Raw genomic sequence first — 97,626 nt, forward strand, 5'->3', positions numbered from 1 at the left:
CGCAAACTATTGTTCAGAAATTATCGTTGAGATGTTGAAAAATATATCGAGTAAAACTTATAGTTCAAAAGGAGGGAATGAAATGTTACAAGCATTCATTTTTGATATGGACGGAACGTTATTTCAAACAGATAAAATTTTAGAATTATCGTTAGATGATACTTTTAATCATTTACGTTCATTAAAATTATGGGATACGGTAACACCTATTGATAAGTACCGTGAAATTATGGGCGTGCCGTTACCGAAAGTTTGGGAAGTGTTACTACCGAATCATTCTATTGAAGTAAGAGAACAAACTGATGCATATTTTTTAGAAAGATTAATTGAAAACATTAAGAGTGGAAAAGGTGCTTTATATCCGAATGTAAAAGAGATTTTTACATATATAAAAGAAAATAATTGTTCAATTTATATTGCAAGTAATGGTTTAACTGAATACTTACGAGCAATCGTATCTTATTATGCTTTAGACCAATGGGTTACTGAAACATTTAGTATTGAACAAATAAACTCGCTTAATAAAAGCGACTTAGTAAAAAGTATTTTGAACAAATATGATATAAAAGAAGCAGCTATAGTTGGGGACCGATTATCTGATATAAACGCAGCCAAAGATAATGGCTTATTTGCGATTGGATGTAATTTTGATTTTGCACAAGAAGATGAACTTGTTCAGGCGGATATAGTAATAGATGATTTAATGGAGCTTAAGGGCATTTTACTTAAAGTGCAAAATACGCATGCTACGAATTGAATAAAATAATAACCATAAAAATGCTCAGAATAAAAAATTCTTGAGCATTTTTATATATTTTCATATTAAGGGGGAATTTATTTGAAAGATATACATATTCAACAAATTGAAGATTTAATGTTATACGAACACAATTACCTTGTTCAAGAAAGCAAAGAAGAAGGATTTAATTTCCTAATAAAACTAATAAGTGAATATGAAAATAAAATAAACACATTTAATAAAACTGGTGAATGTTTATATGGTATTTTTCAAGGGGAAAAGTTAATTGGAATAGGAGGGTTGAATGAGGATCCTTATACAGAAAATAATAAGATTGGTAGGGTAAGGAGATTTTATATTGCAAAAGAATACCGAAGGAAAGGAGTAGGGAGGTTACTGTTATTGCGAATTTTAAGCGATGCGAAAAAATATTTTAATATTGTTGTCTTGCATACAGATACAGAACAGGGAGACAAATTTTATACTTCAAGTGGATTTGTGAAAGGGACAAAATATGTAGGAGCGAGTCATTATGTGAACATATATAAAAGGATATAGTTAATTATTATTTATCTCTTCTATCGGAACTTTTGTTCTGTTTTTTAGGTGGATGGGTGGTATAATTTATATGAATCTACTATTAGAATGGGGAATTGGATAATGGGAGAAAATAAAATTATTAATGATTTCAATGAATATTCAATTTGGATAAATACATTGAAAGGTATGAAAGAGGAATTGTGGGTGGCACCAATATCAGAAGGGAAATGGACTGTTGGTGAGATCGTATCTCATATTATGAACTGGGATGACTATCTTCTACGTGAGACATTATCATCAGTGAGAGATGGACAGGGAATGGATTTTCCTGATTTTGATACATATAATAAACTAGCATCTAATTATGCCAAATCAGGTATATCTAAAATGAAACTTCTTGAAGAAGCAGAAGCTAAAAGAGAGTTACTTGTAAAAGAACTTAGATTACTGCCTGCTGGAAATCTAGAGAAACCTTTAACGGCCAATGGGGTATCATACTGTCCTCATACTGGAACGCCGTATTCTCTTATTTATATTATTAAAGAATTTATAGAGCATGATAACCATCATAAAAGACAGATTATTCATTTTTTAAATGAAAATGCAGTTGCTAACTGATAAAGAAAGATCCCACAAATGATATTTATGGGATCTTTCTTACATTATAATTTAACATTCATTTCTTTCAATAATCCCTTCGGATTACCTTTTACATAATAGAAGTGTGGATTATTTTCATCGTCGTAAAGCATAATATAAGGTTTTTCGTTAAGTGGTAGAAGAATAAGTACTTCATCAATTGTAGTTTGTAGCCATTGATTTGTAATAGAAACTGGTTTAGATAAAGGGATTTTTATCATGTGACCATCTTTTGGAACGACATTTAAGTTTTTGAACGGGCCAGTAATAGATTTAGCATATTGAACAGCTTCTTTTTGAATAGCTGAATCTAAAGATTGTTTTTGAACGACCATTTCTTTTTTGCAATCAAATACTTCAATTTGTTGATTACTATTTGCGAACACGTTTGTCGATAATAAGAAACAAAGAAGAGTAATGACCCCGATTTTTTTAATCATAATATAACACCTCGTCTTTACTATACCCTTAAAAAGTTCAAATATTTTTCTGTCACATTTATGTAACAAAGAAGTTGTATAATACAGTTGGTTTTTGTTTAAAAGTAATGGAGGATCATTCATGAAAGTATTAATTGCAGATGATGAACAAGATATGTTAAGGATTTTAAAAGCTTATTTTGAAAAAGAAGGCTTCGAAGTGTTATTAGCGAAAGATGGAGAGGAAGCACTTCAAATATTTTATGATGAGAAAATTGATTTAGCTATTTTAGATTGGATGATGCCGAAACATAGTGGTATTACTGTCTGTCAAGAAATAAAAAAGAATTCAAGCGTAAAGGTATTAATGCTTACGGCAAAAAGTGAAAGTGAAGATGAATTAGCAGCGCTTCAAAGTGGGGCAGATGAATACGTAAAAAAACCATTTCATCCAGGCGTACTCATTACGCGAGCGAAAAAGCTAATACAGCATGATGATGTCATTCAAGTTCAAGATTTGAAAATTGATTTTACGAAAAATAAAGTTTATAAAAATGACAAAGAGTTAGATATTACAAAAACAGAGCTAGAATTAATAAAGTGTTTTTTAAATCATAAAGGCATGATTTTAACTCGTAAAAAATTGTTAGATATCGTATGGGGATTTGACTACTTTGGAGAAGAGCGAACTGTTGATACACATGTAAGAAGATTACGTAAAAAAGTTGGAGAAAATATTATAAAGACGCATCGTGGGCTAGGATATAGTTTGGAGGAACAGAGTGAATAAACTTGGAAAAAAACTATTTCTCAGCATTTCTTTAACTGTTATTCTTATTTTTACGATTTCTTTATTATTAATTAACTATCTTTTACCGAAATATAATATTTACAAAACACGAGAAAGTTTAAAAGGTATTACAGCACAAATACAGTCCATACCGAGCGAACAAATAGATGAAGCAATTTCTAGCATTGAAAATAAAGGAACTGTTACGATTGCGTATACATCAATTAACAATTCGGAAGATCATATTAATGATGAGTTACGCTTGCAACTTACAAGGAAAAGAGTTGCCCTTAATAAACTTTGGATTACAAAAGGTGAAATAATAAAAGTAAAGAACTTCGGACAATTGAATAAAATATATGATCAAGAGAAAACCAAATCTAGTTTTTTTGTGAAATATATTGCGAAAAACGATATGTTGATTTTAGTAGGGGTTTCTATCGCACATTCGAATGAAATAATAAAAACGTTAAACGCATTGTATTTATTCATTTTAGGTATGACGATTTTACTTATTATTGTACTTGTATGGATATTGTCAAAAGCAATTACGACACCACTGAAAGAATTAAGTGATGTCGCAGAAGATATTTCACGTTTAAAGTTTAAAAAGACAAAAGTGAAAACGAATGATGAAATAGGAGACTTAGCCACTAGTATTAATATCATGAGTGAAAAACTACATGAAGCCCATGAAGATTTAACAGATCGAAATGAACATTTAAAACGATTTATGGGTGATGTGACGCATGAATTAAAAACACCAATAGCACTAGTAAAAGCATATTCTATGGGAATAAAAGATGGTCTAGATGATGGTACGTACATAGATACAATCATTAAACAAACAGATCAAATATCAAATTTAATTGAAGAATTATTACGATTTTCTAAATTGGAAAGAGATGTTTTGCAAAAAGAAGAATTCTCTATTAAATCACTACTCCAAAGTATTATAGATAAGCATAAGATTGAACTGGATTCAAAAGAAATTGATTTGCATGTGAATTATAATGTTGGCGATGCAATTATTTATGCAGATGTAAATAAAATGAGTATGGTATTACAAAATTTAATTTCCAATGGGATAAAATATACAACAAATCAAAATATAAAAATTACTTTAGAAGATCGAAATGAAAGTGTATATTTTCAAATTCAAAATGGTATGAATGCTGAACAAATGAAAGATATCGATAAAATTTGGGAGCCTTTTTACGTCTTAGAATCTTCTCGTAGTAAAGACCATTCAGGTACAGGACTAGGTTTAGCAATCGTGAAAAGTATTTTAGAAAGGCATGGTTTTGACTATGGTGTATCTACTATAGAGGGAGAAATACGGTTTTATATAACTATGAAGAATGAATAATTTAATACGATTAGAAGCATCGTCTATTAATAGGCGATGCTTCTAATTGATTATATGTGAGTAGTAAACGAGAATAAATAACTTCAAAAAATCGTTGGAAGAGTGTTCTGCAAATTTCTCAAGTGGTTGTATGAGATATTAACTGAATTTTCAGTGATTTTGTTGTATAGTAAAAGGAGAAATATATGGGGAGGAAAGAGTATGGGGAAAAAGAAAATAGCTACACTATCAGCAATATTATCTTTATCAATTGCATCAGGTGTTTCTAGTATGACTGCGTATGCGGACAATAAAGACACAAACTACATAAATAAGAATGACGTTAAATTAAATGGAAAAATCTCAGAAGCGTTACGTTCAAACACGAAGATTGAATTAGAGAATGGGATGACAAAACCGATTTACTCGCTTGATGAAGCGATTGTTGAAAATTTATTTGTAGAAACGGAAGTAGATAGTGATCGAGATGGAAAAAAAGATCGAGTATCAGTAAAAGTTATGCGTCCAAAAACTGATCCAAATGTGAAAGTTCCTGTTATATATGAAATGAGTCCATATCGAGCGGGTTTAAAAGACGTTCCTGTATATAATGTAGATGAAGAATTGTATGCGTATGAAGGCAAACCGTATGGAGCTGTTAATCTTGGTTCATACGGAAATTATTATGTACCAAGAGGCTATGCAGTCATTTTAGGTGAAAGTATTGGAACTGGAAAATCAGATGGATGTCCGACTACTGGGGACGAACAAGAAATATTAGGGACGAAATCTGTCATTGATTGGGTAAATGGACGTGCGAAAGCATATACAGAAAATGGTGAGGAAGTTAAAGCCGATTGGTCAACAGGAAATGTAGGTATGACTGGAGTCTCTTATAATGGTACGTTACCGAATGCTGTTGCAACGACAGGCGTTGAAGGGTTAAAAACAATTATACCAATTGCAGCGATTAGTAGTTGGTATGATTATTATCGTGCAAATGGTGCAGTCATTGCGCCAGGTGGATACCAAGGAGAAGATACAGATAATATGGCAGAAGCAGTACTAACAAGAGAAAATCCTGAAGTTTGTGGACAAGTAATAAAAGAGTTAACAGCAGGACAGGACCGGAAAACTGGTAATTATAATAATTTTTGGGACAAACGTAATTATGTAAAAGATGCTAAAAACGTAAAAGCGAGTGTATTTGTTGTTCATGGTTTAAATGATTGGAATGTAAAGACGAAGCAGTTTGCGCAATGGTGGGAAGCACTTGGAGAGAATGATGTCCCTCGTAAAATGTGGTTACATCAAGGTGGACACGGTGGAACATCAACGAATGACTGGCAAAGAACACAAAATAAATGGTTCGATTACTGGCTGTATGGAATTGAAAATGGGATTATGAATGAACCAATGGTTGATGTACAACGTGAAAATAAAACTTGGGAAAAATTAAAAAACTGGCCAGATCCATCAGCGGTGCCGTCCAAAGTTCGTATGTATTTAAGTAACAAAGCAGTTAATTTACCATTAAGTATGGGCTCTGCAAATAAAGTTTTCTCATTCGCAGATGATGCAAAAATGAAATCAAATCAATTAATAGCAAGCCCAGAATTAGAAGTAGCCAATCGATTAGTGTATACAATGCCTGTACTGCAAAAAGATATGCGCATAAGTGGCACACCAAAGATTTCAATTACAGGAAATATTGATCGATCTGTATCAAATTTAACAGCATTACTTGTTGACTATGGAGGAACGAAGCCGGAAATCGTAACACGAGGCTGGATGGATCCACAAAACTTAAAGAGTATAGAAACTTCAACAGCGATTCAACCGGGCAAAGATTATACATTTACATGGGACATGCAGCCAGATGATTATGTCTTTAAAGCTGGGCATCAAATAGGGGTCGTTTTAATTGCTAGCGACTATGATTATACAATTAGACCGAAAGCGGGAACAAAGTTAACAGTAAAATTAAGTGAAGTGACATTACCAATTGTGAAATAAGATCACATGAAATTGAAAAGGCAGAAACGTTATAAAATCAACGTTTCTGCCTTTCACTTTTTATTGGTAGATACAAAAAGGCTTACAATAAATAAAAAAATTGCATTTATGATCAATAGGCCACTAAATGTAAGCCCAGCAAAACCTCCAGCGAATCCATCTCCTACTTTTTCACCAATTACATGCAAAGTGGCAAAGAAAACGATGGGGGAAGAAAGAATGAAAATGCCACTTGTAATTTTCCATATTCGTCTATACTTCTTTGCAATAAAGAAAATTACGGCATTAAAAGCAATAAGAAGTAAAAAAAATATAATGAATGAATTCATCATAGGCTCCTCTTGGTAAAATTCTGAATTTTCATTCACAAGGAAATGTTATATAATATGATTATATTGTATGGAAAGCGAGTGATATATTATGACAGTCAGCTCTTTCGAATTTTCATTAAAAGTAAAGGTACAGGAAGATTAATTGAAAGAAAATCTTCCGTACGTAAAAAACGGAGGAGAAAATAAATGTTTAGTTTTTATAGTACACTTTGCACGGAACTTTATGATTTCACAAAGCCTGTCGGTTATTCTTTAAATGGTGATATTGAGTATTACGAAGAACGTTTAAAAAATTGCACCGGAAGAATTCTCGAAGCGGCAGTAGGATCAGGGCGTGTCATTATCCCACTTCTTGAAGCTGGTTTTACAGTAGATGGGATAGATTATTCACCTGAAATGCTAGATTCTTGCCATATACGGTGTAAAGAGAGAGGATTACATCCTAATTTATATGAAGGAAGTTTACAACAATTTTCACTGCCACATAAATATGAGGCAATTATCATTCCTACTGGATCTTTTTGTTTAATTGAAAATCGTACAGATTCTATAAATGCATTAAAATGTTTTTATGAACATCTTAATCCAGGCGGGCGATTAATCGTAGATATTATGCTTCCACATGATTGGAAGACTGGGGAGATTCATACATCGACTTTTTCTTTACCGAGCGGAGACGGAATTACATTAGAAAATAAATCAATTGAAATAGATTGGCTGAACCAAGTTACTCTATCATATTTAAAATATGAAAAATGGAGTAAAGGACAGTTAGTACAAACAGAACTACAACGCTTTGCGATGCGCTGGTATGGAATAGAAGAGTTTAAACTTCTGTTAGAAAGTATAGGTTTCTCTAACATTGCTTGTTCTGCTGATTATGTTTATGAAAATGAACCGTCAAATGCTAATCAAATGTTTACTTTTGAAGCCGTACGAAAAGAAAAATGAAGAACTACCTAAGAAAACAAGGCGATCGACATAATATCGATTGCCTTGTTTTAATCGTATATTATTTACATGCTATTTCGTTTTTATCGTCCAAGCATCTTTCTATTAACTACATATGATATTTATATTAGAGACAGTCACTATTTTAAATAGAACTGTTATTTTTCTATAAATGTTATTTTGGAGAAGTAGGGGGATAAATTTGGAGAACGTAGAACAAGATAGAATTGAGAATCAAGTGTATTCAAATCGTGTAGTAAGATCAGAATTTGATGCGAATTGGGAAACGTGTATATCAAAAAGTGGTTATGTAATTTATGTAGCAACAAGTAACAATGCTGAAGTAACAGTACTTCTTGCAGATGGTTCAAGTAAATTATTAATTTTTGAAAAAGGCGGTAAAGTAGTAGTAGGTGGCGGTGGAACAAGTCATTACAGTAAGCCGCATATCGCAAGAAATATTTAAGGAGTTAATTGAGAAGAAACCTATAAGTAATATAGAAAAAGCATTTCCTATTTCGGGAAATGCTTTTTCTATGTTATAGTATAATAGTGTTTTAAAACAATGTTATTTTAATATATTTCAGATTTTGTTGTGTATTATTTTTATATTAAATTAGTTGTGTAAGTATTTTTTTATTTAAGGAGTAATAATTAGAGAAATGAAAAATATCGACTTTATACTAGAAAGTGATGAGGCATTAAAACCGTCTGAACGATTAGTACTATTATTATTAGAGAAGCATAGAATGTTATATACGAACGATCTATTAGCATTATCTAATTTATCATATAAAACATTAACGGATTCATTAACAGCACTAGTTTTAAAATCATATGTACTAAAGGAAACAGGCAAGGGAAGAAGACAGAATTGTTATAGATTGGTATGATAAGATCCCTCATTTTAGAGATCTTATATTAATGTTTTTTTGAATGTAAGGGTAAATTCTATTTTGGTTTTCAAATGAAAAATACAGGGCGAGGCTCGATTGCGTATTTGAATTTCATTTTTATTAATGTAATTCTATCAGTATTGAAAATAGAAAAATAAAATAAACTGCAAAAAACAGAAATAAAAAAACAATCCGTTTTTAAAATGGATTGTTTTTTATTGGAATAATATTATTTAATGAATGGAAAACAGGAATGATTATTCTACTTCACTTGTATACTTTTCAGGTAATAATTCCATTACGTTACATTTTACAAGTTCACCATTATAAGAGAGTATAACATTCGTATTTTTTCCGTAATCACTTATTAATTCTCGACACATCCCACATGGAGCAACAACCCAACATTTTTCTATATCTTCATGAGGGTGTGGGTGTGCAACTGCTACAATGGTATCAAATTCATGATCACCTTCGGAAATAGATTTTCCTATTGCCATGGCTTCACCACATACTGTTATTCTTCCAATATTTGCTTCAACATGCACTGCTGCATAAATATTACCCGTTTTAGTTCGTACAGCTGAACCGATATGATGACGACCATATTTATAGTTTTTTTCGATTACTTTTTCAGCAGCTGTAATTAAATTATAGTCTTCACTATTTAAAGGCATTACTTGTAACATAATTTCTCCTCCTTATAAAACATGATTATTGGTATTTTAACGGAATATTTTAATATTTAAAACAAAAGATAGGAATACGATAGATAATATTGTTATGTAAACTGTTATTTTAAGAGGAAAATATAATAATCAATAGAACATATAGAAGAGTGTAAGTAAATATTTTGAATGATGGGAGATTATTATGGAGATTTTACAATCAATAACACAAGCTGTTATAAGTGGTAATAAGGAAAAAGTGGTGGAGTTTATAAAGACGAATCCAAGTGCAGTTAATGAATTTAGTGAAGATGGGTGGACGCTACTTCATTTAGCGGCTTATTTTGGACAAAAAGAGATAGCGAGTTTTCTTTTAGAAAGTGGTGCAGATATACATATTAGAGCAAAGAACGAAAACGAAAATACACCTTTACAAGCGGCAATAACGAATAAGCAAATTGAGCTTGTTGCTTTCTTAATTGAAAAAGGATCAGATGTAAATGTTATACAAAGTGGTGGTTGGACGGGTCTCCACGAAGCAGCATTATTAGGGAATGAAGAAATTATCGTATTGCTTCTTAAAAATGGAGCTAATAAGATGATTGAGAAAAATGATGGAAAAACAGCCTATGATATTGCATTAGAAAAAGGACATGAGCACCTTTTACATTATTTGCATCAGGAAGTGAACATATGATGAATAAATGGAGTATAGGTGTATTTTTATTTGATGATGTAGAAGTGTTAGACTTTGCAGGGCCATTTGAAGTTTTTTCTGTAACCGAAGCGGATGAAGAAAAACCATTTACTGTTTATACAGTTAGTCAAAATGGAGAAATGATTACAGCAAGAAACGGATTAAAGGTACAGCCGGATTATAGTATTGAAGATTTACCACCAGTTGATATTTTACTTATTCCAGGTGGTAAAGGCGTTCGGGAAAATGAAGTGCAAAATGATATTATAATCAATTGGATTCGTCAGCAAATGAAAGAAGTAAAACTAATGACTTCAGTTTGTACTGGAGCGTTATTACTTGCGAAAGCCGGTTTACTGGATGGCTTAAAAGCCACAACGCACTGGGCTAGTATTCAAACGTTCAAAAAAGATTTTCCGAATGTAGAAGTAATGGAGAATGTGAAATTTGTAGATGAAGGGCACATCATTACATCGGCAGGTATTTCAGCTGGTATTAACATGTCATTTCATATTGTGAAAAATTTGTTAGGTGTGGAGGTTGCTGAGGATACGGCAAAAAGTATGGAATATGATATTGATTTACAAAATTAAAAAAGCCCAAATTGGGCTTTTTTCTTATTTTAAGTGTATATAGGTATAATCTATGCTCTAAACTTAAGCTCTTAAATAGTCATTCAGGTTTTACCAAATATACGACAATGCATTTCTTTTCTCCTTGTAATCATGTTAAAACAAGGAGAAATTTGTATGTAAAAAAACTCTTCTACAATAGTAGAAAAAGAATAACAGAAACTACTATTTTATGCCAGTATACATAAAAAAGTGCAATATAAATATGGAAATGTCGTCGAATGCTATCTTTAATTGGTTAATTAGTGAGATATTTTTGTGAAGGAGCTTATTTTATAAGAATAGAATTAAAGTTAATAAGAAATCATGCCGATGGTAGTGAAAATATATGTGTTAGGGGGATTTCATAATGAGGAAACTCAAGCGAATAAATGTTCCTAATATACAAGAACAACTATCACAGTCTAATGAGAATCGAGCAATTAATAAGAAAAAACTAAGGCGATTTATATTCATGTTTATATTTATTGCGGCGGCTACTTTGTACGTTCAATTTATTTTAACGAAACAACAAGAAATAATTGTAGAAAAAAAAGATACAATAACGAACCAAAAAAAACAATTGCTTTCTTTAAAGAAAGATAAGGCTTCTTTAAAGACTAACATAGAAAATTTAACAGACGATGAAGAAGAAATTTTAAAGTTTGCGAGAAAAGAATATCAATTTTCTAAATCAAATGAAACTATATTTGTGTTGCCTAAGTAGTGTAATAGAACAGTTAGCAATAGCTAGCTGTTTTTTCATGTATGATGTCATGGTACAAGAAACAATTACATATTGTAAAAATGAAGAGCTCGAGCTGTTTTTGTACTTATGGAATATATACGAAAATAAATGTTGTTAAAATTCTGTCAATTGTATTATAATACAAGGTAAGCGGATACATTTTTTAATCCATGTTGAGTTTATCACTCATACGACTATTAAGAAAACCGTTATCCCGTATTAGAAAGGAAGAGAGCTGTGTACGCTTCAAATACAATTTATGTCGTAGGGGATGCGAAAGCACCTCAAAATAATCCCATTACCGAAAAGTTTAAAAGCTATTTTGTAGCGTTTGTACTTGTTAAGGAGACTGGGGAAATTGTAGATGCAGATTGCTCAGCGACAATTGCATTAACATCTCAATTCGTTAAATATTTATTTCTACATAAAAATATTAATGACCCAGAATTAGTAATGGAAATAAAAGATCGTTATTTCGGTTCGTCTCAAAAAGCACTACTTGTAGCATTAAAAGATGCACAGAAAAAATATAATCAAATCGCTGCTTTGTCTACACATTCATAGACAAAATCCAGCCGTAAGAATCTTCTTATGGCTGGATTTTTTTATTTCCCATTAACCTTCCACATGAAAAGTAGGCAAAAGAGGAGATGTATTGCTCCAAAATCATTGAGAATTAAGGTTCTATTTTGCGAGAAAACGAAAGGATGAACAAAATGAAAATTACTGATGTAAAAGTAAATCGTAGACGTGTAAATCTGCATACACCGTTTAAAACGGCGCTTCGTACTGTAACCGAAATAGAAAGTATAGACGTATATATTCATACAGATGAAGGAATTGTTGGTAAGGGTGCTGCAGCTGCAACACCAGTTATTACGGGGGATTTCGCTAGTGGGATTGAAGAAGCAATTTTAGGTCCGATGCGTTCAAGTTTAATTGGTCAAGATATTACTCAGTTTCAGCAGTTACTACAGCACATTCAAATGAGTTGTATTGGAAATCCAAGTGCAAAAGCGGCGGTAGATATGGCTTTATATGATGTGTATTGTCAATATCATAACGTTCCACTTTACGCATTATTAGGTGGAAAAAAAGAAATTCACACAGATATTACTGTAAGTGTAGATGAACCGTTCATTATGGCGAAAGAGGCAAAGCAACATGTAGAAAAAGGATTTCAAACTTTGAAAATTAAAGTGGGGAAATCTGCCCCTTTAGATTTAGAACGTATTGAAGCGATTCGAAATAGCGTACCAAAAAATACGACGTTACGATTAGATGCAAATCAAGGTTGGAATCCAAAAGAGGCAGTTTCTATCATTAAAGAGATGGAAAATCGTCATTTAAATATTGAATTTATTGAACAACCTGTTCATGCGAAAGATTTGGATGGTTTAAAGTACGTCAAAGATCATGTACAAACGCCTATTATGGCAGATGAAAGCATATTTTCAGCGGGTGATGCATTGAAAATCGTTCAAGGAGGATATGCAGACTTGCTCAATATTAAATTAATGAAATGCGGTGGTATACGTGAAGCGTGGCGTATTGCTGATATCGCAGAAACAGCTGGTGTAAAATGTATGGTCGGAAGTATGATGGAATCCTCACTTTCTGTTAGTGCTGTAGCCCATTTAGCAGCTGCCCATCCTAATATTCATTACTTCGATCTTGATGCACCGCTTTGGTTAATGGAAGAACCAGAAGGAATGACTTATTCTGGCTCAAAGGTAAACCTTCAATCGACAGTGAATAGTAAATCTTAGGAGAAGAGACTAGTAAACTATCTTTTAAGGGGGATATGTATGAAAAAAGTAGGAACTGCATTTTTAACAACTTTATTTATATTTTCATCGTTTACATCAGCACATGCTGAAGAGAAGAAAGATAGTAAGGCGTTTATCGATGTGTCTGCCGCAACACTTTGGACTGCACCTGATTCATTACGGCCAATTGATGTACCAAGCGCTACAAATCCAGTTGATTTGTGGAAGTGGACGAAATCGATGACACTTGATGAAAAACTTTGGTTAACAAACGCAAATAAATTAGAAACGCAAGCGCTATTAGGTCAAGAAGTAACGGTTGTTGATAAAAAAGGGGATTGGGTGAAAGTGTTAGTCCATGGTCAGCCAACACCACGAAATGAGGAAGGTTACCCAGGGTGGATGCCTGAAAAACAGTTAACTTATAATCAAGAATTTGCAGATAAAACAAATGAACCTTTCGTATTAGTAACGAAACCGACAGCAATTTTATATATAAATCCTTCTGAAAAACATAAATCGCTTGAAGTGAGCTATAATACGCGACTGCCGCTACTAAGTGAAGATACAATTTCATATCGCGTGTTGTTACCAAATGGACAGAAAGCTTGGCTACGAAAAAATGATGGAACGGTTTATCGTTCTCAAAATGATATTCCAACTCCGGCAGCCGATGATTTAATAAACACAGGGAAAATGTTTTTAGGATTACCGTATATATGGGCTGGTACAAGTGGCTTCGGATTTGATTGCTCTGGATTTACACATACAATTTATAAATCGCACGGTATTACCATTCCGCGAGATTCTGGACCGCAATCGAGAAATGGAGTTGCAGTGGATAAAGAACATTTACAAAAAGGAGATTTAATTTTCTTCGCACATGATCAAGGGAAAGGTAGTGTTCATCACGTTGCTATGTATATTGGTGACGGAAATATGATTCACTCACCAAGAGCTGAAAGATCGGTAGAGATTATACCACTAAATACACCAGGATATATAGAAGAATACGCTGGTGCGCGTCGTTACTTACCTTAAAAAATAGAGGGAGGTTTTCAAATGAAAAAAGTTGTTCGTTACTCATTAGTTAGTACTCTATTAGTTTCTTCAATTTTAGTTGGCTGCGCAAAAGAAAAAACAGCGACAAAGCCGAAAGATGAGAAAAAAGTATTACAGTTACTAGAAACGGGTGAAATTCCGTCATTACATTCAGGGAAAGTAACAGATGCAGTATCATTTAACGTTTTAAATAACGTAATGGAAGGATTATTCCGCTTATCGAAAAATGATGAAGTGATTGAAGCTGGAGCACAAAAATATGAAGTGAGCAAAGATGGAAAAACATATACATTCCACTTACGTGATGCGAAATGGTCTAACGGAGATCCAGTAACAGCGCAAGATTACGTATATGCTTGGAAGCAGCTTATTAATCCGGATACTGCTTCTCAATATGCATACATTGCGTACGATGTGAAAAATGCGGAGAAAATAAATAAGAAACAACTAGGGTTAGAGGAATTAGGAGTAAAAGCGAAGGATGATAAAACGTTCGTTGTAGAGTTGGAACATCCTGTACCGTATTTTACGAAATTACTTATTTTACCATCATTCTATCCAATTAACGAAAAATATGCGAAAGAACAAGGTGATAAATACGGATTAGAAGCAAATAAAACGGTATATAATGGGCCTTTTACACTATCTGATTGGAAGCATGAAGCGAGCTTTACAATGAAGAAAAACGATAAGTATTGGGATAAAAAAGAAGTGAAGTTAGATGAAGTAAACTATCAAATTGTTAAAGAAATTTCAACTGCGGTAAATTTATATGAAACAGATAAAGTTGATAGAGCTGTCATTTCTACAGAATTCGTAGATAAATATAAAAATAATAAAGAGCTAAAACAATATACAGATCCAGTTATGTACTTCTTCCGATTTAATGAAAATGTGCCGATTCTTAAAAATAAAAATGCACGTCTTGCACTAAGTACAGTGTTTGATAAGAAAGGACTTGCGACTTCGTTTTTAAATGATGGTTCGGTTGCTGCAAACTATTACGTGCCAAAAGGATTTTTAAAAGGTCCAGATAACAAAGATTTTAGAAGTACAGCAGGTGAGTTTAATAAAACGGATGTAAAACAGGCGAAAGAATATTGGGAAAAGGCGAAGCAAGAGACTGGTATAAATGAAGTAACGCTTGAGTTATTAAACTATGATTTAGAAAACTTTAAGAAAGTAGGAGAATACATTAAAGAACAGCTAGAGAAAAACTTACCAGGCTTAAAGGTAAATGTAAAATTACAGCCACATACGCAAAAGCTAGCGCTAGAGAAGAAGAAAGAATATGAAATGTCATTATCACGTTGGCTGCCAGATTATCCAGATCCAATGACATATTTAGAAGTATTCCTTTCTGGAAGCAGTGTGAACAATACTGAATATGCAAATCCAGAATATGATGCGTTAATTAAGAAGATTAAAACAGAATTAGGTAATGATGAAAAAACTCGTTGGAAAGCATTGCAAGATGCTGAAAAGATGTTGCTGGATGATGCGGTAATTGCTCCAGTATTCCAGCGTGGATTATCTTACTTACAAAAGCCATATGTGAAAGATTTATACGTACATCAATTTGGACCAGCAACAAGTTTAAAGTGGGCAGATGTACAAAAATAAAGGATGAGAAAACAGACTCCACGTGTGTGGTAGTCTGTTTTTTAATTAAAGTCGGGTAAATAGTACATGGTATAATTTACTAGTCTGTATAAAATTTTGGAGGGGAATGAAGTTTTATGTTTGAAGAAAAGAAAGTAATACATACAAAAAGGTTATTCATGAGAAAGCCCATTATAGAAGATATTAATCAATTTTATAGCATAGTAAAAGAAGAGGCTGTTGGCAAATGGCTTGCTAAATCAAAGGGAATGTCAAAGGAAGAAGTAAAGGACTATATTATGCAACTAATATCACATTGGGAACAGTATGGTTTCGGGGTATGGTTGTTAGTTAATAGAAATACAGGAGAGCTTTTAGGACATTGTGGTTTAAGAAAAATAGATGAAACAGGTGAAATAGAAATTATGTATTTACTTGATCCGGAATATTGGGGAAATGGATATGCGTCAGAAGCAGCAAAGGCTTCCATTCAATATGCAAAAGAGATGATGAATGTAAAAAGAATAATTGCTAGAGTAAAAGTAGCAAATGAGAACTCGAAAAAACTTTTACGAAACCTAGGGTTTATATATACTCATGAAGTTGATTATAGCGGGCGCTTATTATCATATTTTGAACTCAATACATCATCCGAAGAATTCTAGACATTTCATATGTTTTTTCATTGTTAAAAAATAAAATTATTACTAAAATTTCAGTGTGAAATGTATGTAGAATCTTGTATAATTAACGTGTTTCTATGGAAACATTTTCTTGCGCTATATATAGGTCTTAATAGAACAAGGAAAGAAATACATACATGTATATAATAGATAAATAGAATGGAACATGTATAGAGAAAAAGGAGAGAAATGATGACGTGTCAAAGACAAGGGTTACAATTTAATTGCGATAGGAAGAGGAATAAAAAATGAAAATGAAGCATGCCTTTGGTCCCATAATTTTAGCGTGTGTGCTGTTTTTTATTATCATACTCATCCCATCGAAAAGTTTAGTATCACTGATTAGTGATAAGAAGGTAGAAGATGCGGCAACTTCTTTACAAAAAGAAAAATTACAAAGTGTATTCTTGCAACAGAAAATGTTAGAGAATTCGCAGTATTTACCGATGTACGGTTCATCTGAATTTTTACGAATGGATGCATATCATCCATCTAATTACTTTAAAGTGAATCCTGCAGGTTTTACGCCATATTTAATCGGAATTGGCGGTACACAAAGTTTAGCTCATATATTAAATATGACGTCTACTATGGATGAGTTAGAAGGTAAAAAAGTAGTCTTTGTTTTATCGCCACAATGGTTTACAAAGACTGGGGTTTCCCAAGGGGATTTTACGAACAATTTCTCCAAACAACAAGCATATCATTTTATTTTTAATGATAAAATAAATGTAGAAATGAAGAAGCAAATTGCGAAACGACTTTTAGATTATAAAGTTGTTCAAGAAGATGATATATTAAAAAATTCCTTAGAAGGTATTGTATATAATGATACGAAACATAACGTAAAAGCGGGCTTAGTTAAACCACTTGCTTATATGCATCGAAATATTTTAGATCATAGAGATTTATTTAACTCTATATTTAAGATTGAGCCGATGAAAGAAAAAACAAATGTGGGACTACGTTCAATTTCTTGGGTAGATGCACGTAAACATGCGGAAGAAGAAGGGAAAGCGGAATCTACTACAAACACATTCGGAATTGAAAATCCATATTACTATAAACATAATTTGAAGAAAAAGTTAAAAGGTTTAAAAAACTTTAGAGCAAATGAATCGTATGAAGAATCACCAGAATATGATGACTTACAAATTGTTTTAAATATTTTTAAAGAGAAAAATGTCAAGCCGCTCTTTATTTCTGTACCTGTAAACGGACCATGGTATGATTACGCTGGTTTCCCTAAAGAGCGCCGTGAAGTGTATTATAAAAAAGTTAGGGAACAAGTTGAGAAAGCAGGATACCCAGTAGTGGATTTCTCTGGCCATGAATATGATAAGTATTTCTTAAAAGATACAATTCATTTAGGTTGGAAAGGCTGGATTTACTTTGATGAAGCAGTGCAAAACTTTTATACAGAGAAATAAGTGTAGATAAAAAGGAACAGCTATAAGCTGTTCTTTTTTTAGTATAGAGTATTTTGATGTGGGCAATTCGGAAAGGCGTGTATATCTTGAATTTGTCTAAAATCATAATGTTTCATTGCGAACTGCGCTTGATAAAGGTATTCATATACATACAATTGACCATCATGTGCTGAACATAATACACCAGAGGTTCCTTGCCCATTAATGAAGGAAATACCGATAGGGCGTCCGATTAAGTATTGTATTTTTTGTTGCCAATGCATAGGGGAATCACTCCTTTTTGAGATAATATACGAAATGAATGAGTGAATTGTAGCTTATCCACATAATTATGGAGGCTTTTTATACAATTTCTAGAAGATATTAATATGAATGAATTATAAGTGCGAGAAAGGATTGAATAATGAAGAAAGAGAATATTTTGGAAGAAAAATTAAATTTAATAGAATGGTGTCAAACATTGAAGGGATTAAGTGATGATATGTGGCTTCGATCATTTAAAAATGGTTCGTGGGGAATTGCAGATGTGATTTCACATTTTATCGTTTGGGATACGTTTTTAATAAAGCATAGAATTCCATACTTTATAAGTGGACAATCTGTACCAAATGTTCCAATAGATGTTGAGGAAATAAATAAGGGAGCAATTAAATATGCGAGATCTGGTATTTCAAAAGAAGGACTATTAAATCAATTCAGTGTTACTCGTAAACAGTTAGTGGATGAAATTGAGCGAATTCCCACCAAATATTTTTATAATGTCTACCAATTTGGCACTAAAAAAGTGAAATTAAATCATTACTTTTCATCACTCATTCAACATGACTTAAAGCACAAAGAAGAAATAATACAATTTCTAATACAAAATCAAGCCTATAATAAAAACCGCTAACATTTGTAATAAAATGTATAGCGGTTTTTATTATATTTTTACGCAAGATTTTTACGCTTTTTTGTCCATTTTTTTATAACGAAGTATAAAAGAATAAGTATGACGCCACCAATTGCGAATGATTTCACATATGGTCCAGCAACATCGTTAATATTTTCCCAATTCTCACCTAGTTTTTCACCTAAATAAATGAAAATGATAGACCAAGGGATGATTGCAAGTGCTGTTAACGTAGTGAAACGTAGGAATGACATTTTTGTAATACCAGCAGGAATTGAGATCGCATGACGCACTACTGGAATGAAGCGTGCTGTAAAAATGACGCCAGTTCCGTAACGATTAAACCAATCTTCTGCAGCATCTATATGTTTTTTATGAATGAAAATATATTTTCCGTAGCGTTCTAATATAGGTCGTCCACCGTATCGTCCAAGCCAATAAATAAAAATTTGAGCAATAACGCCGCCAATTGTACCAAATACAACTGCACCTACAAATGAGATACTACCATTGAATACTAGGAATCCCGCATAAGCAAGGACAATCTCACTTGGGATAATCTCAATCATAAGTCCAAGCATAATGCCCCAATAACCTAATCCTTCAAAAAACGTTAATACTGAATGAATAAAACTACTTACCATTGTTGCACCTTCTAGTTTATGTATTTTTGAATAGGTGAACCTTATACTTAATAACATAAAAGATTCACTATGTGTAGATTATACCTTATTTGTATAGGGGATTGCTATTTCAATTCTTTTATGTCTCTTATAAGTATTATCATAAAGTATGTAAGTTCCGTTTTCATGAAGAGATAATGAAAAGATTATTAAAAATTTCTCATATATTAATGATAATAAACTGAAAATTAAGTATAATTATATAGATTTTTAATTTATAAAAACAGGAGGAGAATACATGCAATTTAATGATCCGATTTATGGAACAATTACTATTTGTGATAGACATATCCTTCGATTGATAGATACAAAAGCATTTCAAAGATTGGCGTATATTAAACAACAAGGACATACATATTTTTTACACGAAAACGCAATACATACGAGGAAAGAACATTCAATAGGTGTATATGTACTTGTAAATAAAGTGATAGAACATCTTACGGATATTGGTGATATTCGTTTATCAGAATATGAGAGGGAATTATTATCTGTTGTAGCACTTCTACACGATGTTGGCCATGGCCCATATTCGCATTGTTTTCAACAAATATCAGGTGAAGATCATGGTGAGTGGACTATACGAATCATTCAAGAGGATGAAGAAATACGAACGATTTTAAATCAGACCGCCGGATTATTAGATGATGTAACGAAAGCTTTAACAGAAGATGGTGTTTTTCCGATTATAGATGAGCTCTTGTTTAATTCATTAGGAATGGATCAATTAGATTTTTGGAATAGGGATTTATATTATTCATCGCTTGAGATAGGTGGATTACAGATAGAAGAACTGATAGCTAGTATGCGTTTTATAAACGGTAAACTTGTCATTGAAGAATCGGGAATCCCTTTGATTGAACAACTAATGAAAATGAAAGAAGGACTTTATAATAATGGCTTTGGTCATCCGTTTGTAATAGGAAAAGATTTATTGTTGCAAAAGATTTTTAAAAAGATAGAAGAGAAAAATCTTTCTTTCTATACTCCTGAGCTTCAAAACTTCTTTTATGAAAGAGAGAATTTAGAAGTAGAGGATTTTCTTCCATTACATGATAGAATAATTTTCAATGAATTAAAGTGTTTTGAAAAATCAAAAGACGTAGAAATAGCAACATTAATTCAGCTATATTTTTCGGCAACTAAAAGTTTAGCATTTGAAAAAGGAATAGAGGGTGATTTTAATAAGGGAAATAGCAGCTTAGTCGTAATCACTGAAAAAAAAGCTTACAGTTCATATGTAGGTGGTATTTATGTTTATAGTAAGGGAGAGTTAGAGGATATTATAGAAAAATCACCTTTTATTCGAGAAATAGTAAGGTTACCTACAAAAAAATGTGCGTATTCAATTTGAGTTGATTTAGAAATTCCCTTATCACCTAGACAGGTACTTCACTTTCAAATAACGAATTATAATGGTAATAAAATTTTTATAGAAAATTAACGTGATGAAGGTGAAAATATGAAAAAAACATTATTAGAAAAAGCCTCATATCTACATAAAGCAGAATTAGAACAATTACATAAAGCTATATTAGTTTCCGAGAAAGCGCATGAAGGACAATTTCGCGTTTCGGGTGAGCCGTATATTACTCATCCATTTGCAGTTACAGAAATTTTGTTAGATTGTAAGGCAGATATAATAACTTTAGTTGCAGCATTATTACATGATGTGGTGGAGGATACAGATTATACAATTGAGTATATACGTGATATATTCGGTAAAAAAGTGGCTGATATTGTAGAAGGGTTAACTAAAATTGATAAAAAACAAACCCCTAATAAAGAAGAGTATGAAGCAGTGAATTTAAAGAAATTATTGTTAGCTACGCAAGGAGATATAAGAGTAGCTATTATAAAAGTGATAGATCGTCTACATAACATGAGAACTTTACAGGTGAAAGCTGTAAAGAAACAAGTTCCTTATGCAAATGAAACACTCAAAATTTTCGCTCCGATTTGTAAAAGACTAGGGCTATTACATATTCAACACGAGTTAGAAGATTTAGGTTTTTATTATCTTAACCATTCTAAATATAAGGGAATGAAAATTCTTTTACAAAATTATGTTAAGTTATTAGACGGTTTGTCTCAAAATATCATGCAAGATATAAATAATTTTCTAAATTCATCTTTAATATTTGAAGTTAACTATGAAGTAAGCCCTATTTATACAGCCTATTCTCGTCTCCAAGAAATTCAAGACATTACAGCGGTGTCAAAAATAATTATCACGGCCTCAAATAATTTAGACTGTTATAAAATATTAGGAGTTATACATCAACTATACCAACCAATTCCATATCAATTTGAAGATAATATAGCAATTGAAAGTGATGTGTTAAACAAATACTTAAAGACCAAAGTGGTAATCGATAACCATGAAATAGTGATATGGATTGAAATAAAAATAAATCAGGAGAGACGATATAAAGGGGTATTTCATATTCTTACAAAAAGTATAACTGATAAGGATATGCAAAATATAATTCATAAATTGATGGATCATTTTATTAAGACAAATGATCTAGTAACTCAAGATGCGATTGAATTTTATGATTTAGTTTCATATGAACTATTTCAAGATAACATTGTAGCATTTACTCCTAAGTTAGATTCCGTGAACTTATCGCAAGGTTCAACTGTAATTGATTTTGCTTTCGCATTAAACCCTGAGATTGCTAAATATATGTCAGGTGCTAAAGTTAATGGTATAAATAAACCGATAACAACGAATGTTTCACATTTAGATATCGTTGAACTTTTGGTAACTGAAAACATTAGTAATGTGAGACAGGATTGGTTAAGTTTTGCTAATAGCTCAAAAGCTCAAATCGAAATTTATAAAGAGTTACGAAGATGAAGGCGTTAAATCTATCGAGAAAAGTTGTTCGAAATATAATAGGCGATTATGGTTTTTTATAATTAATACATAGAGAAATAAGCATCAACCTGTTCTAAGTATGTAACAGGTTGATGCTTGTTTTCGTTATAAAAAAAATAGAAGCATTTCTGCTCCTATTTTTTAAGGCTTCACATCTAAGTTCTGTAAAAATAAAGTTGCTGTTACGTAACGTTTCGCTAACATTTGTACATAAGCGGTATGTACAGAAAGTGTGGCGATAATTATGGCGTTACGGATTGCTTCACGTTGCTCGTTATTAACCTGATCGAACTTGCTTGCAATTTTATCAGCTCTTTCTTTTACGATGTTTTCAATTGTATGGATTGTATCTGTTGCATTTAATTGTAAGCAATTCCCTTGATTGAGTTCTTCAAATAGAGAAGAGTATGCTCCATATAAATGAACAGGATTGATTAAGTCATCACTTCGATCGGCTGGGTCATTTACGATAAGGCGTAATAGCTTACGAATGGATTCAAAATCAAGTGCTGTTTTTAAATCTTCAACAATGAATAGTAAGGCTGCTTGTTCAATTGAATATTTTTTTCCTTTTTGAGGAGAGCCAATCATTTCTTTTATATCTCGTTTCACCCAGTTTTGCATGGCAGTTACAGAGAAACTTGTGTTTTCGATCTGATTGCCAAGCGCGACTATTTCATTTAAAGAGAAACCGACGTCTGTATCGTCAATTTTTATCAGTTTTTCAAAAATAGGTGAAAGTGCGGTAGTAATAAAAGCAGTTACGCTTTGTCCGCTTTCAATATCTTTTTTATGTGACTTTGCCCAAGCTTCTTGTAAAATACCGAGAGGCTTTTTCGTATTCCATCCTCTTAACGATAGAAGAAGGGTAGCCATTTCGTTTCGTGTGAGATGAAATGTTTCCATCTTTTCACCTCCATAAATAATAAAAAGTTCTTATGAACCTATAATATGTTTTGTTTCATTTAAAGTCAATTCTGTTTTGCTTAATTTTTCCTTTGTCACCAAACTGTCGGAAGTAAATAACACTTGCATATTTCGACAAAAGTTCATATAATAAGTTCATAAGAACCTTTAAAATGTTTTTAAAAATAAATCTATCATTCTGAATTTACTAGAAAGGTAGATTTCACATATATCTATATAAAAGGAGAATGGATATAATATGTTGAAAAAACTTGTAGCAGTCATGACAGCATTCATGGTTATCTTTGGAGCTAGTAGCTTCATGTTTGTAGATCACGCAGCAGCGAAGAGTTACAAATCTGGTAAAAAGTCATTTACACCAAGCTCAGGTCAAAAGTCAAAAGTTGATTTAAACAAAAAAGACTCAAATGTAAATTCGCAAAAAACGACTCCAGATTCAAAAACAAAAGCAACAAATACAGCACCAAAAAGTAATAAAGGAAGCTTTATGAAAGGTTTATTACTAGGTGGTCTTGGTGGTTTACTAATGGGTAGCTTATTTGCAAATATGGGAGCTCTTGGTTCTGTATTAGCGTTTATGGTAAATATGTTAGTAATGGCTGGTATCGTAATGTTAGCAATTCGTGCATTTAAATACTTCAAAGATCAACGTAAGAAAAAGGAAGATGAAGTAGCATGGAAACGATAAAAATTTCTGAACAAGAACTAATCAATGCCCTTTGCGTATATATCGCTGAAAAAAGACAAGTTGGTCCAGAAGAAGTTTTAGTTGAACTTATGTACGACGATGACTATGGTTTCTCTGCTGAAGTAGAGGTAAATGGTCGCCAGCAAATTTTAATTCAAGCGAACTTAATCGAAGCACTACGCTTATTACTTGACAGAGAATATAACGTCAATTCATTTGCGGCAAGATTACAACTTGAATTGGATGATGAAGAGGGCATTTACGCATTAGCGAAATTTAATAACTCAGATGAGTAGCGAAAAGAGCTGTTGAGAGTATTCTCAACAGCTCTTTTTAGTATGTGCAAATGCAAGGGAATAATCACGCCAAATTTCATTCATTTTCCGTCTACCGACATCAACACCTTGGTTAAATTGAATGGCAGCTTGTTGACGTACGGCATGTACATGTTGGATTGCTTGTTGCAATTGTTGTTCCACCGAAGGGGAGTTTTTATTTGCTTGTTTTACGATTGAATATCCAGCAACAGCTCCTTGTGCCATAGCAATCTTCCCGCTTTCAATGCCAGTTATATTACCGGCTACAAATAAACCAGGAAGAGGGGTTTCCATTGTTTCAGAATGGAGAGGAACGTGCCCGCCTAATTCCGGAATGTAACGGAATGGACAGCCAGCTACAGCAGCTAGCTCAGCAAGAGGATATAAGCCACCTGCAATACAAACGAAATCTGCCTCATATATTTGTTCCGATCCAGTGATGATGTTTCCTTTCGTATCAATATTAGCAATGCGTACACCTTCAACTTGATCTGTCCCGATAATTTCAAGAGCTGCTTTTCGAAGATGAAGAGGTGTACCGTTTATTTTCATACCGTTATTAGGGTAAAACTTTAATCCAGCTTGTTTCGCCCAATTATATTGCATCAATCGACTACCAATACGTAATAAAGGTGACGGGGCAAGGTGTGCAGCGTGTAAGAGAGAATTTAAAACTTCTTCTGGTTCACCAGCCTGTTGACTTAACTCACTTTTTTCAGGAAGTACGATATGTTCCACTTTAATTCCTGCCAATTGTAATTCATTCAAAATGGCAAATGACAATATGTTAGCACCAATAATGATTCCTTTTTTCCCAACTTGAACACGATGTACATTCGTCATAACTTGAGCTGCTCCAATTGACATCACCCCAGGAAGTGTCCAACCAGGAAGAGGGATAGAGTACTCAGCAGCGCCAGTAGCAAGTAAAACGAAAGGTGCTTCTAACGTACCGATATTCGTATGGACGAACCAAGAACTTTCATCTTTATCTAAATTATAGACGGAAATGCCACATCGAATATCAACTGAAAGAGATTGTGCTTCTTCGTGAAGGCGTTTGGATTCTTTTATCCCGTTCCACCATTCTCCAGTAGGTTCTTGATGTAATTGTCCTAACAATCTTCCGCCAGGCTTCATAAATTCATCAATAACAAGTACTTTTAGTCCAAAACGGGCACAAGAGATAGAGGCTGATAAACCCGCGGGGCCAGCACCGATAATAATGACATCGTTCATCGCTTTTTCACCATCTCTCTCACGATATTTGGATGTTGTTTACCACTAATAACAACCATACCGTTTTCTACAACAGTTAAGCATGCTCGTACGTTTGCTTGATTGTTTACTGTGACGCGGCATTCAGAACAATGTCCAATATTACAGTAAATACCTCGTGGCGTCCCGCTATCTTCATGCACTCTTAATGTTCTTATTCCGTTCGCAAGTAAAGCAGCTGCAATCGTTTCATGTTCATATGCTTCATATTGTTGACCGTTAAATTGAAAAGTGATGCGATTACTATTATGTAAACTCCCTAAAATAGGGTGATGTGTAATTCTACTCATTTACTTTCACCTACCGATCCAAAAGTAACTGCTCGTACCGGTGGTTGGTATTTCAATGGAATATCATTTGTAGTTACCCCTGGATTTGCATTTTCAATCATTCGATCTATCATCATTCTACATGTGCGGCCACCGCAAAACCCCATGCCAGCACGTGTTCTTAGTTTTAATTCTCTTGCCGAGCATTTATAATCAGCAATTGTCGATTGAAGTTGACCGTATGTAACTTCTTCACATCGACAAACAATTAAGTGATCTTTATTCGTCATATGTATTCCTCCTCTAGTTCGATTTGCACAAATTATATAATGCAAAAACTATGCCAATATAGAGGAGGGGAGGTTTATTGTAACCCAAGCTTTTTTAAACGATTATATAAGGTGGCTCTCGTAACACCAAGTTGTTTTGCGCATTCTAATTTATTCCCATTTAAAATGCGTAAAGCCCTCTCAATGACTTTTTTCTCATGTTCCTCCATCTCTTCTTGCAAAGAGAGGATTGTATGATTGTTGCTGAGTAATAAGGAATGAGCCGCATGATTATCTAAAGTTTCGGTTGTATGAAATGGTAAATATTCTTGCTTTATAATACCGTCAGTCGCAAATACGACAAGTCTTTCAATAACGTTACGGAGCTCGCGAATATTACCTGGCCAATTGTAATGAAGCAGTTCATGCATAATGCTTGAAGGTAAGTCGCGAATGGGTCTGTTATAGTTAATTGAAAAATTGTTTAGGAAAGAATAGGTTAATTCAATAATATCTTCGCGTCTTTCGCGCAGCGGTGGAATATGCAAACTAACTACATTTAGGCGATAGTATAAATCTTCTCGGAACGTGCCTTTTCTCATTTCTTCTTGTAAATCACGATTGGTAGCAGCGATAATACGAAAGTCAATATGAATCTCTTTTTCTCCACCAACTCGGTAATATTTTCGTTCTTGTAGTACGCGCAAAAGCTTCACTTGCATATCTAGCGGCATTTCTCCAATTTCATCAAGAAATAATGTGCCGCCTTGGGCGAGCTCTATTTTACCTTTCTTACCTTTACTATTTGCACCAGAAAACGCCCCGCGCTCATACCCGAATAATTCGCTTTCAAATAACGCCTCTGGAATGGCACCACAGTTAATTGAAATAAAAGGTGCCTTCGCTGCCTCACTAGCTTCATGAATTGCTTTCGCAAATACTTCTTTTCCAACACCACTTTCACCGAGTATTAAAACGGTTGATTTCACCGAACAAACTTTTCTAGCTAATTGTATTGTTCTTTGTATAACAGGGCTCTTTCCATTCATCGCAAGAAAAGGATCTGATTCATCTTTATACTTTGCTACTTCTTGTTCTAAACGGTGCATTTCATGTGACATATTGAATAGTTTTTCATTTAATGCGACTTGATTTGTAACGTCAGTTTCTGAAACGACTGCTCCTATAATTTCACCGTTACAATAAACTGGATTTGAGTTAATTAATACGAACAAATCTGGACGAGGTTGATGGAACTGAGCGATTATACTTTTTCCGTCATGTAGTGATTGCAAAATTTCCAAATCTTTATAGTCAAAAAAACGAGTGATAGGTTGCCCGATAATTTCATTATGCTTGACTGAAAAGATCTTTTCGGCGCCATCTGTCCAGGTGCAAACGCGTTCTTTATCATCGATGACTGTAACGGAGGAATCCGTTGTTTGTATTACGGCTTTATAAAAAGATTGCAGTTCGTTGTACGACTTAACAAGAAACGGAATAATTTGCTGAGTCGTTATACAGCATATAGGCTCCTTATTTTCGTTCATTATGATAACGACTATTTCATTGGAAAACGCGTCAATTAAAGCGGTGAATGAGTCATCTTCATATATTACTGCGCAGTTATATTCTTCTGTAGTAGAAGGGCGGTAATAATACTTTTCGTTAATTTGCTTAATATGTTGCAAGCAGTATGTATGATCAATGGATAAAATTTTTAGAAATTCTTTTATTGTGGGAAATGAGAATGCCATATTGTCCTCCTATTATGTATAAAAATTTTGACAGTGATAAAAAAATAATACACCTATTTACGATAAATTTAAAATATTTTTACAAATAAAAATATTATTTATAAAAAGTGTATATATGCAGAGTTGGCACGTCAATTGCATATAAAGAAAGTGAGGGATTAAAAAGAAGGGAGGGGTGCTACGTGAGGCACTGTGACGTTTTAATAATAGGCGGTGGTATTATAGGCTGTTCTATTGCTTATTACACATCAAAATACGGAAGAGACGTAACAATTATTGAAAAAGGAGAATTTGTCAGTGGGACGTCTTCACGGTGTGACGGGAATATTTTGGCTATTGATAAAGACCCAGGATTCGATAGTCAAATGTCGTTAGTAAGTCAAAAGTTAGTGACTAGTTTAAGCGAAGAGTTAGAACACTCATTTGAATATAGGGCACCAGGAAGTATTCTCGTATGTGAGTCGGATGAAGAGATGGAAGCAGCACAGCAATGGGTAAATCGTCAAAAAGAAGCCGGCTTACCGTTTCGAATGCTTGATAGGAAAGATATAAGGGAAGAATCACCATTTTTCGCAGATGATTTATTAGGCGGGTTAGAATGCGCAACAGATTCGACTGTAAATCCATATCTTCTTGCTTTTGCACTTCTTGCAGAATCGAAGAAATTTGGTACGAAAGCTTTTAATCATACGGAAGTAAAAGAAATGAAAAGAGATATAAACGGTTCCTTTATTGTAGAAACAACTAACGGGACGTTTACTGCGAAGCAAGTGGTGAACGCAGCTGGTGTGTGGGCTCCGAAAATCGGAGAAATGTTGGATATAAATATCCCAATTGAACCGAGAAAAGGGCATATTATTGTAGCTTCAAGGCAACAGCACGTTGGTTGCCGTAAAGTAATGGAATTTGGTTATTTAATTTCTAAATTTGGCGGAAAACGAAAAGTGGATGCTTTAACTGAGAAATATGGGGTAGCTCTTGTGTTTGAACCGACAGAAAGCCAAAATTTTTTAATTGGTAGTAGTAGAGAGTTTGTAGGTTTTCATACGAAGATAAACAACGAGGTTATTAAATGTATTGCGAACAGAGCGATACGTTTTTATCCAAAAATGGCGGATATGATGGTGATTCGTTCCTATGCCGGATTACGCCCGTGGACAGAAGATCATTTGCCGATCATTTCACGTGTGGAACATATCCCGAACTACTTTATAGCAGCAGGGCATGAAGGGGATGGCATTAGTCTTGCAGCGGTTACTGGAAAAGTGATTGAAGAGTTATTAAATGAAAAAGAAACAATCATTCCAATTGAACCACTTCGTTTGAGTCGTTTTACAGAAAGGGTGTTAAACGGATGAGGTCACAAAGAGTCTTTACGACGATTGATACACATACGGGCGGGAATCCAACGAGGACATTGATAAGCGGACTTCCAAAGTTAATAGGAGAGACGATGGCAGAGAAGATGTTACATATGAAAAAGGAGTATGACTGGATTCGCAAATTGTTAATGAATGAACCGCGTGGTCATGATGTAATGTCAGGAGCACTATTAACAGATCCGTGTCATCCTGAAGCAGATATTGGTGTTATTTACATAGAAACAGGTGGATATTTACCGATGTGTGGTCACGATACAATTGGTGTATGTACAGCTTTAATTGAATCAGGTTTAATTCCGGTAGTTGAACCGATTACTTCGTTAAAGTTAGACACGCCAGCTGGCTTAGTAGAAGTGGATATTTTTGTTCAAGATGGAAAAGCGAAAGAAGTCTCTTTCTGTAACATACCAGCTTTTTTACTGAAACACATTACTGTAGACGTCGAAGACATTGGAACTGTAGAGTCTGATATTGCGTATGGAGGGAATTTTTATGCCATTATCGATGCGAAATCGGTAGGGTTAGAGTTAGTACCAGAAAACGCATCTACAATCATCGATAAAGCGATCCTTATAAGAAATACGATTAATGAGAAATTTGAAATCATTCATCCAGAGCATTCGTTTATTAGAGGATTAACCCATGTTGAATTTTATACAGATCCTACTCATGAAAGTGCTCATGTAAAAAATACAGTTGTCGTTCCGCCAGGAGGAATCGATCGTTCTCCATGTGGTACAGGAACATCAGCAAAGTTAGCTGTATTATACGCAAATCAAAAAATAGAGATTAATGAAGAGTTTGTTCATGAGAGTATCGTTGGTTCTTTATTTAAAGGGTGTGTCATAAATACGACAAATGTTGAAAATATTGAAGCGGTCGTAACGAAAATTACAGGTTCAGCTTGGCTTATGGGTATGCATAGATTTTTTTACAATGAAAAGGATCCACTTAAAGAAGGCTTTTTGCTAATTCCGCCGATGGAACATGAAACGGAGGATGTAAAATGAACATTCAAAAAATGTATACAGCAGTAGACGTACACGTAAATGGCGAGGCATTTCGTGTAATAAAAGATGTACCATGTAAGTACTACTACAATTTAGAGCAATTAAACGATCAATTTTCAGGTGAATTAGCAGAAGAAATGAAGCTTTTATTAAATGAACCGCGTGGTTTTATCGGTTTAAATGGATGTATCGTCGTTCCTTCTATTCATACGGAAGTCGATGCAGCTGTAATATTTTTTAATCATGAAGGATCAATTCCTCTTCATTACGGAGGTATTGTCGCAGTCATAACGATGTTACTAGAAAGTGGGTATGTAAAAAAGAGAGAGACGAATCAATACAAAATCGAAACGTTATCTGGCATATTCTCAGTCTATGCGTATGTAGAGAATGATGAAGTTGTATCTGTTTCGTTTGAAAGTAAACTATGTTATATCATTGAGAAAAATTTACAAGTTGGTAATATAAGTTACTCTCTCATACAGGCAGATAAAGTATACGCAGTTGTAGAAAAAGGTGCGCATTCGCCAGAAATTCGTATTGAAAACATTTCAGAATTGAAAAGATGGGGAGAAGCTACACTTCAAGCTATACAAAAACAGTCACTTATAAAAAGACTTATTTTAGTAGATTCCACGCAAAAAGAAAAGAACCATATAAAGTCGATTACATTTCATGAAGATAACTTTATCGTACGTTCGCCAGGATTTGTCTCTACTATTGTGTCTTTTGTTCATACATTATTTAAAAATGATTATATAGCGGATAAACCTTTTATAAATGAAAGTATATTTAATAGCTTTATAACTGTTGAAAAAGTGAAGAAGGAAGAAATGGGTTACATTTTCCGTTTTGAAAGTAGAGGATTTATTACAGGGATGCAGACGTTTCTATTAGATCCTACAGATCCGTTTCCGACAGGATTTTTATTAAAATAAAATAGTAAAGGGAGAGATAAATATGAAAAATATTAAAGGGGCATTTCCAGTATTAATCACACCGATGGATGAGTTTCAAGAAATTAATTGGAACGGTGTAAAGCAAAACGTAAATTATTTTATTAATCAAAAAGTAGCTGGCATTATTATTAATGGAAGTACAGGAGAGTTTGTTAGTTTATCAAAAGAAGAACGGTTTAAAATGGTAGAAACAGTATTAAAAGAAGTTGATGGCCGTATTCCGGTTATTGTTGGGACTGCAGCAGAAACGACGAAAGAAACGATTGAATATACGAAACATGCGGAAGCGTACGGAGCGGACTGTGCATTAATTATTAACTCATACTATTGTAAACCGAAGGAAGAGGAAATTTATTTTCACTTTAAAGAAATCTCAAACGCTGTAAATATACCAATTATGTTATACAATAACCCGTTTACATCTGGTGTTGATATGAGTACGGAGCTCATGCTACGTATTGGAAAAGAATGTGAAAATGTTACACATATTAAAGAATCTAGCGGAGATATTCGAAAAGCAAGAGATTTAGTAAGACAAGGCGAAGGTGCTTTTCAAGTATTCTGTGGATCTGAAGATTTAGTTATGGAATCTTATTTAGTTGGTGCGACGGGCTGGGTTTCAGTAGCAGGTAATATCATACCGGGACTTGTTACAAAAATGTATGAGCATTTCCAAAATGGTGAATTAGAAAAAGCTTGGGAAATAAACGATGCGATTTTACCTCTTTGTGAGTTTCTTGAAGGGTCAGGAAAATATGTACAAATCGTGAAACGCTCAATGGAATTACACGGGCAAGCAGGGGGACCTTCTCGTTATCCAAGACTCGGATTAACTGAAGAAGAAGATCAAAAGCTTCAAATGATTATTTCAAAAATTGCTGCTCAAGCAGCTGTTTAAAAAAGGAGGAGATCATATATGTTAACGACAAACATTGAGCTGAGACCAAAAGTGAAAGCGTTTTTAAATGAAGAAATTAAAATGTTTATTAATGGTGAATTTGTACCTTCCATTAGCGGGAAGACATTTGAGACATACAATCCAGCAACAGAAGATGTTCTAGCTGTCGTATGCGAAGCGCAAGAAGAGGATATTGATGTTGCAGTAAAAGCAGCAAGATCTGCATTTGAATCAGGACCTTGGGCAGAAATGACTACTGCTGAAAGAGCGCATCTTATTTATAAATTAGCAGACTTAATTGAAGAGCATGGGGAAGAATTAGCACAGTTAGAAGCTTTAGATAATGGGAAACCATATCAAGTAGCACTGGATGATGATATTGCAGCGACTGTAGAAAATTATCGTTATTATGCTGGATGGGCTACAAAAATTATTGGGCAAACAATTCCAATTTCCAAAGATTACTTAAATTACACACGCCATGAACCTGTTGGGGTTGTAGGTCAAATTATCCCTTGGAATTTTCCGCTCGTTATGTCTTCTTGGAAAATGGGAGCAGCATTAGCAACAGGTTGTACAATCGTATTAAAACCAGCAGAACAAACGCCTTTATCGTTATTATATACAGCGAAACTCTTTAAAGAAGCCGGTTTTCCAAACGGTGTCGTAAACTTTGTGCCAGGTTTCGGCCCTGAAGCGGGAGCTGCAATCGTAAACCATCATGATATTGATAAGGTAGCTTTCACAGGTTCAACTGTTACAGGGAAATATATTATGCGTCAATCTGCAGAAACAATTAAACATGTAACGTTAGAACTTGGTGGTAAATCACCAAATATCATTTTAGAAGACGCTGATTTAGAAGAAGCGATTAACGGCGCATTCCAAGGCATTATGTATAATCACGGCCAAAATTGTAGTGCCGGTTCTCGCGTGTTCGTTCACCGAAAACATTACGAAACAGTCGTAACTGAACTTGTGAAAATGGCGAATAACGTCAAACTTGGAGCAGGTATGGAGAAGGAAACGGAAATGGGTCCACTCGTATCTAAAAAGCAACAAGAGCGTGTACTACATTACATTGAACAAGGAAAAGCTGAAGGCGCGACTGTTGCTGCTGGTGGTGAACGTGCATTTGAAAAAGGTTATTTTGTACAGCCAACGGTATTCACAAATGTTACTGATGATATGACAATTGTGAAAGAAGAAATTTTTGGACCAGTTGTCGTTGTACTTCCATTTGATTCAACAGAAGAGGTAATCGAAAGAGCAAATCGCTCGTCATACGGACTCGCTGCAGGTGTATGGACACAAAATATTAAAACCGGACATCAAGTTGCCAATAAATTAAAGGCAGGAACAGTATGGATTAATGATTATAACTTAGAAAATGCAGCTGCACCATTTGGTGGGTTTAAACAATCTGGAATCGGTCGTGAGTTAGGTTCATATGCGCTTGATAATTACACAGAAGTGAAAAGTGTTTGGGTAAATATAAAGTAATAGAGAATCTAACTGTTAATAAATAGAGGAATGAAATAATGAGATAGGCGGACAACTGGAAGATTTCATAATAGTTGTCCGTTTTCTTATATATAAAATAGTTTTCAAAAGAATGATAAGGGGGATTTGGATGGAGCAATTAGTAGAGTGGTTAGTAGGGCAAGTATGGAGTATTGGATTAGTTATTTTCGCATTAGGAGCAGGTGTGTATTTTACAATTGCAACTCGTTTTCTACAAATTCGTTATTTTAAAGAAATGATTAAACTATTATTTGAAGGGAAGAGCTCTGAGACGGGAATTTCATCCTTTCAAGCATTTTGTTTAGCGTTATCTGGTAGGGTTGGAATAGGTAATATTGCAGGCGTTGCGACAGCTATCGCTTTTGGTGGACCTGGAGCTGTATTTTGGATGTGGGTAATGGCACTATTAGGAGCAGCGAGTGCATTTGTTGAATCAACATTATCTCAAGTATATAAAAGTAAAGTCGGAAATGAATATCGCGGTGGTACACCATATTTCATCGAAAAAGGCTTAAAAATGAAATGGTTTGCAGTCATTGTCGCAGTCGTTGTAACACTTTCATATGGCGTTTTATTACCAGGTATTCAATCAAGTAGTATCGCAGTTGGATTCGAAAACTCTAACGGTATTAGCAAATATATAACTGGTATATTGTTAGTCATATTATTAGCAGCAATCATTTTTGGCGGCGTAAAGAGAATTGCTGGCGTTTCGCAAATGCTTGTTCCATTTATGGCAATTGGCTATGTAATTGGTACATGTATCGTATTAATTGCGAATGTAACGGAAATTCCAAGTATGTTTGCTTTAATTTTCTCTAGTGCTTTTGGTGTAAATGAAATGTTTGGTGGAATCGTTGGTGCAGCAATTGCATGGGGCGTGAAGCGGGCTGTATTTTCAAATGTTGCTGGCGTTGGAGAAGCGACGTATAGTTCCGCTGCGGCTGAAGTATCCCATCCTGCAAAACAAGGGTTAGTTCAAGCGTTTTCTGTATATATCGATACAATTGTTGTTTGTACAGCGACAGCTCTTATGATTTTAATAACAGGTATGTATAATGTTATACCTGAAGGAAAAGGTGCTATTGTAAAGAATATAGGGAATGTTGATGCAGGTCCAATCTATACACAACAAGCAGTTGAAACTGTTATGACGGGATTTGGTCCATTATTCATTTCAATCGCAATTTTCTTCTTCGCATTTACAACTTTACTTGCTTACTACTATATCGCTGAAACGACACTTACTTATTTAGATCGTGAGGTTAAATATAGCTGGTTAAAACCAGTTTTAAAAATTGGATTTTTAATTATGGTTTACATCGGTAGCGTAGAATCAGCGTCACTTTTATGGAATCTTGGAGATTTAGGAATTGGTAGTATGGCATGGTTAAATTTAATCGCGATTTTACTATTAAGTAAAATTGCATTAAAAGTGTTAAAAGATTATGAAGCGCAGAAAAAAGAAGGAAAAGATCCCGTATTTGATCCTAAAAATGTAGGGATTGAAGAATTAGTTTTTTGGGAAGAGAGAAGTAAAGAGATTGAAAGGAAAAACTATAAGGAACAATCAGTAGTGGATGATAGTCTGAAATTGTAGCTAAAATAAACTGAATATTCATTCTATTTATCAGGGTATATTGCCTTATTTTCATCACATACTACAATAGATACAGATAATTTGAATGGAGGTAATAATAAGATGGAATACGAACAACATCATAGTTCGGTAAATGACGTTCTACATCATTATAAAGAAGGAATCGGTAGTTTTACAAACCAAATTCCTGAAATTGCTGAGACATATAATGCATTCACGCAAGCTTGTTTTCAAGAGGGTGCTTTAACAAAAAGAGAAAAACAACTTATCGCATTAGGAATTAGTCTAGCAACGCAAGATGAATATTGTACGATTTATCATACAAAAGGTTGTCTTGATCAAGGGTGTTCAGATAAAGAGATTTTGGAAGCATGTGGTGTATCAGCAGCATTTGCTGGCGGAGCTGCAATGAGTCTAGCGGTAACTTTAGTACAGGAATGTTTAACAGAACTGAAAAATCAAAATCATTGAATATAAAAAGAACGTTTTAAACTTTATGTTTAAAACGTTCTTTTACGTGAGATTAAATTTGAGTATGAAAATTACCTTGTATGTGATGTATTAAAGTAAGAATTTTAAATTTAGTGGGAATGAGGAATAACAACTATTTATTTAGTTTTAAGTTTTCCGAAAAAGTTTCAATTGTTTCATGTAATCAATAGCTTTTGTTTTGTTCTTTTGTTTACATACATATTCGAATTCATTCTTATCTCTATAATAACTATTCATCATGTCTTCTGTAATAATGCCATCGGAAATAGCTTTTTTAATTGCGCAATGTGGTTCATTTGTATGAGAGCAGTTAGAAAATTTACAGTTCTTAGATATCGCTTCTATATCCTCATATCCAAGATCAAAGTCGTCCTTATGATGTATTAAGTCAAATCCTATTTTGCTAATGATTAATCCCTCCATCATTCATACATTCTAAAAGTATGCTCTATTTAAATATATATTTCCTTTTAGTATTCTGTTATTCCTTCTTTAAAACTTGGTACAATGAAACAAAAGGGGGATTAATAATGCAAAATTTAGTAATTGAAGAGATTAAGCAAATAAAAGATGAGGTGGAAGAGCTTTCTAACCTTTTGAAAACAGTTGTAGATGATGGGGCGTCAATTGGTTTTTTACCTCCACTGGAACAAAAAGAATCAACAAAGTATTGGCAAACTGTTTTAGCGCCAGAAGTGATATTATATGTCGCTAAAATAAACAATGAATTGGCAGGGAGTATTCAATTACATTTAGTTACAAAGCCTAACGGAATTCATAGAGCCGAGATTTGTAAGTTAATGACTCATCCCAACTTTAGACGTAATGGTATTGGACGTTTACTTATGCAAAAAGCAGAGGAACGAGCGAAGCAAGAAGATAGGTCTCTTTTAGTGTTAGATACGAGAGAAGGAGACCCTTCTAATAGATTGTATAAATCATTAGACTATCAAGAAGTTGGAAAAATACCAGAATACGCGATTTCTCCAAATGGTAATTTAGATGCCACAGTTATTTATTATAAAGTTTTATAAGTTACGATTAAAAAGCTATCATGCTCAAAATAATAAACCACCATTTTTAACACCGTCTATATTTCTCTAGCGGTGTTATTTGAATTTATTTAATGTACAAATTGAATTTGAGAAAGTTTTTAGAGGGTTCTGTTTGTATGGTCTCTCGACTTATAATGGATGTAGAGAAGATGACTAGGCAACTATAGTTATTTTCGCTTTATTATGGGAAAGGGGATGAAGAGATGAAAACGAAAGGTTTACAGAAGGTGAAGAAAGTTATATTAAGTGGTGGCATATTACTTACGGGATTGTTAACTTTCGGTTTTTCAGAAAAAGCTTCAGCTCATGGATATGTTGAATCACCAGCGAGTCGTTCTTATTTATGTAAGCAAGGGGTAAATGTAAACTGCGGACCAATTCAATATGAGCCGCAAAGTGTAGAAGGAATAGGTGGATTCCCGCAATCAGGACCTTCGGATGGTCAAATCGCAGGAGCTGGCCATTTCCCTGCTTTAGATGTACAGACTGTAGATAGGTGGAAGAAAGTTACGTTAAACGGTGGGACGAATACATTCAAGTGGAAACTAACGGCTCCTCATAGTACGAAAGAGTGGAAATATTATATTACGAAGAAAGATTGGAATCCAAATAAGCCTTTAACGAGGTCTGATTTAGATTTAGTGCCTTTCTATGTGAAAAATGATGGAGGAGCTAGACCTGGAACTTCCGTAACACATGAAGCAAATGTGCCTACTGATAGAAATGGATATCACCTTATTTTAGCTGTGTGGGAAATTGCAGACACTGGGAATGCATTTTATCAAGTTATCGATGTTAACCTTGTAAATAATGGTTTGGCATCGAATTTTCCGCTAAATCATGTAGTGCAAGCTCCTAGCTTATTTTAAATAAAGTGAAACTTTAATCAGTGGGGTTCTTACTGCACATTAAAGCGGGATAAAATATACATTTCGATCATCTAATTCATTTTAGATGATCTTTTTTTACGAAAAACGATGAAAAATATAGAAGAAAGTGCAATTATTTATAAAAAATTATGCTTTAAATATTGTCATATTTGCTTCTTTAAGATATCCTTTTCATGAAGAGGTGGAAAACATGGAAAAAGTACTAGTTTTCGGGCATAAAAACCCAGATACAGATGCAATTTGTTCTGCAATTGCTTATGCAGAATTGAAAAAAGAATTAGGAATGAATGCTGAGCCTGTACGTTTAGGCGAAATCAGCGGTGAAACTCAATTTGCGTTAGACTATTTTAAAGTAGAAGGACCGCGTTTTGTTGAGACAGTTGCAAACGAAGTGGACAACGTTATTTTAGTTGACCATAACGAGCGTCAACAAAGTGCTAACGATATCGAATCTGTTCGTGTGTTAGAAGTTATTGACCATCACCGTATTGCTAACTTTGAAACAAGCGATCCTATTTACTACCGTTGTGAGCCAGTTGGTTGTACAGCTACAATTTTAAACAAGATGTACAAAGAAAACGGCATTACAATTCGTAAAGAAGTTGCAGGTTTAATGTTATCTGCAATCATTTCAGATTCTTTACTATTCAAATCTCCAACTTGCACAGAGCAAGACGTAGCAGCAGCTCGTGAATTAGCGGAAATCGCTGGTGTAGATGCTGATAACTACGGCTTAGAAATGTTAAAAGCTGGTGCTGACTTAAGCGGAAAAACAATGGAGCAATTAATCTCTCTTGACGCTAAAGAATTCCAAATGGGTAATGCGAAAGTTGAAATCGCACAAGTAAACGCTGTTGATACGAACGACGTTCTTGTACACCAAGCAGAACTTGAAAAAGTTATCTCTGCAGTAGTAGAAGAAAAAGGTTTAGACCTATTCTTGTTTGTTGTAACTGATATCTTAACAAACGATTCTGTCGGTCTTGCGATCGGTAACGCAGCAAACGTTGTTGAGAAAGCATACAACGTATCTCTAGAAAACAACACTGCTACATTAAAAGGTGTAGTATCTCGTAAAAAACAAATCGTACCAGTATTAACAGAAGCATTCCAAGCTTAATTTTATTGAGTACAGATAGAAAAGGACAAGTAGTCGGATTGGCTACTTGTCTTTTTCTATCCGTATAAAACAGAAAATTCGAATTTTTAATAGGGGGTTTGTGTATGCTTAATGAATTCGAAAGTAAATTACAGTCACTTTTAGAGCGAAATATTACTTCTGTTTTAGAATTAGAAAGTTGGCTTTTCGATGAACTGCGTGTAACCGCTGAAGTAGAAGAGGAGATAACAAGTAGTTTAATCGCCACGTATAGAGATACAGATGACAGAAATATGCGTGATTTACATATGTATAATCAAAATACAATTCAACCACTTTTAAAAAGATACACTGCAAAATTTGACGAGAAATTTAGAGAGTGTCCGTTTTCTGACTTATTAGATGAGCAGAAATATGGATTTATGAAAAAAGCAAGATTTGTGAAGAGTAGAATGTTTAATGAAGAAAATATTGCTCTTTCTATTAAAGAGCAAGAGCTTATTACGAAGTATAGAGAAATAATGTCTAACATAACAATTAATTGGGAGGGAGAGCAAAAGACGTATGCATACGTTAAAGCACAGCTAGATAACTCTAATAGAGCTATTCGTGAAAAAGCTTGGTACGCTTTATGTGAAGCAAGAAGTGCAGTGAAGATGGAAATAGATTGTATTATGAATGAGCTCGTACAATTACGGAATGAGCTCGCTTTAAATGCAGGATTTCATAATTATAGTGAATATGCTTATAAACAAAAAAACAGAGATTATAACATTGAAGATTGCTATAAGCTCCATGAATCTATAGAAAAGTATGTTGTACCAATTTGGAAACAATTAGGGAGTATTTCTAAAAAGAATCTCGGTGTAAAAACGTATCGCCCTTGGGATCTTACTCCATGTAATATACTAAAAGCTCCATTTCAAAATGCCATTGATTTATTGGATGGGTTGGAAGAAATGTTTCGGAAGACAGATTTATATTTTTATGAGGAATTTATCCATATACGAAAAGCAGGATTAATTGATGTAGAAGAACGTGAAAATAAAGCACCAGGAGCTGCTTGTTTTACCTTGCCTCATAGTAAAGAGGTTTTTGTGTATTCTAATTTTAGTCCATCATTTTATGCGATTAATGCGCTCATACATGAAGTGGGACATGCATTTCATTTTTATAAACAATTTAAAAATGATAGTAGCATGCAGGAAAGGTATCTTCGTGAAGAGGTGGCTGAGCTTTATTCCCTCAGTCTTGAGTTACTAGTAATGGATAAGCTTACTATTTTTTACAAGCAAGAGGATGAATATAAAGAAGTGCAGCGCGTACAATTATATCGTGCTTTGTCTTTATTATTGTCGTCAATTGCAGGAGATGTATTCCAGCATTGGATCTATACAAATCCAAACCATACACCAGAAGAGCGTGATAAGAAATACGCTGAACTATGCAAAAGGTATCAATATTCATCAGTCAATATTGACTGATTAGAAGATGAAATTGGTTCGAGTTGGGTAGAGTCATTTCACTTTGTTCAGTTTCCTTTTTATAAAATTGAATATGCAATTGCGCAAATAGGAGCAATGCAATTGTTTCAAATTTATCGAGAGGATCCAGAAAAAGCGATTACTTTCTTTAAAGAGGGAGCGAGTGCAGACTGGAACCTACCAATACAAGAAATATATGAAAAAACAGGTGTCACGTTTGATTTTTCGGAAGAAAGGATAGAAAGTACTGCAAGTGTAATTGTTGATCTGATTAATGAATTAAAATAAGGATAGCATTAGCTATCCTTATAGCTGTTTGTTCGTAGGTTTTTTCTTGTTTATATAAAATGTAATAATAGCTGTAATGAGAAAAATAGGTATAGCATACGCTTGCCCAACAAACAACTTCCAGCCCACATGATTATAACCTTGAGATGCTGGAGCAATCATAGCGATTACGCAAACAATAATATAGAGTACTAGTGCAGGGAGTATATTTTTCACTTATTCACCTCCTTCTAAAGATAAAATATTTTGTCATTCATATATTTTAATTAACATTAAGAGCTTTGAAAAGTAAATGTACCATTATTGGTAGTATTATAATATTTACAAAAAGTGTACTATGTTTAAATAGGGCAATGGGATTTCAAATCTTAAAAAAGTGAATTATAAGTAAAAAACGATGGTTTTATGGTAAAAGATATATTTTTTATTTTTAATATCATTATATAGCATGTTGAGAGAAAAATGTGTAAAATAGTTAATTTTACTTATGCAAGAGAAGAGGTAAGAGATAAATGAAAAGGTTATGCATAATTCCATGCGGAAAGAAGAAAATTTGGGATAAGTATCCGGATTACGGGCCTATGGAGGCAAAAGATGTATATATTAGCCCGTTCGGAAAAGCGTGTCAGGCGTATGCAACGATGTTTTTTGAGAATTGGGTTATATTATCGGCGAAGCATGGATTTTTAAGGCCAAATGATATTGTACTAGAAAACTATGATCTTGCGTTTGATTCAAAGAGCGATAAGGTAATAAGTATAGAGCAATTACAAAAACAGATGGTAGATAAAAGTTTACTACAGTTTGACGAAATCGTCTTACTTGCAGGGAAAAAGCATAAAAAAGTAGTAACAAAGCTATATCCAGAAGAAATGATTACATATCCGTTAGAAGGATGTAAAGGAATTGGATATATGTTGCAGAGGTTGAAAGAGGCAGTGAAGGAAGAGGTGGAAATATAAGTATAGTTTCGGTCACCATGAGCTTAAACTGTTTTTAAGGAGCTAAAACGTAAAATAGAGTTTTTAAGCATCGCCAAAAAGGTGATGCTTTTTGTTCGTGTCACCACTTTTTATATCGAAAACGATTTGCCTTCACCTATAGAAAATGTAGGACGTATGGGGACAGTTAAGATTGTAAGAGGGAATAGCAATAAGACAAGTTTTGAATATGATATTAAGAAAGGAGATGTTGATAAATAAATGGCCAGATATAGTTTGCACGGAGGACACAATAGTATTGTTCAAGGGGCTAATTTTGGGAATCGGAAAGAACACGTTCTAGATAGGCAAGTTAAAGATGCTGTGGCGACTAAGTTAAGATCCCTAGGACACACGGTTTATGACGATACGGATGAGGTAGGGACAACTCAATCACAAAATTTAAATAATATCATTCGGAATAGCAATTCCCATGCTGTGGATTTAGTTATTTCTTTTCATCTTAATGCAAGTGATGGAAATGGACAGGGTGTTGAGGTTTTGTATTATGATCAGAAAGATTTGGCGGCTAAAATATCAGCTCAACTAGCAAAAGATATTGGATGGCGTGATCGAGGTGCGAAACAACGTACAGATTTAGCGGTATTAAATGGAACGAAGGCACCGGCTATTCTTATTGAATTAGGATTTATTGATAATGAATCCGACATGGCAAAATGGAATGTTGATAAAATCGCTAATTCTATTGTATTTGCTCTTACAGGACAAACTGGAGGAGGTGCAACGGACTTGCTCAAAGTAAAAACTGGTGGTGTAGCATTTAGCAATTTACAAGCTTTGGCTCAGGCGATGGTTGATGCGGGTATTGATGGACAAATTGTCGTTCAGAAAGATGGCATTGGTTATGCTATAACGAATGGCTATCCGTCCGGAAATATCGATAAATTTACAGCTTGGTTAGATGCACGTAAATGGTACTATGAGTACTTGAGATAAAACGAAAATTAGTTTGATTAAAAACTAAAAATTGTCTTATTTTTAGTTAACAAGTATATTAAGTAATTAATAATTATGTAACTATAAATATGGATAATGTATATGTAAAGTAGTACACAAAACCACCTGTCAGAAAGGTGGTTTTGTGTATCCCGCTTTAATGGGCAGTAAAATTCATACCTCAAAATTCGGATGAAGCTAAGAAATTAGCTGGGAATTGCACTGCTTGTGGCCTCCTACTGATTATAGTTTAGAGCTTTGTAAGTCTTTACTTATTAAACCCGTAATAATATTTTATTTTCTCAATACATAAGCCGAATTTTAAATTATTACTAAATAATACAATACTTCTCATACTATTTATTAGATGATAATAGCAAAAAAACAAGCTTTGAATATAATAACGAAAAAGGAGATGTTAAATAATGGGTTACATTGTAGATATTTCGAAATGGAATGGCAACATTAATTGGGATATCGCGGCTCCACAATTAGATTTTGTAATTGCACGTGTGCAAGATGGTTCAAATTATGTAGATCCTTTATATAAAAATTATGTACAAGCAATGAAAGCAAGAAATATTCCGTTTGGTAATTATGCGTTCTGTCGTTTCGTTTCAGTAGAGGATGCACGGATAGAGGCGAGAGACTTTTGGAACCGTGGTGATAAAAATGCAACAGTTTGGGTAGCTGACATAGAAGTAAAAACAATGAACGATATGAGAGCAGGTACACAAGCTTTTATTGATGAATTACGAAGATTAGGAGCTAAGAAAGTCGGTTTATACATCGCTCATCATATGTATGCTCCATTTGGAATGGCAAATGTCAATTGTGATTTTGTATGGATTCCTCGTTATGGTGGTAACAAACCAGCCTACCCATGTGATATTTGGCAATACACAGAAACAGGGAATGTAGCCGGCATAGGAAAATGTGATTTAAATAAGTTAATGGGAAATAAACCGTTAGTTTGGTTTACTAATCAAACTGTTGAACAATCGACAAAACAAGAAGGAGTTGGAATTATAGTGAATAAATTTAGTAAAGTTGTTACGTATGAATTTGGTACAGCGTTAGTAGTAGAAATGTTAGGAATGATGGATGCTCTTGGGTATGAATCTCGTATTATCTCATATGGAGATAAACAAGGATTAGTTAGATTTGAAACAGCATATCGCCAAGGGAATGAATTAGATCGAGCGACAGCGTGGTTAGATGCTAAGGGACTTAAATATTTTTATACAAAAGAATAGTTTGCTAAATAAAAAGCCGTCATGTGACGGTTTTTTATTTTTATGTAATCTTTTAACTCTACTTATAATATGGAGAAAATAGACTAACAAACAAGCCATTGTATACTTTTAAACATAGAATATGATGCATTCTATCAAGGAGGAAGCATATTTATGAGAAATACTTGTCATTGTGGACATTTTCAAGATTGTAATAAATTTTGGGATGATTTGATGTTTGGGAGATATAGATGTAAACGCAATGATTTTCACGAGTGTTGTTGCAAAGAGAAACCGAAGTGTGAGTGTGAAAAATGTCATTGTAAAACAAAAGCGAAATGCCATTGTAGGCATGAAGAGGAAGGGTATTAATAATAAAAAAGAGTACGATACGCACTCTTTTTTGGGGTGATTATATTCCATCTTGAACAGATTTCTTTACAACTAACCATGTGTCTTTCTTTTTAATCGTTATAGCTACATTAGTTCCATTAGATTCCTTATAAAAGATATATCCATTGTTTGAGTTTACATATGTGACTGGTTCGCCTATGCAATCTCGCGAGCAGGATTTGTTGACTAGTTCAATTAGGGAGAGTTCGCTTGGATCTGTTTTACTTGCTTCTATAACAGCGTCAAGGTTCGTTTTTCGATAGCCTTGTAAGTTGATATGAAAAAACTGCTCTATTTCTCCTGTAATGCTAGTATTCATTACTTCTACTGAATTCTTTTTTTCTTGAAGAAATCCGTTTTTATAAAGTAATTTTGTATATCCAATCCATGCTATTAATACTAGCATGAAAAATATACCCGTCATTTTAAGCGTTCGTAGTCGTTTACTTACAATAGTTTCTGAGTATTTCATTCAGTCTAATCCTCCAATGTTTTTAATTTAAAATATGCTTGGATACATACTTTTAGAAGAGGATGAAATTTGCTGAGTTTTCAATAAAAAAGAAAACATCCAGAGTTAGATGCTTTCTTTTTTGTATTTTTTGCTATCTGTTAGTTACTTGTTTCATAAGTGGTCTAATTTCTTTAACCGGTGGTTTTTTATCGTATACATCAACGTAAGAAAAATAATAATTTAAGTTTCTGAGAATTCCTTTTCCTATTTTAGCACTTAAGAAAGGAAAGACTTGTCCAGTATAATCATCAAGAGATTTACAATAGTATTTTTCATCTAAATATATACTGTATTTACATGTTAGTTCTACTAGTGAGTTTCCTTCATCATCAATTACTTCCTTAGAATCAATAATGTCTATTAATGCGAATTTTTCATTTAGATAAACTTTCTTCTTTTTCTCATATTTATTTGTGAGTATAAATACGAGACCAATGGCGTTAATCAAACTGTTTCCTCCTATAAAAAACGGATATTAATAAAATATATCGATATACGTTAAATGTAAAGAGGACAGGTGAAATATCATTGATAGAAAGTTCAATAAGCCGATTTGGTTTTCAAATCGGCTTATTGTTATTGAAATACTTGCGGGAATTGCTTTACGATTGCGTTTGTTATCATGTCGGCCATTTCTAAAGCTTCTTTTTCAATTTTATCGTACAGTTTTACGCCTGCTTCATAATCTTTATTTAGGAATGCCAGTGCTTCTGCCTTAGTTAGTGCTAAATGTTCATAAAACATGTTTCTAAATGCTTCTTTATCAATATATGGGTTAATACTAGTAAGAAATGCAACAATTTCATCTCCGTTAGCGTACCATTTTTTCTCTATAGCAGTAGCTGAATTTTGATCACCAGCTTTTGCTGCTTTAACAAGATCCGCTGCAATTACTAAGTGGTCTTTAATTAGTGCACTATATTTTTTTACAGCATCCTCACCATAGAATGGTTCAAGCGACAGTCCCATATGTGTTGCATTTTGAAGAAGCCGCCCAACTGTAATGTTTACGTCAGGTAAATTAAAAACAATACTTATAATAGCTAATCTCGTCCAAGCAACGTGTTGTTCCCATAAGGAACGCATATAACCTTTTAAAAAATTCTCGTTTTTACTAATTCGGTAATTACGTACAGATGTATCAAACTGTACATAAGGGTTATGATAGGGGGAGTAATACGATTGCCAATAAGGGTACATAAACGGTAACACTCCTTTGAACATGTATAACTCAAAGTATGATGGAAATTTATATTTAGTTACGTGTCCTCGCTTATTTTTAAAAATTGAGTGTTTTAATTGTGATATACAGATAAAACGAATATAAAGTAAAAGATGCTCTGCAAGGGAAGTTGCAGAGCATCAAAAGGGTATTGCCGAGATGTCGGACTCGACTACGTAATATTATCATAAAATTCGCTTAAAAAAACCTGGTAAATGTGTCCAAATGAAAGTGTATCTTTAATAAAGTCAAAGGGATCTGCTTCCCGCGGCAGATCCCTTTGACTAGATAATGTCGATGAGCAAAAACTCATCTGGAGTACTTTAATAGTAACAAGTGAAATTCGTTTTGTGTATTGAGAAAAAAAGATTTACTTTATTAAATGTTAAAAACTTATATTTTACTTCTTGCTATTATCATCATTTGTTGTGAGTGGAGTATGGTTATAAAATGGAGAAAAGATTTACAATCACATCTAAAAGTGTACTGAAATATATATAAATCAAAAAAGACCTGCACAAATAAGCAGGTCAACTTAAGGGGGGGATCAAACAGAATATTTCATATGTTAACAACTGTATTGTATTAAGTCTATAAGGTTCATATTGAGAAAATTATTATGAACGATCTATTTCGCACGTGTATTAACGTTTAAAAAGTTGAGAAAGAAAATGAAAAAGCTTTCTATAAGAAAATAATGGTTGGTACTTATAGTATGATTCATATTTCCACGCTTCATTATTTGAGAATTGGGGTTGGTTCGATACGCTTTTCTGTTTGATGAAACTAATATTATGGTGCTTCATATAGTAACCTCCTGAATTCATATGTATAAGATTAGTAGTATTCAAGGAGAATTAATAAAATGTGTATTTATTTAGAAATTCGTTATAGTTGTTAATCCAGCTCTAAAACGTAAAGAAGCATAAAATAATGAAAAAGCAGGACGTTAGTCATGTATTCATCGCTTTCATGACCCATAAGAGATGATATAATAGGAGTAGATGAAAGATAAAGAAAAGCAGGTGACTCTTTTTTGTTTACAAAAGCACAAGAACTTTTAGCGTCTTATTTCGGTTATTCGTCATTCCGAAGAGGACAAGATGAAACAATTAAAAATGTATTAGATGGGAAAGATACAGTTTGTATTATGCCTACAGGTGGTGGTAAGTCAATTTGTTATCAAATTCCCGCATTAGTATTTGAAGGAACAACGTTAGTTATATCGCCTTTAATATCGCTTATGAAAGACCAAGTAGATACATTAGTACAAAATGGTATTTCAGCTACATATATTAATAGTTCTATTTCGATTACAGAAGCGAATCAACGAATTCAATTAGCGAAACAGGGCCATTATAAGTTACTTTATGTAGCGCCAGAGCGACTTGATTCAATGGAGTTTGTTGACCAACTGATCGATATGAAAATTCCGATGATTGCCATTGATGAGGCGCACTGTATTTCGCAGTGGGGACATGATTTCCGTCCGAGCTATTTACATATACACCGTATATTAGATTATCTTCCAGAAAAGCCGCTCGTATTAGCATTAACTGCTACGGCAACACCACAAGTTCGTGATGATATTTGCAACACGCTTGGAATTAATCAAGAAAACACGATTATGACAACGTTTGAGCGCGAGAACTTATCATTTTCTGTTATTAAAGGACAAGATCGTAATGCATATTTAGCGGATTATATTCGTCAAAATCAAAAGGAATCTGGGATTATATATGCAGCTACTAGAAAAGTAGTTGATCAGTTGTATGAGGATTTAATGAAAGCGGGAGTTTCTGTATCAAAATATCATGCTGGTATGAGTGATAACGATCGAAATGAGCAACAAGAACTCTTTTTACGTGATGAAGTGAGCGTAATGGTAGCCACATCTGCGTTTGGGATGGGTATTGATAAATCGAATATTCGTTACGTTATCCATTATCAGCTTCCAAAAAATATGGAAAGTTATTACCAAGAAGCAGGACGTGCTGGCCGTGACGGATTAGATAGTGCATGTATATTGCTTTATTCTTCTCAAGATGTACAAGTACAACGCTTTTTAATTGATCAATCGACAGGAGAGTCTCGTTTTTCAAATGAACTTGAAAAACTGCAAAATATGACTGACTACTGTCATACAGAACAGTGTTTACAATCATTTATTTTGCAATACTTTGGAGAAGAACCAAAAGAAGATTGTGGCCGCTGCGGTAATTGTACAGACGACCGAGAAAGTATCGATGTGACGAGAGAATCGCAAATGGTTTTATCTTGTATGATTAGGACGAACCAACGATTTGGTAAACAAATGATTGCACAAGTACTAACTGGATCTAAAAATAAGAAAGTCATTGAATTTAATTTTCATACTTTGCCAACTTACGGACTTTTATCAAATCGTAGTGTAAAAGAAGTGAGTGAATTTATTGAGTTTTTAATTTCAGACGAGCTAATTGCAGTTGAACATGGTACTTACCCGACACTAAAAGTAACGGAAAAAGGGAAAGAAGTGTTACTTGGTAAAGAGAATGTTTTACGTAAAGAACGAGTAGAGACAAGACAAATCGTTCAAGATCATCCTTTATTTGAAGTACTTCGCGAAGTACGTAAAGAAATTGCGCAAAGAGAAGGGGTACCTCCATTCGTTATTTTCTCTGACCAAACGTTGAAAGATATGTGCGCAAAAATGCCGCAAAGCGACTCTGAACTTTTAACTGTGAAAGGGATTGGTGAACACAAACTTGTGAAGTATGGTTCGCACTTCTTACAAGCAGTTCAGCACTTTATTGAGGAAAACCCAAACTATGCTGAAACTATTAAAACAGAAGTGGTGACAGAGCGGAAAAAATCAGGGAAAGCTTCAGCAAATTCACATTTGGAAACGTATGAAATGTATAAACAAGGTATTAATCTAGATGAAATTGCGAAAGAACGTGGATTATCAAGACAAACGATTGAAAATCATTTAATTCGTTGTTTTGAAGATGGAATGGAAGTAGACTGGAACAGTTTTGTTCCTGCAGAATACGAACAACTGATTGAAACTGCTGTGCAAAATGCTGATGGTGGTCTGAAATCGATTAAGGAACAACTTCCGAATGAAGTGAGTTACTTTATGATTCGTGCTTATTTACAAATTAGAAAGTAGTGACATGTAAAGGGGATAGGGATTTATGCATCACGTTTTTGTGTATGGCACGCTAAGAAAAGAGCAAACGAATGCTCATTATATGCAAGGTGCAATATGCATTGCAGACGAAGCATGGACGTATGGCGAATTATTTGATACAAACGAAGGGTATCCAGCGATGATTTGTTCAAATAAAGATAAGGTATATGGAGAAGTTTATGAAGTAAATGATGCTGTTCTGCAAAAATTAGATGAACTGGAAGAATACACAGGTAATGCAGAGAGTGATTTATATGACCGAATCACCGAAACAATATACTTTAGTGATAGAGAAATACGTGCATTTGTGTATGTTGCTCAAGACAAAGAGATGCTGAAGAAAGTTATCATTTCTGGTGATTGGGTAGAATATCAAAAAGGACAATAAGAGCAGCCGTAGAGCAGATAGTGGGATTTTCCGTTATCTGCTTTTTGTTTTACTACTTCCAAAATTCTTATTATTTTGATAAATTGTGAATATAGGGAATTTCATAGGTGTCAGAAAATTAGTCGGTCACCTACAGCGGGAAAACTTATTACAGGAGGAGAATAATGAACGAATTAGATGTGAGGGAGTTTTATCAAAAACAATTTGAACTGTCGAATTACGATATAAATACAGAAAGCTGGTTAGAGCAGCTCGCTAAAGAAGTTAAAGAGCAAATTGGACATCCATTTCAGTCGATGTTAGAACTGGGAGCAGGAAATGGCGGTTTTGCAAGGGCGATGTCTAAGTTACGTGTAAAGATGACTACTGTTGAGCTTGTACGAGAGTTAGTTATGTTTGCAAAAGAGCATTCTACTAATGATATTGCTATTCATTGCGCTGATTTTTATAAAATTAATTTTGAAGAAAAGTTTGATGTTGTTAGTTATTTAGATGGGTTTGGTGTAGGAACAGATGATGAACAATTGATTCTATTGAAACGGATTAAAAATTGGATGAAGGATGATGGATGTGCACTTATTGATATTTATCAACCATTGTATTGGAAAAAGGTAAGTGGACAAGAAATGCTCTTAAGTTCAGCTATGCGAAAATATGAATATGATAGCATAAATGAAAGAATGTTAGATCATTGGTGGCATCCTAATAATCCAAATGATATAGTTACACAGTCTTTACGTTGTTATACGGTAGATGAGATTAGTAATCTATGTGCTGAAGCTGGTCTAAGTATAGTTGGGATTTTCCCAGGAGGAGCGTATGACTTTGAAGAGGGAAAATATAAAGAGCAAGCGTCGTTAAATGAATGTTTATCATATCTAATAAAAGTAAAAAAGAGTAAGGATTAAATTCCTTACTCTTTTTTGCTTCTATAGTGTGAATCATTGACTGTCTTTCGTATTTAATTGTCGTTCTTTTTTAATTCTTATAGATCTTAGTACGATCCCAATTCCAAGAAATATAATAGTAGCAACGACTCCACTAATAGGGTTTAACCAAAGATCACTACTGTTAGTAAGTGCAATGATCCCTGTTATTGTAACTAAAACAGTAGGAACGGCATCTTCAATTGCATGCATGATAACGCATGGCCATACTGACTTTGTAAGTCTATATATTTCAACATACATAATAGACCAAGAAACCATAAGTATGCAACCGGATAAAAGCATATTTAACCTTGAAATAGATTCGAAATATTCATTTGGTAAAAAAACTAAATAATAAGCGGCATGCCAAAGAGCCCAAACTAAACCAGAAATAATATAAATAAACCAATCGTTTAACTTTAGTTCAATGAGCTTAGGAGTTAAATAACCGCGCCATGAAAACTCTTCAAAAATATTTTTAATAAAGTTACCAATAGTAGACATGAATATGAGTGACAATAACGAATATATTTCAAAACTAGTTATGTTTGCTACTCCAAAAATAAGTGCTAAACTTATCGTTATTACTGTAACGAACGGGTAAATTAGTATCGCAACGAAGTACCATTTAAAGTTTGCCTTCAAATTTAGTTTTATACCAAAATCATTCCAATCACGGCTAATAACTCTAAGGAAAATACATGAGAGGAAAGGTAATATTAACCACAGCCCCATGCCTAAAGAGTTTCCTTCAGGCTGATCTGTTAGAAAAGAGTCTAGAATTACGCCAATCCAGCCACTTGCCAATACAATGAACACAAAAATAAGTAAATGTAACTTAAGGGGTTTTCTTTTGGTAGCAGTCATTTTGAATAGACTCCTTTACTTTTATTTTTGTTTTTGTGATTTTAGTTATTTTATAAATGAAATAATAGATATCTAGAAAAGAAGCTGGAGAGTATGTAAGGGGAACTTAGTTAGATAGTATAAAGTCCTTTTAATCAATAGAAAATAGCAGCTTTTGTATAAATCACTTTATTATATGTGTAGTTGTATGATTTAGATGTTATATATTCTTATAATGTAAAAATATCATTTGAATTTCAATATTAGAAAGGTGAAAAGTAAGTTTTTTCAGAAAAAACAAATTAAGTCCTTGACTTTATAAATGGATTTTTAATACAATTATATTTCGACTGAAAATTTAGAACGGACAGGAGGGAATCATCATATGAACAACATTTTTGAAGAAGAGTTACAAAGAATGAAAGATACATTACGTACGATGGATGATCAATTAGAAGAGCTCGAAAACATTCCGGTTTATTATGGCGATGATTTTAAAGAACAAATTCTTGAAAGTATGAGGGAGTCTAATAGACAAAATTTACGTATTGGTGTACAAGAGCCGTACTTTGGAAGATTAGATTTTCGAGAGGATGGTAAGGAAGATGTTATGCCGATTTACATCGGTAAAGTAGGTGTTTCAGATAAAGATACGATGAAACCAATTGTAATTGATTGGCGGGCACCTGTCGCAAGTATGTTTTATTCATTTACCGGCGGTGATGAATTAGCGTTTTATCAATCACCAGACGGATTAGTAGAAGGTGATGTTTATTTAAAGCGAAACATCTCTATTCGAAAAAGAGAATTAGAACGTGTTGTTGATACATATGTGAAAGGAAATGAAGATGTCTCGCATGCCGATGATTTTCTTCTATATCGATTAGGTGAGAATAAAGATAATAAACTAAAAGATATTGTTTCGACGATACAATCGGAGCAAAATGATATTATTCGTGCGGAAAGAAACTTACCACTACTTATTCAAGGGGTTGCAGGAAGCGGTAAAACAACGATCGCTTTACATCGTCTTGCTTTTTTAATTTATGAATATCGTGAGCAATTAGAAGCGGAGAGAATGATTGTTTTTGCTCCGAATAGTCTGTTTTTAGATTATATTTCGAGTGTACTTCCTGAATTAGGTGTCGGGAATATTAGTCAAACAATATTTCCAGACTGGGCATTACGTACGTTAGATGATTCGGTGAAACTGAAGCAGACAGAAGAAAAATTGAAAGAAGCATTTTCTATTAATCGTGATGAAAGAAAGATTATGCTTGGTAAATTGAAAGGTACGATAGAATTTAAGTCCTTTATTGAAGAGAAAATGGTTCAATTTGAAAAAGAACTAGTACCAACAAGTGATTTTGAGGCATGGGATAAGGCTGTTATTCCAGTGGAAGATATAAAAAAATGGATGCAAGTTGAATATAAACATTATCCATTAAAGAAAAGAAGAGAACGTTTAGTTGGCCGAATGAAGCGATGGATTGAAATTGAACTGAAAAAATACGGAGAAACAAATGAGAAGAAATTATTAAAAAAAGAAGCGACAAAGAGATTGAACAGTTATATGAAGTTTTGGCCGAAAATGAGCTCGCTTTCAATATATAGTTCAATATTGAAAAGCAAAGAAATACTCGAAGTATTACCCGAGGAACTTGTGAAAGAAACGGAGAAGAGTTGTCGTAAAAAAGAAGTGTATGTAGAAGATTTGCCAGCTTTAATTTACATACATCATCGCATAACAGGTATTGAAATCGGGCAGAAATTTCATCACGTCGTTATTGATGAAGCGCAAGATTTCTCACCATTTCAAGTTTATGTATTAAAAGAAATTACACTAGGTAACTCTTTCACTATATTAGGTGATTTATCTCAAGCAATTTATGATTATCAAGGGATTGAAGATTGGAGTGCTTTTAAGGAAGTATTCCAAGAAACAGGTTATTATGAACTGACGAGAAGTTATCGCTCTACAAAAGAAATTATAGAATTTGCGAACGGAATAATTAAAAATGCAGAGATTCCAGTAGGGCTTGCAATGCCAGTTTTCCGTAGTGGTGAAGAAGTGAAAATAATTCATACAGAAGAACAGTTTACTGAAATTGTAAAGACATTAAAACATCTACAAAGTGAAGATGTGAAAACAATTGCGGTAATAGGAAGAACAGACGGTGAGTGCCGCGATATATATGAGAAATTAACAAATGCAGGATTGGCTGTAAACTTCATTGAAGCAGATCAAAGTAAATATGAAGGTGGTATTTCAGTAGTACCTGTATACTTAGCGAAAGGGTTAGAATTTGATGCTGTTCTACTCATTGATGTTGATGCAGAACATTATAAAAATACGAAACATGATGCAAAGTTATTATATGTTGGATGTACAAGGTCGCTTCATGATTTATGGATTTTCCATAGCGGGGAAGCATCTCCGTTAATTAAGAAATAAAAATTCAAGAGGCTTTTCTAGTAATGAATAGGAAAGCCTCTTAGTTTATCACGCTTTAATGGGCAGTAAGACCCCCACCTCAAAATGCAGCGAAAGTAAAGAAGTTAGGTGGGGCGCGGGCTGATTAAAGTTTCACTTTATAAATATATAGGAGACATGATAATGATTACAAAAGTAATAACAAAGAGAAATTGGGAAATCGCAAAGATAAATGGAGAGATTAATGAAGTTTCACTAAAAGAAGAGGGATTTATTCATTGTTCATTTTTAGAACAAGCTTTAAACGTTGCGGAAAAATATTTCATTCATGAAGAAGATGTTTTATTACTGACAATTGATCCATCCTTAGTGAAAGCAGAAATAAAATATGAACTTGCTTCTAACGGCCAAGAATATCCGCATGTTTACGGAGCAATTAATATAGATGCAATTATAGATGTTGTTCCATTTCCTAAGGAAAAAGGGGAATTTATATTACCAGAGTAAACATTTTGAAAGGAAGAAAATCATGATAAGGGACGCAACGGAAAAAGATGTAACATACATTTTAGATATTTATAATGATGCCATACTAAATACAACAGCTGTATATGCATATAAACCTGTAACCTTTAAAAATAGAATAGATTGGTATGAACAGAAAAAGGCTGATGGTTATCCGATTTTTGTATACGAACTAGATAATAAAGTAGTAGGATTTGCAACATTTGGTCCGTTTAGAGCTTGGCCCGCCTATAAATATTCAATTGAACATTCTATATACATTAATAAGGAATATAGAAAAAGGGGAATTGGGACATCTTTAATGAAAGAACTGATAGCCATTGCACGGGAAAGAGAGTATATGACTTTAATTGCTGGAATTGATGCGGAAAATGAGAGAAGTATTGCTTTACATGAAAACTATGGATTTGTTCATGCAGGGACGATTAAAAAGGCTGGTTATAAGTTTAATAAATGGCTAGATTTAGCTTTTTATCAATTGGAGCTTAATGGCCCTAAAAATCCTTTAGAAGAATAGAGATTTTTCGTAAACATGTATCTTTTAGGTAGCAAGGAGCAATTCATGTTACCTTTTTCCTTTTGTAATATCCGATTTAATCTACTAAAAAGGGTTTATACATTCTATATTGAATTATTAAAGGTGATAAAACGATATGAAATGAGGAATGAAAATGGAAACTGTCATTCAAAAAATGAAAGAGATACAATCTAATCATGTTGGAATAGCTATTTATTCTACAAAAAACAATCGTATAGTTGCTTCATATAATAGTGAAATAAATATTCCGTTAGCATCGGCAGCAAAAGTAGTAATCGGATTTGTAGTAGCGCAAATGGTGAAGGAAAATACATGTAATTGGAATGATATACTTCAGCATGTTAAATTTAATCCAAATGAAGATAGTGCGCAGTTGTATCCACATTTACAAGGAAGAAGGACTTTAACACTTAGTAAAGCAGTAGAAGTAATGATAGCATGTCATGATAGTTACGTTGCACAGTCAGTTGTAATGTACTGTGGTGGATGGGATGCTGTGAAAATGTATGCCCAAACGTACTTTTCAAAAATTCATATACAAGAGGACGCTAGGGATGAGAAAAATGTTGGAGAATTAAATGAGATTCTTTCACTTTTAGTACATATTTTTCAGGGTTATAAATCAGAAGCAGAATTATGGGAACCAATTATTAGCGGCATGGTAAGACAGCAAGGTGAATATGAAGGAATACATTCATATCACTTAGCTCATATGACAGGTGGACTATCTTCAGCTGCAATAAATATTGGTATAATAGGAATATTCAACAAATTCCCGTTTCTTTATGTTATTGGGGGAAAAGATTTACCTAATCGACGTGAAAATAAAGAGGTAGATGAAGCTTTTGCAGTAGCTTTGAAATACATATACAAAGAATATAGTGAAAGTATGCTAGGAGTGAGCAATTGAAAAGAAACTTAAAGACATCAACAATCATTATTTTAATTGTAACGATTATTGCTCTTGAAGTGGGTATCGCACTATACGATCACAATTTGTCATTAGATACCATTTATTTTGCAGCGATCCTCATTTGTATTGTATTACTTTTTGGCACACGAGTTTCTGAAGAGAAAGAAAGTACATCGAAAGAGAGACGAAGAAAAACAGGTCTTCTATTTTGGCCATCTATTTTACTATCTATCGCTTCTTTTGCAGTTATAAGTTATATAAGAGTAGGCTATGTTTCTGTGCCAGGGATAATTGGTTTTTCATGCTTTATTACTTATGGTGGATTCGTATGTATTAGTATTTTAAAAAGGAAAAGTAAAAATAAAAGGTAACTTACTAAGTTGAAAGGAAGAAATATATGAAACATATAGAGAATGGTACTCGCGCTGAAGGAGAATACATAAAAAATAAGGTCATTCAATATAACATGTCTATTTTAACAGATGAAGCAAAACAGCCGATGGAACAAGTAAGTTTTGTTCTGAAAGATGAGGCTGGGAAAATCTTTGGCGGGGTAACAGGAACGATGTATTTTTATCATCTCCATATAGATTTTTTATGGGTTGATGATTCAGTTCGTCATGATGGTTATGGTAGTCAACTATTACATAAAATTGAAGACATTGCGAAGGAAAAAGGTTGTAGATTAATATTATTAGATTCATTTAGTTTTCAAGCGCCAGAATTTTATAAAAAGCACGGCTACCGAGAATATGGTGTTGTTGAAGATCATCCTAAAGGCCATAGTCAACACTTTTTAGAGAAGAGGTTATAGGCATCAGGATGAGTGGCAATCATATAATCGATAGTTTGGAATCCTAATCCTTTTAAATAATTTGCTACTACTTTACCTTTTCCGTTGTTACCACCATCAATAAGGATTGTTTCGCCACTTGGAGATTTAATAAAAGTAGCATCACCTTGTCCTACATCAATATAATGAACTTCTAACTCGCCTTTAGGCTTAGGAAAAGCCGGACGGAAACTAGGTCCTAATACACGAGCTAAAAATGCAGCGAACTGTTCACGAGTTACTTTTACATCTGGACCAAATGTACCATCAGGAAATTCAGCTGTAATATTATTTTGAGCTAAAATTTTGACATAATTGTAACCCCAATGATTAGGTGGAACATCAGGGAAATTGACGTCTGCACCTGTAGGTTTCAAATTAAAAGTTTTAACTAAAACTACTGCCATTTCTTACAAGTAATTCAAAGTTTAATAGGTAAATATTTTATTAGTTGTTTTGTATTTCCATAAATTTGTTAATTTGAAATGATCTAACTTAATAGAGGAGATAGGAAAGGTATTAGAGAATTGTTTATATTGCAATTGTAAAATCCATATTGTAAATTTATAAAATCATTTATAATAATTTATAATATGTTAAATGGGAGAAAGAAAATGTATACGTATAAATTACAAGATGAGAAACCAATCTGTTCAGAAAAATTAAAGAGGCTTTACGATTCTGTCGGTTGGTGGCCAGAAAGAAAAGAAATCGATATTCAAAAAATGTTAAAAAACAGTATAGCAATTGGGGTATGGAAAGAAAATGAGTTAATTGGTTTTGCTAGAGTTGTTTCAGACGGTGTTTTTCGAGCGTACTTAGAAGATGTTGTTGTGCATGAGAGTGTAAGAAATAAAGATATTGGTGAGAAGATGCTTACAATGTTGCTTGAAGAGATATCTCATATCAATATTGTGAGCCTATTTTGTGGAGAGAAACTTATAAAGTTTTATGGTCAACAGCAATTTCAAGTGACGAAACAAATTGTGATGCACCGTAATCAAATAGTGAAAGAATAAGAGGTGACAATTAGAATGATTGCGACAAGAGCGTACTGTTTATCGAAAAGAAAAGCGACAGAAGATTCTCCTGATGGTTGGAATGCAACATGTATGAGGCTTAATAATAAAATCTTTGCGATATTGAACCATGAAGAAGGCGAAAAAGCGGCAATAACATTAAAATGTGATCCAGAACTTGCGCTAAGATTAAGAGAAGAGTATCCAGAAACAATCATTCCGGGGTATCATATGAATAAAAAACATTGGAATACGGTGTATATACATAAAGATGTGGAACAGATGCAAATTAATAAGATGATTGATTGGTCGTATGATTTAGTTCTGCAGTCATTTTCAAAGAAAAAGCAGCAAGAGTTATTAGATTAATATGTATAAGGGGTGGGTGTGTTGAAAGACACGATTAAAGATACATATGATAAATTAGCGAGTACATATAAAGAAAATCTAGATGTCGCAAATCCATATAACAGCTATTATGAAAGACCAGCGATGATAGAGATGATTCCAAAGAAATTAGAAGGGAAGAGTGTGCTAGATGCTGGGTGTGCAGCTGGATGGTATACTTCTCAATTTGTAGAAAGTGGAGCAAATGTAACAGCAATTGACGTAAGTTCTGAAATGGTAAAAGCTGCAAAGGAAAGTATGGGTGATAAGGCAACGTTTCTTTGTCATGATTTGCAAGAAATATTACCGTTTGAAGATCATACTTTTGATGTAATTGTAAGTTCGTTAACCCTTCATTATTTAGAAAATTGGAATCAAGTATTTCAGGAGTTTCGTCGTGTACTGAAGCCAGGTGGAGAATTTATATACTCCATTCATCATCCTTTTATGGATTTTACAAAGTTTACTTGTAAAAATTATTTCGAAAAACAATTATTATTAGATACTTGGGTTAAACCAAACATTACAATTGAAGTTGAATTTTTTAGAAGGTCACTTCAAGACATTGTTAATGAAACAACAAATTATTTTGTGTTGGAAAAAATAGTTGAGCCGAGGCCAGTTGAAAAGATGAAAGAAGTAAATGAAAAATCTTATCATTATTTAAATACAAATCCACATTTTCTTATTGTTAAAGCAGTGAATAAATAGCTAGTAAAATGATTATATTTTACTAGCTATTTTGCAGTTTTAAATGATGAATTAGGAGTTTTGAAATGAATATGAAACGGAATAGATTACTATACGCAACGTTTACAATCCTTGTTATTATTTTAGGACTTAGTTCAAGAAAGTTTGCTTTTGCGCTGCCGGCTCTATTAAATAATTATTTAGGTGATGCTTTATGGGCGTTAATGATTTTCATTGGATTCGGATTTTTATTTCCTAAAATAGAAATGAAGAAATTGGCTCTTATTAGTTTAATGTTTTGCTACGGGATTGAAGTGAGCCAATTGTACCATGCCGAATGGATAGATAGCATTCGTGCAACGACTTTAGGTGGACTCGTGTTAGGTTATGGTTTTTTGTGGAGTGATTTAGTGGCTTACACAATTGGTGTTGGAATAGGATTTCTTTTTGAGTTGATTTTATGGAAGAAATAAGTGAGTTTAAATGGGGGGATTTATTATGAGGAATATATTAGAAATTGTGAAATTTTGGTTTTATGATTATGATGTCACAGCTACTGAAATAAAAGCAAATGTAATAAAGATTCATTGTAATAATAAATCCTATATTTTAAAGGAGAAGGGATCAATAAAACAGCTTTTAGTTGAAATAAACGTATTAGAGCAGCTTGAGGAAAAAGGGGTTAAAGTACAAAAATTAGTGAAAACAAGTAATAGTGAAAAGTATGTAGTTTATAAAGAGAGATATTATTGTCTATACGAATATGTTGTTGGAAGTGTACTTGAAATAAAGGATCCAGAAAATCTAAAAAATCTAGGAAGCTTAATTGGAGAAGAAATAGCTAAGTTACACCAAGCACTTAATTCGGTGAATAGTAATAATGAGTTAGTAAAAAGAGATTTGTATAAATTGGTATACGAATGGGCTTTACCTAATTTAGAAAAGAATGAGCATGTTGATCAGGATGTAGTTCGAACAATGAATCAAATACATTCAGATTTTAAGAAAACTATTACCTCTTTAAGAAAACAAATCATTCATCGCGATATGCACTTATCGAATGTGATTTTTAAAGATAATGAATTTCAAGGATTTATAGATTTTGAGCTTTTAGAAAGGAATGTTAGAGTATTTGATTTATGTTATTGCTGTACAAGTATTTTGAGTGAGTTACATAGTGATGCGGAATTAAGAGGGAAGTGGCAACATATCATTAGCAAAATCTTTGAAGGATATAATAAGCAAAGTATTTTAACGAGAGAAGAACTACAAGCCATTTGGTACGTTATGCTTTCAATTCAAGTTATCTTTATTACTTATTTTGTTCAGTTACCAGATTTACTAAAATTAAATGAAGAGATGTTTTTCTGGATTTTTGCTAGTAAAGAAACTATTGAAGAATTAATAGAAAGGAGTGTGCAAACATGAAAAAAGTTATATTAATAGGTTCTGGTGGTTCAGGGAAATCTACATTAGCAAGGCAGTTAGGAAATAAATTAAATATTAAAGTACATCATCTTGATGCGTTATTTTGGAAACCGAATTGGGAAGGGGTACCGAAAGAGGAGCAAAGAACGGTTCAAAATGAATTAGTTAAAGAAGATGAGTGGATTATTGATGGGAATTATGGTGGGACAATGGATATAAGAATGAACGCAGCGGATACAATTATCTTTCTTGATATTCATAGAACAATATGTGCTTATCGTGCTTTTAAAAGAGTTGTACAATATCGGAATAAAACAAGACCGGATATGGGCGCGGGATGTAAGGAAAGATTTGATTTGCAATTTTTTAAATGGATATGGGAATATCCTAAGACGAAGCGACCTACAATTTTAAAGAAGTTAAATCAATTGAGGAAGGATAAAGATGTTATTATTTTAAAATCTACAAATGAAGTAAGACTATTTTTAGAGAAGTACGATGCTATAAATAGTTAGATTATAAAAAGAAATAACCTGGGGGGATAGAATTGGATAGATTTATTAGGCTAGTTGATTCTAATATGGTGAAAATTCCAACAGGAAAAGTAGAATTAAGAGATGATCGAATAAAGAAAGAATGGAAAGTCCAAGTTAATTCGTTTCTTCTTGCAAAGTATGTTGTAACGATGGAATTGTATGATGCGATTACGAATCATACATCAAATTTATCCAAAGATAAATACAAACCAGTTGTAAATATCTCATGGAATGATGCCATTATGTTTTGTAATCTGCTTTCAAAAAAAGCGGGGTTAAAAGAATATTATTCTATTAATGACGGTGGTCAAATTGTTAGTTGTAATTTAGATTCAGATGGGTACCGATTACCTTCAGAAGCAGAGTGGCAATATGCGTGTAAAGCAGGAACTACTGGATACATATATGGTGAATTGAAAAAGATTGCTTGGTATAATGAAAATTCAAACGGACAAATTCAAGACATCGGTAAAAAAGTGCCGAATGCATGGGGTTTGTATGATATGTTGGGGAACGTTTGGGAATGGTGTTATGATTTGTATGATGAAAAGGTGTATGGAGCATACCGGATTTTTCGAGGTGGTAGTTGGGCTGAAGAAGCTAGAGGTTGTGGCGCGACTTGTCGTCGCCGTAGTCATCCAACATTTTATATAGATGACCTTGGATTTAGGCTCGCTAAGTCCATTTAGAAGAATTATAAGTGCAAAATAATGTAGAGAAGATTTAAATTAAGGAGTGTTTAAAGTGGCACGTGTTTTATTCATTAATACTGGATCAGAAGGACATATAAATCCAACGTTGCAAGTTGTAGAAGAATTAGTTTCACGCGGGGAAGAGGTAGTTTATTTTTCAATAGAAGCTTTCAGAGAACGTATTGAAAAAACAGGGGCTATTGTAAGAACAATTGACGACCAAAGATTTATAAAAGCATTTCTTTCCGGTGGTCGAAATTATTTGCAAGAAAGAATAAACGGTCTCTTATATACAGCAGATGTGGTAATACCTAGTGTTTTAGAGCAAATTGAAGGAGAGCAGTTTGATTACATCATTCACGATTCGATGTTTGGGTGTGGTCGTTTAATTGCTCAAATTCTAAAGCTTCCAGCAATAAATTCTTGTACATCTTTTGCGCAGGATGAAAGATCGTTTGAACAAATGTTAGATCACTTGTCTAAAAATATACCAGTGGAAGTTCAAGATAACATACATAATGATTTTGAACGCTTAACAAAAGGAATTTCAGAGAAATATGGTGTTGAAATAAACTCAACGTATGAAGTTTTTTGTAACCCAGCACCACTCACTATTGTGTATACGGTTAAAGAGTTTCAACCTTTCGGTGATACGTTTAATGAAACATATAAATTTGTAGGCCCATCTATTTCTGCACAAGTAAAAAATGAAGACTTTGATTTTATTTCAATTGAAGAAAAAAGCCCGATTTACATTTCGCTAGGCACTGTTTTTAATGAAGCGCTTGATTTTTATAAACTTTGTATGAAGGCGTTCGAGAATAGTGATTATACAATTGTGATGTCTATTGGTAATAAAACGAACATAAGTGATTTAGGTGAAATTCCTAAAAACTTCATTGTAAAAAATTATGTGCCACAAACGAAACTACTTGCATATACAAAGTTGTTTATTACACATGGCGGAATGAACAGTACACATGAAGGATTAAATTACGGGATTCCACTCATTGTAATTCCGCAAAGTGCAGATCAGCCAGTAATTGCAAAGCAAGTAGAGAATCTAGGAGTTGGGATTAAGTTATCTATGAAAGAATTAACTGTAGAACAACTACGTGAAAGTGTAGAACTTGTATTAAATAATCCATCATATAAAGAAGCTGCGTTGCATTTGAAGGAGTCATTTCGAAAATCTAGTGGGCATAAACAAGCTGTTGATGAAATTTCTACATTTGTAGGTCAGTAATATCAGTAATAATAGAAGATTATTTATGAGAAGAGTGTCTATATGAAATAGTCCAGAGTTATAAAGGAAATGGGGATCCAAACTGGATTTATGCCTTATCATTATGGAAAACAGTATAAGCTTTACTAAGATATAAACTAAGAGATAATGGGCTTTGATGCAAAAGGACATCTTGAGAATTCATTTTTCTATTAATAAAAAGGGTAGTATATGAATACATAATGTAGTTTCATATACTGCCCTTTTTATTATGATAATATTTTCGTCATAAGTATATGTGGAATACCGTCTTCCATAAATATATCAGAAGAAGTTTGATAACCTAATTTTTTATAAAATCCTTCAGCCTGTGTTTGACCGTGTAGTTTTACTTTTGTAGATTCTTTTTCACGAGCAATTTCTTCTAACGCTTGAATAATTACTTTTCCTAATCCATATTTACGATAGTCTTTTAAAATACAAATACGTTCTAATTTTCCAGCTCCATCAACAAATCGTATGCGACCTGTACCAACGGGAAGCTCATTATAATAAACTAAAATATGTTTACATGTCTCACCAATTTCATCGAATGTATCGAATTCGTCTTCAAGAGGGACATTTTGTTCTTTTACAAATACTTCTTTTCGAATGTAGAAGGCAGTTTCTAAATCTGTACGTTCTGTTATGAGTTTGGAGTGCAATTTGTTCAGCCCTTTCTAGTGTAATGTACTTTTATTTTCATAGTATATCATAATGATACGTAGTAAAGAGAAATATAAAAAGCTGACTGTAAGAGTCAGCATCCATTATAATTCCTGTATCCCGTTTTTTGTTCCAATAATCGCCTTACTAGTCATATTAACAAACAATCCGGTTTCAACTACACCAGTAATCATTTTTAAATGATTGTGTAAATTGGCAGGATTCGTTATGTTATGAGGGAATACACAATCAATAATCATGTTATTATTATCGGTTATAAATGTTTCATTATTTTTTAAGCGTAACGTTGTTTGACAACCTAAAGATTGAATTTTACTTTCGGTTTGTTTCCATGAAAAAGGTATGATTTCAACAGGTAATGGAAAAGTACCTAAATGCGTTACAAGTTTTGATTCATCAGCAATGATAAGTAGTTCTTTAGAGGAGGAGGCAACGATTTTTTCACGAAGTAATGCGCCACCCCCTCCTTTTATAAGGTGTAAATTTGAATCAATTTCATCCGCTCCATCAATTGTAAGATCAAGACTTTGTATGTCGTTTAATGAAATTAGTGGGATATTTAGTTGCTGAGCTAATACTTCAGTTTCTTTTGATGTCGGGACAGCTTGAAATGATAGTCCTTCTTTTACACGTTCACCTAATTTTTCTATCGTCCAGTATACGGTAGAACCTGTACCAAGCCCAATCTTCATTCCATCTTTTACGAAAGTTGCAGCATATTCACCAGCGAGTTGTTTTAAATTCATCGATTTACTCCGCCGGGCGTGGTCCAGCATCAAGACCTGAATTTTCAACTGTAAGTACCGGACGAACTACTATATCCTTATGTACACGCATTTGACAAGATAATCGTAAATGATCTTCAATCCCTTTTTCTGTCATCGCATTTTTTTCCTTTGCATTCGCTTCACAAAAATCACCTGCTATAATTTCTACTCTACAAGTTGTGCAACGTGCTTTTCCGCCGCAACGATGGAGTATGTTTACACCGTTGTCTTCAATTGCTAATACTAATTTTGTGCCTTCTTGTACATCAAAAGTTCCCGTACCTTCAATTGTTAATTTTGGCAAATTTGTTCCTCCTCACGTAAAATGGTACATAACATATTTATGACCGCGAATTATTGAACATAAACATAATTTTTTTATATGCCCCGTAACTTTTTTATTTGTTGAATCGTTAATTAAGTAAGCGCTGAAAAGGAGTGGTTATTTTGTGCACAAAAGTTACTCATATTTTAAAGAATCATATCGATATGAATCATTCAAATATAAATTTTTTAATTGAGCAATATGGAGAGTTAAAAAGATACTGTACTTTTTTAACGAAAAACAAATGGGATGGGGAAGATCTCGCCCAAGAAACAGTGTGTAAAGTACTTCAAAAATATAGAAATAAAGATATTTGTATGGCACTCGTCTATAAAATAGCAAGAAATCGTTGGTTAGATCAGATGAAGTCTAAGTCTGTTCATGAAAAAATAAGAGAACAAATCACTTTTGAAGAGCCACAAGAGAATATTGCAGATTTGCATGAAATGGTAGGGAAAGTATTATCTTCATTAACTGTACAGCAATCCACGATTTTATTATTAAAGGATGTTTTTCAATATAGTATCGCTGATATTGCTAAAGTATGTTCCGTATCGGAAGGGGCAGTAAAAGCTTCTTTGTTTCGGAGTAGAAATAGGTTGAAAACTGTAAGTGAAGAAGGGATTGAGATAGTTGAATTCACAGATGATATGGAAGTTGTAGTGACGTCTATTCGAGAGGAGAGACCGGAATTATTAACGAAACTGCTTCCGACAATAGATTTTACTAAGTTACCATCTAAACAGCCAGTCTTATTATTTAATGTGAAACAATCCTCTTCCTACAGTTGTATGCTTTGCGCGGCATAAAAATTATTGGAGGGATTTAAAATGAATGCAATTCCATATGTAGTAGAACAAACAAAATTAGGAGAACGTTCCTATGATATATATTCAAGGTTATTGAAAGACCGCATTATTATAATCGGTTCAGAGATTAATGATCAGGTTGCGAGCAGTGTAGTAGCGCAATTATTATTTTTAGAAGCGGAAGATGCGGAGAAAGATATATTTCTGTATATTAATAGTCCTGGCGGCTCAACGACAGCAGGATTTGCAATATTAGATACAATGAATCTTATTAGACCGGATGTGCAAACGCTTTGTATGGGCTTAGCTGCATCATTTGGTGCCCTTTTACTATTAGCTGGTGCAAAAGGAAAAAGATTCGCGCTTCCTAATAGTGAAATCATGATTCATCAGCCACTTGGCGGTGTAAAAGGGCAAGCAACAGAAATCGAAATTACAGCAAAAAGAATATTGAAATTGAAGCATGACATTAATAAGATTATTGCTGATAGAACAGGACAGCCAATCGAAAAAATAGCACATGATACGGAAAGAGATTATTTTATGACAGCAGAGGAAGCTAAAGAATATGGGATTGTTGATGGGGTCGTTGAGAAAAAATAACATAAACCAGGCTAGAGAATATGCTCATTCTCTAGCCTGGTTTTTTAATCTTTAATCCATTCATCAACTAACGTTTGGTTCTTTTTAATCCATTTTCGCGCCGCTTCTTCGGGATCTTTCGTTTTATTTAACTCGACCATTAATGTACCAAGCTGTTCATCGTTCATTTTCCATTTGTCAAAGTATTTTATGATATCTGGATGATCTTTTTCGAAACCTTTACGAACAGAGTAATAAATGTCATCTTTTTCACCATATACTTTCTTAGGGTCTTTTAAATATTTTAAATCAAATTCTGAAAAGCCCCAATGCGGATTCCAAAGCGTAACAGCGATTGGTTTCTTTTTCGTATATGCTTTCTTTAGTTCACTCATCATCGCCGCTTCAGAAGATTGGACAAGTTTTAGTTTAATATCATATTCCTTCATCGCCTTATTTGTTAAATTCATTAGACTGCTGCCAGGTTCAATTCCGACAATTTTATTATCTAGTTCATCTTTATGTGCATTTAGATCTTCAATGCTGTTTATGTTTTTCACATAAGAAGGGACAACTAAACCTAGTCCGGTTCCTTCATACCATTTTGATTTTAAGACAATATCATCTTTATAACGATCATTTAGTGGTTTATCCGTAACGGGTAGCCATACTTCTAAATTAGCATCAACATCACCGCGAGCAACACCAGTCCAAATTGCCGCTTTTTCTAAATACATAAGCTCAACTTTGTAGCCTTTTTGTTCTAATAGAACTTTCCACATGTTTGCTGTTGCAATGTTTTCTTTCCAACTTGTTACACCTAGTTTAATTTTTCCTTTCGAATTTGCATTTGTTGCATTACATGAAGAGAAAATCATAGTAATAAATAATGCAAGGCATATGAGCCATATTTTCTTTCTCATTAAAAACCTCCTAAGAAACGTTTGCCTTTTTAAATAAATGTATAAGTAAGCATTCTTATTATGAACAGAAACGAGAATTTTAAAGAAATCTTATAAATGTTATTTTTATGTAATATTTCTTTGCAAAATCGCAACACTATGTGAATAGATGGGTAGAAAAGGAGTAGTGACATGGATAATACAAAGGTACGTGTTGAAAACGTAACAAAAGTATTTGGGAAACACCCGCAAAGAGCGCTTACCTTATTAAAAGAAGGAAAAAGTAAATCGGAAATTTTGAAAGAGACAGGAATGAACGTTGGCGTAAAAAAGGCGACGTTCGAAGTATATACGGGAGAAATTTTCGTTATTATGGGATTGTCTGGTAGCGGGAAATCGACGTTAGTTCGTATGTTAAACCAACTGATTAGACCAACAGCGGGGCATATATACATAGATGGAGAAGATATCGCAACGATGGGCAAAGAAGAGTTGCGAAGAGTGAGAAGAACGAAGATGAGCATGGTGTTTCAGAAATTCGCTCTATTCCCTCATCGTACCGTTTTACAAAATGTTGCATATGGTTTAGAAATACAAGGAGTTCCAGTAGAGGAACGAGAGAGAAAAGCGTTAGAGTCCTTGAAATTAGTTGGATTAGACCATCATAAAGATAATTATCCAAGTCAACTGAGTGGTGGTATGCAACAGCGTGTCGGCATTGCGAGAGCGCTTACGAATGATCCGGATGTTCTACTTATGGATGAGTCATTTAGTGCATTAGATCCACTGATTCGAAAAGAAATGCAAGATGAACTGTTAGAATTACAAGATAAAATGGAAAAAACAATTATTTTTATTACGCATGATTTAGATGAAGCCCTTCGAATTGGTGATCGAATTGCGTTAATGAAAGATGGAGAAGTTGTCCAAATTGGAACGCCAGAAGAAATTATGATGAGTCCTGCGAATGAATTTGTAGAGAAATTCGTGGCGGATGTGAATTTAGGAAAAGTAATAACGGCGGAATCTATATTAAAACGACCAGAGACGTTATTAATTGACCGTGGACCACGTGTAGCACTTCAAATTATGAGAAATGCCGGTGTTTCTACAGTGTATGTTGTTAACAAAAAGTATGAGTTTTTAGGAATATTAACGGCAGATGATGCGAGTAAAGCAGTTCAAAAACAGTGGCCAATTGCTGATTTATTACTTACCGATATCCCACACGTGTATTTAGATACTTTACTGGAAGAAACGTATGCGAAAATGGCGGAGATGAAATATCCGTTACCAGTAATTGATGAAAAGAAAAGGTTAAGAGGAATTATTAAACGTGAAAGTGTCATTCAAGCTCTTGCAGGTAATATTGAGGAAGAGGTGAAAGACGATGAATAGTATACCACGTATTCCTTTAGGGGAATGGGTCGACTCATTTGTTGCAAGTTTATATGAGCACTTTGAAGGCTTATTCCGAGGATTCTCTTATATTATCGGCGGATTCGTTGATTTACTCACTAATTTTTTAACAATAATACCGGCTATATTGATGATTATTATTTTGTGTTTCCTCATTTGGTACACAACGAGAAAAGTATCTTTAGTTATTTTTACACTAATCGGGTTATTATTTATTTTAAATATTAACTACTGGGCACAAACGATGCAAACATTAGCCCTTGTACTTACATCTGTTATTATTTCAATCATTGTAGGTATCCCAATTGGTATTTTAGCTTCGCAAAATGAACGGTTTTCAAAATTTTTAAAACCGACATTAGATTTTATGCAAACAATGCCGGCTTTCGTATATCTTATTCCCGCGATTACATTTTTTGGAGTAGGTGTAGTACCTGGGATTATTGCATCAGTAATCTTTGCTATGCCACCGACAATTCGTTTTACTGACTTAGGAATTAGACAAGTTCCAGAAGATTTAATAGAAGCAGCGAATGCGTTTGGCTCTACCGCATCACAAAAATTATTTAAAGTACAATTACCACTCGCAACTGGAACGATCATGGCTGGTGTGAACCAAAGTATTATGCTCTCTTTATCAATGGTAGTAACAGCATCGCTTGTAGGAGCTCCAGGTCTTGGAGTTGATGTATACCGTTCTGTAACACAAGTTAATATCGGAATGGGATTTGAAGCCGGACTAGCCATTGTTGTCATTGCGATTATATTAGACCGCATTACACAAGGATTTCATCAAAAAAGAAGATAAACAAAAAACACACTTTATTATACAAAGTGTGTTTTTTGTTTGAATAAATTATATTCGAACGATAACAGAACCGTCAGCTGACACAAAAACTTGTTTTTTTATTTCATTGATTTAATTCTTCAATGAATAACGATATGTTTGTTTAATAGCGACTTGAAAATCTCTTCTTAAGAAAAGGATTATGTGGTGGAAAAGTATAAGTAATAAAGTACATTTTTTGGAAATTATTAAGTGGAATAGCGAATATATTAGGAGACAGTGAAGTCATGTAAATAGATATTATTTTAGAAAAAATTATGAGAGGAGATGCTATTTTGTCTAAAAAGAAAAAAAGCAATGATGCCTTGGCAATAGGCGTCGGTATAGGGGTTGTAATTGGAGTTGTAGTTTTGAAGAAAAAATGAGTTGTAAATTCAATTCAAAATTGTTGCATTAAAAGAATGAATTTTCGGAATATAAATCCTATTTTTCCTTTTTTTATGATATTATATATAAAAAGGATGGTGATGGATATGCCAACAAATAATCAAGAAGAACAAAATTGCTTCATTTGTGAAAAACATAAAGGAAATATTACAGTTCCAGGTGGAGCTATTTACGAAGATGAACTCGTTTACGTTGGACATGTCCACTGGGATAGCGAAGAAACGTATCTTGGTTATGTAATGATAGATATAAAAAGACATGTACCTGGTCTTGCTGAACTAACAGATGAAGAAGCGAAAAGGTTCGGACTTATATCAAGTAGAGTAAGTAAAGCACTAAAAGAAAGTGAAGGTGCAGAACATATTTACACTTTTGTTTCAGGAAATGGTGTACCACATATGCATATGCACATCATACCGCGTTATGCAAATACACCAAAAGAGTTTTGGTCACCGACTGAAGTAGCGAAATGGATGGGTGCGCCTTATGGTGATACAGAAAAAATCAAAAAACTATGCGAAAGAATACGAAAGTATATGGTGAGTGAATATGAATATAACAAATAATAGACAATATTCATGGGTTGGAAGTAGAGAAATGTGCTTAGACGAAATTTCGATAAAGCAATATGGTGAAATCGTAATTGGTAAATACGGCGGAAATATAAGCGCCGGAGCAAACAAGAACGAAGATGGTGCGTTAGTTTGGTCAAATGGTGATTGGGAATTTGCAGCTATATTAGATGGACATAATAGTGCAGAAAGTGTTGATTTAGTAGTAAATACAATTCAAAAAGAATATGAAAATATAAAAGAAATGATGAATGAATCGATTGATACAGTATTTCGATCTATTGAAAATCGTATTCTTACTATCTTTCAATCTTCTTCATTTAAGGAAAAGTGCCAAAGAATTAAAGGTGAAACAGCTTGCTTACTATGTGTAAGAAAAGAAAACTACATATGGTGGTTATCTATCGGCGACTGTTTAGTGTATGTATTTCATGATGAATTACACAAATTAGGACAATATGCGTTAAATCAACGTCATTTTTACGAATGGATTGGTAACGTAAATACTTTTGATTTACCTGTTCCTTGCTATTCATCAGGAATTCGTGAATTACGTACTGGCAACAATCGAATTGTAATGGTGACAGATGGGGTATTAGAATACGGAGAACGTCGATATGAAACACCATTAAATCTATATAATGATATGAATAGAAATAATATAAAACTTGAAGAAAGTGTTCATCATGTATTAGAGCACGTTCATCATCAATTCGGACGAGATAGTGCGACAATTATTAGTTGGGACATTGATAATAAAGGAAAAGCTACTTATCCGAGTAATCAGCCAGATAAAAAGTAAAGGAGGAGACATCACTGTTTTTAGTTAAAGGAATTTTATTAATAGTATGGATCATATTCTTAGTTGTTTTGGAAAAAGTAGTGAGAAAAAAATTAAATATACCGAAACAAACAGACTGGAATAGTAAATATGTAAACAACGCTCATAAATGGGGCACTAGGGCTCTTATCGTTTTTTATATAATTGTTACGCTGATATGTGCCACTTTAAATCCTATTTATATTAGTAATTTACCCATATTATTTTTAATAACTTTATACTGCTTTCAATCATATATGGAGTGGAAATATGATAAAGAATCGAGGGAATATGTCATTTCTTTAGGCGTAGTTCCATTATTAATAATAACTGGAATTATGATTAATCTTTTCTTTTATAACTATTGGATTTAATCATATGTGGAATGAATGGGGAGACGAAATGAAGATGCCTAAATTACGTGCTGAAGCAATGATTTTAAATGAAGATCATTCTAAAGTACTTGTACAATGTGATTTAAGAGAAACATTTTATCGTTTTCCAGGTGGTTCTATTGAATTCGGTGAAACAGCAAAAGAAGCGATAATACGAGAATTAATGGAAGAATACGATTTGAAAATTGATGTCCAAGAGCTAGCTGTTGTAAATGAGCATATTTTCGAGTGGAACAACGAAAAAGGACATCATTGTACATTGATACATTGGGGAACTGTTAAAGAGAGAGTTACAAATGAAATAAGACATAAAGAATATGGGGATATTATATTAATATGGAAGAGCATAGAGGAATTAAAGGAGAAACCAACATATCCTGAAGGAATTGTAAGTTATTTAGAAGAGAATAAACGTAATATAGTCCACTTTATTACTAAAGATAAATAAGGTAATAGGAGAGGGAGCAATGGGTATTTCTACAATTTTGCTTATTATTATTGGACTTGGCATAGGTGGTTACTTTATAGAACAGTTTTTAAGAAGAAAATTAAATATTGAGAAAAGAGGCTTCTTTGGATATAAGCATGTGAATAGTTTACATGTAAAATTAGAAATAGGACTTATTATTATTTATGTAATAAGTAGTTGTTATTATATGTTTAAATTTGAAAACGCTAAAATGGCTTATGTCATGTTCACTTATTTAGGGATATCATGGACTTTAAGAGCATGGATGGAATGGAAATATGATAGAAAATCAAAAGAATATATACTTTCGATAACGGGAATGGTTTCTTTTATATTGATGCTCTCGATACTATTTTATTTCGTTCCACCTGCAACGTAAAACTTTAATAACGGAATGTAAGAGATATAAGGGGATGGGTTAGTTTGGATTTAGACTTAATTTTAAAATGGGCTGAAGAAAAATGTACAGAACAATCACTACTAATAATAGGTATTGATGGCTGTGGCGGTGCAGGTAAAAGTACGTTAGCAAATAAAATAAAAAGTAATTTTTCAACTGTAACGATTGTTCATATGGATGATTTTTATTTACCATCTGCAAAGATTGTAAATGATAATCCTACGAATAAATCAATTGGTGCAGATTTTGACTGGAAACGCCTTTTAAAAGAAGTTTTAAATCCGATTAGTAATGGACTAGAAGGGCGTTATAAGCGTTATGATTGGGAAAAGGATTCTTTAGTTGGATCCCATATTGTTCCTGCCGGTGGTATTGTAATTATTGAAGGTGTATATGCAACACGTCAGGAGCTAGCGGGAATGTATGATTTAAAAATATGGGTGAATTGTCCTCGTGAAACACGTATAAAAAGAGGAATTGCTAGAGATGGAGAAGCTGCGCGTGATATGTGGGAAAACAATTGGATGGTTGCTGAAGATATGTATGTAGAAAGTCATAAGCCACATGAATTTGCAGATTTTATTATTGATGGTACAAATAATGAGATAACTAATAAATAAGAAACCATTTACTACTAAATGGTTTCTTATTGAATTTAAGCATGTATTTTAGCTAATATCGATGTAATAAAATTTGTTTTATCCTCAGCATATTGATGTTTATCATTAGGATTAGCTTGTGAAAGTTGAATCTTCAACTGTTCATACTGTATACGAGCGGTTTTATTGTCTATTAAGTAATCTCGAAATTGTAATTGTTCTATTAAATATGAATTCCCTTGTTCATACATATGAATTTGATGAGTTCTTGGCTCACCTTTATTAAAATAATATCGTTCAGGCAGTACATCTTTTCTATATTTATAGTTTAGCAGTTCTAACTTGTTAATACAGTTTAAGCCATCGTTATAATCTTCTAATTCGATTGCAATATCAATAATTGGCTTTGCACTTAATTGTGGAATAGCAGTACTACCAATATGGTGTATCGCTAAAATATGTTCGCCAATTTGTTTCTCAATGAATTGTTTCTCTTTCATAAACTCAAATTCCCATTCTTCAGTCCACGGAGCTAAAAACACTTTTCCATATGGTAAACCTAACATTTAATTAGCACCTCTTTCAAAATGTTTTTCAATAAAGGTAATTACATTTTCTTAAAGCTTCTCAAAACAAGATATTCCCACAATCTCCAAGGAAGAATTTTCTTTGCAAAGATCATAAATTTTACACCTTTTCCAATCGGATATCGTAAATTCGTACGCTTAGATTCAGCAATTTCTACAATTTTATTAGCAACATCTATCGGATTGCCAAATGTATCACTGCCGCTATTAATATGTTTTTGTATTTTATCCATATATTCTTTGTAAGGAGAAGATGTATCAGATTGGTTTGTAGCTAGTTGTTTACCAACTTCCCAAATATTTGTGTTATAAGAACCTGGTTCTATTAAAGCAACATCTATTCCAAAAGGTTTTACTTCTAAACGAAGGGATTCACTCCATCCTTCTAATGCATATTTTGAAGAAACGTAAGGAGATAGACCAGGGAATGCAACTTGACCACTAATGCTGCTTATATTAATAATTTTTCCGCTTTGTTGTTCTCTCATATAAGGTAAAACAAGCTGAGTAATTGAAATAGCTCCAAATAGGTTCGTTTCAAATTGTTTACGGTATTCCTCTACTGGAGTTTCTTCTACAAAGCCCCCATTGGCATATCCTGCATTATTAATGAGGAGGTTCACTTTGTTTATTTCTTTTAAAAATAATTGAAAGTTATGTAAAGAGTTTTGATCGGTTACATCTAATTGTTGAATTTTTATGTTTTGCAGTAAGTTGAGTTGAGTAGCTTGAGATAATAAGTTTCCTTGTTTTTCAAGGTTTCTCATTGTTGCGATAACTAAATAATCTTTTTTTGCGAGTTCGAGTGTAGTTAATAGTCCGAATCCACTTGAAGCTCCTGTAATAACCGCGATTTTTTTATTCATTGGTCGCTCGCTTTCTTTTTCTTTTATCATAACGAGTTATAGTAAGAAAATCTATTATTCTTACATTCATTATGAAACCAATTTGTATGTAAAAAAGGGGATTATAGGAAATCAGCGTATATAAAGTAGTGTATATTAATATGATAATGAAATGAGGGAAGAGAAATGGCCCATGTGAAAGATGTATTAGCAGATCAGTTATTAGCGAATGCGAACGATCCTAGTTGGTATATTCCGTTTTCAGATGCAGTGAAAGATCTATCTGAGAGAGAAGCTTTCTGGAAACCGAATGAAGAGAGTAATAGTATAGCTGAAATTGTACAACATTTACTGTATTGGAACTCAACGTGGCAAACGAGGTATAAAGAATCAAATGTGAATGCTGTGCCCGCTATTGGTGATAATAACAAAAGTTTTATGCTTTCAGATAATCAATCTTTCGATGAATTAAGAGAAAAACTACTGGAGAAACTGTTACTATGGCAAAAGCTAATAAATAAAGAAAAGGTAGAAAGTGATGTAGTTGGATTCCCAGTATGTGCAAAGTGGTGGGAAGTGCTAGCAAATGTCACAACTCATAATGCTTATCATATTGGTCAAATTATTTACATTCAGAAGTTACAGAAGAGTTTTGATCATGAATAAAATAATGATTCTCAAATTAGGTGAACAAAAGTGGACAAAACGAGACAGATGTCTCATTTTGTCCACTTTTTTATTTTGAAAGAAAAGAGAAACCCTATTAAATCAAGGATTAGAATTTGGCACAGTACTTGCAATATAAAAGATGAACAAGAAAATAGGAGGGCTGGACATGTTAAAAACAACTGAAAGTAAAGGGAATGAAATTACGAAAGAACAAGCTCGTTGGATGTATGAAAAAATGTTAGAGATTCGTAAGTTTGAAGATAAGGTACATGAATTGTTCGCTCAAGGCGTGCTGCCAGGTTTCGTCCATTTATACGCAGGTGAAGAAGCGGTAGCAGTTGGTGTATGTGCCCACTTAACGGATCGTGACAGTATTACAAGTACGCATAGAGGACATGGACACTGTATCGCAAAAGGTTGTGATTTAAACGGTATGATGGCTGAACTTTTTGGGAAAGCGACAGGGTTATGTAAAGGTAAAGGCGGCTCCATGCACATTGCTGATTTAGATAAAGGAATGCTTGGTGCAAATGGCATTGTAGGTGGTGGTTTCCCGCTTGCTTGCGGCTCAGCATTAACAGCTAAATATAAAGGAACGAAAGACGTAAGTGTTTGTTTCTTCGGTGACGGAGCAAATAATGAAGGAACATTTCACGAAGGGGTTAATTTAGCGGCGATTTGGAAATTACCAGTTATTTTTATCGCAGAAAATAACGGTTATGGTGAAGCGACAACATTTGAATATGCTTCAAGTTGTGATTCCATTGCAGATCGAGCGAAAGCTTATAACATTCCAGGTGTTCAAGTGTTCAAGTGGATGGAAAGAACTTGCTTGCGGTGTATAAAGCAGCGGAAGAAGCAGTAGAACGTGCTCGTAATGGCGGTGGTCCAACAATAATTGAATGTATGACATATCGTAATTACGGTCATTTCGAAGGTGAAGCACAAACGTATAAAAATTCAGAAGAAAAAGAAGAACATTTAAATGAAAAAGATGCGATTGTGAATTTCCGTAAGCATTTAATTCATGAAGCTTTATTAACTGAATCTGAGCTTGTAGATATGGAAAAGGCAGTAGATGAAGCGGTTCAAAAATCAATTGAATTTAGTGAAAATAGTCCATATCCAGAGGATGAAGAGTTATTAAAAGATGTATACGTTTCTTACAAATAAGAGGAGGGTGAAAAATAATGACTAGAACAGTAAGTATGTCAACTGCAATTAATGAAGCGATGAAAATCTCAATGCGTCGTGATGAAAACGTAATTTTAATAGGAGAAGACGTTGCAGGTGGTGCACAAGTTGATCACTTGCAAGATGATGAAGCATGGGGCGGTGTTCTTGGTGTTACGAAAGGCCTTGTACAAGAATTTGGCCGAAATCGTATTTTAGATACACCAATTTCAGAAGCGGGTTACATGGGAGCAGCAATGGCTGCTGCTGCAACAGGACTACGTCCGATTGCTGAATTAATGTTTAATGATTTTATCGGTAGTTGTCTTGATCAAGTATTAAACCAAGGTGCAAAATTCCGTTATATGTTCGGTGGTAAAGCGAAAGTGCCAGTTACGGTACGTACGATGCATGGTGCAGGTTTTAGCGCAGCTGCACAACATTCACAAAGTTTGTATGCGTTATTTACGAGCATTCCAGGTATAAAAGTTGTCGTTCCTTCTACTCCATATGACGCAAAAGGCTTATTATTAGCGGCAATTGAAGATGATGACCCAGTAATCTTCTTTGAAGATAAAACACTTTACAATATGAAAGGTGAAGTGCCGGAAGGGTATTATACAATTCCATTAGGTAAAGCAGATATAAAACGTGAAGGTTCTGATGTAACAATCGTCGCCATTGGAAAACAAGTTCATACAGCACTTGCAGCCGCTGAGCAATTATCGAAAAAAGGACTTGAAGTAGAAGTAATTGATCCACGTTCTTTATCACCACTGGATGAAGATACGATTTTAGCATCAGTTGAAAAAACAAATCGCCTTATTGTTATTGATGAAGCAAATCCAAGATGTAGTATCGCAACGGATATTGCGGCAATTGTAGCGGATAAAGGATTCGATTTGTTAGATGCACCTATTAAACGAATTACAGCACCACATACACCAGTTCCGTTCTCGCCACCACTTGAAAAGTTATATTTACCAACGCCGGAAAAAGTAATTGAAACTGTATCAGAAATGATCGGAGACCAATCTTTATTACATGTGTAATAAAACGATGAGAAGGGAGAGAGAAGCATGGCTGTAGAAGTTGTAATGCCGAAGTTAGGTATGGCGATGAAAGAAGGTATTATTACGAGCTGGAATATTAAAGCAGGCGATCATGTATCAAAAGGTGAACTAATTGCTAGTATTAATTCGGAAAAAATCGAAACTGAAATAGAAGCACCAGCAGATGGAACTGTTCTTGATATAGCTGTAAGTGAAGATGAGGGAGTTCCACCTGGCACTGTCATTTGCTATATCGGTAAGCTGAACGAAAAAGTAGAAATCAATGAAAGTATAAATGTTGTAGAAGAAAAAGCACCTAATCTAGAGCCTAAAAAGGTCCAACATCCAGAACCATATGCGAAAGAAGTGGCGAAGCAAAGAATCAAAATTTCACCTGTAGCGAAGAAAATTGCAAAGTCTGAAAATCTAGATATCAAAGCATTAGTTGGTACAGGCCCTGGCGGAAGGATTACAAAAGTAGACGTATTAAAAGCGATTGAAGAAAGAGTAACAATTCCAGAAGTACTTGAACAAGAAGAAAGTAAAGCAATTCCTGTTACTGGTATGCGGAAAGCAATCGCAAACCGTATGCATGCAAGTTTACAAAATAGTGCGCAATTAACATTAACGATGAAAGTAGATGTTACAGATTTAGCTGCTTTACATAAAGAAATAGCGGCAGTTGTACAAAAACGATACGATAACAAACTAACTATTACGGATTTCGTTTCTCGTGCTGTTGTATTAGCGCTTGGAGAGCATAAAGAAATGAACAGCGCTTATATGGATGATACAATTCATCAATTTGAACATGTTCATTTAGGCATGGCAGTCGCATTAGAAAAAGGATTAGTCGTTCCAGCTATTCGCTTTGCTAATCATCTATCTTTAGTAGAGTTATCTAAACAAATTAAAAATGTTGCACAAAAAGCAAGAGAAGGTAGTTTAAGTAGTGATGATATGCAAGGGACAACCTTTACAATTAGTAATTTAGGTAGCTTCGGTATTGAATATTTTACGCCAGTATTAAATACACCTGAAACTGGTATTTTAGGTGTAGGTGCAATTGAACATGTTCCAGTATATAAAGGGAAGAAAATAAAAAAAGGCAGTATGTTACCTTTAAGTTTAACATTCGATCATCGTGTATTAGATGGTGCACCAGCAGCTGCATTTTTACGCACAATTAAACGTTATTTAGAAGAACCTGTAACAATTCTTTTATAAAGAGAAGGTGAGAGAATGAGTAAACTAGTCGTTATTGGTGGCGGACCTGCTGGCTATGTAGCAGCAATTACCGCGGCTCAAAGTGGAAAAGAAGTCACTCTTATTGATGAAGCTGATCTTGGCGGGACTTGTTTAAATGTTGGGTGCATGCCTACAAAATCATTGTTAGAAAGTGCAGAAGTGCATGACATTGTGAGAAAAGCGAATCATTATGGAGTTATGCTTAACGAAGGAAGTATTTCAGTTGATTGGAAGCAAATGCAGGCGAGGAAATCACAAGTTGTAACACAGCTCGTCCAAGGAATTCAATATTTAATGAAGAAAAATAAAATAAAAGTTATACAAGGTAAAGCAAGATTTGAAACGGATCATCGTGTGAGAGTTACACACGGTGGTAAAGAAATTGTAGTAGATGGAGAACAATTCATTATTGCAGCAGGTTCAGAACCGACTGAATTACCTTCTGCTACATTTGATGGGAAATGGATTTTAAATAGTAGCCATGCAATGTCCCTAGAAAATATACCGAAATCATTATTAATTGTTGGTGGTGGTGTAATAGGATGCGAGTTTGCAAGTATTTATAGTCGTCTTGGAACAAAAGTTACGATTGTTGAAATGGCACCGCAATTATTACCTGGTGAAGATGAAGATATCGCACACATTTTAAGAGGGAAACTAGAAAATGATGGCGTAGAAATATTTACAGGAGCAGCTTTAAAAGGATTAAATAATTATAAAAAGCAAGCTTCATTTGAATATGAAGGAAGTACCCAAGTAGTTAATCCAGAATTTGTTCTCGTTTCTGTCGGCCGAAAACCACGTGTACAACAATTAGATTTAGAAAAAGCAGGCATTCAATATTCAAATAAAGGAATTTCTGTGAATGAACATATGCAAACCAATGTATCACATATTTACGCAGCGGGTGATGTGATTGGTGGAATCCAGCTTGCTCACGTTGCTTTCCATGAAGGAACGACAGCAGCATTACATGCGAGTGGAGAAGATGTAAAAGTAAACTATCATGCTGTACCTCGCTGTATTTATACAGCTCCAGAAATTGCTAGTGTCGGTTTAAGTGAAAAATTAGCAAGAGAGCAATATGGTGATATTCTTATCGGAGAGTTTCCTTTTTCAGCAAATGGAAAAGCGCTTATTATTGGAGAACAAACGGGTAAAGTAAAAGTCATTGTGGAACCTAAATATCAAGAAATTGTAGGGATTTCTATTATTGGTCCACGTGCAACCGAACTAATTGGACAAGGAACTGTAATGATTCATACAGAAGTTACTGCTGATATTATGAGAGATTATATTGCAGCACACCCAACTTTATCTGAAGCGATTCATGAAGCGCTATTGCAAGCGGTAGGACATGCTGTACACGCTTAAATGGAAGTGTAATAAACCACTATTCTCTAAATGTATGAGAGAATAGTGGTTTGAATTTTTACAGAAGAAATTGAATATCCTATTATTTTTTTACTTCAATCGCTGAAGTAATATCGCTCCAATCAGCAGCTAAATTAGCAGTTTTACCGTACCAATCAGCGTGTTTAAATATAACACCTTTTCCATATCCTTGTGTAGAAGTATGCTCCCAAAGTGTCGTTGAATAACTTGCTGAAGGCGATGCTGTACTTACAGAAGAAATTCTGTCATTCCAGCTAGAAGGTAAGTTTTTAAAACCGCTGCTCCAGTAAATATATTGGCCACCTTGATCTTTATGTTCATAAAAATCAGTACTACCAGCACCGCTACCTAAAGGATTGATTTTATTTTTAAGTACTTTTTTATCCTTTTCAATATAAGTATCTAATGTTTCGCGGCTAGTAAAACCATAAGCTAGCCAATCTCCATTTTCATTTTGCCCTGGTAATACCATAGTAATTTGGATGTCTTTCTTATCTTGATCACTTAATTTTGTAAGAGAATTAACATTCTGTTCATCCACTTTTAAATAATCAAAAGACTTAATTGTGTTACCTTTTTCTTCAGCACTTGCTACTCCTAGTCCTCCAGTTAATGCAAATCCCACTACTAATGTACCTGCTACTAATTTCTTTAACATATAACCATCCCTTTTTGTTTAGATTTTTGTACTAGTAAAATGTATTCTAATTATCAACTATCGTAAATATTCTGAGGTTTTAGAAGTAAAAGGTGGAATATTTACAGTTTTGCATTTTTTCTTTAGAAAAAATAGGTATTAGAATGATATAATAAATAGATATATCGCTTTTGTTGGATGTTAAAATGTTTTAGGAGGGAAGCTGAAGAAGTAACGATTTGTGCAAAAGATGTATTGCTGGAGATAGATTACTAGTAAACTTGATGACTTTACAAACAAAAAAACAGTCGTATTTGACTGTTTTTTATTTAGTTGCTAAATTATCAATTTTCCAATATGTATCTGTTAACGGCGCGGCTTTGCTATCTATGTATAGATACATATTATTTAAATCTTTTGGTGAAGTTTTCAGTTCAAATACAACGTCAGTAGTTAAAGAGAATTCGTGTGGAACATTTTTATAGTGCTCGTCATATATCGGATGAGCTTCACCTTCATATTTCTGACCAGTTTTTTCATCTTGTATGAAATATTTTATTTCCGAAAGATCAATAGTTTGTCCATCATCTCGAACATTATTAATCATAACACGAGTAGTAATACGCCATTCTTTGTCTATTTTTTCGAATTTAGCATTTTCAACAGTTGCTCTATAGTATTCATTTTTAACTATTTCCCCATAATGCATTGCATTCTTTTCAAGAGCGCTCTTTTCTTGTTTTGGTGCAGTATTCCCATTACATCCTGCCATTAGTCCTGTAAATAATAATGCTGTACAAGTTACTTTCATTATAGATTTCATAATAATTCCTTTCTGTGTTAAAAAGTGAGACATAGGAATAATTTTACATTAATAGAAGGATGAATGGAAGTATAATTGTGAAACATGCAAATATGCATTTATTTAGTTGTTAATTTAATGGGATAGAAAAAGGGAGAAAACCTGTATAGAGCTGAATAAAGAAGTATTGAAAATATTGTAAAACAGAAAAAACATGCATATAATTAAAAGATGGATAAATTTTACGAATATTCAATGATGGTGGTGAGAACATGTTTACTGAAGAGCGTAGAGAGAAAATTTTGGAGTTACTTAAGAAAAATGGAAGGGTAATTGCTAAAGATCTTGCGGAAAGTTTTGATATGTCTATTGATTCAATAAGAAGAGATTTGTCTATTATGGAGAAGGATGGCTTATTAAAAAGAACGCACGGAGGTGCAATTGAACTTGCTCGAGTAAGGAATTTAGCTGCTGAGCGATTTGAACGTTATAGTAATGGTTCTGTATATGAAGACGCAATTGCAAAAATCGCAGCTTCTTATATACAAGAAGGAGATTCTGTTTTTATTGGTGGGACTTCTATTCATTATGTCATGTTAAAATATTTACCTGAAACATCATTTACAGTTGTTACAAATTCTATAGAAATTGCTAGTACGTTACGGGAATATAAGAACATTGATACGTACTTAATTGGTGGAAAGGTGAAACCATCAGGAAATATGACAGATACACTTGCCTCAGAATTGATAAGTAGATTCTCTATTGATCTGTATTTCTCTACAGGTGGTGGTATTTCATTGAATGGTATAAGTACTGCAACGCCTGAAGTTGCTTATTTTAGTAAAACAGTAAATAAGATTGCTAGACGAAATATTTGTTTAGCTCCTCACGATAAACTTGGAATAGACTACTTTATAAAAGGAGAATCACTGATTGAAATTGACCTTATAATAACAGATTCAGAGGCTAGTAAAGAAACGATTCAACAATTTGAGAAACAAGGTAAAAAAATTGTAATAGCATCAATAGACTACTTTTAAAAGGAGCTTGAAATGATTATAAAAGGACAAAAATTCCACATAAATGGATTAGTTTATACAATTCGTTCGGCAACTGAAACAGATGCGGAACAGTTATCGGAAATTAGAGTTCAAATCGATGGGGAAACTGAAAACATGGATAGAGAAGCTGGAGAGGGATTTATAGATAAGATAGGTTTTCAAAAAATAATAAAAGCAGATAGTGGCGAGACAAAGAATTTGTTTTTAGTTGCAGAAGTGCACAACCGAATCGTTGGGTTTTCAAGATGCGAAGGGTCAAATTTGAAGAGATTATCTCATAAAGTAGAATTTGGCGTTTGTATTTTAAAAGAGTTTTGGGGATATGGAATAGGTAAGAGTCTATTGCAACAATCTATTCATTGGGCTGATGAAAATGAGATTAAAAAGATATCATTACAAGTATTAGAGACAAACGAAAAAGCCATTCAACTTTATAGAAAATTAGGTTTTGAAGTAGAAGGAATTTTGAAAAATGATAAAAGACTGTCAGATGAAAAGTATTATAATACGGTTGTAATGGGAAGGTGTATTTGAGGTGTTTATAAAAGAGGTGGAAATGTATGTTTTATAGAAGAAAGTACTATATAGTAAAGAATGAATTTATAGAAATATTTAATGAGCATTTTAATAAAACAAACTTACCAAATCAGTTAAAGCATGGTTCCAGGCTAATAGGACGCTGGATGAAAGATAATAAGAATGGTACGACTGAAGTGTTTGCAATATGGGAATATGATAGTTATGAACAATATAAAGAAATAGAATCAAAGATTAGAAATGACGAGAAGCATATTAGAAGGATACATGAATGGTATGAAAAACATGGCGGGAAAAAATATGTTTTTCAGGAGTACATAGTAGAGATGAAAAATGAAGAGTTAGTGTGTACTGTAAAGTGATAGAGATGTGAGGGATAATGGGAATGAAAACAAAATTATATTTTAGTGTAGCATCCACAATTTTCTTTGCAATAGCCGTGATTGTTTTCTTTATAAATGGAAATCCACAAAAGTGGTTTTGGTTATGTATTTTCTTTGCTTCCATTATACAAAATATAGTGCTACTAAAAAAGAATAAAGAAGTGCATTAAGATATTCAAATTATTAACATATTTGTGTCGTCTTTCTAGTTTTGTTGAAAACGCTTTTATTCAGTTTTATAATAAAAGTATGTTTTTACAAATCTCCAAAATAATGAATAGGGAGATGATATAATGCTAGCTTCACCGTTTTACTTACATACATGGAAAAAGTTTGTTGATGAAGGTGTCCTTGATTCGAACCGTATAAACGAAAGAATTTCAGAGTCATGGTATCGATGTAAACAAGCAAATGTGAATCCTCATATGAATAAAGGTCGGAAAATTTTGTCTTCTAATATTTTTCAAGACCAAAAGAAAAAGAGTGAAATCTTCCTAGATATAGCAATACCTCAAATACAAAATATGAGAAAAACCATTGATGAACTGCAAATGATGGCATTATTAATCGATCCAGACGGTTACGTTCTATCGTTAAGTGGAAATAAACAAACGTTGCAACGAGCGAAACATATTAATTTCGTTGAAGGTGTGAAATGGACGGAAGCGGCTGTTGGTACAAATGCGATAGGAACAGCGTTAGAAATTGAAGAGGCTATTATGATAAGTGGTACAGAGCATTATTCTGTCGCATCTCATAGCTGGAGCTGTGCGGCCGCTCCTATTCATAATGATGATGGGAAATTAATAGGCGTTCTAGATTTCTCTTGTCCGATTGAGTTTTCGCATCCATATATGCTCGGTATGGTAACTTCGATTGCACATGCGATTGAACGTGAATGTAGTATTCGAGTACATCAAAATGAACTGCAGTTAATCCATCGTTTTTTAGATGTAATTGACAGTAATGAACAAGTAGTAATTTGTAATCATCGCGATGTTATCGTTTCTGCGAGCAAGAGGGTTCGGGAACGAGTATGTAATTGGTCACGAATGAAACTTGCAGATTTAATGCACTATGGATTGAAAACTAAATTAGAAGTTCCAGTATACAGTAATAATAGAATGATTGGGAAATGTATCTATGTAAAGGAAAATAAACAAGTAAAATCATTTTCAACGTCCCCATTTATAAATGGCATCACTTTTCCTGGAGTGATTGGGACAAGTAGTGCATTTCAACATACATTAGAAGAAATTAAGCTTGTATCACCAACTGACGCAAGTGTATATGTTTGTGGTGAAACAGGTGTAGGGAAAGAATATGTAGCGAGAGCGATTCATGAAAATAGTCCAAGAAAAGATGGTCCATTTATAGCTGTTAACTGCGGTTCATTACCGAAAGAATTAATGGAAAGTGAATTGTTTGGTTATGCTGAAGGAGCGTTTACAGGTGCACGGCGCCAAGGATATAAAGGGAAATTCGAACAAGCAGATGGAGGAACAATATTTTTAGATGAAATTGGTGAAGTGCCTCCAGAGATGCAAGTCGCATTATTGCATGTTTTACAAGAACGAACAGTAACCCCAATTGGCAGTTCAAAAGAGGTACCGGTAAATATTCGTATTATTACTGCGACACATAAAGATTTATTGCGATTAGTAGAAGAAGGGAAATTTCGTCAAGATTTATATTATCGGTTACATGTTTATCCGCTTTATGTTCCAACGTTAATAGAAAGAAAAGAGGATATTCCATACTTCATAAAACATTTTTGTGAACAAAAGAATTGGAATGTTGTATTTCCAAAAAGTATTTGTAATCAATTTTATCAGCATACATGGCCCGGAAATATTCGAGAATTATTAAATGTATTAGAACGCATTTACATTTTATCGCAAGGACAGGAAATATGCGAAAAACAAATCTCTTTTTTATTACAAACAATGATGGGAAATCAACATCAACTTGCATTGCAAGCAGAAAATAAAATAGAGAACACATTAAATTTCCGCGAAAGAATACAGCGTGACAGCATGATTGAAGCGCTAGAAAAGACGAACGGAAATGTTTCGTTAGCTGCAAAACTTTTAGATGTACCTCGAAGTACATTTTATAAACGAATGCAAAAATATAAGCTATAAAGTAGATTTTTGTAATCTACTTTTTCTTTGTGGGCTCATGTTCTGTCGGAATATGCGCTTACCGGGGAAATAATAAAATAGTTAGAAATAAATTTCCGAAAGGGGGACTTATGTGAAGTATATTGAAATTGGTATTGGAAATAGGTGGTTCGTTCGAACAGAAACCGAAAATAAAGATGGAACTGAATTTGAGGAAAGAGGAATTATAAAACCTATTTATTTTGAGTCACTGTACGTACGAATGTGGTTTCGGAAAACGTGTTTAATTTTTGATACGAAAGAAGGGTTTAAAAAGGTTAAGAAGAGGAGGATTGATTATAAATTTATAGTTGGAATTGTAAGTAGACTGAATAAAGAAAAGGTGTACTAACATACGTAGTTATATTGACCAGAAAATCCTTTTGACTTATATCAAATTCATGAAAAGCAATTTTTATAAATATAAATTGATAATAAAACCGCTAAGGAAACTTAGCGGTTTCTTTTTAAATGGGAGGGATTTTCGTATGAATAGGATCGTAACGGTTTTACTTGCAATTATTATAATGGGGTATTCCATTTATAGTTGGAATGATACTTCGGAAATGAGTATGCTAATTTTACAAACGCTTTTAGGTTTTATGTTAGTTAGCTTAGGGGTGCAAAATTTAAAAAATAACGAAAAAGAAAATAGAAGTATAGGGATCGCTTTATTACTCGTGGCTTTGTTTTTAATTGTTGTATCTTTAATAAAATATTTTGTATGAATAAGTTTTTAAATTAATAAAAAATTAAAATTCTACTTGTATTTCACTATATAAAATATGGCATAATGATTTAGTTAAAATAGAAATGGATAGGGTATTTGAGAGGGGCAGTATAATGAGTTTTGCAATAGAAATAGTAATAAAAGCACCAATGGATGTTGTATGTGACTACATAATAGAAGATGAAAAAATAAAAGAATGGAATACGTTTATAATAGAAAATCGCTATCCTTCAAATATGGATAAAGAGAATCCACGTGAAGGAGATAAATATATTACTGTTCAAAAAGTCGGTAAGAAAATATTCGAGGCTGAAGTAGAAATCCTTGAATACGATGCACCTCATATTATTTCACTTGGCAGTGAAATGAAGCAAGGTTATTCAGCAATGACTTATATGTTAGAAGAAGATGAGGAGGGTACAGCACTTACATTAATTTCAGAATATGAACCTAGTAATTTTTACTATAAAATTATGTATAAGTTAACAGGCTGGATTTCACGAGGTTTAACTATGGAACAAATTGAGCGGCTAGCAGAATGTGTAGAAGCTGCTTATCATAAAGAAAATTAATATTAAAGATATGTATGAAGGTAAAAGCGTTACTCAATCTCAGGAGTAACGCTTTTACTGTTTAAAGATTTTTTATTGAAAACCTCAATAGCTCTTTCATATATTTCTTTATCAATACAAAATCTTTCTGTTATCCAATAATTAAGTTCAGAAGATGTAAGGCTTTGTTCTCTTTTCTTATCTTGGAAATATTGTTTTAAAACATTATCATTAATAGAAGTTGGAATACCATCGATATAACCGAAAATCTGAATTTTCTTTAATACAGGAGATGTATGCCAATCGTTAGACTTTGTAATGAGTTCTTTCATACTTGATAAATCTATTGGCTCTGTATGTAAGATTTTTGCTGGACCTGGATTTCTAGTAATTTCAATCTTATTATTTGAGACTTCATAAGTAAAAGTTTCCCTTACATTACTTACTTGAAATGATTCATAAAGTGGATAAGCTTGGAATAAAGGTGCACAGTAACCAACATCAACATAGTAAGGCTGCTCTAAGTTAACGCGTAAGCATAAATGTCCGGGATTCATATACAAATAATGAACGTCAAAACCAAGGTTTGATAATAACCAATGAAATCCAATTGAGTGCGTCCAACAAGTACCCCCCAGACCTTTTGTAGTAATACGGTTTATGTATGTATCAATGGAAGGGAAATAATTACCTGTTTCATTACCTTTTTCCCAGTCAATTATTTTAGTAAGAGTTTCCCACTTTATTTTTTCTTGATGAGCTTTAATAAGCTCATTTAAAAACTTTAAGCTAGTAGGTTGATTTGTAGTACCTAAAAATGATAGAAATTTATTTACTAGTTTTTCTTGAGACATTTTCTGATCCTTTCTATATAGAAATCGTTTTTGGTATTATTATACAATAGATATCAGAAAATACAGGTATTTATTAATGGAGTGGGAGAGAATTATATGTCTATGTCGCTATATTATAAAAAATCCGGGAGAAATTAGGCCATGAACTAATTTTTATGCCGAGTGTAGCTGCGGTTATAAAAAATGAGCAAGAAGATATTTTATTTCAATATCCTGGCGGGGAATACTGGAGTTTGCCAGCTGGAGCAATTGAGCCTGGAGAAACTCCAGAAGAAGCAGTAGTTCGTGAAGTGTGGGAAGAAACAGGATTGAAAGTGCAAGTAAAAAAACAAAAAGGGGTGTTTGGAGGAGAAGAGTATCGCCATACATATCCGAATGGCGATCAAGTAGAATATATTGTTGTTGTGTTTGAATGTGAAATTACTAGTGGAAAACTGAAATCAATAGATGGTGAATCTTTAAAACTACAATATTTCTCATTATCTGAAAAGCCTCCTTTAGCACTACCATACCCAGATAAAATATTTTTATAGATGTAAAATAACACACCTTATTTATTGAAGGTGTGCTATTTATATAACCCCGTTGTATACATTTCCGTCAATGTATGTACTATCTCTTCTAACTCTAATTTTTTATCATTTTTCACAATCGTCCAAAGAAACATCTCATTCATTGCGAACCAAGCACGTGCTACAGTTTCTTTATTTAATTCAGGATGCGCTAACCCATTTTCTTGAGAGTATGTAATATCTTGCGTAATGCTGTTTATAAATCGTTCTCGAATCTCATCCCATTTTTGACGTATCTCTTTTGATAGCCCGATTGCTTCTTCTACAACTTGTAAAATAGCTCGTTCTTTCTCTGCTAGTTGGAGGAATGCCCTCACTTGGTTTTGAATCATATTACGTGCTTCTTCTTTTGTTTGAGGAGAAAAAGAGCGCTCAGCAATATCATAAAATTGATTCATAACATCTTCCATTAAAACGGTGAGGAGATCATCTTTGTTTTTGAAGTATACATATGCCGTTCCATAACCAGTTTCTGCATGTTTAATAATTTGCGTAATGGTTGTTTTCTGAAATCCGTTATTAATAAAAACAATGTATCCGGAATGTAAAAGTTTCTTTTTAGTTTCTAAGGAGCGGTGTTTTCTTGATGAAAGAGTAGTGTTTTTCAAAGAATCACCTCTTTATACTGAAATATCTGAAAATATAACTGTATTGTAAAAGAAATTCATATATAAAGTCAACTGACATAATATCATTGACGTTATATCAACTAAGGTGATATATTTCAATTAGTTAGAATAAAAAGAAAATTAAGAGAAGGTGACACCATGTATACAGAACCATTTCAACCAACTTATGAGTATGCGCTTGAATGTGATAAACATGATGAACTGAAAGATTTTCAAACTGAATTTTATAAAAAAGAAGGAACAATATATTTAGATGGAAACTCATTAGGGCTACTTTCAAAAAGAGCAGAAAAATCATTACTTACTTTGCTAGATTCATGGAAAGAGTACGGTATTGACGGCTGGACCGAGGGTGAGCATCCGTGGTTTTTCCTTTCGGAGAAATTAGGTGAATTGACTGCGCCTCTTATTGGAGCTTTACCAGAAGAAACTATTGTAACCGGTTCCACGACAACGAATATTCATCAAGTAATCGCAACTTTCTATGAGCCGAAAGGAATTCGCACAAAAATTCTTGCGGATGAGTTGACATTCCCGTCCGATATATATGCACTTCAAAGTCAAATTCGTTTAAAAGGATTAGATCCAGATGAGCATTTAGTACGAGTGAAGAGCCGAGATGGTAGAACACTTTCTGAAGATGATATTATTCATGCAATGACAGATGATATCGCGTTAATTTTATTACCTTCTGTACTATATAGAAGTGGCCAAGTTCTTGATATGAAACGTTTAACAGCGGAAGCACATAAGCGTGGTATTCATATCGGATTTGATTTATGTCATTCGATTGGTTCTATTCCGCATCATTTCAAAGAATGGGATGTTGATTTCGCTATTTGGTGTAATTATAAATACTTAAATGCAGGACCTGGTGGTGTTGCTGGTCTTTATGTAAATAAAAAGCATTGTAATAGACTTCCAGGATTGTCTGGATGGTTCAGCTCTAGAAAAGATAAGCAGTTTGATATGGAACATACATTAACAGCTGCTGATCATGCAGGTGCATATCAAATTGGTACCCCTCACGTATTAAGTACAGCGCCGTTAATCGGTTCTCTTGAAATTTTTAAAGAGGCTGGTATAGAACGTTTACGTGAAAAATCTTTACATATTACAAGTTACATGCTTAATATAATTGCTCATGAATTAAGTGATTTTGAATTTACAATTGGAAATCCATTAGAGGATGAAAAACGAGGCGGGCATATTTATTTAGAGCATGCAGAAGCAGCACGCATATGTAAAGCGTTAAAAGCAAATGGAGTTATCCCTGATTTCCGTGCACCTAATGGAGTAAGACTTGCGCCAGTCGCTTTATATAACACATACGAAGAAGTGTGGAAATCTGTACAAATATTAAAGAAAATCATGAAAGATGAAGAATATAAACAGTTTGAAAATAAGAGAGAGGTTGTGGCATAAGCATGAAAACATCAGAGTGGATTGATATTTCACAACCGCTAAATAATGATATTGCTACTTGGCCAGGGGACACACCGTTCTCGTATGAAGTATCATGGCCGAAAGAAGAGAGTGGCTCAGTAAATGTTGGAAAATTAACGATGAGTATTCATACAGGTACTCATATTGATGCACCGTTTCATTTTGATAATGAAGGAAAGAAAGTAATAGATTTAGATATTCAAGTTTATGTCGGCCCAGTACGAATCATTGACGTTTCTAATCTTGAAAGCATCGGAAAAAAAGAATTAGAAAACTTTCATTTAGAAGGAGTAGAACGGTTGTTATTACGCACATCTTCACATGGTAAAGTGAATGAATTCCCAGATGTAATCCCGCATTTACATGCAGATATAGCACCGTTTCTTTCAGAGAAAGGTATACGTTTAATCGGGGTGGATGTACCGTCAGTTGATCCATTAGATGATAAAGAATTAGAAGCGCATCATCAATTGTTTAAACATGGCATACACATTTTAGAAAATGTCGTACTAGATCACGTAGCAGACGGCGATTATGAATTGATTGCATTACCACTTGCCTTAACAGATGCAGATGGAAGTCCAGTTCGAGCAGTTATTAGACCAATATAAGTAGAAATATATAAAAGGGGCGTTTGGCTAATATGAAAGAAAATGAAAAGGTAATTATGGAAAAAGGGATTCATACGGACTTTAAAGAGAATATGACGTACGGGGAATATTTACAATTAGATAGTTTACTATCTTCTCAAAAGAGATTATCAGATCACCATGATGAAATGTTGTTCATCGTTATTCACCAAGCAAGTGAACTTTGGATGAAGCTTATTTTACATGAATTACATGCAGCAATTGAATCTATTAAACAAGATAAATTACAACCAGCTTTTAAAATGTTAGCGCGTGTATCAAAAATTCAGTCGCAAATTATTCAATCTTGGGATATTCTTGCGACATTAACACCATCCGAGTACATTGAGTTTCGTGACTCGCTCGGTCAAGCTTCAGGTTTTCAATCGTATCAATATCGTATGATTGAGTATGCGCTTGGTTATAAAACGCCGCATGCATTAAAAATTTATGAAAAAGATCCAGAATTACACGCTCGACTTCATACGGCGCTACATGCACCAAGTTTGTATGATGTCGCAATTCAAGCACTTGTAAAAGAAGGATTCCCTATTCATAAAGATGTGTTGAATCGTGATATTACGCAGCCTTATGAAGAAGATGCCACGGTAGAAGCGGCATGGCTTGAAGTGTATGCCGATGTGAAAAAGTATTGGAACTTATACCAACTTGCTGAAAAATTAATCGATATTGAAGATTGGCTACAACAATGGCGTTTCCGTCATATGAAAACGGTAGAACGAATTATCGGACATAAAATGGGAACAGGTGGCTCTTCAGGTGTATCTTATTTAAAACGAGTACTTAATCAACGATTCTTCCCAGAGCTTTGGAATGTTCGCACGAAATTATAGAAACAAACCTGTCAGCTAAACTGACAGGTTTGTTTTTTTATTTGAATTCAATTATGTTTTAATAGAAGCTACAACATATAAATAAATGAAGTGATTTTTTAAACGGAGGTAAAGTTTTGAATTTCAAGCAGCTAGAAAATAAATTTGAAAAGAAAAAAGTGAATACATTTCTTGTTTATCAAAAAGGAGAATTAACAACCGAGTATTATAAAACACCCGAATGTACAAATAACTTATATAAAATAAATTCGATTACAAAAAGTATAGTATCTTTATTAATTGGTATTGCAATTGATAAAGGCTATATAAATGATATACATACACCTATTACAGAGTGGATTGAAAATGTACCTGAGGGAAAACAGGATTTGACTCTGTATCATTTATTAACGATGACTACAGGAGAAGATTGGAAGGAGTTTGGGAATGGAGTTGTTTTCCCAAATGATTTTGTAGAATCGGATAACTGGGTGCAGTACATATTAGAAAAACCAATAATTGAAGAACCGGCTACAAAAATGAATTATAACTCAGGTTCTTCGCATTTACTTAGTTACATTATCCAAAAAGCTACTGGAATGCCGACAGAGCAGTTTGCGAAAAGGTACTTATTTAATCCGTTAGAGATTACAGAATATGAGTGGCAACAAGATTCCCAGGGAATATATGTTGGTGGTTTCGGTATGAAAATGAAATCTAAAGATTTATTAAAACTCGGAATATTATGTTTGCAGAATGGATATTGGCAGGGGAATGAAATTTTATCATCGAAATGGTTAGAAGAATCAAGTACACCTCTATTTGAAACGTATGAACATGTCGGGGCATATGGATATCACTGGTGGGTATTGAATAACGAAAGATTTCACATACCGTATTGTATGTACTTTGCTATGGGATACGGCGGGCAATACATCGTTGTCATTCCGCAGTTAGAGGTGGTTGCTGTAATTAGTAGTCATATGCCTAAACGTGGGCTCGTTCCATTAAAGTTATTTATTGAGCATGTACAGGAGAATTATAAGTTTGTATAAGAAGAGGAGGGACTGTATGGGGGATGTAAAAACATTATCTTTATTTAGACTATGTTTAAGCCTTCTAGCATTTAGTGCAATCATTACGCAATTTATAATACGGGCACAAGTGAAACCGTTCAATCCAGTTAATTTTTTCAGTTTCTTCACTATCGAAAGTAACATTTTAGTTGCATGTATTCTCCTTTTAAGTAGTATCGGAACAGCTACATTTGGTCGATCAGAACAGTTTGGTGTACTTCGTGGTGCAGCGGCTGTATACATACTTACGACTGGACTCATTTATTTTTTATTATTAAGAGGGTTAGAAGAATCACTTCAAACCGCAATACCATGGGTAAATACGGTGTTACATTATATCATGCCAATTGCCATGATTTTAGATTGGATATTAAATCCACCAAATAAGAAAATCACTTGGAAACAAGCCGCAAGTTGGCTCTTATTCCCGTTTTTTTACGTTCTATATAGCTTAATACGTGGTCCAATCGTGAATTGGTATCCTTATCCGTTTTTAGATCCGAGAATAAGTGGATATGGTAGAGTACTTTTATACAGTATAGGAATAGCAGTTGTAATTGGTGCTATTTGTATATTGGTAAGATTTTTAGGGAATCGAAATTTTAGAAATGAAAGAAACCCGGCTGTTTAAATTCATAACAGCCGGGTTTTTTTCGTTTTATCCCGCATTAACGGGCAGTAAGACCCCCTCTTCAAAATTCAGCGAAAGCAAAGAAGTTAGGTGGGGATCTCAACTGCCCGTAAAAGCCCGATTGGTTCAACTAATAATCAGTGGGGGATGAAGAAAACCCCCACTGATTAAAGTTTCACTTTATCTACTCGTTTTCTGAAACGACATTTTAATAAATTTCTCCGTCTTCGTTTCAAACTCTACATCAACAAAAACACCATATTCTTTTCCATCCTCACGTAGCCACAATTTAAATTTTTCAATTGTTATTTGAACGGTTTTTGGTTTTCTACCTATATGAAGGTAATCAATAATCTCCGCTTTTGGGTATTGTTCTTTCGTTTTCTCTACAGCAAGTTTACCCCATTTCGCATAAGGTGGCTGAGCATGAACAATTGATGAGCCTGTATATACATTTGAACATGTTATTAGGAACAGAAGGACGAATGCGACACGCTTTAACAATTTCTTCACGATGAACTCCTTTTATCCTTTTTTATCCCACTTTAATGGGCAGTAAGCCCCCCATCTCAAAATTCAGCGAAAGTAAAGAAATTAGGTGGGGGTCGGGCTGCTCATAAAAGTTCGATTGGTTCAACTAATAATCAGTGGGGATGAACAAAACCCCCACTGATTAAAGTCTCACTTTATATTGTTTACATATTTTTTCAACGATATTAGTTTGGATTTTTTTGTCTTCTTTACATAAAAGCGAGGCTTTTACAAAACATAACCAAGAAATCATTTCCGTAATTAAGGAGGGAAAATTATGCGCCAAAAAGCTATTTTTAAAATAGCAGTTTTGCTTGCGTTCATAGGACTGTCTTTCATGGTCAGTAGTATACAACTAAAAAATGTAGAAGCCTTTTCTAATCAGGTCATTCAAAGGGGAGCATCTGGCGAAGATGTCATTGAACTGCAATCTCGTTTGAAATATAACGGGTTTTATACAGGAAAAGTGGATGGTGTTTTCGGCTGGGGTACATACTGGGCACTTCGAAATTTTCAAGAGAAATTCGGTTTACCTGTTGATGGTTTAGCCGGAGCTAAAACGAAGCAAATGCTCGTGAAGGCAACGAAGTATGATAAGTCAACTGCTAATAAAGGAACGACAACGAATAAAGGAAATAGTGGTGGTACAGCACAAGAAAATAAACCACCTCAAAATAAAGGGACAAATGTTCCAAATGGTTATTCCCAAAATGACATTCAGCTTATGGCAAACGCAGTATATGGAGAATCTCGTGGTGAGCCGTACTTAGGACAAGTTGCAGTCGCTGCAGTTATTTTAAATCGTGTTACAAGTGCATCATTTCCAAATACTGTTTCGGGTGTGATTTTTGAGCCAAGAGCATTTACAGCGGTAGCAGACGGACAAATATATTTAACGCCAAATGAAACAGCGAAGAAAGCTGTATTAGATGCAATTAATGGATGGGATCCAACAGGAAACGCATTGTATTATTTCAATCCAGATACTGCAACAAGTAAATGGATTTGGACTCGTCCACAAATTAAAAAGATCGGGAAACATATTTTCTGTAAATAGAGCGGAGGTGGAACTATGTTACGAGGTATTATAATCGTATTATTAACAGTTGGTGTAGTCGGGACAGGATACTGGGGCTATAAAGAGCATCAAGAGAAGAATGCAGTATTAATTCGGGCAGAAAATAGCTATCAACGTGCGTTTCATGATTTAGCGTATGAGGTTGATTTATTGCACGATAAAATTGGAACAACGCTTGCGATGAATTCGCGCGCATCTTTATCGCCTGCATTAGCAGATGTATGGAGATTAACATCGGAAGCTCGTTCGGATGTAGGACAACTTCCTTTAACATTAATGCCTTTTAATAAAACGGAAGAATTTTTAGCGAATATCGGTGATTTTAGTTACCGTGCAGCCATTCGTGATTTAGAAAAAGAGCCGTTAAATGATCAAGAATACAAAACGTTGCAAACTTTATATTCCAATGCAGGAAATATACAAGATGAACTAAGAAAAGTGCAACATCTTGTTTTGAAAAACAATTTACGCTGGATGGATGTCGAGATGGCACTCGCATCAAATCGTGATCCTGCAGACAATACAATTATTGACGGATTAAAGACAGTAGAAAAAAATGTAACATCGTATTCTTCTACAAACTTCGGACCTACCTTTACAAGTGCACAAAAAAATAAAAAAGGTGGATTTGAAGCAGGAGGAAAAGCAATTTCAAAAGATGAAGCGGCGAAAATTGCAAAATCGTTTTTAAATTTAAAAGGAAATGAAAAGGTAGAAGTCGAGAAAAGCGGAAAAGGTGCGAAAGAATCTTTCTATAGTGTGAAAATTAAAGATGAGGCAACGAATAATGAGTTTTATATGGATATTACCGGGAAAGGTGGATATCCAATTTGGGTTATGAATAATCGAGAAATTAAAGAACAGAAAATTAGTTTAAACGATGCGGGAAGTAAAGGTTTGAAATTTTTAAAGGACCATAAGTTTCATAATATGGAGCTTTATGATAGCTCACAATATGATAATGTTGGTGTATTTACGTATGTAGTAAATGAGAATGGCGTACGAATTTATCCAGAAGCAATTCAAATGAAAATTGCTTTAGATGACGGTTCTATCGTCGGATTTTCGGCGAAAGAATATTTAGCATCACACCAAAAACGAACAATCCCTTCGGCAAAGCTAACTGCAGCAGAAGCAAGAAAGAAAATAAACCCTGATGTAAAGGTAATGGAAGAGCGAAAAGCAATGGTAGTAAACGATTTGCATAACGAAGTACTTTGCTATGAATTTGTAGGTACTTTAGGGAAAGATACGTACCAAATTTTCATTAATGCAAATAGCGGAGCAGAAGAAAAAGTGAAGAAAATGCAAGCTGTTGAAAAAATTTATGATTAAACTTGAATGGTAAAGTGGTGAGAATAATGAAGATTTTAATATACCTATTGATGGTTTGTTTATTAATAACTGGATGCAGTATTGGAAAAAAGGATAATCCAAACGAAAAGCCCGAGCAAAAAAATGTTTCAATGAAAAATGTTAATTATACAAATAAGTCAAATAAGCCAAATGAAAAAGCAGCGGACCATTTAGCATCTTTAGCGGCAAGTGTGCCAGGTGTAAATGATGCGACAGCGGTAGTAGTTGGGAAATATGCTATTGTAGGAATTGATGTAAAAGCGAAACTAGATCGAACACGTGTTGAGTCCATAAAATACTCTGTTGCAGAAAGCTTAAAAAACGATCCTGATGGTGCTAATGCAGTCGTTGTAGCAGATGTTGATACGTATGAAAGACTGAAACAAATTGGAAAGCAAATTAAAAAAGGAAAAACAGGTGAAGGTATACTGGATGAGTTAGCAGCAATTGTTGGCCGAGTAATGCCACAAGTTCCAAATGACATGATTGAAAATCGAGAAACGAATCCAATAAAAGATAATGATAAACAATTACCAAAAGATGAAGAACAAGAACTGAGAAAAGAACAGAATGACCAATCAAATAATCATTTAAATAAATAAATTTAACCGTAACCCTGTACTAAATTGTACAGGGTTTTTCGATATAATATTAAATATTCAGTTTATTTTCAAGGGAATATATGGTTTAATTATTATGGGAGGGACAACTGTTATGATGAAAAAAAGCACATTAATATTATGTAGTTTATGCTTAGGTTTCAGTATGACAGCGTGTGAACAGAAGAAAGAAGTAAAAAAGCAAACAGCGACTTCTTCTACTGTGATGGAAAATCAAAAGAAAGAATCTATCAATATAAATCATTTCTCCAATATAAATGAAGGAATGACTTATAAAGAAGTGAAAGATTTAATTGGTTTTGAGGGGGATTTACTCATAGAAGAAGGGGTGGAACATTCTACACAAATTAAGCAAATCTTTGCTTGGAAGGGAAGCAATCCAACTGCATTAGTTGAAATTACATTTTTAGATGGCAAAGTACATTCTAAAGTGCAGCAAGGTTTAAGTTAATAAGTAAAAAATGGGAGAGTTTATCATGAACATACATACAGGGGAAATTCAATTAGTTCCGTATAAAGAGGAATTTAAGGAAGTTATACAAACATTTACTTTACCAAGTGAACAAGTTCAATTTACATCGGACCCAGTTGAATTATTGAAAAAAGCAAAAAATGATCGTACAAAAAATGTGATTGTTATTTTAGATTACAATGGGGTACCTGTTGGTCTTTTTGCATTGCAAACAGGAGATAGAGTGCAGGAGTTCACAAAAAATGAGAACGCTTTACTTTTAACTTCATTTTCTATAAATCACAATAGACAAAGGAAGGGATACGCTAAAAAATCACTGGCACTATTACAAGAGTTTGTACAATGTTATTTTCCGATGAAAAATGAAGTTGTACTTGCTGTGAATGAAAAAAATATTCCTGCACAAAATTTATATGAAAAAGTTGGCTTCCAAGACAAAGGTTTTAGAAGAATGGGACCAATTGGTCAACAAATCATAATGCATTTACCTATCATAAAATAACGAGAAAAAACTTACTCTTGTACTGAAGTGACCCCCGAAAACGGGACACCAATCAAAACACCTAAACCACTTGTTCCCTAAATTCTTTAGGGGATAGGTG

At 33.8% G+C, this 97,626-nt stretch carries 112 protein-coding genes and 5 pseudogenes (1 of these 117 cut by a window edge); 89 read left to right on the top strand and 28 right to left on the bottom strand.

From position 1 onward, the window contains the following. The 3 genes from PDQ68_RS08935 to PDQ68_RS08945 all read left to right on the top strand — a co-directional run. Positions 1–757, top strand: the 3' portion of a protein-coding gene (locus tag PDQ68_RS08935; RefSeq protein ID WP_061182512.1) for a 5'-methylthioadenosine/adenosylhomocysteine nucleosidase. Its footprint begins 635 nt before the window's first position; the window shows 757 of its 1,392 coding nt (coding positions 636–1,392); the start codon falls outside the window, past its left edge; its stop codon occupies positions 755–757. 81 nt (positions 758–838) lie between these two features. Next, complete coding sequence (locus tag PDQ68_RS08940) at positions 839–1,297, top strand: GNAT family N-acetyltransferase (RefSeq protein ID WP_061182513.1); 459 nt, start codon at positions 839–841, stop codon at positions 1,295–1,297. A 102-nt stretch (positions 1,298–1,399) separates the two neighbouring features. Then, complete coding sequence (locus PDQ68_RS08945; protein ID WP_061182514.1) at positions 1,400–1,897, top strand: DinB family protein; 498 nt, start codon at positions 1,400–1,402, stop codon at positions 1,895–1,897. A 44-nt stretch (positions 1,898–1,941) separates the two neighbouring features. Here PDQ68_RS08945 and PDQ68_RS08950 read toward each other — a convergent pair whose 3' ends face one another. Beyond that, entirely contained in the window at positions 1,942–2,358 is a 417-nt protein-coding gene (locus PDQ68_RS08950; protein WP_061182515.1) for a hypothetical protein, read from the bottom strand. A 121-nt stretch (positions 2,359–2,479) separates the two neighbouring features. Here PDQ68_RS08950 and PDQ68_RS08955 point away from each other — a divergent pair, with 121 nt between their 5' ends. The 3 genes from PDQ68_RS08955 to PDQ68_RS08965 all read left to right on the top strand — a co-directional run bounded on the left by PDQ68_RS08955 (position 2,480) and on the right by PDQ68_RS08965 (position 6,491). Further along, on the top strand, positions 2,480–3,127 hold the full coding sequence (locus PDQ68_RS08955) for a response regulator transcription factor (protein ID WP_000865980.1): 648 nt from the start codon (positions 2,480–2,482) through the stop codon (positions 3,125–3,127). Continuing rightward, on the top strand, positions 3,120–4,496 hold the full coding sequence (locus PDQ68_RS08960) for a sensor histidine kinase (protein ID WP_016717732.1): 1,377 nt from the start codon (positions 3,120–3,122) through the stop codon (positions 4,494–4,496). Before PDQ68_RS08955 ends, PDQ68_RS08960 begins: the two co-directional genes overlap by 8 nt. 201 nt (positions 4,497–4,697) lie before the next feature. After that, positions 4,698–6,491, top strand: coding sequence for a Xaa-Pro dipeptidyl-peptidase (locus tag PDQ68_RS08965; protein WP_016717731.1), 1,794 nt, complete (start codon positions 4,698–4,700; stop codon positions 6,489–6,491). Positions 6,492–6,544: 53 nt separating this feature from the next. Here the strand turns inward: PDQ68_RS08965 and PDQ68_RS08970 are convergent, their stop codons facing one another. After that, positions 6,545–6,820: a hypothetical protein gene (locus PDQ68_RS08970; protein ID WP_016717730.1), complete on the bottom strand. Its 276-nt coding sequence runs from the start codon at positions 6,818–6,820 to the stop codon at positions 6,545–6,547. A 189-nt stretch (positions 6,821–7,009) separates the two neighbouring features. On the opposite strand from PDQ68_RS08970, the gene PDQ68_RS08975 reads away from it, so the two are divergent. The 3 genes from PDQ68_RS08975 (at position 7,010) to PDQ68_RS08985 (ending at position 8,667) form a co-directional block, all read left to right on the top strand. After that, positions 7,010–7,774, top strand: a complete 765-nt coding sequence (locus PDQ68_RS08975) for a class I SAM-dependent DNA methyltransferase (protein WP_016717729.1) — start codon at positions 7,010–7,012, stop codon at positions 7,772–7,774. Positions 7,775–7,976: 202 nt separating this feature from the next. After that, positions 7,977–8,240 carry a hypothetical protein gene (locus tag PDQ68_RS08980; protein WP_000432426.1) on the top strand — a complete coding sequence of 88 codons (264 nt, stop codon included), beginning with the start codon at positions 7,977–7,979 and terminating at the stop codon, positions 8,238–8,240. 196 nt (positions 8,241–8,436) lie between these two features. After that, complete coding sequence (locus tag PDQ68_RS08985) at positions 8,437–8,667, top strand: hypothetical protein (RefSeq protein WP_000789031.1); 231 nt, start codon at positions 8,437–8,439, stop codon at positions 8,665–8,667. A 260-nt stretch (positions 8,668–8,927) separates the two neighbouring features. On the opposite strand, the gene PDQ68_RS08990 is transcribed toward PDQ68_RS08985, so the two are convergent. Next, complete coding sequence (locus tag PDQ68_RS08990; protein ID WP_061182920.1) at positions 8,928–9,359, bottom strand: cytidine deaminase; 432 nt, start codon at positions 9,357–9,359, stop codon at positions 8,928–8,930. Positions 9,360–9,543: 184 nt separating this feature from the next. On the opposite strand from PDQ68_RS08990, the gene PDQ68_RS08995 reads away from it, so the two are divergent. The 9 genes from PDQ68_RS08995 to dltD all read left to right on the top strand — a co-directional run bounded on the left by PDQ68_RS08995 (position 9,544) and on the right by dltD (position 17,940). Next, positions 9,544–10,035, top strand: coding sequence for an ankyrin repeat domain-containing protein (locus PDQ68_RS08995; protein ID WP_061182921.1), 492 nt, complete (start codon positions 9,544–9,546; stop codon positions 10,033–10,035). After that, positions 10,032–10,628, top strand: coding sequence for a DJ-1/PfpI family protein (locus tag PDQ68_RS09000; RefSeq protein ID WP_000981414.1), 597 nt, complete (start codon positions 10,032–10,034; stop codon positions 10,626–10,628). The genes PDQ68_RS08995 and PDQ68_RS09000 overlap by 4 nt, the downstream gene beginning before the upstream one ends. 388 nt (positions 10,629–11,016) lie before the next feature. Beyond that, complete coding sequence (locus PDQ68_RS09005) at positions 11,017–11,373, top strand: FtsB family cell division protein (protein WP_001228718.1); 357 nt, start codon at positions 11,017–11,019, stop codon at positions 11,371–11,373. A gap of 258 nt (positions 11,374–11,631) precedes the next feature. After that, a complete protein-coding gene (locus PDQ68_RS09010) occupies positions 11,632–11,958 on the top strand; it encodes a DUF3870 domain-containing protein (RefSeq protein WP_000271328.1) in 327 nt (108 codons plus the stop codon). 143 nt (positions 11,959–12,101) lie between these two features. Continuing rightward, positions 12,102–13,163, top strand: a complete 1,062-nt coding sequence (locus PDQ68_RS09015; RefSeq protein ID WP_041184676.1) for a dipeptide epimerase — start codon at positions 12,102–12,104, stop codon at positions 13,161–13,163. Positions 13,164–13,202: 39 nt separating this feature from the next. Further along, entirely contained in the window at positions 13,203–14,204 is a 1,002-nt protein-coding gene (locus tag PDQ68_RS09020) for a C40 family peptidase (protein WP_061182922.1), read from the top strand. A gap of 21 nt (positions 14,205–14,225) precedes the next feature. Continuing rightward, entirely contained in the window at positions 14,226–15,848 is a 1,623-nt protein-coding gene (locus tag PDQ68_RS09025; protein WP_061182923.1) for a peptide ABC transporter substrate-binding protein, read from the top strand. Positions 15,849–15,964: 116 nt separating this feature from the next. Next, positions 15,965–16,492, top strand: coding sequence for a GNAT family N-acetyltransferase (locus tag PDQ68_RS09030; RefSeq protein ID WP_061182924.1), 528 nt, complete (start codon positions 15,965–15,967; stop codon positions 16,490–16,492). A 266-nt stretch (positions 16,493–16,758) separates the two neighbouring features. Then, complete coding sequence (dltD, locus tag PDQ68_RS09035; protein ID WP_000782324.1) at positions 16,759–17,940, top strand: D-alanyl-lipoteichoic acid biosynthesis protein DltD; 1,182 nt, start codon at positions 16,759–16,761, stop codon at positions 17,938–17,940. 38 nt (positions 17,941–17,978) lie between these two features. Here dltD and PDQ68_RS09040 read toward each other — a convergent pair whose 3' ends face one another. Beyond that, the gene (locus PDQ68_RS09040; protein ID WP_000558704.1) at positions 17,979–18,203 is read right to left on the bottom strand and encodes a hypothetical protein; all 225 of its coding nucleotides are present in this window, start codon (positions 18,201–18,203) and stop codon (positions 17,979–17,981) included. Between the two features lie 140 nt (positions 18,204–18,343). On the opposite strand from PDQ68_RS09040, the gene PDQ68_RS09045 reads away from it, so the two are divergent. Further along, entirely contained in the window at positions 18,344–18,832 is a 489-nt protein-coding gene (locus PDQ68_RS09045; protein ID WP_016717720.1) for a DinB family protein, read from the top strand. Between the two features lie 38 nt (positions 18,833–18,870). Here the strand turns inward: PDQ68_RS09045 and uptA are convergent, their stop codons facing one another. Then, on the bottom strand, positions 18,871–19,476 hold the full coding sequence (gene uptA / locus PDQ68_RS09050; RefSeq protein ID WP_061182926.1) for an undecaprenyl phosphate transporter UptA: 606 nt from the start codon (positions 19,474–19,476) through the stop codon (positions 18,871–18,873). A 277-nt stretch (positions 19,477–19,753) separates the two neighbouring features. On the opposite strand from uptA, the gene PDQ68_RS09055 reads away from it, so the two are divergent. Together PDQ68_RS09055 and PDQ68_RS09060 are read left to right on the top strand one after the other, a co-directional pair. Continuing rightward, a complete protein-coding gene (locus PDQ68_RS09055) occupies positions 19,754–20,869 on the top strand; it encodes an HD domain-containing protein (RefSeq protein ID WP_061182927.1) in 1,116 nt (371 codons plus the stop codon). 108 nt (positions 20,870–20,977) lie between these two features. Then, positions 20,978–22,378: an HD domain-containing protein gene (locus PDQ68_RS09060; protein ID WP_061182928.1), complete on the top strand. Its 1,401-nt coding sequence runs from the start codon at positions 20,978–20,980 to the stop codon at positions 22,376–22,378. 162 nt (positions 22,379–22,540) lie between these two features. On the opposite strand, the gene PDQ68_RS09065 is transcribed toward PDQ68_RS09060, so the two are convergent. Then, positions 22,541–23,305, bottom strand: coding sequence for a DUF1836 domain-containing protein (locus tag PDQ68_RS09065; protein WP_000447224.1), 765 nt, complete (start codon positions 23,303–23,305; stop codon positions 22,541–22,543). Between the two features lie 259 nt (positions 23,306–23,564). Here PDQ68_RS09065 and PDQ68_RS09070 point away from each other — a divergent pair, with 259 nt between their 5' ends. Together PDQ68_RS09070 and PDQ68_RS09075 are read left to right on the top strand one after the other, a co-directional pair. Then, positions 23,565–24,014 (top strand): hypothetical protein, encoded by a 450-nt coding sequence (locus tag PDQ68_RS09070; protein WP_000914477.1) that lies wholly within the window; start codon positions 23,565–23,567, stop codon positions 24,012–24,014. Then, positions 24,002–24,310 carry a YxcD family protein gene (locus PDQ68_RS09075; protein ID WP_000447759.1) on the top strand — a complete coding sequence of 103 codons (309 nt, stop codon included), beginning with the start codon at positions 24,002–24,004 and terminating at the stop codon, positions 24,308–24,310. Before PDQ68_RS09070 ends, PDQ68_RS09075 begins: the two co-directional genes overlap by 13 nt. A 24-nt stretch (positions 24,311–24,334) precedes the next feature. Here PDQ68_RS09075 and PDQ68_RS09080 read toward each other — a convergent pair whose 3' ends face one another. The 4 genes from PDQ68_RS09080 to PDQ68_RS09095 form a co-directional block, all read right to left on the bottom strand. Further along, positions 24,335–25,570, bottom strand: coding sequence for an NAD(P)/FAD-dependent oxidoreductase (locus tag PDQ68_RS09080; RefSeq protein ID WP_016717715.1), 1,236 nt, complete (start codon positions 25,568–25,570; stop codon positions 24,335–24,337). Continuing rightward, positions 25,567–25,899 (bottom strand): (2Fe-2S)-binding protein, encoded by a 333-nt coding sequence (locus PDQ68_RS09085; RefSeq protein ID WP_000087050.1) that lies wholly within the window; start codon positions 25,897–25,899, stop codon positions 25,567–25,569. Before PDQ68_RS09085 ends, PDQ68_RS09080 begins: the two co-directional genes overlap by 4 nt. Then, on the bottom strand, positions 25,896–26,168 hold the full coding sequence (locus PDQ68_RS09090; protein ID WP_016717714.1) for a (2Fe-2S)-binding protein: 273 nt from the start codon (positions 26,166–26,168) through the stop codon (positions 25,896–25,898). Before PDQ68_RS09090 ends, PDQ68_RS09085 begins: the two co-directional genes overlap by 4 nt. Before the next feature lie 74 nt (positions 26,169–26,242). Next, positions 26,243–27,904, bottom strand: a complete 1,662-nt coding sequence (locus tag PDQ68_RS09095) for a sigma-54 interaction domain-containing protein (RefSeq protein ID WP_061182929.1) — start codon at positions 27,902–27,904, stop codon at positions 26,243–26,245. 182 nt (positions 27,905–28,086) lie between these two features. Between PDQ68_RS09095 and PDQ68_RS09100 the strand changes: the two genes are divergently transcribed. The 7 genes from PDQ68_RS09100 to PDQ68_RS09130 all read left to right on the top strand — a co-directional run bounded on the left by PDQ68_RS09100 (position 28,087) and on the right by PDQ68_RS09130 (position 35,748). Next, positions 28,087–29,262, top strand: coding sequence for an NAD(P)/FAD-dependent oxidoreductase (locus tag PDQ68_RS09100; RefSeq protein WP_061182930.1), 1,176 nt, complete (start codon positions 28,087–28,089; stop codon positions 29,260–29,262). After that, on the top strand, positions 29,259–30,296 hold the full coding sequence (locus PDQ68_RS09105; RefSeq protein WP_061182931.1) for a proline racemase family protein: 1,038 nt from the start codon (positions 29,259–29,261) through the stop codon (positions 30,294–30,296). Before PDQ68_RS09100 ends, PDQ68_RS09105 begins: the two co-directional genes overlap by 4 nt. Continuing rightward, the gene (locus PDQ68_RS09110; RefSeq protein ID WP_061182932.1) at positions 30,293–31,234 is read left to right on the top strand and encodes a proline racemase family protein; all 942 of its coding nucleotides are present in this window, start codon (positions 30,293–30,295) and stop codon (positions 31,232–31,234) included. Before PDQ68_RS09105 ends, PDQ68_RS09110 begins: the two co-directional genes overlap by 4 nt. Before the next feature lie 22 nt (positions 31,235–31,256). Then, a complete protein-coding gene (dapA, locus tag PDQ68_RS09115; protein ID WP_061182933.1) occupies positions 31,257–32,153 on the top strand; it encodes a 4-hydroxy-tetrahydrodipicolinate synthase in 897 nt (298 codons plus the stop codon). An 18-nt stretch (positions 32,154–32,171) separates the two neighbouring features. Next, positions 32,172–33,656 (top strand): aldehyde dehydrogenase family protein, encoded by a 1,485-nt coding sequence (locus tag PDQ68_RS09120; RefSeq protein ID WP_061182934.1) that lies wholly within the window; start codon positions 32,172–32,174, stop codon positions 33,654–33,656. 130 nt (positions 33,657–33,786) lie between these two features. Continuing rightward, positions 33,787–35,277, top strand: coding sequence for an alanine/glycine:cation symporter family protein (locus tag PDQ68_RS09125; RefSeq protein WP_254520541.1), 1,491 nt, complete (start codon positions 33,787–33,789; stop codon positions 35,275–35,277). Between the two features lie 102 nt (positions 35,278–35,379). After that, entirely contained in the window at positions 35,380–35,748 is a 369-nt protein-coding gene (locus PDQ68_RS09130) for a carboxymuconolactone decarboxylase family protein (RefSeq protein WP_061182936.1), read from the top strand. Between the two features lie 147 nt (positions 35,749–35,895). Here PDQ68_RS09130 and PDQ68_RS09135 read toward each other — a convergent pair whose 3' ends face one another. Continuing rightward, positions 35,896–36,192 (bottom strand): P-loop NTPase family protein, encoded by a 297-nt coding sequence (locus PDQ68_RS09135; RefSeq protein ID WP_061182937.1) that lies wholly within the window; start codon positions 36,190–36,192, stop codon positions 35,896–35,898. Positions 36,193–36,299: 107 nt separating this feature from the next. Between PDQ68_RS09135 and PDQ68_RS09140 the strand changes: the two genes are divergently transcribed. The 4 genes and pseudogenes from PDQ68_RS09140 to PDQ68_RS09155 all read left to right on the top strand — a co-directional run bounded on the left by PDQ68_RS09140 (position 36,300) and on the right by PDQ68_RS09155 (position 40,585). Further along, positions 36,300–36,803 carry a GNAT family N-acetyltransferase gene (locus tag PDQ68_RS09140; protein ID WP_016717707.1) on the top strand — a complete coding sequence of 168 codons (504 nt, stop codon included), beginning with the start codon at positions 36,300–36,302 and terminating at the stop codon, positions 36,801–36,803. Positions 36,804–37,027: 224 nt separating this feature from the next. Then, a complete protein-coding gene (locus tag PDQ68_RS09145; protein ID WP_000850067.1) occupies positions 37,028–37,693 on the top strand; it encodes a lytic polysaccharide monooxygenase in 666 nt (221 codons plus the stop codon). A gap of 211 nt (positions 37,694–37,904) precedes the next feature. Continuing rightward, entirely contained in the window at positions 37,905–38,834 is a 930-nt protein-coding gene (gene ppaC / locus PDQ68_RS09150; protein WP_000416846.1) for a manganese-dependent inorganic pyrophosphatase, read from the top strand. 104 nt (positions 38,835–38,938) lie between these two features. After that, positions 38,939–40,585 (top strand): annotated as a pseudogene (locus tag PDQ68_RS09155) (M3 family oligoendopeptidase). Positions 40,586–40,603: 18 nt separating this feature from the next. Here PDQ68_RS09155 and PDQ68_RS09160 read toward each other — a convergent pair. Then, positions 40,604–40,801: a DUF4017 family protein gene (locus tag PDQ68_RS09160; RefSeq protein WP_016717704.1), complete on the bottom strand. Its 198-nt coding sequence runs from the start codon at positions 40,799–40,801 to the stop codon at positions 40,604–40,606. A gap of 296 nt (positions 40,802–41,097) precedes the next feature. On the opposite strand from PDQ68_RS09160, the gene PDQ68_RS09165 reads away from it, so the two are divergent. From PDQ68_RS09165 to PDQ68_RS09180, 4 genes are all read left to right on the top strand, one after another. Beyond that, positions 41,098–41,547 (top strand): DUF6884 domain-containing protein, encoded by a 450-nt coding sequence (locus tag PDQ68_RS09165; RefSeq protein ID WP_270786660.1) that lies wholly within the window; start codon positions 41,098–41,100, stop codon positions 41,545–41,547. Between the two features lie 240 nt (positions 41,548–41,787). Next, entirely contained in the window at positions 41,788–42,522 is a 735-nt protein-coding gene (locus PDQ68_RS09170; RefSeq protein WP_000135295.1) for an N-acetylmuramoyl-L-alanine amidase, read from the top strand. A 425-nt stretch (positions 42,523–42,947) separates the two neighbouring features. Continuing rightward, entirely contained in the window at positions 42,948–43,778 is an 831-nt protein-coding gene (locus PDQ68_RS09175; RefSeq protein WP_016717701.1) for a GH25 family lysozyme, read from the top strand. A 217-nt stretch (positions 43,779–43,995) separates the two neighbouring features. Next, positions 43,996–44,169: a hypothetical protein gene (locus PDQ68_RS09180; RefSeq protein WP_016717700.1), complete on the top strand. Its 174-nt coding sequence runs from the start codon at positions 43,996–43,998 to the stop codon at positions 44,167–44,169. Here the strand turns inward: PDQ68_RS09180 and PDQ68_RS09185 are convergent, their stop codons facing one another. The 3 genes from PDQ68_RS09185 to PDQ68_RS09195 form a co-directional block, all read right to left on the bottom strand. Continuing rightward, complete coding sequence (locus tag PDQ68_RS09185; RefSeq protein WP_061182415.1) at positions 44,170–44,622, bottom strand: hypothetical protein; 453 nt, start codon at positions 44,620–44,622, stop codon at positions 44,170–44,172. 133 nt (positions 44,623–44,755) lie between these two features. Further along, positions 44,756–45,112: a hypothetical protein gene (locus tag PDQ68_RS09190; RefSeq protein ID WP_000606242.1), complete on the bottom strand. Its 357-nt coding sequence runs from the start codon at positions 45,110–45,112 to the stop codon at positions 44,756–44,758. A gap of 128 nt (positions 45,113–45,240) precedes the next feature. After that, on the bottom strand, positions 45,241–45,864 hold the full coding sequence (locus PDQ68_RS09195) for a hypothetical protein (RefSeq protein ID WP_014893647.1): 624 nt from the start codon (positions 45,862–45,864) through the stop codon (positions 45,241–45,243). A 1,058-nt stretch (positions 45,865–46,922) separates the two neighbouring features. Between PDQ68_RS09195 and recQ the strand changes: the two genes are divergently transcribed. The 3 genes from recQ to PDQ68_RS09210 all read left to right on the top strand — a co-directional run bounded on the left by recQ (position 46,923) and on the right by PDQ68_RS09210 (position 50,357). Then, positions 46,923–49,040 (top strand): DNA helicase RecQ, encoded by a 2,118-nt coding sequence (gene recQ, locus PDQ68_RS09200; protein ID WP_061182414.1) that lies wholly within the window; start codon positions 46,923–46,925, stop codon positions 49,038–49,040. Between the two features lie 25 nt (positions 49,041–49,065). Continuing rightward, a complete protein-coding gene (locus tag PDQ68_RS09205) occupies positions 49,066–49,449 on the top strand; it encodes a gamma-glutamylcyclotransferase family protein (RefSeq protein WP_016717697.1) in 384 nt (127 codons plus the stop codon). A gap of 164 nt (positions 49,450–49,613) precedes the next feature. Continuing rightward, on the top strand, positions 49,614–50,357 hold the full coding sequence (locus tag PDQ68_RS09210) for a class I SAM-dependent methyltransferase (protein WP_270786661.1): 744 nt from the start codon (positions 49,614–49,616) through the stop codon (positions 50,355–50,357). Positions 50,358–50,390: 33 nt separating this feature from the next. Here the strand turns inward: PDQ68_RS09210 and PDQ68_RS09215 are convergent, their stop codons facing one another. Next, positions 50,391–51,245: a CPBP family glutamic-type intramembrane protease gene (locus tag PDQ68_RS09215; protein ID WP_016717695.1), complete on the bottom strand. Its 855-nt coding sequence runs from the start codon at positions 51,243–51,245 to the stop codon at positions 50,391–50,393. Between the two features lie 364 nt (positions 51,246–51,609). Between PDQ68_RS09215 and PDQ68_RS09220 the strand changes: the two genes are divergently transcribed. The 6 genes from PDQ68_RS09220 to PDQ68_RS09245 all read left to right on the top strand — a co-directional run bounded on the left by PDQ68_RS09220 (position 51,610) and on the right by PDQ68_RS09245 (position 56,448). After that, complete coding sequence (locus PDQ68_RS09220) at positions 51,610–53,679, top strand: HelD family protein (protein ID WP_016717694.1); 2,070 nt, start codon at positions 51,610–51,612, stop codon at positions 53,677–53,679. A gap of 162 nt (positions 53,680–53,841) precedes the next feature. Further along, a complete protein-coding gene (locus tag PDQ68_RS09225; RefSeq protein ID WP_016717693.1) occupies positions 53,842–54,165 on the top strand; it encodes a DUF952 domain-containing protein in 324 nt (107 codons plus the stop codon). A gap of 22 nt (positions 54,166–54,187) precedes the next feature. Next, positions 54,188–54,700, top strand: coding sequence for a GNAT family N-acetyltransferase (locus PDQ68_RS09230; RefSeq protein ID WP_061182389.1), 513 nt, complete (start codon positions 54,188–54,190; stop codon positions 54,698–54,700). Positions 54,701–54,854: 154 nt separating this feature from the next. Further along, a complete protein-coding gene (locus PDQ68_RS09235) occupies positions 54,855–55,631 on the top strand; it encodes a serine hydrolase (protein ID WP_016717691.1) in 777 nt (258 codons plus the stop codon). Then, positions 55,628–56,005 (top strand): hypothetical protein, encoded by a 378-nt coding sequence (locus PDQ68_RS09240; protein WP_016717690.1) that lies wholly within the window; start codon positions 55,628–55,630, stop codon positions 56,003–56,005. Before PDQ68_RS09235 ends, PDQ68_RS09240 begins: the two co-directional genes overlap by 4 nt. Before the next feature lie 26 nt (positions 56,006–56,031). Then, a complete protein-coding gene (locus PDQ68_RS09245; protein WP_000680402.1) occupies positions 56,032–56,448 on the top strand; it encodes a GNAT family N-acetyltransferase in 417 nt (138 codons plus the stop codon). On the opposite strand, the pseudogene PDQ68_RS09250 reads toward PDQ68_RS09245, so the two are convergent. Further along, a pseudogene (locus PDQ68_RS09250) lies at positions 56,448–56,876 on the bottom strand (S-layer homology domain-containing protein); the annotation flags it as partial. The gene PDQ68_RS09245 and the pseudogene PDQ68_RS09250 sit on opposite strands and share 1 nt — an antisense overlap. Positions 56,877–57,080: 204 nt before the next feature. Here PDQ68_RS09250 and PDQ68_RS09255 point away from each other — a divergent pair. From PDQ68_RS09255 to PDQ68_RS09290, 8 genes are all read left to right on the top strand, one after another. Beyond that, positions 57,081–57,485: a GNAT family N-acetyltransferase gene (locus PDQ68_RS09255; protein WP_016717688.1), complete on the top strand. Its 405-nt coding sequence runs from the start codon at positions 57,081–57,083 to the stop codon at positions 57,483–57,485. A gap of 15 nt (positions 57,486–57,500) precedes the next feature. Continuing rightward, the gene (locus PDQ68_RS09260; RefSeq protein WP_016717687.1) at positions 57,501–57,854 is read left to right on the top strand and encodes an MmcQ/YjbR family DNA-binding protein; all 354 of its coding nucleotides are present in this window, start codon (positions 57,501–57,503) and stop codon (positions 57,852–57,854) included. Between the two features lie 21 nt (positions 57,855–57,875). Then, positions 57,876–58,583 carry a class I SAM-dependent methyltransferase gene (locus PDQ68_RS09265; RefSeq protein ID WP_016717686.1) on the top strand — a complete coding sequence of 236 codons (708 nt, stop codon included), beginning with the start codon at positions 57,876–57,878 and terminating at the stop codon, positions 58,581–58,583. A gap of 65 nt (positions 58,584–58,648) precedes the next feature. Continuing rightward, complete coding sequence (locus PDQ68_RS09270; protein ID WP_061182560.1) at positions 58,649–59,035, top strand: ribosomal maturation YjgA family protein; 387 nt, start codon at positions 58,649–58,651, stop codon at positions 59,033–59,035. A 25-nt stretch (positions 59,036–59,060) separates the two neighbouring features. Then, the gene (locus PDQ68_RS09275; protein ID WP_061182561.1) at positions 59,061–59,990 is read left to right on the top strand and encodes a phosphotransferase enzyme family protein; all 930 of its coding nucleotides are present in this window, start codon (positions 59,061–59,063) and stop codon (positions 59,988–59,990) included. Beyond that, complete coding sequence (locus PDQ68_RS09280) at positions 59,987–60,505, top strand: DNA topology modulation protein (RefSeq protein ID WP_061182562.1); 519 nt, start codon at positions 59,987–59,989, stop codon at positions 60,503–60,505. Before PDQ68_RS09275 ends, PDQ68_RS09280 begins: the two co-directional genes overlap by 4 nt. Before the next feature lie 65 nt (positions 60,506–60,570). Further along, a complete protein-coding gene (locus PDQ68_RS09285; RefSeq protein ID WP_061182564.1) occupies positions 60,571–61,215 on the top strand; it encodes a formylglycine-generating enzyme family protein in 645 nt (214 codons plus the stop codon). Between the two features lie 55 nt (positions 61,216–61,270). After that, positions 61,271–62,464: a macrolide family glycosyltransferase gene (locus PDQ68_RS09290; RefSeq protein WP_000124907.1), complete on the top strand. Its 1,194-nt coding sequence runs from the start codon at positions 61,271–61,273 to the stop codon at positions 62,462–62,464. A gap of 248 nt (positions 62,465–62,712) precedes the next feature. Here PDQ68_RS09290 and PDQ68_RS09295 read toward each other — a convergent pair whose 3' ends face one another. From PDQ68_RS09295 to PDQ68_RS09305, 3 genes are all read right to left on the bottom strand, one after another. Then, the gene (locus PDQ68_RS09295; protein ID WP_000555726.1) at positions 62,713–63,147 is read right to left on the bottom strand and encodes a GNAT family N-acetyltransferase; all 435 of its coding nucleotides are present in this window, start codon (positions 63,145–63,147) and stop codon (positions 62,713–62,715) included. Between the two features lie 105 nt (positions 63,148–63,252). Beyond that, positions 63,253–63,915, bottom strand: coding sequence for a ribose 5-phosphate isomerase A (gene rpiA, locus PDQ68_RS09300; RefSeq protein ID WP_001050000.1), 663 nt, complete (start codon positions 63,913–63,915; stop codon positions 63,253–63,255). Between the two features lie 4 nt (positions 63,916–63,919). Beyond that, complete coding sequence (locus PDQ68_RS09305) at positions 63,920–64,240, bottom strand: 2Fe-2S iron-sulfur cluster-binding protein (protein ID WP_001125397.1); 321 nt, start codon at positions 64,238–64,240, stop codon at positions 63,920–63,922. Positions 64,241–64,383: 143 nt separating this feature from the next. Between PDQ68_RS09305 and PDQ68_RS09310 the strand changes: the two genes are divergently transcribed. Beyond that, positions 64,384–65,070 (top strand): RNA polymerase subunit sigma-70, encoded by a 687-nt coding sequence (locus PDQ68_RS09310; protein WP_000337484.1) that lies wholly within the window; start codon positions 64,384–64,386, stop codon positions 65,068–65,070. Positions 65,071–65,091: 21 nt separating this feature from the next. Continuing rightward, the gene (gene clpP, locus PDQ68_RS09315; RefSeq protein ID WP_000991618.1) at positions 65,092–65,673 is read left to right on the top strand and encodes an ATP-dependent Clp endopeptidase proteolytic subunit ClpP; all 582 of its coding nucleotides are present in this window, start codon (positions 65,092–65,094) and stop codon (positions 65,671–65,673) included. A 44-nt stretch (positions 65,674–65,717) separates the two neighbouring features. Here the strand turns inward: clpP and PDQ68_RS09320 are convergent, their stop codons facing one another. Continuing rightward, positions 65,718–66,575: a glycine betaine ABC transporter substrate-binding protein gene (locus PDQ68_RS09320; RefSeq protein ID WP_001227648.1), complete on the bottom strand. Its 858-nt coding sequence runs from the start codon at positions 66,573–66,575 to the stop codon at positions 65,718–65,720. A 171-nt stretch (positions 66,576–66,746) separates the two neighbouring features. Here PDQ68_RS09320 and PDQ68_RS09325 point away from each other — a divergent pair, with 171 nt between their 5' ends. The 9 genes and pseudogenes from PDQ68_RS09325 to PDQ68_RS09365 all read left to right on the top strand — a co-directional run bounded on the left by PDQ68_RS09325 (position 66,747) and on the right by PDQ68_RS09365 (position 72,483). Further along, the gene (locus tag PDQ68_RS09325; RefSeq protein WP_000370623.1) at positions 66,747–67,952 is read left to right on the top strand and encodes a quaternary amine ABC transporter ATP-binding protein; all 1,206 of its coding nucleotides are present in this window, start codon (positions 66,747–66,749) and stop codon (positions 67,950–67,952) included. After that, positions 67,945–68,781 carry an ABC transporter permease gene (locus PDQ68_RS09330; RefSeq protein WP_001084762.1) on the top strand — a complete coding sequence of 279 codons (837 nt, stop codon included), beginning with the start codon at positions 67,945–67,947 and terminating at the stop codon, positions 68,779–68,781. Before PDQ68_RS09325 ends, PDQ68_RS09330 begins: the two co-directional genes overlap by 8 nt. A gap of 296 nt (positions 68,782–69,077) precedes the next feature. Next, positions 69,078–69,164, top strand: a pseudogene (locus tag PDQ68_RS09335) (septum formation initiator); the annotation flags it as partial. Positions 69,165–69,287: 123 nt separating this feature from the next. Next, the gene (locus PDQ68_RS09340) at positions 69,288–69,773 is read left to right on the top strand and encodes an HIT family protein (protein ID WP_029141132.1); all 486 of its coding nucleotides are present in this window, start codon (positions 69,288–69,290) and stop codon (positions 69,771–69,773) included. After that, positions 69,757–70,581: a PP2C family serine/threonine-protein phosphatase gene (locus tag PDQ68_RS09345; protein ID WP_061182563.1), complete on the top strand. Its 825-nt coding sequence runs from the start codon at positions 69,757–69,759 to the stop codon at positions 70,579–70,581. Before PDQ68_RS09340 ends, PDQ68_RS09345 begins: the two co-directional genes overlap by 17 nt. Positions 70,582–70,649: 68 nt before the next feature. Next, the gene (locus PDQ68_RS09350; protein WP_074585608.1) at positions 70,650–70,973 is read left to right on the top strand and encodes a DUF4181 domain-containing protein; all 324 of its coding nucleotides are present in this window, start codon (positions 70,650–70,652) and stop codon (positions 70,971–70,973) included. Between the two features lie 28 nt (positions 70,974–71,001). Next, complete coding sequence (locus PDQ68_RS09355; RefSeq protein ID WP_016717674.1) at positions 71,002–71,442, top strand: NUDIX domain-containing protein; 441 nt, start codon at positions 71,002–71,004, stop codon at positions 71,440–71,442. 19 nt (positions 71,443–71,461) lie between these two features. Further along, positions 71,462–71,842, top strand: coding sequence for a DUF4181 domain-containing protein (locus tag PDQ68_RS09360; RefSeq protein WP_016717673.1), 381 nt, complete (start codon positions 71,462–71,464; stop codon positions 71,840–71,842). Between the two features lie 44 nt (positions 71,843–71,886). Further along, positions 71,887–72,483: a uridine kinase family protein gene (locus PDQ68_RS09365; protein ID WP_016717672.1), complete on the top strand. Its 597-nt coding sequence runs from the start codon at positions 71,887–71,889 to the stop codon at positions 72,481–72,483. A gap of 35 nt (positions 72,484–72,518) precedes the next feature. Here the strand turns inward: PDQ68_RS09365 and PDQ68_RS09370 are convergent, their stop codons facing one another. Together PDQ68_RS09370 and PDQ68_RS09375 are read right to left on the bottom strand one after the other, a co-directional pair. After that, positions 72,519–73,028, bottom strand: a complete 510-nt coding sequence (locus PDQ68_RS09370; RefSeq protein ID WP_016717671.1) for a GrpB family protein — start codon at positions 73,026–73,028, stop codon at positions 72,519–72,521. A gap of 41 nt (positions 73,029–73,069) precedes the next feature. Then, a complete protein-coding gene (locus PDQ68_RS09375; RefSeq protein ID WP_029141131.1) occupies positions 73,070–73,915 on the bottom strand; it encodes an oxidoreductase in 846 nt (281 codons plus the stop codon). Between the two features lie 165 nt (positions 73,916–74,080). Between PDQ68_RS09375 and PDQ68_RS09380 the strand changes: the two genes are divergently transcribed. The 5 genes and pseudogenes from PDQ68_RS09380 to lpdA all read left to right on the top strand — a co-directional run bounded on the left by PDQ68_RS09380 (position 74,081) and on the right by lpdA (position 79,410). Further along, the gene (locus PDQ68_RS09380) at positions 74,081–74,560 is read left to right on the top strand and encodes a DinB family protein (RefSeq protein ID WP_016717669.1); all 480 of its coding nucleotides are present in this window, start codon (positions 74,081–74,083) and stop codon (positions 74,558–74,560) included. A gap of 169 nt (positions 74,561–74,729) precedes the next feature. After that, a pseudogene (acoA, locus tag PDQ68_RS09385) lies at positions 74,730–75,736 on the top strand (acetoin:2,6-dichlorophenolindophenol oxidoreductase subunit alpha). A 17-nt stretch (positions 75,737–75,753) separates the two neighbouring features. Then, positions 75,754–76,788 carry an acetoin:2,6-dichlorophenolindophenol oxidoreductase subunit beta gene (gene acoB, locus PDQ68_RS09390; RefSeq protein WP_000198893.1) on the top strand — a complete coding sequence of 345 codons (1,035 nt, stop codon included), beginning with the start codon at positions 75,754–75,756 and terminating at the stop codon, positions 76,786–76,788. A gap of 27 nt (positions 76,789–76,815) precedes the next feature. Next, positions 76,816–78,015: a dihydrolipoamide acetyltransferase family protein gene (locus PDQ68_RS09395; RefSeq protein WP_016717666.1), complete on the top strand. Its 1,200-nt coding sequence runs from the start codon at positions 76,816–76,818 to the stop codon at positions 78,013–78,015. Positions 78,016–78,030: 15 nt separating this feature from the next. Next, on the top strand, positions 78,031–79,410 hold the full coding sequence (lpdA, locus tag PDQ68_RS09400; protein WP_061182601.1) for a dihydrolipoyl dehydrogenase: 1,380 nt from the start codon (positions 78,031–78,033) through the stop codon (positions 79,408–79,410). Between the two features lie 82 nt (positions 79,411–79,492). Here lpdA and PDQ68_RS09405 read toward each other — a convergent pair whose 3' ends face one another. Continuing rightward, positions 79,493–80,089 (bottom strand): hypothetical protein, encoded by a 597-nt coding sequence (locus PDQ68_RS09405; protein ID WP_270786662.1) that lies wholly within the window; start codon positions 80,087–80,089, stop codon positions 79,493–79,495. A gap of 304 nt (positions 80,090–80,393) precedes the next feature. Further along, a complete protein-coding gene (locus PDQ68_RS09410) occupies positions 80,394–80,891 on the bottom strand; it encodes a hypothetical protein (protein WP_062821642.1) in 498 nt (165 codons plus the stop codon). Between the two features lie 251 nt (positions 80,892–81,142). On the opposite strand from PDQ68_RS09410, the gene PDQ68_RS09415 reads away from it, so the two are divergent. From PDQ68_RS09415 to PDQ68_RS09445, 7 genes are all read left to right on the top strand, one after another. Next, positions 81,143–81,913 (top strand): DeoR/GlpR family DNA-binding transcription regulator, encoded by a 771-nt coding sequence (locus PDQ68_RS09415; protein WP_016717663.1) that lies wholly within the window; start codon positions 81,143–81,145, stop codon positions 81,911–81,913. Between the two features lie 12 nt (positions 81,914–81,925). Beyond that, on the top strand, positions 81,926–82,468 hold the full coding sequence (locus tag PDQ68_RS09420; protein WP_000584356.1) for a GNAT family N-acetyltransferase: 543 nt from the start codon (positions 81,926–81,928) through the stop codon (positions 82,466–82,468). A gap of 26 nt (positions 82,469–82,494) precedes the next feature. Beyond that, entirely contained in the window at positions 82,495–82,833 is a 339-nt protein-coding gene (locus PDQ68_RS09425; RefSeq protein WP_061182598.1) for an NIPSNAP family protein, read from the top strand. 314 nt (positions 82,834–83,147) lie between these two features. Continuing rightward, complete coding sequence (locus PDQ68_RS09430) at positions 83,148–84,998, top strand: sigma-54-dependent Fis family transcriptional regulator (RefSeq protein WP_061182596.1); 1,851 nt, start codon at positions 83,148–83,150, stop codon at positions 84,996–84,998. Between the two features lie 112 nt (positions 84,999–85,110). Then, positions 85,111–85,368: a DUF3977 family protein gene (locus tag PDQ68_RS09435; protein WP_000873848.1), complete on the top strand. Its 258-nt coding sequence runs from the start codon at positions 85,111–85,113 to the stop codon at positions 85,366–85,368. A gap of 136 nt (positions 85,369–85,504) precedes the next feature. Beyond that, a complete protein-coding gene (locus PDQ68_RS09440) occupies positions 85,505–85,744 on the top strand; it encodes a DUF3953 domain-containing protein (RefSeq protein ID WP_001080079.1) in 240 nt (79 codons plus the stop codon). Positions 85,745–85,859: 115 nt separating this feature from the next. Beyond that, positions 85,860–86,318 (top strand): SRPBCC family protein, encoded by a 459-nt coding sequence (locus PDQ68_RS09445; RefSeq protein WP_016717660.1) that lies wholly within the window; start codon positions 85,860–85,862, stop codon positions 86,316–86,318. Between the two features lie 29 nt (positions 86,319–86,347). Here the strand turns inward: PDQ68_RS09445 and PDQ68_RS09450 are convergent, their stop codons facing one another. Next, complete coding sequence (locus tag PDQ68_RS09450) at positions 86,348–87,151, bottom strand: arylamine N-acetyltransferase (protein ID WP_016717659.1); 804 nt, start codon at positions 87,149–87,151, stop codon at positions 86,348–86,350. A gap of 96 nt (positions 87,152–87,247) precedes the next feature. On the opposite strand from PDQ68_RS09450, the pseudogene PDQ68_RS09455 reads away from it, so the two are divergent. Continuing rightward, positions 87,248–87,684: pseudogene (locus PDQ68_RS09455) on the top strand (NUDIX hydrolase). 35 nt (positions 87,685–87,719) lie between these two features. Here PDQ68_RS09455 and PDQ68_RS09460 read toward each other — a convergent pair. Then, positions 87,720–88,331 (bottom strand): TetR/AcrR family transcriptional regulator, encoded by a 612-nt coding sequence (locus PDQ68_RS09460; RefSeq protein ID WP_016717658.1) that lies wholly within the window; start codon positions 88,329–88,331, stop codon positions 87,720–87,722. A gap of 159 nt (positions 88,332–88,490) precedes the next feature. Between PDQ68_RS09460 and kynU the strand changes: the two genes are divergently transcribed. From kynU to PDQ68_RS09485, 5 genes are all read left to right on the top strand, one after another. Then, positions 88,491–89,777 (top strand): kynureninase, encoded by a 1,287-nt coding sequence (gene kynU, locus PDQ68_RS09465; protein ID WP_061182491.1) that lies wholly within the window; start codon positions 88,491–88,493, stop codon positions 89,775–89,777. A 2-nt stretch (positions 89,778–89,779) separates the two neighbouring features. Beyond that, positions 89,780–90,409 carry an arylformamidase gene (gene kynB / locus PDQ68_RS09470; RefSeq protein WP_061182492.1) on the top strand — a complete coding sequence of 210 codons (630 nt, stop codon included), beginning with the start codon at positions 89,780–89,782 and terminating at the stop codon, positions 90,407–90,409. Positions 90,410–90,441: 32 nt separating this feature from the next. Then, positions 90,442–91,281, top strand: a complete 840-nt coding sequence (gene kynA, locus PDQ68_RS09475) for a tryptophan 2,3-dioxygenase (RefSeq protein ID WP_016717657.1) — start codon at positions 90,442–90,444, stop codon at positions 91,279–91,281. Positions 91,282–91,397: 116 nt separating this feature from the next. Further along, positions 91,398–92,315, top strand: a complete 918-nt coding sequence (locus tag PDQ68_RS09480; RefSeq protein ID WP_061182493.1) for a serine hydrolase domain-containing protein — start codon at positions 91,398–91,400, stop codon at positions 92,313–92,315. A 16-nt stretch (positions 92,316–92,331) separates the two neighbouring features. After that, positions 92,332–92,967 carry a Pr6Pr family membrane protein gene (locus PDQ68_RS09485; protein WP_016717656.1) on the top strand — a complete coding sequence of 212 codons (636 nt, stop codon included), beginning with the start codon at positions 92,332–92,334 and terminating at the stop codon, positions 92,965–92,967. 180 nt (positions 92,968–93,147) lie between these two features. Here PDQ68_RS09485 and PDQ68_RS09490 read toward each other — a convergent pair whose 3' ends face one another. Then, positions 93,148–93,480: a DUF3889 domain-containing protein gene (locus PDQ68_RS09490; protein ID WP_016717655.1), complete on the bottom strand. Its 333-nt coding sequence runs from the start codon at positions 93,478–93,480 to the stop codon at positions 93,148–93,150. A 295-nt stretch (positions 93,481–93,775) separates the two neighbouring features. Here PDQ68_RS09490 and sleB point away from each other — a divergent pair, with 295 nt between their 5' ends. From sleB to PDQ68_RS09515, 5 genes are all read left to right on the top strand, one after another. Next, the gene (sleB, locus tag PDQ68_RS09495) at positions 93,776–94,555 is read left to right on the top strand and encodes a spore cortex-lytic enzyme (protein WP_001249040.1); all 780 of its coding nucleotides are present in this window, start codon (positions 93,776–93,778) and stop codon (positions 94,553–94,555) included. Between the two features lie 15 nt (positions 94,556–94,570). After that, complete coding sequence (gene ypeB, locus PDQ68_RS09500; protein WP_000943716.1) at positions 94,571–95,911, top strand: germination protein YpeB; 1,341 nt, start codon at positions 94,571–94,573, stop codon at positions 95,909–95,911. Between the two features lie 26 nt (positions 95,912–95,937). Next, on the top strand, positions 95,938–96,534 hold the full coding sequence (locus PDQ68_RS09505; protein ID WP_000697993.1) for a YhcN/YlaJ family sporulation lipoprotein: 597 nt from the start codon (positions 95,938–95,940) through the stop codon (positions 96,532–96,534). Between the two features lie 112 nt (positions 96,535–96,646). Continuing rightward, a complete protein-coding gene (locus PDQ68_RS09510; RefSeq protein ID WP_000976539.1) occupies positions 96,647–97,003 on the top strand; it encodes a lipoprotein in 357 nt (118 codons plus the stop codon). Positions 97,004–97,028: 25 nt separating this feature from the next. After that, positions 97,029–97,526, top strand: coding sequence for a GNAT family N-acetyltransferase (locus PDQ68_RS09515; RefSeq protein ID WP_016717654.1), 498 nt, complete (start codon positions 97,029–97,031; stop codon positions 97,524–97,526). Positions 97,527–97,626: the final 100 nt, after the last annotated feature.

The sequence above is a fragment of the Bacillus cereus group sp. Bc010 genome, from assembly GCF_027716745.1.
GTDB classification, from domain to species: Bacteria; Bacillota; Bacilli; order Bacillales; family Bacillaceae_G; genus Bacillus_A; species Bacillus_A pacificus.

Excerpts from the sequence above, each read along its gene's own strand:
- PDQ68_RS09175 (WP_016717701.1), top strand. The coding sequence starts at position 42,948 with ATGGGTTACATTGTAGATATTTCGAAATGGAATGGCAACATTAATTGG.
- PDQ68_RS09025 (WP_061182923.1), top strand. The coding sequence starts at position 14,226 with ATGAAAAAAGTTGTTCGTTACTCATTAGTTAGTACTCTATTAGTTTCT.
- lpdA (WP_061182601.1), top strand. The coding sequence starts at position 78,031 with ATGAGTAAACTAGTCGTTATTGGTGGCGGACCTGCTGGCTATGTAGCA.
- PDQ68_RS09270 (WP_061182560.1), top strand. The coding sequence starts at position 58,649 with ATGAATATGAAACGGAATAGATTACTATACGCAACGTTTACAATCCTT.
- PDQ68_RS09085 (WP_000087050.1), bottom strand. The coding sequence starts at position 25,899 with ATGAGTAGAATTACACATCACCCTATTTTAGGGAGTTTACATAATAGT.
- PDQ68_RS09105 (WP_061182931.1), top strand. The coding sequence starts at position 29,259 with ATGAGGTCACAAAGAGTCTTTACGACGATTGATACACATACGGGCGGG.
- PDQ68_RS09205 (WP_016717697.1), top strand. The coding sequence starts at position 49,066 with ATGCATCACGTTTTTGTGTATGGCACGCTAAGAAAAGAGCAAACGAAT.
- PDQ68_RS09235 (WP_016717691.1), top strand. The coding sequence starts at position 54,855 with ATGGAAACTGTCATTCAAAAAATGAAAGAGATACAATCTAATCATGTT.
- sleB (WP_001249040.1), top strand. The coding sequence starts at position 93,776 with ATGCGCCAAAAAGCTATTTTTAAAATAGCAGTTTTGCTTGCGTTCATA.
- PDQ68_RS08965 (WP_016717731.1), top strand. The coding sequence starts at position 4,698 with ATGGGGAAAAAGAAAATAGCTACACTATCAGCAATATTATCTTTATCA.
- ypeB (WP_000943716.1), top strand. The coding sequence starts at position 94,571 with ATGTTACGAGGTATTATAATCGTATTATTAACAGTTGGTGTAGTCGGG.
- PDQ68_RS09380 (WP_016717669.1), top strand. The coding sequence starts at position 74,081 with ATGGCCCATGTGAAAGATGTATTAGCAGATCAGTTATTAGCGAATGCG.
- PDQ68_RS09075 (WP_000447759.1), top strand. The coding sequence starts at position 24,002 with ATGGAAACGATAAAAATTTCTGAACAAGAACTAATCAATGCCCTTTGC.
- PDQ68_RS09515 (WP_016717654.1), top strand. The coding sequence starts at position 97,029 with ATGAACATACATACAGGGGAAATTCAATTAGTTCCGTATAAAGAGGAA.
- PDQ68_RS09015 (WP_041184676.1), top strand. The coding sequence starts at position 12,102 with ATGAACAAAATGAAAATTACTGATGTAAAAGTAAATCGTAGACGTGTA.
- PDQ68_RS09370 (WP_016717671.1), bottom strand. The coding sequence starts at position 73,028 with ATGTTAGGTTTACCATATGGAAAAGTGTTTTTAGCTCCGTGGACTGAA.
- PDQ68_RS09030 (WP_061182924.1), top strand. The coding sequence starts at position 15,965 with ATGTTTGAAGAAAAGAAAGTAATACATACAAAAAGGTTATTCATGAGA.
- PDQ68_RS09415 (WP_016717663.1), top strand. The coding sequence starts at position 81,143 with ATGTTTACTGAAGAGCGTAGAGAGAAAATTTTGGAGTTACTTAAGAAA.
- PDQ68_RS08990 (WP_061182920.1), bottom strand. The coding sequence starts at position 9,359 with ATGTTACAAGTAATGCCTTTAAATAGTGAAGACTATAATTTAATTACA.
- PDQ68_RS09195 (WP_014893647.1), bottom strand. The coding sequence starts at position 45,864 with ATGTACCCTTATTGGCAATCGTATTACTCCCCCTATCATAACCCTTAT.
- PDQ68_RS09280 (WP_061182562.1), top strand. The coding sequence starts at position 59,987 with ATGAAAAAAGTTATATTAATAGGTTCTGGTGGTTCAGGGAAATCTACA.
- PDQ68_RS09090 (WP_016717714.1), bottom strand. The coding sequence starts at position 26,168 with ATGACGAATAAAGATCACTTAATTGTTTGTCGATGTGAAGAAGTTACA.
- PDQ68_RS09485 (WP_016717656.1), top strand. The coding sequence starts at position 92,332 with ATGGGGGATGTAAAAACATTATCTTTATTTAGACTATGTTTAAGCCTT.
- PDQ68_RS09170 (WP_000135295.1), top strand. The coding sequence starts at position 41,788 with ATGGCCAGATATAGTTTGCACGGAGGACACAATAGTATTGTTCAAGGG.
- PDQ68_RS09510 (WP_000976539.1), top strand. The coding sequence starts at position 96,647 with ATGATGAAAAAAAGCACATTAATATTATGTAGTTTATGCTTAGGTTTC.
- PDQ68_RS08985 (WP_000789031.1), top strand. The coding sequence starts at position 8,437 with ATGAAAAATATCGACTTTATACTAGAAAGTGATGAGGCATTAAAACCG.
- PDQ68_RS09040 (WP_000558704.1), bottom strand. The coding sequence starts at position 18,203 with ATGCATTGGCAACAAAAAATACAATACTTAATCGGACGCCCTATCGGT.
- PDQ68_RS09055 (WP_061182927.1), top strand. The coding sequence starts at position 19,754 with ATGCAATTTAATGATCCGATTTATGGAACAATTACTATTTGTGATAGA.
- PDQ68_RS09255 (WP_016717688.1), top strand. The coding sequence starts at position 57,081 with ATGTATACGTATAAATTACAAGATGAGAAACCAATCTGTTCAGAAAAA.
- PDQ68_RS09225 (WP_016717693.1), top strand. The coding sequence starts at position 53,842 with ATGATTACAAAAGTAATAACAAAGAGAAATTGGGAAATCGCAAAGATA.
- PDQ68_RS09120 (WP_061182934.1), top strand. The coding sequence starts at position 32,172 with ATGTTAACGACAAACATTGAGCTGAGACCAAAAGTGAAAGCGTTTTTA.
- PDQ68_RS09245 (WP_000680402.1), top strand. The coding sequence starts at position 56,032 with ATGAAACATATAGAGAATGGTACTCGCGCTGAAGGAGAATACATAAAA.
- PDQ68_RS09060 (WP_061182928.1), top strand. The coding sequence starts at position 20,978 with ATGAAAAAAACATTATTAGAAAAAGCCTCATATCTACATAAAGCAGAA.
- PDQ68_RS08945 (WP_061182514.1), top strand. The coding sequence starts at position 1,400 with ATGGGAGAAAATAAAATTATTAATGATTTCAATGAATATTCAATTTGG.
- PDQ68_RS09285 (WP_061182564.1), top strand. The coding sequence starts at position 60,571 with ATGGTGAAAATTCCAACAGGAAAAGTAGAATTAAGAGATGATCGAATA.
- PDQ68_RS09375 (WP_029141131.1), bottom strand. The coding sequence starts at position 73,915 with ATGAATAAAAAAATCGCGGTTATTACAGGAGCTTCAAGTGGATTCGGA.
- PDQ68_RS09080 (WP_016717715.1), bottom strand. The coding sequence starts at position 25,570 with ATGAACGATGTCATTATTATCGGTGCTGGCCCCGCGGGTTTATCAGCC.
- PDQ68_RS09020 (WP_061182922.1), top strand. The coding sequence starts at position 13,203 with ATGAAAAAAGTAGGAACTGCATTTTTAACAACTTTATTTATATTTTCA.
- kynA (WP_016717657.1), top strand. The coding sequence starts at position 90,442 with ATGAAAGAAAATGAAAAGGTAATTATGGAAAAAGGGATTCATACGGAC.
- PDQ68_RS09045 (WP_016717720.1), top strand. The coding sequence starts at position 18,344 with ATGAAGAAAGAGAATATTTTGGAAGAAAAATTAAATTTAATAGAATGG.
- kynB (WP_061182492.1), top strand. The coding sequence starts at position 89,780 with ATGAAAACATCAGAGTGGATTGATATTTCACAACCGCTAAATAATGAT.
- PDQ68_RS08995 (WP_061182921.1), top strand. The coding sequence starts at position 9,544 with ATGGAGATTTTACAATCAATAACACAAGCTGTTATAAGTGGTAATAAG.
- acoB (WP_000198893.1), top strand. The coding sequence starts at position 75,754 with ATGACTAGAACAGTAAGTATGTCAACTGCAATTAATGAAGCGATGAAA.
- PDQ68_RS09450 (WP_016717659.1), bottom strand. The coding sequence starts at position 87,151 with ATGTCTCAAGAAAAACTAGTAAATAAATTTCTATCATTTTTAGGTACT.
- PDQ68_RS09320 (WP_001227648.1), bottom strand. The coding sequence starts at position 66,575 with ATGAGAAAGAAAATATGGCTCATATGCCTTGCATTATTTATTACTATG.
- PDQ68_RS09260 (WP_016717687.1), top strand. The coding sequence starts at position 57,501 with ATGATTGCGACAAGAGCGTACTGTTTATCGAAAAGAAAAGCGACAGAA.
- PDQ68_RS09360 (WP_016717673.1), top strand. The coding sequence starts at position 71,462 with ATGGGTATTTCTACAATTTTGCTTATTATTATTGGACTTGGCATAGGT.
- dapA (WP_061182933.1), top strand. The coding sequence starts at position 31,257 with ATGAAAAATATTAAAGGGGCATTTCCAGTATTAATCACACCGATGGAT.
- PDQ68_RS09110 (WP_061182932.1), top strand. The coding sequence starts at position 30,293 with ATGAACATTCAAAAAATGTATACAGCAGTAGACGTACACGTAAATGGC.
- PDQ68_RS09440 (WP_001080079.1), top strand. The coding sequence starts at position 85,505 with ATGAATAGGATCGTAACGGTTTTACTTGCAATTATTATAATGGGGTAT.
- PDQ68_RS09325 (WP_000370623.1), top strand. The coding sequence starts at position 66,747 with ATGGATAATACAAAGGTACGTGTTGAAAACGTAACAAAAGTATTTGGG.
- PDQ68_RS09410 (WP_062821642.1), bottom strand. The coding sequence starts at position 80,891 with ATGAAATCTATAATGAAAGTAACTTGTACAGCATTATTATTTACAGGA.
- PDQ68_RS09070 (WP_000914477.1), top strand. The coding sequence starts at position 23,565 with ATGTTGAAAAAACTTGTAGCAGTCATGACAGCATTCATGGTTATCTTT.
- PDQ68_RS09005 (WP_001228718.1), top strand. The coding sequence starts at position 11,017 with ATGAGGAAACTCAAGCGAATAAATGTTCCTAATATACAAGAACAACTA.
- PDQ68_RS09165 (WP_270786660.1), top strand. The coding sequence starts at position 41,098 with ATGAAAAGGTTATGCATAATTCCATGCGGAAAGAAGAAAATTTGGGAT.
- PDQ68_RS09395 (WP_016717666.1), top strand. The coding sequence starts at position 76,816 with ATGGCTGTAGAAGTTGTAATGCCGAAGTTAGGTATGGCGATGAAAGAA.
- PDQ68_RS09000 (WP_000981414.1), top strand. The coding sequence starts at position 10,032 with ATGATGAATAAATGGAGTATAGGTGTATTTTTATTTGATGATGTAGAA.
- PDQ68_RS09430 (WP_061182596.1), top strand. The coding sequence starts at position 83,148 with ATGCTAGCTTCACCGTTTTACTTACATACATGGAAAAAGTTTGTTGAT.
- PDQ68_RS09445 (WP_016717660.1), top strand. The coding sequence starts at position 85,860 with ATGAGTTTTGCAATAGAAATAGTAATAAAAGCACCAATGGATGTTGTA.
- PDQ68_RS09330 (WP_001084762.1), top strand. The coding sequence starts at position 67,945 with ATGAATAGTATACCACGTATTCCTTTAGGGGAATGGGTCGACTCATTT.
- PDQ68_RS09145 (WP_000850067.1), top strand. The coding sequence starts at position 37,028 with ATGAAAACGAAAGGTTTACAGAAGGTGAAGAAAGTTATATTAAGTGGT.
- PDQ68_RS09340 (WP_029141132.1), top strand. The coding sequence starts at position 69,288 with ATGGATATGCCAACAAATAATCAAGAAGAACAAAATTGCTTCATTTGT.
- PDQ68_RS09425 (WP_061182598.1), top strand. The coding sequence starts at position 82,495 with ATGTTTTATAGAAGAAAGTACTATATAGTAAAGAATGAATTTATAGAA.
- PDQ68_RS09215 (WP_016717695.1), bottom strand. The coding sequence starts at position 51,245 with ATGACTGCTACCAAAAGAAAACCCCTTAAGTTACATTTACTTATTTTT.
- PDQ68_RS09355 (WP_016717674.1), top strand. The coding sequence starts at position 71,002 with ATGAAGATGCCTAAATTACGTGCTGAAGCAATGATTTTAAATGAAGAT.
- PDQ68_RS08950 (WP_061182515.1), bottom strand. The coding sequence starts at position 2,358 with ATGATTAAAAAAATCGGGGTCATTACTCTTCTTTGTTTCTTATTATCG.
- PDQ68_RS09095 (WP_061182929.1), bottom strand. The coding sequence starts at position 27,904 with ATGGCATTCTCATTTCCCACAATAAAAGAATTTCTAAAAATTTTATCC.
- uptA (WP_061182926.1), bottom strand. The coding sequence starts at position 19,476 with ATGGTAAGTAGTTTTATTCATTCAGTATTAACGTTTTTTGAAGGATTA.
- PDQ68_RS09140 (WP_016717707.1), top strand. The coding sequence starts at position 36,300 with ATGCAAAATTTAGTAATTGAAGAGATTAAGCAAATAAAAGATGAGGTG.
- PDQ68_RS09185 (WP_061182415.1), bottom strand. The coding sequence starts at position 44,622 with ATGAAATACTCAGAAACTATTGTAAGTAAACGACTACGAACGCTTAAA.
- PDQ68_RS08975 (WP_016717729.1), top strand. The coding sequence starts at position 7,010 with ATGTTTAGTTTTTATAGTACACTTTGCACGGAACTTTATGATTTCACA.
- clpP (WP_000991618.1), top strand. The coding sequence starts at position 65,092 with ATGAATGCAATTCCATATGTAGTAGAACAAACAAAATTAGGAGAACGT.
- PDQ68_RS09210 (WP_270786661.1), top strand. The coding sequence starts at position 49,614 with ATGAACGAATTAGATGTGAGGGAGTTTTATCAAAAACAATTTGAACTG.
- PDQ68_RS08970 (WP_016717730.1), bottom strand. The coding sequence starts at position 6,820 with ATGAATTCATTCATTATATTTTTTTTACTTCTTATTGCTTTTAATGCC.
- PDQ68_RS09420 (WP_000584356.1), top strand. The coding sequence starts at position 81,926 with ATGATTATAAAAGGACAAAAATTCCACATAAATGGATTAGTTTATACA.
- PDQ68_RS09125 (WP_254520541.1), top strand. The coding sequence starts at position 33,787 with ATGGAGCAATTAGTAGAGTGGTTAGTAGGGCAAGTATGGAGTATTGGA.
- PDQ68_RS09130 (WP_061182936.1), top strand. The coding sequence starts at position 35,380 with ATGGAATACGAACAACATCATAGTTCGGTAAATGACGTTCTACATCAT.
- PDQ68_RS09220 (WP_016717694.1), top strand. The coding sequence starts at position 51,610 with ATGAACAACATTTTTGAAGAAGAGTTACAAAGAATGAAAGATACATTA.
- PDQ68_RS09135 (WP_061182937.1), bottom strand. The coding sequence starts at position 36,192 with ATGGAGGGATTAATCATTAGCAAAATAGGATTTGACTTAATACATCAT.
- PDQ68_RS09065 (WP_000447224.1), bottom strand. The coding sequence starts at position 23,305 with ATGGAAACATTTCATCTCACACGAAACGAAATGGCTACCCTTCTTCTA.
- rpiA (WP_001050000.1), bottom strand. The coding sequence starts at position 63,915 with ATGAATTTAAAACAACTCGCTGGTGAATATGCTGCAACTTTCGTAAAA.
- PDQ68_RS08955 (WP_000865980.1), top strand. The coding sequence starts at position 2,480 with ATGAAAGTATTAATTGCAGATGATGAACAAGATATGTTAAGGATTTTA.
- PDQ68_RS09505 (WP_000697993.1), top strand. The coding sequence starts at position 95,938 with ATGAAGATTTTAATATACCTATTGATGGTTTGTTTATTAATAACTGGA.
- PDQ68_RS09275 (WP_061182561.1), top strand. The coding sequence starts at position 59,061 with ATGAGGAATATATTAGAAATTGTGAAATTTTGGTTTTATGATTATGAT.
- dltD (WP_000782324.1), top strand. The coding sequence starts at position 16,759 with ATGAAAATGAAGCATGCCTTTGGTCCCATAATTTTAGCGTGTGTGCTG.
- PDQ68_RS09345 (WP_061182563.1), top strand. The coding sequence starts at position 69,757 with ATGAATATAACAAATAATAGACAATATTCATGGGTTGGAAGTAGAGAA.
- PDQ68_RS09405 (WP_270786662.1), bottom strand. The coding sequence starts at position 80,089 with ATGTTAAAGAAATTAGTAGCAGGTACATTAGTAGTGGGATTTGCATTA.
- PDQ68_RS09230 (WP_061182389.1), top strand. The coding sequence starts at position 54,188 with ATGATAAGGGACGCAACGGAAAAAGATGTAACATACATTTTAGATATT.
- kynU (WP_061182491.1), top strand. The coding sequence starts at position 88,491 with ATGTATACAGAACCATTTCAACCAACTTATGAGTATGCGCTTGAATGT.
- ppaC (WP_000416846.1), top strand. The coding sequence starts at position 37,905 with ATGGAAAAAGTACTAGTTTTCGGGCATAAAAACCCAGATACAGATGCA.